This window comes from Natranaerobius trueperi (assembly GCF_002216005.1).
GTDB lineage: Bacteria > Bacillota > Natranaerobiia > Natranaerobiales > Natranaerobiaceae > Natranaerobius_A > Natranaerobius_A trueperi.
Window position 1 is genome coordinate 1 of record NZ_NIQC01000008.1, and the last position, 84353, is coordinate 84353.

64 protein-coding genes and 4 pseudogenes are annotated in these 84353 nt (G+C 32.3%); 11 read left to right on the forward strand and 57 right to left on the reverse strand.

Annotated elements, in window-relative coordinates; translation table 11 throughout:
- Window positions 1-210: 210 nt before the first annotated feature.
- Complete coding sequence (locus CDO51_RS04890) at window positions 211-1218, reverse strand: tripartite tricarboxylate transporter substrate binding protein (protein ID WP_158212326.1); 1008 nt, start codon at window positions 1216-1218, stop codon at window positions 211-213.
- A 567-nt stretch (window positions 1219-1785) separates the two neighbouring features.
- Here CDO51_RS04890 and CDO51_RS04895 point away from each other — a divergent pair.
- Window positions 1786-3090, forward strand: coding sequence for a Na+/H+ antiporter family protein (locus tag CDO51_RS04895; RefSeq protein ID WP_089023191.1), 1305 nt, complete (start codon window positions 1786-1788; stop codon window positions 3088-3090).
- Window positions 3091-3134: 44 nt separating this feature from the next.
- Here the strand turns inward: CDO51_RS04895 and sppA are convergent, their stop codons facing one another.
- The 5 genes from sppA to CDO51_RS04920 form a co-directional block, all read right to left on the reverse strand.
- Complete coding sequence (gene sppA, locus CDO51_RS04900; protein ID WP_089023192.1) at window positions 3135-4097, reverse strand: signal peptide peptidase SppA; 963 nt, start codon at window positions 4095-4097, stop codon at window positions 3135-3137.
- A gap of 131 nt (window positions 4098-4228) precedes the next feature.
- On the reverse strand, window positions 4229-6103 hold the full coding sequence (gene htpG, locus CDO51_RS04905) for a molecular chaperone HtpG (protein ID WP_089023193.1): 1875 nt from the start codon (window positions 6101-6103) through the stop codon (window positions 4229-4231).
- A gap of 225 nt (window positions 6104-6328) precedes the next feature.
- Window positions 6329-7648: an amidohydrolase gene (locus CDO51_RS04910; RefSeq protein WP_205842112.1), complete on the reverse strand. Its 1320-nt coding sequence runs from the start codon at window positions 7646-7648 to the stop codon at window positions 6329-6331.
- 127 nt (window positions 7649-7775) lie between these two features.
- Complete coding sequence (locus tag CDO51_RS04915; protein ID WP_089023194.1) at window positions 7776-8222, reverse strand: hypothetical protein; 447 nt, start codon at window positions 8220-8222, stop codon at window positions 7776-7778.
- Window positions 8223-8277: 55 nt separating this feature from the next.
- Complete coding sequence (locus CDO51_RS04920; RefSeq protein ID WP_089023253.1) at window positions 8278-9087, reverse strand: DUF3100 domain-containing protein; 810 nt, start codon at window positions 9085-9087, stop codon at window positions 8278-8280.
- Between the two features lie 613 nt (window positions 9088-9700).
- Between CDO51_RS04920 and CDO51_RS04925 the strand changes: the two genes are divergently transcribed.
- Window positions 9701-10954: a GntP family permease gene (locus CDO51_RS04925; protein ID WP_089023195.1), complete on the forward strand. Its 1254-nt coding sequence runs from the start codon at window positions 9701-9703 to the stop codon at window positions 10952-10954.
- A gap of 288 nt (window positions 10955-11242) precedes the next feature.
- Here CDO51_RS04925 and CDO51_RS04930 read toward each other — a convergent pair whose 3' ends face one another.
- The 6 genes and pseudogenes from CDO51_RS04930 to CDO51_RS04950 all read right to left on the reverse strand — a co-directional run bounded on the left by CDO51_RS04930 (window position 11243) and on the right by CDO51_RS04950 (window position 13736).
- Entirely contained in the window at window positions 11243-11635 is a 393-nt protein-coding gene (locus CDO51_RS04930; RefSeq protein WP_089023196.1) for a hypothetical protein, read from the reverse strand.
- Complete coding sequence (locus tag CDO51_RS04935; RefSeq protein WP_089023197.1) at window positions 11623-12033, reverse strand: YcxB family protein; 411 nt, start codon at window positions 12031-12033, stop codon at window positions 11623-11625. The genes CDO51_RS04930 and CDO51_RS04935 overlap by 13 nt, the downstream gene beginning before the upstream one ends.
- A gap of 302 nt (window positions 12034-12335) precedes the next feature.
- Window positions 12336-12599 carry a stage V sporulation protein S gene (locus tag CDO51_RS04940; protein WP_089023198.1) on the reverse strand — a complete coding sequence of 88 codons (264 nt, stop codon included), beginning with the start codon at window positions 12597-12599 and terminating at the stop codon, window positions 12336-12338.
- Between the two features lie 198 nt (window positions 12600-12797).
- Window positions 12798-12944 (reverse strand): annotated as a pseudogene (locus CDO51_RS04945) (transposase); the annotation flags it as partial.
- Window positions 12945-12962: 18 nt separating this feature from the next.
- Window positions 12963-13127, reverse strand: a complete 165-nt coding sequence (locus CDO51_RS13740; protein WP_158212327.1) for a hypothetical protein — start codon at window positions 13125-13127, stop codon at window positions 12963-12965.
- Between the two features lie 270 nt (window positions 13128-13397).
- Window positions 13398-13736, reverse strand: coding sequence for a hypothetical protein (locus tag CDO51_RS04950; protein ID WP_089023200.1), 339 nt, complete (start codon window positions 13734-13736; stop codon window positions 13398-13400).
- A 938-nt stretch (window positions 13737-14674) separates the two neighbouring features.
- Between CDO51_RS04950 and CDO51_RS04955 the strand changes: the two genes are divergently transcribed.
- Window positions 14675-16126, forward strand: coding sequence for a flavocytochrome c (locus tag CDO51_RS04955; protein WP_089023201.1), 1452 nt, complete (start codon window positions 14675-14677; stop codon window positions 16124-16126).
- Between the two features lie 213 nt (window positions 16127-16339).
- On the opposite strand, the gene CDO51_RS15300 is transcribed toward CDO51_RS04955, so the two are convergent.
- From CDO51_RS15300 to CDO51_RS05000, 10 genes and pseudogenes are all read right to left on the reverse strand, one after another.
- Window positions 16340-16417, reverse strand: a complete 78-nt coding sequence (locus CDO51_RS15300) for a hypothetical protein (RefSeq protein ID WP_420811481.1) — start codon at window positions 16415-16417, stop codon at window positions 16340-16342.
- Between the two features lie 378 nt (window positions 16418-16795).
- Window positions 16796-16951, reverse strand: a complete 156-nt coding sequence (locus CDO51_RS15305) for an IS3 family transposase (RefSeq protein ID WP_089023202.1) — start codon at window positions 16949-16951, stop codon at window positions 16796-16798.
- Window positions 16952-17177: 226 nt separating this feature from the next.
- A pseudogene (locus CDO51_RS15310) lies at window positions 17178-17339 on the reverse strand (IS3 family transposase); the annotation flags it as partial.
- 581 nt (window positions 17340-17920) lie between these two features.
- Entirely contained in the window at window positions 17921-18046 is a 126-nt protein-coding gene (locus CDO51_RS14915) for a hypothetical protein (RefSeq protein ID WP_276206990.1), read from the reverse strand.
- A gap of 185 nt (window positions 18047-18231) precedes the next feature.
- On the reverse strand, window positions 18232-19449 hold the full coding sequence (locus tag CDO51_RS04975; RefSeq protein ID WP_089023204.1) for an electron transfer flavoprotein subunit alpha: 1218 nt from the start codon (window positions 19447-19449) through the stop codon (window positions 18232-18234).
- Between the two features lie 20 nt (window positions 19450-19469).
- Window positions 19470-20255 (reverse strand): electron transfer flavoprotein subunit beta/FixA family protein, encoded by a 786-nt coding sequence (locus tag CDO51_RS04980; RefSeq protein WP_089023205.1) that lies wholly within the window; start codon window positions 20253-20255, stop codon window positions 19470-19472.
- Window positions 20256-20344: 89 nt separating this feature from the next.
- Complete coding sequence (gene hutU / locus CDO51_RS04985; RefSeq protein WP_143824682.1) at window positions 20345-21997, reverse strand: urocanate hydratase; 1653 nt, start codon at window positions 21995-21997, stop codon at window positions 20345-20347.
- A gap of 65 nt (window positions 21998-22062) precedes the next feature.
- A complete protein-coding gene (locus CDO51_RS04990) occupies window positions 22063-23199 on the reverse strand; it encodes an acyl-CoA dehydrogenase family protein (RefSeq protein ID WP_089023207.1) in 1137 nt (378 codons plus the stop codon).
- Window positions 23200-23226: 27 nt separating this feature from the next.
- A complete protein-coding gene (locus CDO51_RS04995) occupies window positions 23227-24429 on the reverse strand; it encodes a CaiB/BaiF CoA transferase family protein (RefSeq protein ID WP_089023208.1) in 1203 nt (400 codons plus the stop codon).
- Between the two features lie 71 nt (window positions 24430-24500).
- The gene (locus CDO51_RS05000; protein ID WP_089023209.1) at window positions 24501-25850 is read right to left on the reverse strand and encodes a YjiH family protein; all 1350 of its coding nucleotides are present in this window, start codon (window positions 25848-25850) and stop codon (window positions 24501-24503) included.
- 522 nt (window positions 25851-26372) lie between these two features.
- Between CDO51_RS05000 and CDO51_RS05005 the strand changes: the two genes are divergently transcribed.
- From CDO51_RS05005 to CDO51_RS05015, 3 genes and pseudogenes are all read left to right on the forward strand, one after another.
- Entirely contained in the window at window positions 26373-26603 is a 231-nt protein-coding gene (locus CDO51_RS05005; RefSeq protein ID WP_158212328.1) for a urocanate hydratase family protein, read from the forward strand.
- A 51-nt stretch (window positions 26604-26654) separates the two neighbouring features.
- Window positions 26655-26869, forward strand: a pseudogene (locus CDO51_RS15315) (urocanate hydratase); the annotation flags it as partial.
- A 131-nt stretch (window positions 26870-27000) separates the two neighbouring features.
- A complete protein-coding gene (locus tag CDO51_RS05015) occupies window positions 27001-28596 on the forward strand; it encodes a helix-turn-helix domain-containing protein (RefSeq protein WP_089023212.1) in 1596 nt (531 codons plus the stop codon).
- 33 nt (window positions 28597-28629) lie between these two features.
- Here CDO51_RS05015 and CDO51_RS05020 read toward each other — a convergent pair.
- The 26 genes and pseudogenes from CDO51_RS05020 to CDO51_RS05145 all read right to left on the reverse strand — a co-directional run.
- A pseudogene (locus CDO51_RS05020) lies at window positions 28630-29181 on the reverse strand (peptide-methionine (S)-S-oxide reductase MsrA); the annotation flags it as partial.
- Window positions 29182-29322: 141 nt separating this feature from the next.
- Window positions 29323-31083, reverse strand: a complete 1761-nt coding sequence (locus tag CDO51_RS05025; protein ID WP_089023214.1) for an acetyl-CoA carboxylase carboxyltransferase subunit alpha — start codon at window positions 31081-31083, stop codon at window positions 29323-29325.
- A gap of 23 nt (window positions 31084-31106) precedes the next feature.
- On the reverse strand, window positions 31107-32444 hold the full coding sequence (locus CDO51_RS05030; protein ID WP_089023215.1) for an acetyl-CoA carboxylase biotin carboxylase subunit: 1338 nt from the start codon (window positions 32442-32444) through the stop codon (window positions 31107-31109).
- 23 nt (window positions 32445-32467) lie between these two features.
- Window positions 32468-32899, reverse strand: a complete 432-nt coding sequence (accB, locus tag CDO51_RS05035) for an acetyl-CoA carboxylase biotin carboxyl carrier protein (RefSeq protein WP_089023216.1) — start codon at window positions 32897-32899, stop codon at window positions 32468-32470.
- 14 nt (window positions 32900-32913) lie between these two features.
- Window positions 32914-33354, reverse strand: a complete 441-nt coding sequence (locus tag CDO51_RS05040) for a MarR family winged helix-turn-helix transcriptional regulator (protein WP_089023217.1) — start codon at window positions 33352-33354, stop codon at window positions 32914-32916.
- Between the two features lie 158 nt (window positions 33355-33512).
- The gene (gene ccsB, locus CDO51_RS05045; RefSeq protein WP_089023218.1) at window positions 33513-34361 is read right to left on the reverse strand and encodes a c-type cytochrome biogenesis protein CcsB; all 849 of its coding nucleotides are present in this window, start codon (window positions 34359-34361) and stop codon (window positions 33513-33515) included.
- Window positions 34351-35709 carry a cytochrome c biogenesis protein ResB gene (gene resB, locus CDO51_RS05050; RefSeq protein ID WP_089023219.1) on the reverse strand — a complete coding sequence of 453 codons (1359 nt, stop codon included), beginning with the start codon at window positions 35707-35709 and terminating at the stop codon, window positions 34351-34353. Before resB ends, ccsB begins: the two co-directional genes overlap by 11 nt.
- A 517-nt stretch (window positions 35710-36226) precedes the next feature.
- Window positions 36227-36700, reverse strand: coding sequence for a siroheme decarboxylase subunit beta (gene ahbB, locus CDO51_RS05055; protein WP_089023220.1), 474 nt, complete (start codon window positions 36698-36700; stop codon window positions 36227-36229).
- Between the two features lie 75 nt (window positions 36701-36775).
- The gene (gene cobA / locus CDO51_RS05060) at window positions 36776-38302 is read right to left on the reverse strand and encodes a uroporphyrinogen-III C-methyltransferase (RefSeq protein WP_205842114.1); all 1527 of its coding nucleotides are present in this window, start codon (window positions 38300-38302) and stop codon (window positions 36776-36778) included.
- A 392-nt stretch (window positions 38303-38694) separates the two neighbouring features.
- Entirely contained in the window at window positions 38695-43065 is a 4371-nt protein-coding gene (locus CDO51_RS05065) for an AAA domain-containing protein (protein ID WP_089023222.1), read from the reverse strand.
- A 249-nt stretch (window positions 43066-43314) separates the two neighbouring features.
- Window positions 43315-44922: a coiled-coil domain-containing protein gene (locus CDO51_RS05070; protein WP_089023223.1), complete on the reverse strand. Its 1608-nt coding sequence runs from the start codon at window positions 44920-44922 to the stop codon at window positions 43315-43317.
- 146 nt (window positions 44923-45068) lie between these two features.
- On the reverse strand, window positions 45069-45737 hold the full coding sequence (locus CDO51_RS05075; RefSeq protein ID WP_089023224.1) for a hypothetical protein: 669 nt from the start codon (window positions 45735-45737) through the stop codon (window positions 45069-45071).
- A 93-nt stretch (window positions 45738-45830) separates the two neighbouring features.
- On the reverse strand, window positions 45831-46844 hold the full coding sequence (locus CDO51_RS14010; protein WP_205842115.1) for an HNH endonuclease: 1014 nt from the start codon (window positions 46842-46844) through the stop codon (window positions 45831-45833).
- Between the two features lie 41 nt (window positions 46845-46885).
- Window positions 46886-48172, reverse strand: a complete 1287-nt coding sequence (locus CDO51_RS05085; protein ID WP_089023225.1) for an McrC family protein — start codon at window positions 48170-48172, stop codon at window positions 46886-46888.
- Window positions 48173-48179: 7 nt separating this feature from the next.
- Window positions 48180-50657 carry an AAA family ATPase gene (locus tag CDO51_RS05090; RefSeq protein WP_089023226.1) on the reverse strand — a complete coding sequence of 826 codons (2478 nt, stop codon included), beginning with the start codon at window positions 50655-50657 and terminating at the stop codon, window positions 48180-48182.
- Between the two features lie 127 nt (window positions 50658-50784).
- Window positions 50785-51636 (reverse strand): HNH endonuclease, encoded by an 852-nt coding sequence (locus CDO51_RS05095; RefSeq protein ID WP_089023227.1) that lies wholly within the window; start codon window positions 51634-51636, stop codon window positions 50785-50787.
- Window positions 51637-51673: 37 nt separating this feature from the next.
- Window positions 51674-52357: a M48 family metallopeptidase gene (locus tag CDO51_RS05100; protein ID WP_089023228.1), complete on the reverse strand. Its 684-nt coding sequence runs from the start codon at window positions 52355-52357 to the stop codon at window positions 51674-51676.
- A gap of 1 nt (window position 52358) precedes the next feature.
- The gene (locus CDO51_RS05105; protein ID WP_089023229.1) at window positions 52359-55616 is read right to left on the reverse strand and encodes a type I restriction endonuclease subunit R; all 3258 of its coding nucleotides are present in this window, start codon (window positions 55614-55616) and stop codon (window positions 52359-52361) included.
- A gap of 12 nt (window positions 55617-55628) precedes the next feature.
- Entirely contained in the window at window positions 55629-56951 is a 1323-nt protein-coding gene (locus tag CDO51_RS05110) for a restriction endonuclease subunit S (RefSeq protein WP_089023230.1), read from the reverse strand.
- Entirely contained in the window at window positions 56948-59509 is a 2562-nt protein-coding gene (locus CDO51_RS05115) for a type I restriction-modification system subunit M (RefSeq protein WP_205842116.1), read from the reverse strand. The genes CDO51_RS05110 and CDO51_RS05115 overlap by 4 nt, the downstream gene beginning before the upstream one ends.
- Before the next feature lie 27 nt (window positions 59510-59536).
- Complete coding sequence (locus tag CDO51_RS05120; RefSeq protein WP_089023232.1) at window positions 59537-60166, reverse strand: hypothetical protein; 630 nt, start codon at window positions 60164-60166, stop codon at window positions 59537-59539.
- A 130-nt stretch (window positions 60167-60296) separates the two neighbouring features.
- Window positions 60297-62168: an N-6 DNA methylase gene (locus tag CDO51_RS05125; protein WP_089023233.1), complete on the reverse strand. Its 1872-nt coding sequence runs from the start codon at window positions 62166-62168 to the stop codon at window positions 60297-60299.
- Window positions 62169-62211: 43 nt separating this feature from the next.
- Complete coding sequence (locus CDO51_RS05130; RefSeq protein WP_089023234.1) at window positions 62212-62712, reverse strand: hypothetical protein; 501 nt, start codon at window positions 62710-62712, stop codon at window positions 62212-62214.
- 529 nt (window positions 62713-63241) lie between these two features.
- Window positions 63242-63871 (reverse strand): hypothetical protein, encoded by a 630-nt coding sequence (locus CDO51_RS05135; protein WP_089023235.1) that lies wholly within the window; start codon window positions 63869-63871, stop codon window positions 63242-63244.
- Between the two features lie 13 nt (window positions 63872-63884).
- Complete coding sequence (locus CDO51_RS05140) at window positions 63885-64682, reverse strand: hypothetical protein (RefSeq protein ID WP_205842117.1); 798 nt, start codon at window positions 64680-64682, stop codon at window positions 63885-63887.
- 17 nt (window positions 64683-64699) lie between these two features.
- Window positions 64700-66193, reverse strand: a complete 1494-nt coding sequence (locus CDO51_RS05145; RefSeq protein ID WP_089023237.1) for a HEAT repeat domain-containing protein — start codon at window positions 66191-66193, stop codon at window positions 64700-64702.
- 250 nt (window positions 66194-66443) lie between these two features.
- On the opposite strand from CDO51_RS05145, the gene CDO51_RS05150 reads away from it, so the two are divergent.
- Window positions 66444-67556 (forward strand): tetratricopeptide repeat protein, encoded by a 1113-nt coding sequence (locus CDO51_RS05150; protein WP_089023238.1) that lies wholly within the window; start codon window positions 66444-66446, stop codon window positions 67554-67556.
- Between the two features lie 117 nt (window positions 67557-67673).
- Here the strand turns inward: CDO51_RS05150 and CDO51_RS05155 are convergent, their stop codons facing one another.
- Window positions 67674-68048 carry a hypothetical protein gene (locus tag CDO51_RS05155; protein ID WP_089023239.1) on the reverse strand — a complete coding sequence of 125 codons (375 nt, stop codon included), beginning with the start codon at window positions 68046-68048 and terminating at the stop codon, window positions 67674-67676.
- Between the two features lie 134 nt (window positions 68049-68182).
- Entirely contained in the window at window positions 68183-68824 is a 642-nt protein-coding gene (locus tag CDO51_RS05160) for a hypothetical protein (protein ID WP_143824684.1), read from the reverse strand.
- 301 nt (window positions 68825-69125) lie between these two features.
- On the opposite strand from CDO51_RS05160, the gene CDO51_RS05165 reads away from it, so the two are divergent.
- The gene (locus tag CDO51_RS05165) at window positions 69126-69632 is read left to right on the forward strand and encodes a transposase (RefSeq protein ID WP_089023241.1); all 507 of its coding nucleotides are present in this window, start codon (window positions 69126-69128) and stop codon (window positions 69630-69632) included.
- Complete coding sequence (locus CDO51_RS05170; protein WP_089023242.1) at window positions 69629-70687, forward strand: IS3 family transposase; 1059 nt, start codon at window positions 69629-69631, stop codon at window positions 70685-70687. The genes CDO51_RS05165 and CDO51_RS05170 overlap by 4 nt, the downstream gene beginning before the upstream one ends.
- On the opposite strand, the gene CDO51_RS05175 is transcribed toward CDO51_RS05170, so the two are convergent.
- From CDO51_RS05175 to CDO51_RS05185, 3 genes are all read right to left on the reverse strand, one after another.
- The gene (locus CDO51_RS05175; protein WP_158212329.1) at window positions 70662-71096 is read right to left on the reverse strand and encodes a gamma-glutamylcyclotransferase family protein; all 435 of its coding nucleotides are present in this window, start codon (window positions 71094-71096) and stop codon (window positions 70662-70664) included. The genes CDO51_RS05170 and CDO51_RS05175 overlap by 26 nt on opposite strands.
- A gap of 274 nt (window positions 71097-71370) precedes the next feature.
- Window positions 71371-72534 carry an McrC family protein gene (locus CDO51_RS05180; RefSeq protein WP_089023244.1) on the reverse strand — a complete coding sequence of 388 codons (1164 nt, stop codon included), beginning with the start codon at window positions 72532-72534 and terminating at the stop codon, window positions 71371-71373.
- Complete coding sequence (locus CDO51_RS05185) at window positions 72534-74198, reverse strand: McrB family protein (RefSeq protein ID WP_089023245.1); 1665 nt, start codon at window positions 74196-74198, stop codon at window positions 72534-72536. Before CDO51_RS05185 ends, CDO51_RS05180 begins: the two co-directional genes overlap by 1 nt.
- A gap of 313 nt (window positions 74199-74511) precedes the next feature.
- Here CDO51_RS05185 and CDO51_RS05190 point away from each other — a divergent pair, with 313 nt between their 5' ends.
- Together CDO51_RS05190 and CDO51_RS05195 are read left to right on the forward strand one after the other, a co-directional pair.
- Window positions 74512-75105, forward strand: coding sequence for a restriction endonuclease (locus CDO51_RS05190; RefSeq protein WP_089023246.1), 594 nt, complete (start codon window positions 74512-74514; stop codon window positions 75103-75105).
- A gap of 840 nt (window positions 75106-75945) precedes the next feature.
- A complete protein-coding gene (locus CDO51_RS05195) occupies window positions 75946-76377 on the forward strand; it encodes a hypothetical protein (protein WP_089023247.1) in 432 nt (143 codons plus the stop codon).
- Window positions 76378-76880: 503 nt separating this feature from the next.
- On the opposite strand, the gene CDO51_RS05200 is transcribed toward CDO51_RS05195, so the two are convergent.
- The 4 genes from CDO51_RS05200 to ltrA form a co-directional block, all read right to left on the reverse strand.
- Window positions 76881-78344 (reverse strand): stalk domain-containing protein, encoded by a 1464-nt coding sequence (locus CDO51_RS05200; RefSeq protein WP_089023248.1) that lies wholly within the window; start codon window positions 78342-78344, stop codon window positions 76881-76883.
- A gap of 126 nt (window positions 78345-78470) precedes the next feature.
- Window positions 78471-81011, reverse strand: coding sequence for a restriction endonuclease-like protein (locus tag CDO51_RS05205; RefSeq protein ID WP_089023249.1), 2541 nt, complete (start codon window positions 81009-81011; stop codon window positions 78471-78473).
- Window positions 80980-82926, reverse strand: a complete 1947-nt coding sequence (locus tag CDO51_RS05210) for an McrB family protein (RefSeq protein WP_089023250.1) — start codon at window positions 82924-82926, stop codon at window positions 80980-80982. The genes CDO51_RS05205 and CDO51_RS05210 overlap by 32 nt, the downstream gene beginning before the upstream one ends.
- A gap of 438 nt (window positions 82927-83364) precedes the next feature.
- A partial coding sequence (gene ltrA / locus CDO51_RS05215; protein WP_089023251.1) for a group II intron reverse transcriptase/maturase occupies window positions 83365-84353 on the reverse strand: 989 nt, incomplete at its 5' end.

The following is an 84353-nucleotide window of genomic DNA, read 5'->3' on the forward strand; positions in this document are numbered from 1 at the left end:
AGACCGAGATTTTGCATCAGGCTTCCTTCAGACTCCACCTCACGATGGACGCCCTTGCCATTTGCTAACAGTTCCTACCACCAAGCCTGTAGCGGACTTTCACCGCCTAGCTACCGCCCATGCAGGGAAAACTGAAAGAGCCATTTGATTTTGTAAAAAACAAATGACTCCTGTAAAGCTAATATTATTAAATTAAGAATGCTAGGATTATTACCTTAAGTTTTTTAGTACGTCTTCAAATTCCTTAGCTTCTTGGCACAATGTTTCTAATTCACTTTGAAACTCTTTTCGATCCTGATAAAAAAGTTCTAATCCCTGTCCTTCGATCATTTCTATAAAGCTTTCATCTTGAGATATTTCTTTGAAAGACTCATCTAAAAAGTCAAGGATTTCATCCGGAGTATCCTTTGGTGCATATGCTGATATGGGACCATATTTGGACATACCTAAAGCATCGTCAACTTCAGGGTATTCATCAATAGCTGGAATTTCTTCCTTAGATTCATAGGGCAAAGTAGCTAACATTTCTACTTTATTATCTTCATAATAAGGCAAGATGCCAGGCATAGCCCCAAAGTAAACATCAATATGTCCACCAGCAGTTTGTGTTGCTGCTTGTCCACCACTATCTTGGTGTACCACATTCAGATCATGACCCAGCTCTTTCAAGCTTAATCTCCAAACATCGTAAAGCATACTTGAATATCCTACAGTTAGTTCTCCTGGATTTTCTTTAGAGTATTCAAGTAAATCTTCTAGATCTTCAATACCTAATTTCTCTGCTGTATCTGCATTAATAGCTATAGAGTTTTGGTTCATAGCTATTCTAGAAACTGGTTCTATATCTTCGTAAGTATAGTCTACTTCATCAGCCAAACCTAAAGGTATGTAGGCAAAAGCGGTATCAGCAGTAACCAAAATTGTATAGCCATCAGGATCACTGTCGAGTACATGTTGAACACCTATAGTAAAAGAAGCTCCAGGAATATTTTCTACTATAACATTTGTTCCTAAGTGCTCCTCTGCATGAGCAGCAAGTGCCCTTGCAGTTACATCTAAAGAGCCTCCTGTTCCGGACGGAACAATAATTTCAATGTTATCTTTGGGATACTCCGTCCCTTCATTTCCTCCTGTTGTTTCCGTCCCTCCATCACAAGCTGCAAATGTGAATATTAGTACAATGCTCAAAAGTAAAACTCCAATCTTTTTACTAAACAAATTTATCCCCCTCCTTTAAATTTAAGTAGAATTTACAGAACAATTTAAATTTACCATAGAAATTATTTATGTGTAAAATAGGAAATTTCTATATATATTTACGAAATTATTATTAAAGTCTATAAATAACTCACTAATCTTTCTTTAATCATAATTTGTGTAATACAAACGAAGGAGTTAGATTATGAAAGCGGTTTTGTGCTCGTTAAGGTAACTTTTGAAAAAGATAAAATTACAGATGCTAGAATTAGAGAATCAACAGACAAAGGTATTACCGAATCGACTGGCTGGGAGCCATTTTATGAAGCAATGTAAGAACTTGTAGATAGGTTTATAGAGGAAAACTCTCTGATATCGAAGCTTATAGTGAAGCTACAGCCACTTCAAATAAGCTATGTGCTGTGTCAGTGTTCTTTAAAAATGCCCCCAGAACAATCTTAGGGTAACAATATCATAACAACTACAATTATATATATTACATTGACATAAATTAAAACTTAGTGTTAATATAGTTACCGTCTTTATTGTGTTAAAGAGTTAAAATGTAAAACAAAAGGGGAGAGATATATGCTTTTAAATCCAGTTTTTATTTCAGTTGCAGTAATGTTAAGTCTTAGTTTACTTAAACTAAATGTTATTATAGCTTTATTAGTCGCAGCTCTAGTTGGTGGTTACTTATCAGGAATAGGTCTTTCTGAGACCATGGAAGTATTAGTAGGTGGTATGAATGAAAATGCAAATACAGCTCTTAGTTATATCCTCTTAGGAGCACTTGCAGTAAGTGTACAAAAAACAGGTCTCATAAATATCTTTAGTAGAAACATTTCAAACCTATTTTATGGTAAAAAACTTTATTTAGTAGTAATGATAGCTTTAATTGCATCTTTATCACAGAATATATTTCCCGTACACATTGCCTTTATACCTATATTAATACCACCACTTCTTAGTATTTTTGATAATTTAAAGCTAGATAGAAGAGCTGTTTCATGTGCGTTAACATATGGTCTTAAAGCTCCATATGTCGCATTACCTTTTGGGTATGGTTTAATTTTTCATGAAACTATTTTTACTGCTTTAGAAGAAAATGGACTAGCTATAGCTTTAGGCGACATTCCAAAAGCTTTATTACTACCTGTTATTGGAATGACTATTGGTCTTTTTATAGCTATATTTATAACTTATAGAAAAGAACGCGATTATGGAGAACCTAATAACATTGGTAAAGATATTGAAATAGATGATACTCTTTCTTTTAATTTTAAACACGCAGTAAGTATTATAGCAATGGTCTCTGCAATTGTTACACAATACTTCACTGATTCACTTCCATTAGGAGCGTTATTTGCACTTTTTATTATGTTTGTAGGTAGAGCTATTAAATGGAATGAGATTAACGAGATGTTAAATAGTGGAATAACTATGATGGGTTATATTGCATTTGTCATGTTAGTTGCATCGGGTTATAGTGATGTATTAAGAGAGACCGGAGGTTTAGATTCTCTAGTTGAATCTTACGTAGTAATAGTAGGTGGTAGCCAAGCTATCGGCATTTTTGTTCTTCTTATAGTTGGACTTTTTGTTACCATGGGAATAGGTACTTCTTTTGGAACAGTTCCGATATTAGCCTCTTTATATGTACCCTTTGGTTTATCCCTTGAACTAAGCCCTATGGCAATCACAGCCCTTGTTGGAACTGCAGGAGCTTTAGGTGATGCAGGCTCACCTGCATCAGATAGTACCCTTGGACCTACAGCTGGACTTTCAGCAGATAAAAAACATGACCATATTTGGGATACTTGTGTTCCTACCTTTATCCATTTTAATATTCCATTAATGCTTTTTGGTTGGCTTTCCGCTATGATATTTTAAAAAAAGGTTCCAGGTTCTTTTTGATAAAGAACCTGGAACCTTTTTTAATACCCATTTTGATATCTAAATTCAACACCAAAAAATTCACTTGGTACTTCTTCAACTTTAGGATTATAATCTTTATTATCTAATGAAGTAACATCTTCTATCATTGGTACCATAAAGCCACTCCATATCCCTTCTGTATCAAGCCACTGAACATTAGGTTCTTCAATATCAGCAAGCTCAGAAGCTCTATCAACAGCTTCATCTAAACCACCTAAACCATCAACTAAATCTAGTTCATATGCCCTGGTTCCACTCATTATTTCACCTGTAGCTATCTCATAAACATCTTCTTTTGGTAGATCACGATAATTACTAACTTCACTTACAAAGTGTTCATACATTTCATCTGATAAGTTTTGTAAAATATTTCGTTCTTCTTCATCTAGACTCTCATAGCCGATATCTTTATGTTCACCTGATTTAATTACCTCGACTTCAACACCAATAGTATCATATAGTTCTTCTAAATTATAGATCACACTAATAACACCTATTGAGCCAGTTGTTGTAGTTTCATGTGCTTTTACACTATCTGCTGCAGCAGAAATATAGTATCCTCCAGAAGTTGCTGAGTCAGCCATTGATACAACAGTAGGTAACTCAAAATCATCTATGACTGAAGCAATTTCTTGAGAAGCTGCAACAGTCCCCCCAGGCGAATTTACTCGTAGAATTACAGCTTCAGCATTATTAAATTTAGCTTGTTGTAAACTTTCTCTTACTAAGCGTGGAGTTATATCAACATTAAAGTTACCAGTTTCAGTAATTTGCCCATCTAGTTCTATTACCTGTACTAAATCTTCTTGATCAACTTCTGATGAATCAAAAAATGAAATTATTGAGGTTAAACCAAACACCATAGTAAACATTCCCAATAAAATTAAAGCTGTAATTCCCACAAGCACTATCAAAAACTTAAATAAGAACATTTTTAAATTACTTTTCTCAGCCTGATTCATCACAATTCAACTCCTTCATTAAAGACAAATTAATTATCTATTTATTAGTATGTAAATTAAGTTCTTACATTATTTAATTTTCCATTCTACCCTAAAAAAAACCGTGGGACGTTCCCACGGTTATAAATTATTTAGTTCATAATCTTACATACATTATTAGTGTATTCAACCGGGTCATCTATTGATAATCCTTCAATTAGACATGCTTGATTATATAGTACATCGGTATACAATTTGAATTTATCTTTATCTTGTTCATATGCTTCCTTTAATGATTCAAAAACTTCGTGATTTACATTGATTTCTAACGCTTTCTCTGCTTGTATGTTTTGGTTATTTGGCATAGAGCTCAAAATCTTTTCCATTTCAATAGAAATTTCTCCATCATTTGCTAAACATACTGGGTGGTTCTTAAGTCTCTCTGAAGCCCTTACAGTCTTAACTTTATCAGATAAGATTTCTTTCATCTTACCAAACATTTCTTTATGTTCACTTTCCTTTTGTTCCTCTGAATCTTCGCCAGACTCAATTCCTAGATCTTTACTTGATACTGACTTAAACTCTTTCTCTTCATATGAGCCCATCATCTTAATAGCAAATTCATCTACCTCTTCTGTTAGATAAAGTATTTCATACCCTTTTTCCTTTACAAACTCTGTTTGTGGTAATTTATCTACTTTATCAACAGATTCACCTGTTGCATAGTAGATATACTTTTGATCTTCAGGCATTCTAGATACATACTCTTCTAGGGATACTAGTTTGCTTTCTTTTGAAGAGTAGAATAGTAATAAATCTTGTAATACTTCTTTGTTTTGTCCAAAGTCACTATATACTCCGTACTTTAACTGAGTTCCGAAAGAGTTAAAGAACTTTTCATAGTTTTCTCTATCATTATTCAGAAGGCTTTTAAGTTCTTTTTTAATCTTATTTTTGATATTTTTTGCAATTAGTTTTACCTGTCTATCTTGCTGTAACATTTCCCTGGAAATGTTAAGTGATAAATCTTCTGAATCAACTACACCTTTTACAAAACTAAAATAGTCAGGCAGAAGTTCTGGGCACTTGTCCATAATCAGAACTCCGTTTGAATATAATTCAAGACCTTTTTCATATTCTTTAGTATAGAAATCAAAGGGTACTCTTTCAGGGATAAATAGTACAGCTTTAAAGCTAATAGTACCTTCTGCATTAATATGAATATGCTTTACAGGTTCATCAAAACCATACTGTCTTTCTCTATAGAAGTTTTTATAATCTTCTTCAGTAAGTTCATTCTTATTTCTTTCCCAAATAGGTACCCTACTGTTTACAGTTTCTTCTTCTGTATATTCTTCATACTCTTCTTCATTATCATCTTTTGGTTTGGATTTAGTAATATCCATTTTTATTGGATATCTAATAAAGTCTGAATATTTCTTTACGATAGACTTTAAATTATGTTCATCTAAGTACTTTTCATAATCCTCATCTTCAGTACTTTCTTTAATCTTTAAAATTATATCCGTACCAACTGACTCTTTTTCACATGGAGTGATGGTATACCCCTCTATACCTTCAGACTCCCATTTATATGCTTTATCACTTCCAAAAGCTTTGCTTACTATTGTTACTTCATCAGCAACCATAAAAGCAGAATAGAATCCAACTCCAAACTGGCCGATAATATCTCTTCCATCTTTTAAGTTATTTAACTTTTTAAAATCTAATGAACCACTTTTTGCAATAACACCAATATTATTTTCTAACTCTTCTTCTGTCATCCCAATACCAGTATCAGAGATTTTAAGGCGTCTGTTTTCCTTATCAACACTGATTTTGATATAGTAATCTTCCTGATTAAATGTTACTGAATCATCACTCAATGACTTATAGTATAACTTATCAATAGCATCACTTGAGTTTGAAATAAGCTCTCTTAAAAAAATCTCCTTGTTTGAGTAAATTGAATTAATCACAATGTCTAAAAGTCTTTTCGTTTCCGCCTGAAATTGTTTCGTTGCCATGTTCTATCGCCTCCTTTTGTACACAATTATTATATCGACTCCCAATAAATATATACCAAATTTTAGTCTGAATTTCAATTGTTTTTATTTTTTTCGTAAGGTTTTAGACGTAATTCTAAAACTTTTAATATATTTTTCTAGAAATCAATAATTAACTTTAACAGAGCCAATATATAAAAAAACCCAACTGCTAAATTGATTGTAAAAGCAGCTGGGCAACTCTACTTATTCTAAACTTCTCCACATCTTTAGATAATCTTCTTTGGTGTATTGTGGTTGATAATATTCTTTTATATTCTTTGCCTCCCTAGCATCATCCCATAAAAGATCTATTATCATACAAGCCATAGCTTTAGCAGGGATCACATAGGCCATTGTAGGGTCAGTGATCTTATAGTCTCTCGCATGAGCTTTTCCTTCAACACCTCCTACATAAGGGTGTATAGCAGGCATTAACTGACTAATATCTCCCATATCTGTGGAACCTGCCACAGCTTTAATCGTTTCTAATCCATTATCACCTAATATAGCTTGTACATTATTACCATAAAGTTTATTCATGTTCGGATCAGCTTCTACAGGAAGGTAACCAGGAATCTCTTTAATATCAATTTCTGCTCCAATGGTATAAGCTCCTCCTTTTAAAGCTTTATTCACCTTTTTATTGGCATCTAAGATAGCATTGATATTACGGCCCCGCACATAAGTTTCCAACTTTACATCTGAAGGTACAATATTTACAAGATCTCCGCCCTTTGTAATAATAGGGTGAACTCTAATGGCATCCTCATCTTTAAAAGTCTCACGTTGAGCATGAATACCCATCAATCCGAGCATTGCAGCATTAAGAGCATTCACCCCTTGATGTGGAGCGGCTCCCGCGTGAGATTCTTGTCCTTTATAGATTACTTCCTTTCCAACAAACCCATTACTCCCACTCGAAACTTTAATTACGCGTTCCGGAGTTTCAGCTTGATGATGTACCATTGCTGCCATATCAATATCGTCAAAAATGCCTTGGCGGATCAATTCTTGCTTACCACCAAAAAATTCAATTTCTCCTTTTTCTTTTAATTTATTACGAAAATCTAATTCAACAAATTCTTCAGCTGGTACAGCAATAAAAGATAAATCCCCGCTAAGTTGTTCACTCAACCCACTACTGATTAAACCTAGTGCCGTGCCTAACATAACAGCAAGTTGTCCATGATGACCACAGGCATGTACAGCCCCAGTTTCAGGGTCGGCATCAGGATGATCACCACATGTAACCGCATCTAGTTCTCCTAGTACAGCAATACGATACTTATGACTTTTACCGGATACATCGGCACGAACACCTGTTCTTGCCATCCCTGACTTGTACTGTAAACCTAGTTCATCAAAAAATTCCATGACTTTACCCGCTGTACGATGTTCTTTAAATCCAAGTTCTGGATTATCCCAGATGTCATTAGCAAAATCGATAATTCTATCACTATTTTGCTCAATCTTTTGCATAACAGTTTGTTTAGCAGTTTCCTTATCCATGTTATATGGAGTCATAGATAGATCCCCCTTGTACAATATAGTTAGGTTCCCGACGGCACTATTGTTAGTCAAGAATTCACTGATTTTTGAAAAAATTATACTTGACTATTCATACCACGTCCCTATAATTCATTTGGTTTTTTTAAATTATTCCAAATAGATTAAGAGCTATATGCGCAACAATAGCAGAACCAACAAATGTACTCGTTAAAACCACGAAACCAAGTACAATGATTCTCCACCCCATAGCAGTAAATTTATCTATATCCTGGCCTATTGAAATACCAGCATAAGCGAGTACAGGTGTGGTTGTAGCCAGAAATGCCACATTGTTAATTTGATCTACCACCCATTCACTTCCCGGGGTCCAAGGAGTAGTAAATAAAATTGCAATTAATGAAACAAAAACAATCGGGGGCAATATTCTATTAAAAGTTTCACTTATCCACCATCCCACAAAAGCAAATGCTGCTAAAAGTAACATTCCTGGAAGTGCTTCAATTGGATTTATTTCAACATTTAACCAGTTACCTATTAGAGTGATAGCTGAAACAATCAGAAAAACTATAATAGCTTTACTAGCCTTCATCTAATAACCCTCCTCAACTTTAGTTTTAATTTTAAATATCGTAAAAATTCTACTTTCATGTCTTTGTTTGATGGCTATCAGAATCAAATTTTTCTCTATTTCCCTTCCATTTCGTTAATACTTTATAATACCTTTCTGCTAAAGGAATTGATATAAATATCATTACATAAATCCCAGTTGCAGAAGTTAAAATATTACTTGTCGCAGCAAATGATAGTATCTCGTCAGCACGCTCTGGAATCGCGGCTGCTACTGAACCTGAGGCAGCACTCATCATACTTGCTGAACCGATACCTGATGCCATACCAAGAGCATAAGGGTGAAAAATTCCTAAAGAAGATACAAGTCCTCCCATTAAACCATTCCAAATAGCACCAACTACTGTCCCGAAAATATAAATTCCAAGTACGCCACGTCCTTCAGCTCCGTCCAAACCATAATTATCACCAATAATAGCCAAAGAAGCTTCGCGAGCCTGAGAAAACGTAGCACCAATTGCTTCTCGTTTAAATCCTAATAAAACTGCAACTGGCATACCTATTGCTAATGTACCTAAGTTCCCTAATTCCTGTAAGAGAAGTGGCATCCCAGCTTCAAGAATAAGTGGTATATCGGGACCAACGTTAGCACCTAACCTTGCCATTAAAATTAGTACAGACAAGGTAATAAGTGGTGAAGCGTCGTTCATATCCTTTTTGTTTGCAATCTTCAAAAAACGAGGTCCCATAAAAATACCTATAACTAATGCATATAACATTGGTAGCAAAAGAACCGTCCCTGGTCCTAATGAAAAACTATATAAACCAATCAATTCAGCTACAATAGTAAGTACTAAAACAATGCCATGAAGTTTCCAATTAAACATAAAATCTTTTACACTTGCTTCACCATTGTTTTCCTTATCCACCTTAGCCATGTCAATCCCTCCTTCTTTTAGCTTAAGTTCACTAACTGTCGAATTTTTTTGATCACACATAAGTTGTAAAAGTTAAAATTTATTGATTATATTTTTATCACCTCCAACCTCTACATAATTCACTTTAGTAATTTAACTCAATGAATTGATATGTAAAATTTATATTCTACAAAGATCCTAACTTCCCTTCTTGATTTTGAGAAATTTAATTTTTTTATCTCCCTTTATTAATCAATTTACATTATTTTGTAAAAGATTCTTTTAGATTTAACTTTCTATCTCTAATCTTTAAATTTAAGATTGAATTTATCTCCAATTAAAATAGCTTATTTGATCTTACAATATTTAATTTTCTATAAATCACTAATAGAAACCTTTTTTCTTACTAGAATTTACAAAAACTGTTACAATCCACCATTAAGAGTGACACGTTGTTTTGTTTGAATTATATAAGTCTCTATAACATCGTCAAATTACTAAAAGTGCTTTCTAAAATTTGTTTTAAATGATACACTATTCTATGTTGAAAAGATAAGCTATTACAATAATATGAGGTGTTTATATGTGGATTATTTTAGCTGGAATTATTTTATTAATTGTTCTAGTTTATAATAGAATAAACGTTGTTATTGCTGCACCAATAGCAGTTTCATTTGTTTCTATTTTAAACGGGTATGCTCCCTTTGATGTGTTAACAGGTGAATATGTAGAAGAGACTAGTTACTTTATTAAAGACTTTTTGTTTATTTTTCTTTTGGGTGCGATCATGGGGAAAATAATGACAGATTCCGGAGCTACTCAAACTATTTCATTATTTATTGTAAAGACCTTAGGTGCAAAACGAGGTATTAGTGCTGTTCTAATCTCTAGTGCCCTTCTTACTTATGGAGGAATACCAGGTTTTGTAGTAGTATTTACTATCTACCCAATTAGTTTACCAGTATTTAAAGAAGCTAATCTACCTCGCTATCTTCTCCCTGCATGTTTTATGGGAGGTGTAGCTAATTTATCTATTCCCATGCCAGGTAGTCCACAAATACACAATATTATTCCAATGGAAAGTCTCGAGACAGGACCTCTAGCTGGTTTAATTCCAGGAGTTATTGGTACAATAGTTTCATTAACACTTGCAATCTTATACTTAGAGTTTAGAGCAAAAAGATCAAAAACTAATGGAGAAAGCTTTCAAGATAGTGAACAACTAGATGAAAAATTACTAACCTCTAACCCAAGTATAATTACGTCTCTGATACCTTTAATAATTGTAGTGACATCTTTATCCTTTTTTAATATCTCAATAATCGCAGCACTTACCCTTGGGGTATTAGTAGCAATAATTCTATTTTTTAAGTATCTTACATCAACTATTAATTCTATAAATAACGGTGTTAAAGATTCGTTACCACCTCTTTTATTTGCAGCTTCTGCAGTAGGGTTTGGGCTAACACTTCGATCATTTCCAGACTTTGAAGCTTTTTTACAGGCTATCATTGATCTACCTGTAAACCCATTGATAACATCTGCTTTAACAACAAATTTGGGTGCGAGTATTATGGGTTCTGCATCAGGTGGAATTGTACTTACTATGTCTTTAATAGAAGAAGGCTTAATAGCTCAACCTGATGGAGCTAATTTACACAGAATTATTGTCATGTCATCTACAGTATTTGATACTATACCATTTAATAATGGTTATCTAGGAATACTTGCTTTTATAGGGCTCTCCGTAAAAGATACCTATTTTGATTGCTTTATGACTACTATAGTCACCCCCCTTATTGGCCTTATGGTAGCTTTTGGATTAATGCTACTATAGCATAAAGAAGTACACCCAAACACGGGTGTACTAAAGCTCTGTTAATCTACTAACTCGATTTATTTTTCGAAGTAAAGCCATGACACCGAATAAAACTGATGATAGTTAATACAAAAATCAACATTGATATAAATATTACAAAGGTTGTAAATATACTAGTAACAACTGAAAAAAATCTACAATATTTGTTAATACTTCATCAGTACTAATTGTAGAAGAGCCAACTACTTCTTCCTCTGGAGATTCTTTAATAACTTCGATTGATTTTATATCATCTGTAGTAACAAATTACCAAAGTTTTTTATCTTTTGTTGAAATAATAGTAGCTGTTTCTTCATATGAACTAGTTTCTTTCTGTATTTTCAAGTTCTTGATATTATCATCTTCTAATATACCATAAAAAACTTCTTTACTCTGAGGTAAAGTTAAATTACCATGTGAGCCTGAAAAAGGTTTATTAGTATTATGAGTATAACTTGAAGTTTTAATTTTATCTATATTCCAACCATCTCTTTCTTTTGGTACAAAAGAGATTTTTATAGACTCTTTTTCTGTAAAAAATAAAAGAGCTCCTGTTTCTATTTTTTCATGATGAAGTATATTTGTGTTATCTTCACCTAAATCATCTAAAACTAAATCAAAGTCTTCTACTACATGATCACTAGTAACTACATCTTCCATAGCATTAACACTAAGATAAAAAAAGCATAGAAAATATAAGTTAGTATAAACAGGCCAAATATTAATATCAATAATTTCAAAAGTTCCTTTGGTTTAAAGATATTTTTTATTTTAGTATTAGGTTCTGATTGTAATCCTTTGTCTAATATAAACTTTTTTGTATTCTGTAACTCTTCATTTGTATCAAATACTCGTTTGGGAATTACTAAGTATTGATTATTTTTTAATTGTACGTAGATTATTTTATCTAGTTCCTTAACCCTATCCATAAAGTTCCATCTATACAAGCTTTCCCCATATGAACTACTCTTTTTTATACCATCATCATCTATCACTAATTCTTGATAACCTTCAATATAATCACTTTTACTAAACACTGATTTAATATTATCTTTCATCAGACCTCTATAAAACCAGACTGCTATTCCAGATATAAGTAAGCTAAATAAAATAAATATTAAATGAAAGCTCGTTAATAATACTAGTATTACTGTTAGAAGTATAAATAGCGATAGATAAATCAGATAAGTTTTGATATCACTTCGTCTTCTAATTCCTCTAATTCATCTTTTTGATATTTAAATCTAAATCTTTCATCCATTAATATCACCTACTTCCTAGAACTATATTTCGTAAAAAAAGAGCTCCTAAGACTTTTAGAGTCTATTGAAGCCCTTAATTTAAATCCATTCGCTTGTGGTTACTTACGCGGCCCTACAATGAACTTGATAGCTGTCCTTTGTTCCCCATCAATCTCGATATCAATAAAAGCTGGAATAAAAACAAGATCAATACCACTAGGGGCTACAAACCCGCGAGCTATAGCAATAGATTTTGTACACTGATTAATAGCTCCTGCTCCAATAGCTTGTAATTCTACTTTTCCACGTTCCCTAATCACTCCTGCAAGTGCACCTGCAACTTTATTTGGGTCTGACTTTGCTGATACTTTTAACATTTCCATTATTAATACCTCCTAATTTTTGGCCGCTACTATATACTATTATAGATATTTTAAATAATACCTTTATTTTTCTAATTTTTATTACATAGAGACTCAACTAGTCACTTTGCCAACCATTAATTTACAGTATTAGGGCGAAAAGCCCACGAAGAGTAATATACCGCAAAAAGGTATTATGTTATGGTTTTTAATTAATTGTTAGACAGTCTGACGCATGAATGCGTGGGGTGTAACTTTTCCTACCAGCCACATCACTTCCATATTTCTAGTTGCTTCCATTTCTATTCTACGTGAAGACCTTATCTTATTCATATAACAATATATGTACAACTTAAGTAAGTGTTTTCTTTTATATGGCTTTTATCAAGCATTATTGCCAGAATAAGTTTTAAATCCGATTTCTTCTAAATTAAGGCTATCAACATAAGTGTCAATTACTCTTACAGGATTATCTTCACTAACATAGTCATCTAATGTATTTGGAAATAAATTAATTTGATTTCTATCTATGCTTTCAATAAAAGCCATCGCTATCAACTCCTATATTATATAAATTCGACAGCAATGGCTAATTTCATCTTTTTTATAACAAATATTCGTTTAATTGTTAGACAGTCTGGCGTGTGGAGTGTCAACTATATACTTGTACTTATTAGTTCGCCCTGGTTTTTATCAGTAGGGTTTCATTAGAGACCAGTTTCTAAAATATTGCTATGTAGTTAAGAGAAGATAAGGGGGGGGAAGAAGAGTTATTGATGGAGTAACACTAGAAGTTGAAACAGATGAGCAACTAACGAATTAACATTCTCTACAAAATAGTCTTCCACACCTATAACAAGTTATAGGATTGATATCATCTAATTTATCCCCTATTTTCTTGATAGGAATAATTATGGATTGTACAAAACTTTCTGTATGTTTTTCCCAAAGCTCTTTGTATTCTTGGATTAATTCAAATGCTGCATCTTTTGCTTTTTCTCGAACCAGTTTTTCAGTAAGTAAAAATACACCGCCTCTTAAAGTAGCCATAATTCCAATGCCTACTAGAAAATGAGTAATTAATGAAGAATTCCCTCCAGCAGAAATAAGCATTCCCAAGAATAATGTTGCAATACCTATAAAAACCACGTATAACATATATATCGCTCCTTTTCCTAATTTATAGAGTAGAATTGAAAAGGTTGATAGTGTTAACTAAATCATCGACTCTTACATAATAAAGATATATAATCAAAATGTCAATACTATACTCTGTTAAAGTATTTAACTCTTTATAGTTATTTAATAATTATAAAATAAATGAGGAACATTTGGTACTTCTACTTGAAAATATACCAAATCTAACTAACTCCTTACTATGCAAGGCTTTGAATTATGGTATATGTACTATAACTTGTACCAAAGGTTTTATTTTAGAGTTGAAAAAAGGTTAATTAACACAGGATTCTACCTTAAAAGTCGCAGTTTTCCACTACGACTTTTAATAGAATTAGTGAATAAAGCTCATGCTGATTTTATGACATGTTCGAAAGACTGGTAATTCACAGGTTATTATCAAATTAAAACTAAATAATGTGAAATTATTACCAAATTAACCTTGTTTAATAAAGTAGAATAACCCATTATAATTCCTTCGTAATTTGTCAAGGCTTGAAGGATCCTCATAGTTTTTTACATTTAAATGGTCTACTTCTACTTGAGTTTTATTTACTCCTTCTTTTACAGCCTACGCCATCTGTTCAACTTATAAGATTGAATTGTCTACTAACATTATCATTTAGTAGAGCAGATATATTAGCGAAAAATGCAAAAGAAGCTCTTTAAAGACCAAAAAGTTTTTAAAAATACCCATGTTTCGAGAAAAATGTCTCCAAATAAATAGTAAGAACTAAATTCTTTAAATATCATAATTATATCGCTCCAATATCCTGTATATGAAAATAAAAAATTTCAAATAATAGATTATTGACCAGTATTGTTCATGATAAAATTTTCAGTTAAACGTTTGTTATTGTAATAAATCAACAATTACCAACAATAATAAAAGAATAAAACTTATAAGGAGGTCGAAAATAATGTGGAAAAAATTAAGTTATCTAGCTTTAGCAGGATTAATGACATTTAGTTTTACTGCCTGTGAACCGGAACAAGATCAGGAAGAGCCTGGTGGTGAAGAGACAGAACAAACAGACAAACAATACGACATAGCTGTTATCGGTGGTGGTGGTGCAGGTTTAGCAGCTGCCACATCCGCTGCTGAAGAAGGAGCTGATGTAGTAGTCGTTGAAAAGAGGCCTATGTTGGGCGGAAACACTCTTTGGGCAACCGGTGGATTAAATGCCGCTGAAACTCTTTACCAGGAAGAAGAAGGTACTGAAGATAATGTCGAAACTTTCTATGAAGATACTATGGAAGGCGGAGACCATGAAAACATATCTGAACTAGTAGAGATTTTAACCGAAGAGTCCGCTGATAGTGTTGTGTGGCTTGAAGACTATGGAGCCGATCTTAGTGATGTAGGTACTTTAGGAGGACACAGTAACCCGAGAACTCATAGACCCGCAGGAGGAGAACCTGTAGGACCAGAAGTAGTAAATACCTTGGAATATGCTGCTGAAAAGCAAGGAGTTGACTTCCTACTAAATACTAAAGGAGTAGAGATTTTGACTGAAGAAGATGATGTTTCTGGAGTTCATGTAGAAGAAGAAGAAAAAGCTTATGACATAAATTCTGAAAAAGTGATTGTGGCTACCGGAGGTTTTGGTGCCAATGAAGATATGATAACAGAATATGCCCCCGAACTAGAAGGGTTCGCTACTACTAACCATCAAGGCGCTACTGGCACAGGTATTGAAATAGCTCAGGAAGTAGGAGCAGATGTAATAGATATGGAAATGATTCAAATTCATCCCACAGTAGAAGTAGAATCAGGAAGATTGATCACTGAAGCGGTTCGAGGTAATGGTGCAGTTCTTTTAAATAAAGCCGGAGATAGATTCATAGACGAATTGGATACTAGAGAAGTAGTATCCGAAGCAATATTAGAACAAAAAGGACAGAGTGCTTTCTTGTTTTTTGATGATAGCCTGAGAGATTCTTTGGGAGCTATAGAAGATTATGTTGATCAAGGCATGGTAACAGAAGGAGATAACATCGAAGAGCTAGCAGAAAAACTAGACTTCCCTGCTGACTCAATAGAAGAAACTGTTGATACTTACAATTCCTACGTAGACAAAGGAAAAGACGAAGACTTTGGACGTGAAGACATGAATATGACTTTAGAAGACGATCCATATTATGCAATTGAGATCACACCAGCTACCCACCATACTATGGGTGGACTACACATCGACACAGAAGCACGTGTTCTTGACGAAGATGGGGAACCTATTTCAGGATTGTTCGCTGCCGGTGAATGTACCGGGGGTATTCACGGTACTAATCGTCTAGGTGGTAATGCCTTAACTGACATTACTGTCTTTGGACGAATTGCCGGTGAGACAGCTGCTTCTGAACTTAATAATTAAACATATTAACAGTATGCCATTAAATATGTTATTATTTTAGGAGTAGGGGGTAGATAATTAATTTAGCTACCAACCTCTCACACCACCAAGGGGACCGTCCGGTACTTGGCGGTTTAATGGTTTGAGTACAGTACCTCGTATCTTTTGGATATATCTTCACATCCAATTGATGCGAGGTATTCATTTGTTAATGACCTCGATAGTATCCAGCTGTTAGCTCTTAAACCTCCACAAGTACATTTGAATTCTACGCATAATCCATTCGTCAAGGGAAGTAATTCTGTTCTTCATATCTGCAATTGCAAAATAACCTAACCATCCTGTGTGAATATTTTAAGTTCTTTAAGTGTCTGTTGAATTGACCTACCACGTTTACGACTTGTTATCTGTCGAACTCTGTCCTTGAACCGTTCTATAGACTTTGGTGCGGTTGTATTCCAGCCTTCCACCTAGATTTGTAGAGATAGAAACCAAGTAGTTTTAAGTTCTCCTCAAGGTACTTTATACAAATAGTCATTACTCTTTCAGCGGCTCCCTTACTCTCTAACGTAAATAACACAGTCATCGGCATACCTCACAAATTTATGTCCTCTACTTTCGAGTAGACGATCAAAACTAGTTAGGTAAATGTTAATTGTGTAGCGTCAATCGAATTGATTGGCACTATATTTATACAGCCGCTTGTGCTTGATAATTACGATACTCTAGTGGTGTCATGCACTTCAATCTTTTTTGATAACGATTATTGTTGTAGTAATCTATATATTCTTCTATGGCACACTTGAGACTTTCAAACTTTTGAAGGTGATACATTTCGGATTTCAATATCCGCAGAAACCTTCCATAGGACCATTATCGATACAGCCCCAACACGAGACATGCTTTGAACCATGCCAGCTTGATTCAGCTTCTTTCTAAATACTTTGCTGGTATACTGAAGACTACGATCACTATGGAAAATAAGTTTTGCATTAGGGTGATTTTCAATAGCTTTATCAAAGGTTTCAAATACAATTACATTGATGCTTTCTTTCCACCACCATAATTGAATTCAGTAACATCTGTAACCCAAAGTACTTTCTTTTTCTACGGCATACGACTTCAAGCCAACGCTTCGCATAATACGATAAATTCTTTTATGGTTAATAATTATGTTCTGTTCACGACGAATTTTAATTGTCATCTGGCGGTAACCAAATTGCCATTTCTTTCTATCATATGCCCTATAATGAGATTTAAGAGATGATCATTTTCCAACTCTCTTTGGCTTTTTTCTCGACGAAGCCATTTGTAATATGCTGAACGATTAACATCTAATATTTCACAAAGAGTTTATATCGGATAGCCTTTTTCTAAAGATAAGGTCTGAATAGCAAGGTATTTATACTGATTGTTAACGGGCTTAGCGTCGCCTCCTTACGATCTCCTCCAACTTTTTTAATAGTTCGTTTTCCATTTCCAAACGCTTCTTTTAAGCTTTCAGTAGCTTCTTGTCAGCCTCAAGTTTCTCAACTTCTCACACTGCTGGTATGAAACCTGATACTCACTAGCTATCTCATTATAGTTCTTGTCATTTTCTATGCAATACTTAACGATTGCAACCGCTCTTCTATAGTAGTTGTTCTTCCTTTGGTCATGATTTGATTTCCTCCTAAACCAGATGATTTAATTTCCTCATGACATTATACTTCATAATCCAATTTTTGAGTTAATAATTTGATCTTAATCCCTATTTTAAGCTAATTTCCCACAAAGAACCTTTTTCTGCTAGATAATCTTCTATAGCTTTAAATTTTAGCTCCTTAGAATAGGAAGTATTCTTGACTGTAGGAAATAATTCCACTCTCCCTTTTGACCTTTTAAATAAGCCTCTACAACTGCTGCTTTAACTTCAGGTAACACCTTAGGTTTTCTACCCATAATACAAAACTCCCCTCATAATAAACAGTTATATTATTTTAACTGTCTACTATAAGGGGAGCATATCAAACAAAAGAACTGTTTTACTATAAAAAGTATTAAGTGTTAGTACAATTTATCTCATTTAAAATTTCTAGACCAAATAAAAGAATTCAATCTAGCTATTGCTATTATATAAGTAAACTCTAACAATCTCCTGTTTTACGACTTGTTTCAAAGTAATTATTAAATTCTTTGATCAGAGCAGGTACAACCTCATATAAATCTCCCACAATACCATAAGTGGCAATATCAAATATAGGAGCATCAGGGTCTTTATTTATAGCAATAATTACATCTGATGTTTGCATTCCAGCCATGTGTTGTATTGCTCCTGAAATCCCACATGCTATATATAACTTTGGTGCCACAGTTTTTCCCGTTTGACCTACTTGATGATGGTGGGGGATCCATCCTGCATCAACTGTTGCTCTTGATGCTCCAACAGCCCCACCTATAGCCACAGCTAGTTCTTCAATTAATTTAAACCCTTCAGGTTCACTTAATCCTCTACCTCCGGAAACAATAATTTCAGCATCCTCTAAGTTTACTGTCTGCGTAGTATGTTGGATAATATCAATTATTCTTGTTCTTAATTCTTGTGGTTTATCTTCTAAGTTAACTTCGATAATCTCTCCTTGCTTTGCATAATCTGGTTTATCTTTTTTCATAACCTTGGGTCGTACGGTTGCCATTTGCGGTCTACCTATAGGACACAGAATTGTGGCCATAATATTTCCACCGAATGCTGGCCTTGTTTGTTCTAGAAGCCTTTTCTCTTTATCAATTGTTATTTTCGTACAATCTGCAGTAAGACCAGTCCTTAATCGTACTGCTACTCTAGCAGCTAAATCTCTACCATTATTTGTTGCACCAAATAGGACTATTTCTGGCTTATAAGTTTTGATAATATTATCCATGGCATGAGTATATAATTTTGTATTATAGTTTTTATATTCACTTCCTTGAACTAAATATAGTTTATCAGCCCCATATGCGAAAACTTCATTGGCCTTAGATTTTATTTTGTCACCTATCAATACTCCACCTACATAAGTGTTTAAATCTTTTGCTAGTTCTTTAGCTTTACTTAATAATTCAAAAGAAACTTCTAAGGGTTCACCGTCAACATGTTCTATATAAACCCATACACCTTCATAACTATCATCAACTTCGGCTTTTGTTTCTTTTTTTGCAACTTCAATTGCACCCACTGGACACTCATCTTCACATGCCCCGCAAAGCGTGCAATTATCCGTTATTTTAGCAATATTATTTTCCATTTCTATTGCTCCAGGATAAGGACATGCATGTAGACACAGTTCACAACCCGTACATTTTTCTTCTATAATTCTAACTGACATTTATACCCCTCCCTTCATAATTATACAATTTTCAAATCTAATATTTTTCCTACTAATTTTTTAGCTGCTTCTTCTGGTTCTCCGGAAATCATTTCACCTTCCCCCCGACTTTCAGGTGGAAACACAGTCCTTACTTCTGTAGGTGAACCGTCTAAACCAAGTAAATTCGGATCAGTGTCCAGATCTTTAGCCACTAGCACCGGTATTTCCATTTTACTAGATCTCATAATCCCTTTAATACTAGGATATCTCGGATTATTAACAGACTTCTCTACTGTAAGTACTGCTGGAAGGCTAACATTCATTACGTGGGTTGCTCCCTCAACTAATCGTTTTAACCTAATCTTATCATCATTAACCTCATCAATTTCTTGAACATAAGTGACTTGAGGAAAATCTAAATGCTCTGCAATTCCTGGACCAACTTGAGCAGTGTCTCCATCTATTGCCTGTTTTCCACATAAAATCAGATCATAATCACCTAATTTTTTGATTGCTCTAGAAAGAGTATAAGAAGTGGCCCATGTATCAGAACCAGCGAAAGCCTTATCACTTAATAAATAAGCATCATCTGCACCCATAGACACACATTTCTTCAAAGCATCTTTTGCTTGAGGTGGTCCCATAGTAATAACGGTCACCTTACCACCAAATTTCTCTCTGATTTGAAGTGCTGCTTCAACAGCATTTTCATCAAAGGGATTAACAATACTTGGTACTCCTTCGCGGATCAATGTATTAGTCTCTGGATCTAGTTTAACTTCCGAAGTATCAGGCACCTGTTTTATACATACAATTATATTCATTTTCCTCCCCCTTTCAGTTTGTAAACAATCTTTAATCTAGTTTCACTTTAGGTCGAGGGCTGTAACTATTACAGCCCTCAATCTTCTAGTTATTTAAGCATTGGAATATTAACATTCTTCTCTTTTGCAATTTTTTTCGCTATATCGTAGCCTGCATCAGCATGTCGTATAATTCCCATTCCTGGATCACTAATTAAAACCCGTTCAATTTTTTCAGCCGCGAGTTCAGTGCCATCGGCTACCATTACTTGACCTGCATGAATGGAATAGCCCATACCAACTCCACCACCGTGATGAACACTTACCCAACTAGCACCATTACATGCGTTAATTAAAGCATTTAATATTGGCCAATCTGCAATAGCATCACTTCCATCTTTCATCCCTTCAGTTTCTCTATTAGGTGAGGCTACAGAACCACAATCTAGATGGTCCCTACCAAACACAATTGGTGCCTTGAGTTCACCATTAGCAACCATTTCATTTATCTTTAAACCAAATCTATGTCTATCACCATAACCTAACCAACAGATCCTTGAAGGTAACCCCTGCCAGCTAACTTCTTTTTGAGCCATTTTAATCCAATTAACAAGTGCTTCATCTTCTTCAAACATTTCCATAACAGCTTGGTCTGTTTTATAAATATCCTCTGGATCTCCAGATAAAGCAGCCCATCTAAAAGGCCCTTTTCCTTCGCAAAATAGGGGTCTAATATATGCAGGAACAAATCCTGGGAAGTCAAAAGCATTCTTCACACCTTTTTTCTGAGCTTGTGCCCTTATATTATTTCCGTAATCAAAGGTCTCTGCTCCCGCCTTTTGCATATCAAGCATAGCTTGAACATGAAGTGCAATAGATTCTAAAGATCTATCTGAGTACTTTGATGGATCTTTTTCTCTAAGCTTAGCGGCTTCATCTAATGTCATACCATGGGGAACATAACCATTAACTATATCATGAGCACTAGTTTGATCTGTAACAATATCTGGAATGGCATTACGCTTAACTAGCTCTGGATATATTTCAGCACAGTTTCCAACTAGTCCAATTGAAATTGCTCTACTCTCATCTTTATTCTCTTTAACTATCTTTAGAGCTTCATCTAAACTTTCAGTCATCACATCGCAGTAGCCTTCTTTAATTTTTCTTTCGATACGTTTTTTATCAACTTCAACCACTAAAATCGCTGCACCTGCCATTTTCCCTGCTAAAGGTTGTGCTCCACTCATACCTCCCATACCACCTGTTAAGATAAATTTACCAGAGAGGTCAGGAGTTCCAAATACCTTCTTTGCTGCTTCAACAAAACTTAAATACGTCCCTTGTAATATTCCTTGAGCACCAATGTAAATCCAGCTACCAGCAGTCATTTGTCCATACATCATAAGCCCTTTCTTTTCTAATTCAAAAAAATTATCCCAATTAGCCCAAGCTGGTACTAAATTCGAGTTAGCTATCAATACTCTTGGTGCCATTTCAGTTGTTTTAAAAACCCCTACGGGTTTGCCTGATTGAACTAATAATGTTTCATCGCCGGCTAGTTTTTTTAATGAACTAATTATCCCCTCATAACACTCCCAATTTCGTGCAGCTCTACCGATACCTCCATACACGACTAAATCCTCTGGTTTTTCAGCAACTTGGGGATCAAGATTATTCATAAGCATTCTCATTGCTCCCTCTTGTACCCATCCCTTACAATTCAATTGATTTCCGTGAGGTGCTCTTATACTTTTAGACATAATCAAACCTCCTAATTGTTTATAAATAAAACCAATTTAAACTCACTATCTATAAGACCGATATTTTATTTCAGTGCATGACCTGCTATAACCATTTTCTGAACTTGTGAAGTTCCCTCAAAGATCTCTAAAATTCTTTGATCTCTATAAAAACGTTCAACAGGATACTCCTTCATATAACCGTAACCACCATGAAGTTGAACAGCTTTATGAACCACTCGATTTGAGGCTTCAGCTGCGAAAAGTTTAGCCATTGCTGCTTCTTTAGAAATATTTTTTTGTATATCTTTAGTAAAAGCTGCTCGATAAGTGGCTAATCTTGCCATCTCAACATCAGTTGAGATTTCAGCAATCATCCATTGTAAACCTTGGAATTTAGCTATTGGCCGATTAAACGCTTCTCTTTCTTTTGTATATTCTACTGAGGCATCAAAAGCTGCTTGTGACAAGCCAACTCCCATAGACGCAATCCCAATTCTTCCTCTATCAATAACTTGCATAGCAATCCTAAAACCATCACCTTCTTTACCTAGGAGATTTTCTTTTGGTATCCTACAATCTTCAAAGATAACTTCATGGGTTCTAGCTCCCCTAATACCCATTTTGTCATCTCCAGAACCTATTTTTAGGCCAGGTGCGTTTTTATCAACAATAAACATACTCATACCTTTGGTACCTGCATCTTTATCGGTTTTTGCTAATACTGTCATCACATCAGCATAAGCTCCATTTGTTATAAAATGTTTTACTCCGTTTAGTACGTACTCATCTCCATCTAATTTTGCTGTAGTTTTCAAAGCCCCTACATCCGTCCCTGCGTTAGGTTCAGTTAAGCAAAAAGCGGCTAAATAATCTCCTTCTAACGCTGGTCTAAGAAATTTTTGTTTTTGTTCTTCGTTACCAGCTAAATAAATTGCATCAAAACCTAAATAGTGAGCAGTTATAATTGACCCTGTTGCAGCACAAGAGTATGTGATTTCTTCAAAGGCAATAGCTTCACTAATAGAACTTGCTCCTCCACCTCCATATTTTTCTGGATAGGCAATCCCCATCAATCCATACTTTGCCATTTCTTTCACACTTTCCATGGGAAACTCATTATTCTGATCAACTTCTTCAGCTTTAGGTGCTAGCATTTCTTGACCAAATTGTCGAACCATATTTTTGACACTTTGTTGCTCTTCTGTTAATTGAAATTTCAAAGTTATACCCCCTTTTCCTTAAATTTTTTAGGAATTTTCTTTATCAATAACCCCTCTATGAATAAGCTCTTTTATATCTCCTTCAGATAACCCAACTAACTCTGTAAGAACTTCTAAATTATGCTCTCCAAGAGAAGGTGAAGGTTCTTTTATCGAAGCTGGAGTATCTGACAGCTTTACCGGGTTACCTGGAACTCTAACTTTACCTGCTTTTGGATGATTTAGTTCCACCATCATTTCCCTTTCTTGGATATGCTTACTCTCACAAGTTTGCTTGATATCATATATAGGAGCACAAGGTATTCCACTATCTAAAAGAAGCTCAGAAGCCTCTTTCACAGTACGATCTTGTAACCATGATTCTATGATTTGTTTTAATTCTGCTTGATTTTGTAATCTGTTAAAATCTGTATTAAACTTTTTATTTTGAGATAATTCTGGCTGACCTAACGTTTCTGCAAATTTTGCAAACAATGCATCATTTGCTATAGCTATAACTATATAACCATCTTTTGCTAGAAAGGTATCAAATGGTGCACTGATAGGATGTCTGTTCCCTATTCTGGTAGGGACTTCTTCCCCTATCGAGTATCTGACTACATTACTTTCTAATAAAGTAAAAATACTATCTATCATAGAAATATCAACTGACTGACCTTTACCAGTTTTCTCACGATTAAGTACTGCAAGGGCTATCCCATAAGCTGCGAAAAGTCCTGAACTCATGTCAGCTAAAGATGAACCTACTTTTACAGGAGGTTTATCTGGATAACCTGTAATACTCATCATTCCACCTATTGCCTGGGCAACTAGATCATAAGCAGGTCGTTTTTTAAAAGAACTCGTATTACCAAATCCAGATATACTACAATACACAATCTGAGGATTAATTTCAGATAGAACTTCATAATTTAGACCTAATTTTTCCATCACTCCAGGCTTGAAGTTTTCAACAACAACATCACATTTTTTTACCATATTTTTAAATATCTCTTTGCCTTGGTTATCCTTTAAGTTTAATGTGATACTCTTTTTTCCTCTGTTAAATAACATATAATAACCACTTTCTTGTTCCTTAAATGGTCCAAAGTGCCTTGAGTCATCTCCAATTCCCGGACGTTCAATTTTAATCACTTCTGCACCCATATCAGCCAGCAACATTGTACAAAAAGGGCCTGATAATACCCTTGTTAAATCTAATACTTTTAAACCTTTTAAAGGTTTAGTCAAACTATATCCCTCCAATACAAAATTTCAATTTTGTTTTTAGAGAATTCAGAATTTTGTAACTTTTGTTTTTGCTAAAAAATTAAATGTGTCGCCAGCGCAACTAATGGAATAGCAATTACAGTTCTAATCAGGAATATGATAATTAAATCTAAGAAATTAACTGGAATATCCGCTTCTAACATGGCATTAGCACTTTCTGTGAAAAATATAATCTGAACAGTGCTAAGTACTATAACGAAAAATACACTTTCAACAGATATATCTGATCCAACAATGATTGCTAATGGTAAGAGAAGTTCAGATATTCCTACTAATGTGGAAGCTGCTATTTCACTTGCATATGGTATATTAAATAAATTTAAATACGGGACCATGATCATTCCTAAATAGTCAAAAAACGGAGTATATTCTGCGATTAGAGTACCTAGTACTGTAATAGACATTACATAAGCTAGAATCTTCTGGGCAAATTTAGCTGCTCCCCAAAAACTGTAGTATACAGCATTTATGCCCTTAGGAGCCGCAGTTTTAGAGGCTACAGATACAGCCTTACCAAAAATCTGCTTATCAACTTTTGTATTTTCTTCTTGAACTTGTTCTTGGGTTTGTAGAGTTCCATCGATATAAACATCTTTTTTAAAAGAAATTGGTGGTATCCTTATAACTATTGCCCCCATTATAAAAATGGTAATTAAAGAAGTTAGTATTATATGAGGGAATAGATGTAGCACATCTCCCATAGTCGCTAATACTGCAAAAAAACCTATACTACAAATACTAAAGTTTGTGGTAATCGCGGAAGCTTCTCGTTGAGTATATATTTTTTGGTTATATAGTTTGTTTGTTACAAATACTCCAACTGCAGGAGCAGCAACAAAAGAAGCTAAAGCATCAACTGCAGAACAACCTGGTACACGATATAAAGGCCTCATGATTGGAGCTAATAATGTGCCTAAAAAATCTACTAAACCAAAATCAATTAAGAAGGCTACAAAGGTTCCAGCTAAAGTAACAGTTAATAACACGCTTCCAGATAGATACAGTGCTAATCCACCTACATCAGGGTGAAGTATCTGTTCTGGACCAGTATCAGTAATTACTAGAAAAGAAAAAATTGTTGACAACAAGTACAGTGTAAATATTATCCAGTTATCCTTTTCGTGATGTTTTTTAAAAGTTGGCAATAAATTGGTACATTTAGTTAATAAAAATGTTACCACTAACATAATCGACATGATTAATACTAAATAGTCTAATGCAAACTCTAAATGATCCTGGACAAAATCAAGTATTATAACCAGTGGAACTCTAATTTGACCATCAGTAATTGAAACCGGGATAAAAAAGATGAAGATACCTATCAAAGTACCTAATACAAATTTTAATACCCCATTTTTATAAACGTTATTATCTAAATGCAACTTACTACCTCCTTTCCTTATAATGATTTTTGTGGTAAGTTCTTTTTCGATACGCCTAGAGTTTTCTAGACATGGTAATAGTCATTAACCTTGAATGCTATCTAACTATACTGTTACTATAAGTATACGTATTGCCCTGCCTTTTGATCTCCGTAAATTTTTTTGAATATTAAGAGTATTTTTTTATTTTCGACTCTAGGTTAATATAATAGAATTATTTTTTGATTATCTTGATAATTTTGTTTAATTATTTTTATGTAGTTACAAAAAAATAGACCTGTAGCAAACAGGTCTATTTAGAGTTAATTCATCCTATTCTCTTAGAAATTAATGATGTTAAATTTTTATCATTACGTATTGTTTGTTAAATATAATTATTTAACAACTAAACCATTTTTTTACCTATCACAATAAGTAGAGATTACTTTCTATAATCTATCTTTTACGTTAGGAAATGTAGGATGAGTTACGTCTAATTTTAATGGAGGGATATACATGGTAATCAAAACCACGCTATAAATATTGCTAAAGAAGCAAGAAAAAAATAAGTCTGTATCGATTGCAATCGAAGGTAATGCAGCAAACGTTTACAGTGAGTTACTAACTAAAAATTTTATTCCAGATATAGTAACTGATCAAACATCAGCTCATGATTTACTCTATGGATATATTCCAAATTTTTTGTCAATAGAAAAGGCCGAATCCCTTCGTAAAAATCACCCCAGTAAATATATTAACTACGCCTTATCATAAATTAAATCACATTTACAATTTATGCATTAATGAGATGATAGCTAATCATGACCAATTGTAATGACAAGAGACCATATAGAGCCAGCAGGTACAATAGCATCTCCTTATAGAGAAACAGAAAATATGCCAGATGGGTCTTTGCCATAGTTGATTGGCCAGTCCTTAATGCCCTCTTAAATACTAGTTCAGGAGCAACTATGGTAAGCCTACACTATGGCGGTGGGGTAGGTATTAGTCATTCTATTCATGCAGGAATGAGTTTAGTAATGAACAGACTTTACTAAAAGAAATTAAGAAGTGTATTAAATAATAATTCTAACCTAAGCTTCGTCCGATTAAAAGATGCCAAATATAACTAAGTTATCTCAGATAATAAGTGATTTGAGGGGGGGATTGCTTGACATCAATAATAATTTATGATGAAGATACAAAAGACCGCACTGGAATCAAATGGTTATTAGAGAATAGTGCTATTGAAATAGATAAAATTGAAGAAGCAAAAAATTCACATGAACTTATTACTAAGCTTACACGAATGGATGATAATAAGCTGTGCATTATATTTAACCCCTTTACTTTAACAGAAACTGAACTAACCCATATATCAAATACAAAAATTAAAAACAATTATATAAAATTAATTGCAATTTCACAACTAGAAGGTATTGAAGATTTTAAAAAAATTCTCCATTTAGAGCTATTTGACCATATAAAAAAACCACCTGATCCTAATCAAGTTTTAACTAGTATTTCTTCTGCCTTTCATAAGCTCGACAAACAAATAAAGTTTAAAAAATCAAAAGAAGTTTTCTTAATAAACTACCATACTTCCTTTGACTTTGTCTATAATCTCATATTTTCGAATTTTAACAGTATAAAACAAATTTATGAATACGCACAGGCTTTAGGATTTCAGTTACTTCCTAATTTAGCAATAGTAGCTGACATAGACAATTTCTATTATAAAACTAAAAATACTAGTGAACAGTTTAAATTTAAATTCAGAAATAAAATTTTTCATCAAGTTGAAAAAATAATTGCACCCTACAAAGGAAGTGCTGCTGCACCTCTTGGAAAAGAAAAAATAGTGATTTTAACATCACTTCCAGTCTGTAAAGATAATGAGGAATTTAGTGTTAATTGTCTCACCTTAACAGAAAAGCTCCAAAAAAGAATCGCTCAAAATACAGACTGTACCTTGACAATTGGAGTAGGAAAACAACAGGATACAAGAAACTTGCATTTATCATATCAAGAAGCAGTTTCTGCATCTGAACATAAATTCTTTAAGGGAAATAATCAAGTACTCTTTTATCATCAAGAGACCCCATTGTCAAAAACCCTTCCTTATCAAGACTACGAGTTAGAAACAATAGTATTAGATAAAATTAAACTTGGCGATCTCAGTGAAGCCTTAAATGCCTTTGAACATCTGTTCGGAAAATGTTTTTACTCAGTTAACACAAAACCTTGGCTTCTTAAAATTAAAACAATCCAATTCATAACTACAATTATGAGGGTTGCAGCAGAAAAAGGGGTAGATTCCGAAATAGTCTTCAATTTTAACGCTAAATGGACGTACGATATTATAGAAAGTGATTACATCAGTGATTTGAAAATTATAATTGAAAAGGCTATAGAAGATGCAATCAATTATGTTTCACAAGGTAAAAACCAACAAAATAGTCGAGTGATCAAACGAGCATGTAAATACATCGATTATAATTATAATAAAAATATTTCTCTAAACGATATAGCAGAGGTAGTTTGTTTAAACCCCTATTATATTAGCCATATATTTAAAAAAGAGATCGGAATATCTTTTATCGAGTATTTAACTTACAAACGTATGCAAAAAGCCAAATATTTACTTTTAGATACAAATGAAACTATCTCAGAAATTGCTATAAGAGTTGGATATTCTGACCCAAACTATTTTAGTAGAGTTTTCAAAAAATACTTTGGTTCCCCACCTAGCAATTTTCGCAAGTAAACACTAAAAAAAACAGGACAACAATGTCCTGTTTTAACCCCTTAAATATTTTTGACCTCTTTCAGATAGACCAAGTAAAGGAAGGTCTTTTAAAAGGTCATTCTCACTCCCATATCCTGCTAAATATCCGTTAATTCTTGCTGCAGCTGTTGAATCTACAAGTTCTCTAAAACTATTGTAAAAGTTCTTTAATTCATCCATAAGTTCTGGATACTTTTGTAAATAAAACTTTTGATGAAAATCTTCTCCTCGAAAAAACTTAGAATAAGATTGTATTTCTGTATACAATCTAGTTGATAATTTGTCTTCTTTGTCCTTTTTCGTTTCTAATATTTGTTCTCGTTGTTTTTCATTATGATACAAGATAATAGACATGTATTGTTTAGGACAAGATTTAACCGTTGGATGGTGACTTTCCCAAAAGATATTTAACAATTCTTTATATGAAATTTGATTTGGATCAAAATCTAACTCCACTGTCTCAGTGTGATCACCTAGACTATGATACGTAGGATTATCTTTTTCTCCTCCTGCATATCCCACTCTAGTTCTAATTACACCAGTAAGTTGCCCAAACTGAGCATCTGGTCCCCAAAATCAACCAAGCCCAAAGGTAGCAGTCTCTGTTTTACAAGGATTATATTGATCTATCTTTGGCTTCATATTAGATACCTCCAACTAAATACGATTTACTATTAGTATTGTAGCCAAGTTCTATATCTAATACTAATTATTTGATACTTCTTTCTCAGTTACTTTTTCAAAAAATCTACCGATATTTCTAAACTTAGTGTATCTGTTTTCTAGTAATTCACCGGTTTTCTTTTGAGATAGATCATCAAGGGCTTTTAAAAGATCAGTTTTAATAATTTTAGACATAGCTTGTACATCTTTACTAGCATCTTGATAAGGTTCTTCTAAAACTTCATCAATTATTTTTAGTTCCTTTAAGTCTTGTGCGGTAATCTTCATCATATCTGCTGCTTCTTTTGCTTTTGAGGAATCTTTCCATAATATACTAGCAAAGCCTTCTGGTGATAGTATGGAGTAAACAGAGTTCTCTAACATCCATATTTCATCAGCTACTGTTAAGGCTAGTGCACCTCCACTACCACCTTCACCAATAACTATTGAGATAACCGGTACATTTAAAGAAGACATTTCATAGAGGTTTTGTGCTATTGCTTCACCTTGTCCTCTTTCTTCTGCACCTTTACCACAACCTGCACCTGAGGTATCTACAAAGTTTATAATCGGCCTATTAAACTTCTCTGCTTGTTTCATAAGTCTAAGTGCTTTTCTATAACCTTCAGGGTTAGGCATACCAAAGTTTCTATCAATATTTTCTTGTAAGTCTCTACCTTTTTGCTGACCTATAACAGTTACAGGTAAATCATTTAAAAAGGCCAACCCACCGACTATACTAGCATCATCAGCAAAATATCTGTCTCCATGAAACTCTATAAATCCTTCAAAAATATTATTTATATACTCTAAAGAAGTAGGTCTTTCTTTTTTTCTCACTAACTTCACTTTATCATAAGGGGGTAGTTGTTCACTTTGTTCTATTCTCTCTACACTTGTTTTTTCAAAGGAGGTATCACTACTATCTACCACTCTTAAAGATGGGTTGTTTAATTTGTGCAATTCTAAAATATGACTAAGTTTACTTTTCATATTGTTTCGATGTATTATTTTATCAATAAACCCATGGTCTAATAAAAACTCAGCCCTTTGAAATCCTTCAGGTAACTTTTCTCTAGTAGTTTGTTCTATAACTCTTTTTCCTGCAAAGCCTATCAGTGCATTAGGCTCTGATAAAGTTATATCACCTAACATGGCAAAGCTTGCAGTAACACCACCAGTTGTAGGATCTGTAAGTACTACTATATAAGGTAGTCCCTTTTCTTTTAGTTTATTAATAGCAGCACTGGTTTTTGCCATTTGCATTAATGAGTAGATACCTTCCTGCATCCTCGCTCCACCTGATGCTGTAAACAAAATAACAGGTAAGTTTTCTTCTATTCCTTTTTCTATAGCCCTTGTTACTTTTTCACCTACAACAGAACCCATGCTACCCATTAAAAACCTACTATCCATAACACCTACTATCGCTTGTTTATTATTAATTTTACCAATTCCTGTGACAATAGCTTCATTCAGTTCAGTCTTTTTTTGTAGTTTTTCTATTTTTTCACTATAGCCGTGAAAATCCAATGGGTTTTCAGAAAAGATATCTTTATCTAACTCGAACCAAGTATCTTCATCTATTATTTGTTTTATCCGCTCTTTAGCACTTAGCCTAAAGTGATGGCCACACTCATGACAAACATAATGGTTTTCTTTTAAGTCATTTACATATATGATTGACTTACAGTCATCACATTTTTCCCATAATCCGACTGGAATGTGTGGTTTAGTAGGCTTTGTACTAGTTTCTGAGTTCAGGGTTATATTGTTCGTTTTTTTAAATAGTCCATTAAACACATGACCATCCCCTTGTTTTTAGATTAAAAGGATTGATTATTAATAAAGTTAGTATCATAAGATCCTTTTACAAAATCATCATTATTTAAAATATCTAAGTGAAAATCAATATTATTTTTTACTCCTAATATAACAAACTCTCCTAAAGCTCTTTTCATTCTATTAATAGCTTCTTCTCTATCTTTACCATGGACTATTAGCTTTGCAATCATAGAATCATAATTTGATGGTATTGTATATCCATCATAAAGAAGAGAATCTACCCTTACCCCTAAACCATTAGGGATAAAAAGTCCTGATACCTTACCCGGACAAGGCATAAAACTTTCCTGTGGATCTTCAGCATTGATCCTACATTCTATGGAATGTCCCTTTAATACTATATCGTCTTGAGTTTTCTCTAACCTTTTTCCTGCTGCAATTTTTATTTGTTCTTTAATTAAATCCATACCTACTATCTCTTCTGTAACCGGATGTTCAACTTGAATCCTAGTATTCATCTCCATGAAATAAAAATTATTATGTTTATCTAATAAAAATTCAATTGTTCCCGCATTTTCATATCCAACATATTTAGCTGCCCTCACAGCAGCTTGTCCCATTTTTTCTCTTAGTTCTTCAGTCATCACAGGACACGGGGCTTCTTCTACAACTTTTTGATTTCTTCGTTGAATAGAACAATCTCTTTCACCTAAATACAAGACCTCACCGTATTTATCAGCAAGAATTTGTACTTCTACATGTCTCGGATTTTCTAAATACTTTTCCATATAGAGTGTGTCATCACCAAAAAAAGCTTTCGCTTCTTTTTTAGCTGTACTAAAAGCATTTAAAAGTTCATCTTTATTTCTAACAATTCGTATACCTCTACCTCCACCACCGGAGGCAGCTTTAATCATCACTGGGTACCCAAGTTCTTCAACCATTTCTCTAGCGTCTTGTTCATTATTTAATGGTTTTTTAGTACCCGGAATAACTGGAACATTAGCTTGTTGCATCAATTCCCTTGCATTAGACTTATTACCCATCTTATCAATTACTTCTGCACTAGGACCTATAAATGTAATATTACATTTTCTACAGATTTCAGCGAAACGACTATTTTCTGATAAAAAACCAAATCCAGGATGGATAGCTTCAGAACTAGTAAGTTCTGCAGCACTTAGTATCCTACTAATATTTGTATAACAGTTATCTGTTTCTGTACCAATACAAATAGATTCATCTGCCATTTGAACATGTAGAGCTTCTTTATCTACAGTAGAATAAACTGCTACTGTTTCAATTCCCATTTCTCTACAAGCCCTAATTATTCTAACGGCAATTTCACCTCTATTAGCTATTAAAATCTTTTTAAACATATTCATCATCCTTTACTACAATATTAACTAGTTTTAATTTTAAATAGCTCCTGTCCATATTCTACACTATCATCATTCGCACACAGTATTTCTACAACTTCACCACTAACTTCACTTTCTATTTCATTCATAATTTTCATAGCCTCTACAATACAAAGAACATCACCTTTTTCTACTTTACTCCCTACTTTTACATAGTCTTCTTTATCAGGAGAAGGTGCTGAATAAAATGTCCCTACTATAGGTGCTGTAACTATTTCAATATCATCATCGTCTAAATTAACTTCCTTTGTTTCAACATCTGTTTTTTCTAGACTAGGTTTTTCTTTTGTAACACTCACATCATTATTTTGTTTTTCCATTTCTATCACAACGTTATTTTCTTCTATTTTCAATTTTGTAAGATCTGAATCATTCATTTCCTTCATTAATTTAATAATCTCTTTGTAATCCATTGTTATCACTCCCACTATTTACTTTGTTTGTTTTTAAAAAAGGTATTTAATTTTCTCATAGATTTAATAAGAACTTCCCGTTCTTCTTTAGAGAGCTCTATAATAGCTTCTTGAACCATTTCTTTATGAAAAGTTTCATGAATTCTCTTAGCATCTATACCTTTTTTGGTAAGTTTTAAATATACTATTCGTCTATCCTCTTCAGATCTCGCTCTTTCTACATACCCTTTTTTAACTAGGTGATTTATTGATGTACTTAATGTACCAATAGTAATTCCTAGTTCAGAGGCAACTTGTGACATAGTGCGTTTAGACTTTTTCCCAATCTTTTCAATGGTATGAACTTCTGTAATAGATAAATTTTTAAGTCCTTTTGACTGTAAAACCTGCTGCTGGATATTAAGAATATCATTAAAAGTATCTACTAGTAATTCATTTAAAACACTCTCAGGCATCAAATCCCCCCTGAACCTATTAATAGATAACGTATATCTGAATAATCAAATACTTTGATCATCAAACTTTGACAATCAAAGTATATCTCTTTAAAAAATAGTTGTCAAATATGACAACTATTACTAACCCACTAACCCTATAGATTAGCTTTAGTTTTTTAAACATAACTATGTATACTTGGAAGTAACATATTTACCCCAACATAAGTAAATAACACACACAAGAAACCTATAATTGCAAACCATGCTGCTTTACGACCTCTCCAACCTTTCATAATTCTTGCGTGTAAAAAAACAGAATAAACCACCCATGTAATTAGGGACCAAGTCTCTTTCGGGTCCCAACCCCAATATCGAGCCCACGCTTGTTCTGCCCAAATGGCTCCTGTAATTATGCAAAGTGTTAGCCCAATAAAACCAAAAGCTACAGCTCTATAGTTAATCAAATCTAATACTTCTAAAGATGGAAAAAAAGATTTATTAAATATACTACGCTTATCAAATTTTCTCTCTTTTAAAAGATACATAATTGAAATACCACAAGCAACTGCAAAAGCTCCGTATCCTAATATTGCCGTAGCTACATGGACTGATAACCAACCACTTTGTAAAGCTGGCATCGGAGGACTTATATCGCGTGGTAAGGTTGAAGCATATAAGATCATAAGAAACCCTATTGGAACAACAAAGGCTCCTATTCCTCTATATTTAAAATCATAATACCTTTCAACATATAAATAACTTAATACTATCCCCCATGCAAACCAAGTTGCAAATTCGAACTGGTTATGCATGGTTAAGCGATCAGCATTAATTATTCTAATAATAATTGAAAGTGTATGAACAATCAAACCTAAGAATGTTATTAATGTTCCATATTTTCCTGCCTTACTTTCTTTATTAACTAATATATAGTTACTAACATATATTAAAGTTGCTACAAAATATAACACAAATGTCATAGAAAACAATGTATCTTCTAATGATCCTAGTTGTTCAGCTGTCATTTTTATCACCAGCCTCATCTAATTTATTAACTAAGTTATTAAATTCATTTTTAATTACCGTTTCGTCTTTAAGACTTTTTCCTCCGACTATAACTTTAGTTCTACTATCTTTTGGTTCTATATAAGCCCAAACTCTACGAGGATATAGATAAAATGAAAGTCCTAGACCAACTAACATCAAAGCACTACCAAAAAAGAAAATTGGTATACCTGGGTCATGCACTACTCGAAGTCCAGTAAACCTATCATAATCAGTAAATCCAAGCTTAAAATTATCAAACTCCACTGTTTCACCCGGAGAAGTTAAAAATGTATCTACAGGTTGTTGGTTTTCATAAAGCGTCCAAACAAAACGTGGATTATTAGGCTCTGGTGAACGATTTCTCGGACCTGCTAACGTTTTAGCATAGTCTGGATAAAAAGACTGTAAGAAAACCACTAGGTTTTCATAGGGATGTTCGAATACACCTTGCTCTCGTAAATAAACAGTATCTATAAAATCAGTTTCCTGATTTTCAATTGTAAACTCTGTCTCCCAGCCATAACTAGATTGATATAAGTTAACACCATCAAATCTTAAAGGATTATTGACATATATTTCATCACTTTTTTGCTCTTCTCCACCTGCTTTAACAGTTAAATTACTATAATATTGATCTACTGAATAGTCATCACGAAAATCTACTTGAAAATCATCTACTTTAATTGAAAATCCGGCTTTTTCTATGTAAACTTTGTCACCTGGTTTTCCAGTGATAAAATCTTCAAAACCAGCTATGTTTCCAAACGCAAATCCAAATATAATTATCACAAAACTTAAATGTGTTAAAAAAGATCCAAAATACCCTAATCGTCCTTTTTCAGCTAGTATAACCTTTTTGTCATCTTCACTTTTGATAACTTCTGTTCTATATCGTTGTTTTTCAAAATAACTCTTAACCTGATTTATAGTTTTAGTTGTGTCATCATTTAAGTCTTTAATAAGAGAGTATTTAAATTTTTTAATATTCTCTTTTGTAATAGTTTTATTAGGTTTAAAAGCCATCTTATATAGTTTTGGTAACCTATTTAAACTACAGAAAAATATATTAGCACAAAGTGTTGCTACAAGAACAATAAACCACCAAGCTTCAAATACATTGTCTAACCCCACCGTTAAAATAATATTAGCTACTACATCACTATACCTTTCTTCATAAACTTGAAAAGGTTTCTCTTGAGGTACAAAAGACCCTAAACTTGAAACAATAGCAAACAAAATTAATAAAATTATTCCACACTTCATTGAACTGAAAAACTTAACAATATCATAGTAGATAGTTTCATCCTTCTTATCTTTATTTTCCATTACCACACCTCATTTTTAGCTTCTCTACTATCAAGTTTTAACATTTTTTACTTTAATATGCATAAATATACTTTTTCCGGTAAGAAGCTATTTTTGAGGCTTATTCCGAGTTATCGTTCCATAACCCTAAAGGCATTTTAATTTAAATACTCAATAGGTTCTTTGCTTGAAAATGAAGAAATGGTCAGTACACATTTCGAAGGATGCATTAGAAGGATATAAGGGGAAACAGAGAATTAGACATTAGAGCTGATGTAAGTTATGTGAATTATTTGAAAGAACTGAATAACAACAAAATAAAGTATATTAGAGAGGATAAAAAGGTTTAGTGTCTTATAGAAGACACTGAAGAAGTTAGCAATTGGAATTAACTTGCAAAAGGTGGTAAGATGCCAGGATATAGATGAAAAAGAGGTGGGAGAAGACTTTTTCAAATCTCATTAGACTTAGTAAATTGTCTAGACTGTCATAGAAGAACGTATGGGTGATCAAGTCTTCCACATCACCTATCTTTCAGTTAAAAATAAGTCATACTTGATTTTTTATATTCTTTTGTACTATATAGTAATTGATATTCAGTTAAATTTGTTTTTTTAGACATTTGTCTAACAATTTCTTCACACTCTTCTTTTGAATAACCATGGATCATTGTATAAAGGTTATATGGCCATTCAGGATAAGTTGGTCTTAAGTAAACATGGCTTGCTTCTTTAAAACAAGCAAAAGTTTTTCCAACTTCATTAACTAAATGATCAGGAACTTTCCAAGCTACCATAGCATTAGCATTAAATCCTGCATGTCTATGCTTTAAAATGGCACCTATCCTACGTAATAGTCCTTGTTGTTTCATAAAACTAATCTCATCAAATAATCGTTCTTGACTTATCCCTAATTTATCAGAGATTTCTTTGTATGGCTCCTTTGACATAGGTAAATCACCTTGCAAATGAGCTATAATTTGTTTTTGTAAATCAGTCAATTCATTGTTCATATAAACACCTCTACTAAAAACTGTAACCTTTTCACTCTAAGGATTTTACTTTTCATCTAATGATTCATGAGTTTTTTATATCAGTGTAGAGTCAAATACTCCACCTAATCTTCTCGTTAGCACATCCACTAACCCTTCTATTGTATATTCATCTGAAGTTGCATTCACTTTAATTCCTAGATCATTACAGGTTTTTTCTGTAATAGGCCCGATAGAAAATGTATCTACATTTTCTAATCCTTCAGTACCTATCAAGTCTACAAAATTCTCTACTGTAGATGAACTAGTAAAAGTTATAGCATCTATTTCATTTTCTTGTAGTAGTGTTTTAATCTCTTCTTGAGCGGTTGATTCTTTAACAGTCTGATATGTTGGAACTACATTTACTTCTAGACCCATATCTTTTAGTGCTTTTGGAAGTATTTCCCGTGCTTTTTTAGCCCGTGGAAAGAGTACTTTTTCTTCTTTTTTCACCTTACCTTTAAGTGCTTCTATTAACCCTTCAGCTCTATATTCTTTTGGTACGACATCAACTAATAGTCCTTTATCTTCTAAACATTCTCTTGTCTTTCTACCAACTGCACAAATTTTTATATTTGCTAGGCTCCTTACATCTAATTGATGATAGAATAATCGGTGAAAGAAAAAGTTAACGCCATTTTGGCTTGTAAAAATCAACCAGTGATAGTCGCCTAAATTATTTATTGCATTATCTAACTCATCTAAACTAGTTGGTGGTTCAACTTTAATAGTTGGAAACTCAACAGGTTCTCCACCTAACTCCTTTATATTTCTTGAAAGTTCACTTGCTTGACTTCTTGCTCTCGTAACTAATATTTTTTTACCAAACAGAGGTTTAGTTTCAAACCAGTTCAGTGATGATCTTAAGTTAACTACCTCTCCGACAACTATTACTCCAGGGGATTTGACATTATGTTTTTTAACCTTTTGAACTATATTAGTTAAATCACCTGTTAGGGTATATTGATCTGTAAAAGTTCCCCACCTTACTATAGCAACAGGGGTATTCGGGTCTCGACCATGTTTAATTAAATTTTCAACTATATTCTCTAAATTTCCAATCCCCATCAAAAAGCAAAGAGTATCAGTAGCTGTAGCTAGTTTATCCCACGAAAGTGAACTATTAGGTTTGTCAGTATTTTCATGTCCAGTTATAACTGAAAAGCTAGAACTTACATTTCTATGTGTTACTGGAATTCCTGCATAACTAGGAGCAGCAATAGATGAGGTTACTCCTGGGATTATTTCGAATTTAATTTTCCTATCATGTAATGCTTTAGCTTCTTCTCCTCCCCGACCAAATACAAAGGGGTCTCCACCCTTTAGCCTTGTGACTGTATAACCCGCTTCTGCTTTTTCTATTAGTAATTGGTTTATTTCTTCTTGAGTTAATGTATGATTATTTGGAACTTTTCCAACATATATAAACTCAGTAGTTTCATTAGCATAAGTTAATATGTCATTACTTATTAAGCGATCATAAATTATTACATCAGCTTTTTTTATGCAGTCTATTCCCTTTTTGGTAATTAGTCCTTCATCACCCGGACCTGCACCAACCAGATAAACTTTACCGTTCAAATCGTCACCCCCTGGTGTTAATATCATTAAGTATTTTCTTTGCACCTTCATCAATCAATTTATTTGCTAAAGCCCTACCTTAAAGTTTCTGATAAATCTTTAGGGCCATGTCTTGCGCATAACTTTAGTTAAAATGATACCATCTAAGCTTTAGTGTTCAAGTTTATAACCGGAATATACTCCCATTTTTTTATATACTTCTACATCAAGATTAACTATCCTTTTTTCTTATACCGAATAAAACTTAGTCTACTTTTCTATTTTAATTCTCTAGCTTACCCTCATTTACAGATTTATTAGAATTTAAATCACGTAACGTTTATAAAAATACCTAGTAATCTTTTTACAAGACTACTAGGTATACTTAACGCTATTTAATGATTAAATCAACTTTAATGCTTTGGGTATATACCCATCTCATCAAGAACTGAAACTAAATCTTTAATTTCTTTTTCAGGATTTCTATAGTAAGCACTACCTCTAATTCTAAAGAATTTCCAACCAAGTCGTTCTAGTTGAATTTGACGATTCCAGTCATATTCCCAGTTTTCTATACCATGGTAAGCATCCCCGTCACATTCAACGGCTAATTTGTTACCATCCATACCCAAGACCACTAAATCAATTCTTTTGGTTCCCACCTGATATTGTGGCTCTACTGCATATCCAAGTCTTAAAAGATCTTTCAATACATCTTTTTCAAATTTTGAATCACATAATTCTTCTAGTTCAGTATACTCTTTTTGCATTCTATGAGGATTCTTAAAGTAATGTATCAGTTTATGCCTAACATCTTGTGGATTTAAATCTTCAGTATCAATGGAATGGAAAAGCCACACTTGGTCTTTGGCTCTGCTCATTGCAACATTAAAACGTTTAAAATCGTGTTCTTTGTTTAGAACTGCCGGTCTATGATCTCCCTTTGCTTCTATCATTGATAAGAATATAACGTCTCGCTCATCTCCTTGAAAGTAATATGCGTCCCCTGCATGAAGCTTTCTTGTTTTCATTTCTTCAGGTCCCAGCTCTTCCATGAGCATTTCTTCAATTAAGTTTGCTTGTTCATCTCCTAGTAAAGAGATAACACCCATAGTTTTGTTAGTGTATTCATCTTGATTGCAACACTTAATTATTGTTTCTACTATTTTCCTTGCTTCCGGTTCATTAATTTTAGCGTTAGGCATTCTATAGCCATTTTCAACAGGCACTCGAATAACTGAAGACCATTCTTGTCCCACGCTTCCCATTTTCTCTCTTAAAGGTAATATCTCACCTTGATACATCAAGTCGTTACTAAATTGAATTATTTCAGGTAAACAGCGAAAATGTTCTTTTAGCATAATCACTCCAGGAAATACTTGTTTGGATAAATCATATAGGCTATATTTAGGTTCAAATAAATCCCCATGTTCTACATCGCTTAAATAGGTATTCATTATCCTATGAACAGCTTGTAGATTTTGTCCTACCCCTTGAGGACTGATTTGTTTATCATCACCTACTACAAGCAATTTATTTCCGCGAAAGAATGATAATAAACCAAAAATATCCACCTGACTACTTTCGTCTACAATAACTAGATCAAACTTTTCACTCCAGGGCGGAAAGTTTTCAATTACACTATTAAAAGGCATCACCCACACAGGTACAGCATCCTTGGCTTTATCCATTTTTTCTCTAGCTTGTTTACGATAATAACTTGCATATTTTCCTGTTCCTTTACCTATCCTTTTCACAGATTGTTGCCAAGCAATTAAATTTTTTCTATTTTCTTCTGTAACATTTCTTGAGAGATTTAACCAAGTTGAAGTAGATACCAATTGTTCTAGAATTTTCTTTTCTTTGTTTCTCAATTCATCTACTTGTTCACTTAATTTAATTGGATCTTCTGATAAAACATCTGCTAACCAAGTATCAGCTTTTCGCCACTCCCAAGCCTTTTGAATATCAGTAGGAGGAGAAAGAGGAATACCATCTCCACCTTGTCGCTCCAAATCTTTTGCCAGAGTAGGTGCTACTTCAATTATTTTATTTAGTAACCCCATAAACTCCTGATAAGCATCTTCTAAATTTTTTAAGCGAATAAATTCTTCTATAGTCTTATCCCATAACTCATAATTACGATCACACATACTAGAAGCTAACTGTTCCCATAAACAATAAAACTGGTTATTTTTCTCTAAATTTTCATTGATAAATGTGTTTACCTTATCTAGTTGTTTTTTTACCTTTCTCAATCTTATATGGTTTACAGTTGACTTCAATTTTTTTATAAAACTTTCTAGCTCTTTTAAATCTACATCTTGTATAGTTACAGGTATGTTATTTTCTTTCATTTTATCTTTTAAAGGCTCGAAAGTTCTTTCATTCCAATAAATCACTGTTTCTATAACTTCCAACTGATCATCGATTTTTTCGATTAATCTGGGATCATCTACATTAAACTTTGGTCCCTCAATGGTTAATATCTGTTTTTCCCAACGCTTTAATAATTTTCTTGCAGTCAAACGTTTATCAAGCTCTGCTTTAAGTATCTGAATGTCTTCTAATGTTTTAGGGGGTTCCCCTTCAATTGTACAGTTTTTCTGTATATTTCTTACATTAGAGTTTAAAACCTTTTGAAATAATCCGATTTTTTCTTTTTTCTTTAGATCTGTTTCTAGTTCTGTGACTGTATCAAGTAAATTTCCCACATTACTTTCAAAGGTAATGTCAATTTCATATTCTGCAGTTCTTTCTCTCTGTTCATATAACTTTTTTACATATTCCCTACTACTTTCTATTAAATCTATCCACTGTTGTTTTCTGATACCTTCACTTTTTGCATCCTGAAAAATAGTAGATAACCAGTTTTCATCTAATAGGCTTTTTAAATCTGAAGTCACTTTTTCTAAGTCAGTCAGTAAATCGGCTACAACTTCGACATTCAACTCTTCAGTATTTTCAACAATCAAATTACTACTTCCTGTATTTTTTAGTTCATCCACTTTATTATTCAATTCTTTTAACCCTTGACTAGTGGGTAGACAAGCGAGATCAGGTATTCCATCCTGAAGCTTCTCTCTATCTTCGTGCTTTAACTCGCCCATCAATTCATACAACCTGGTTAATTCAATTTTATCTAAAGGAAACTCTGCATCTTGAGAGATTTTATCTTTGATCCAGCCAAGATCCTCTTCAGTTTCAGTGAGCCAGGAACTTAGTTGTGGCAAAGTAAATTCCTGACCATTTATCATATAAGTGGAAGTTTCAAATTCTGAAATTTGTTTTATTTTATTTTGTAATGTAGCTTTTTCTTCTCTAATAGATTTCAATGTGTTTTTTAGTTTATTGAGTCTTTTCTCCTCGCTTGTTATGTCCAATGAACCCATAGTTTCAGAAATACTTCTAACAGCCTCTTCTAACTCTATTTTAGAATTACTCTCATCTGTGAACACATTGACACATAGCGGTTGGATATTTTTCGGGATCATCTCCCTTAATACGCGAAGAGGTCTTTCTGATTTTGCTGTAACTAGAACTCGTTTTCCATGAGCTAACATATGTGAAATTAAGTTTGCTATTGTATGACTTTTTCCTGTCCCAGGTGGTCCCTGAACTGTAACGCCAGTATTTTCCGAAAGTCGTTTCACTATCTGATTTTGTTCTTCATTAGAGGCCAGTGGAAACATCAGTTCTTCTGGTGCAATGTTTTTATTTGTAGTTGAAGACATAGTTTGGTCTTTGTCAAAGATATTTTGAATAGTTTTTGGGGGTTCTTTCCCTTGTTCTAGTCCTTCTAATATATCATCTAAATCTTGTCTATAACCTACACGTTTTTTCCTAAGAATTAGTACAGGTTCATAAGTTATAACCGGGTCTTTATCAGAAGTTAATTTTTTACTATCAAAATGTATCCTGCCATTAGGACTTAATAGATTGACTAACTTTTCACAGAGTTCTTCCACACCTCTCTTATCCCAAGGATTTAACTGCATATTCTTTATTTCATCTTTTAGTTTAGATAAATCTCTGATATGTGAGTTCTTGATACTGTTTAAAAATTCAAGTTCTAATGAAGTATTTTCCACATCTTGAGATATAATTTCAATTTGTCCATTCTTTTCATCGAAATTCAAAATAGCCTTAGTCGTTACAACGGGATGGCGTATTTTCTTCCCATCATCTCTCCAGTATAAGATACCATGACCCCAAACCAACTCTAGTTCATCTTGCTGTCTTTCTAAACTTTGACTTAGCAAAAACATCTCTTGATATAGTTGATGTACTCGTTGTTTAAGTAAAGCCTGCTCACGCCACTCTTCCCAGTGTTTATACCATTCTTTCATTTCTTTTACACGATTAATATCATCACTAAATTGTTCTACCTCACCATCAGTTGTAGAATTTTTAGGTATATTTTTGCGTATTTTTATTTCTACTGAAGGATCTTTCCAATTCCCTTCAATCCATGGCTTAATACTAGCAGGTGGTTCTTTAGGGTTAGGAATACTTTGCTTTTTGATTGTCAACTTTTCACCTTCAGAAGTTGATTCGAAAGAACACCCCTGAGTATTAGGTAAATCATAATACCAGTAAACAGTATCATAGCTCGCAACATCATATATTTGTTTTCTTGTGAAAGAATAATATGCTTTTAAATATTCAAATAAATTCTTCACTTTTTTATAACTATATTTTTTGTTTATATCAGTAACCTTCATAGAAGGCTCTTCATTCGTCATAGTTTCATGAACAGAGTCATGATTGCTATGTTTATTCATAACATAAATACCCCCATTACAGAATTGAATATTATTTTGCAGGGCTTACAAATTATACGATATATTCTAGTATTTTACTTTATGAGTTTCACTCAAAACGCTCGTAACATCTAAGATAAGGAAGTTCCTTATCTTACAGAATTCTACAAATATCATTGTTTTCCCTTGGAAATCATCACTTTTTTGTCATAACAGCATATACTGTTATGTTAGATTTATTATTTCCACTTAGTACTTATAATAAATAAATCATAATATATTTTCCCTCTTAAAGTTATATTCCTTTTCAAGTCTTTTTAGATCATATTCCCATTCGGATATTGCTCGCTCGTACTTATGTGAATCTCGCTGAAGTTTTCTTAACCTTATATGTGAGCTGATTATTTGAACTACTTTTCTTACCCCAAGTTTAGGAACTGCTTCATTAACTAATATCTCCCATCTTTCTTGTTGAGAAGTTTCCTCCCTAACATTATATCCAAGTTTTCCTAACTCAGATTTTTCTCTTAAATTATAGCCTGATGCATTTTCTTTATCAGTAGAACTAACATCTGTATATGTAACCCCTCTTGCAGATATTATTTTTACTTCTCTTGGCTTCACTTTTTCTTTCAACTTTGTTGATAATTGTTTATTTACAAATGGAGACGAACAGTTGTTACAAAATAATACTTCATGGCTAATTTCTCCTGCCACATCAGTAAGTCGATGATAATAATACTTGATTTTGACTTCTTTTAATCGTAATGATATAAAACAATAAGGGCAATATGCCTCGTCGATTCTGATCATTAAAACTTCATCAAAGGATTCATCTGTAATTTTAATTTGTTCTAAAGGTATATTTGGGTCTTTTTCAATTAAATTTACAAGCTCTTCTTTAATTAATTTATCTACTGCCATATCATATATTAGTTCTTTTAATACATCTTTAGCTGGGTTTTCATAATATATTGAAAAGAACTTACTGATAGAAGATTTTTTGTTCAATTTATTATTTTTTAAATAATAATTGTTCTTAAAACAATTGCGCTCATTACACAAAAACGATAAGAGCAATAATTCTTTGGCTTTCTTTTTAGGTAAATCTTTTATTTTAACTTTCTTTTTAATGAATAAATCAAACCAGTACTTAACCCAATCAATTTCATCATCAAAATAATTATAATAAAGCATTCTATATACCCATTCACTATCTAAATATTTATCAGGTAACATTGATATTATTTTCTTAAGTATAGGATTGAATCCTTTGAAGTTGATTTTCTTGGTACCTGAAGATTTATCTAGTCTGCTCATTATTACATCTAAAACCTTCTGAACCACTTCAAACAGTGATTTATTTAGAGCTTCGCTTATTATTTTAAATAGTTGTTCATTTGAGTAATTATCCCAATTAGTTGAGTCAACATATTGTTTAATAACGTTATCACTGTAATTAAAGACATCAAGAAAGTCCTCTAGATATACTACCTCTTTTTCTTTGTTACGTTCAATTTCTAGTTGCCTCTTCAATTTGTCTATTTCTTCTTCTAGCTTTTCAATTTTACGTTCTGCAATTTGTAACTTTTCATTTTGTTCTTCAATTTGATTTTCTTTGTCCTTTAATTGATTTTCCACCTTAGTGTAATCTTGATTGACCATAGCTAGTTCTTTCTCAAGCTCTATAATTTTCTCTTCAGATTCTCGTATTTCTCTATTTTTATCATTCTCTTGCTTTAGTATGGCGGCCATTCTTTCTTCCTTTTTAGCTATCGTTGTATCCTTTTCAGCTATCTTTGTATCCTTTATTTCTAAGTTTCTTTTACATTCTTTCATAGGTATGTAACCAAAAAACCTTAATATTTCTTGTAACATTTGGCTTCCCCCTCAGATAAACAAAGTAAATAAAATTAAATCAATAGTTTACAATTTCTACATAATTAGGATAAATCCTACAAATTACAACAAACATTTAATCTTATAAAATGTTTGTTTATCTGAAGTTTTATTAAACTGGTGATCTATTCTTCCTCTATACTTGAATGCTTAATGTACCTTTCCCAAGTTTCTTCTTTAAACTCTTTACTTTGATCGCCATATATCCAACCAAAAAGATTTCCCATATTAGCATGAGTCTTCTTAGTATAAGCTGATTTATATAAGTTACCTTTTATTGCATCAGACCATCCACTGTAAAAAGCTCTCTTTCTACCCAAATCTGGTGCTTGTCTTATATCAGATACTTTCTTATCTGTACTTTTTATGTTTTGTTTTTCATTTACATTCATTAGATATAAAGAAACAGTAATATTGCTTTCTTTACAATACCATTCTAAGTCTTTATTTCCCTTCGAACATAAAACAACTTTTTCTACCCTAGATGGTTCAAATTCTTTAGCTAGTAATTTAGCCCCCACTTCAACTTGTCCTATGACTCCTCGGTTTAACTCTCTTTTTGCTTCAATAACATAGACAACTTGTCCTTTAATTTTTTCCTTAAATGATTCTAGATTATAATCATTTTGACTAAACACAGTTGAAGTCTCTCCAGAGATCAAAACACCGTCAATTCGTCTTGCTATAGAAGCACCTTCTGCATTACCAATTGGTACTTCAAGATACATTTCTCCAGGGTTTTGATCTAAAAATTTCTCTAATAATTCATCTTCAAAAGTTACAGGTCTCCACAAATGTAACCCTCCAATTTCTAACGTACCAACTTATCAAGTATCTTATTTTGTTATGTTTTAGTTTTTAACATCTAGATGAACATTTTCTAGTCATTAATTATATATATTTGCAATATAATCTCTTACTTCCTTAGTTAATTCTTCTCTATGACTACTGTAATGAAGCTTTCTATGGCAGTTAGGACAAACAGCACAAACATTTTCTATAGAATCTTCTCCACCTTCTGATAAAGCTTTTAAATGGTGCGTCTCTAAAAAGGGGGCACCATCATCTTTAAGAAAAGGTGCTTCTTGGCCACAACACTCACAAACTCCATTGGCACGCTTTTTAGCATAACTAATAATATCAGGATCTCTATAATACTGTTCATTTTTAACAATAATTTTCTTTTTCTTTGGTCCTTTTTCCTTAATTTTCTCTGCTATTTGCTCAGGTGTTTTATATCTGTTTTCCTGATAAACTATTTTCTCTTCATTAATTAAATCCTTTAGCAATACGTTTTTAATACCAGGTAGAACATAAGTTGTATTTACAATATCCAGTAAGGAATTTTTTACTTTTAATAGGTCTATCAAATCAAATTTCATACTCCGATAAGTCGCATCATCTAGTACTGGTCGCTTAACTTCAGTAGTATAAGGTTCGCTCAAGGAAAAATGAAAATTTCGCCCAATCCTACCCCTTTCGAACAAATTATCTGGAACAAAATCATTTATCTCATACACTCTAAATAGTGCAAGGTATCCTTCTTGCCTTCCTTCAAAATAGTTATAAGGTGCTTCTGGTTCCCATAAGATAAAAAAACCATTTTCCTGTAGTTCTTTAAACACTTCCCGGGTTATCGAAATTTTTAGATAATCATCTATATAAGCAACATATTTTAAATCATATGGTTGATTATTAATACGTTCTTTGTATCTTTTGCCCACTGCAGACATTTTATAGTTAGGGCTAGAACTCTTGGGTAATAAAACAAATGGACCTACTTTAGACAAGGGCTTTTTCTTACATAAAATTATTTGATGGGAGTAGCTATCAGGTAGCTGCCCTTTAGTCATTGCGTAGATATTAACCCTCTCATCTCGAAAGGCACTTTGTATTTTCATGCTAAATCTCCCTTTACAATTAATGGTCTGACTTTAATAACTCACTGAATTAACTCACACGCTCTTTCTTTCAAATTATGTCTATTATTTTCTTTAGCATCATGTAAAATATCTTGAATAGAAATAGCATAAGCTTTTAAACCTACCTCTTTGGTAGTTTCAGGAAGCGACTGTATAGTGAATTCTTTTTCCTCTTCTTTAGAATACCTTGGAAAAAAGATAATGCTTCTATCTAAAGAGTTCTTTTTATTAGAAAAATAGTGAGTATAGAAAGTAAGTTGAAATATATCGCTGGTTTCAATTTTCTTGAATCCATAATGTTTATATTTGGCGTCAAGCACCAAAGTATTTCTGTTATCTTTATCGTAAACCGAGATATCAGGTATAATATCTCGATAACTCTTGCTATTAGATACAATAGCACCTTTTATACGTTTTCCAGCACTTACAATGAAGTTTTTCGGTAAATACTTATTTAATAATTTAACTACAAACTGTTCAAACAACTCATTCATATCAATTAACAAACAGAAAAATGATTCACTAGTTTCCTTATAAAGGTTTTTCATGAATTCTTGTTGCAAAATATAATAGCACAGTTTATGCGTGGTTTCGTAATGTTGGTTCAGCCTGTTATAACTGAAAGTAGGAAAATATTCACCGTTAAACGTACTACATAATTCACGAAATTCATGATAAAAACGATTTAGACGTCTCTTTGTTTCATTTCCCATCCTCATTTTTTTAGCTGCTTTTAGTGCACTAAGTATAATCTGGTTCTCTGGTACATCTGTTAATAGCTCATCGTAACAACAATAAATCCTAGTTGGTACTGCGTAGTTAACTTTAGTATTTTTAATCATATCCGGTCTTCCCCGTAGTCTTCTTAGATTTTCTTCTTCTGTAACGTATTCTTTAAAGATACCTTTATCCATTGTTTTTTTAATATGAAAAAGTAACAGTTTGATATAAATTTCAATAAAGTCATCGTGAAATTTATCGTATTCGGCCCGGGAATCTTTCCAATTATAAAAAGGTATCTCCTCAGAAAAGCAAATCATATCAATTAAATCTACAAATCCTTTATTAAATTTGGGCTTAATAATTATCCTAACCTTCTCTAATTCAATTACTCCTACCCAACTATCCCCCTTTATCTTTACCCCACCTTTTAACTCGAGAAATTCAAATCTCTTTTGTGTTTCATTACTTTGATAAATAACACTTTGCTTCTGTAAATATTCCCGTTCATCGGAGGTAAGTTGATAACCATAAATCATTAGTTCCTGATATTCTTTTACTTCATAAATATCTTTAGATTTTGTCATTAGGCATCTATCCTTTGAAATGTTTTACAAGTTCAGATACAAAAACATCATCTGGTTCCTGAAAGATTTCTGAATTAATCATTAAGTTCTCAGAATCTACAAGTCCTTCACCGATAATTTCAGCTAACCTCTCATAATCGTCATAGCAATATTCTTGTAGTAAAGGTATTATTTCTAGTTCAAACACCTCTTTTAAGTCTGCTACTGAATAAATCTGCTTACCATCCTTCATAAAATAAGCATGACCTATCTGCTTGTCTCTACCTTCAATTTCAACAAGTTTTTCATTAATTTGTTCTAAAATTTTACCTGGGCTTATACCTAACTCGTCAATTTCTTCATTGATCAACTCTTTTTGAGGCATACATTCAATAAATGCAAACCTTCTTTTCAGCGCAGCGTCCATCATTTTAATACTTCGATCTGAAGTGTTCATTGTTCCAATTAAATATATATTAGGTGGAATTACAAAACTGTCTTTGCTTTGTGGCAAAGTAACTTCCATGTCTCGTTTATCTTTTTCTAGTAAAGTAATCATCTCACCAAGTATCTTAGGAACATTACCACGATTAATTTCATCTATAATAAGGTAAAAAGGGATATCAGGACTTTCTTGAGCCTTTTTACACAGTTTAGTAAAGATACCTTCTTGTAACTCAAATACAACCTTACCTTCATCTGTAGGGATTGGTTTATATCCTTCGATAAAGTCTTCATAGGTAAATGAAGGATGAAAAGTACATTCAGATAAGTTATTTTTTGTAGTAGTTTCAGCTAGCATATCTGCTGATTCTTGATCTTCCATCTCTAATAAAATATTTCTGATCATTTCCACAAAATCATCATTTAATTCAAACATAGTACCTCGATTTCCCATTTTCCCAGGTTGAGATAATTTATAAACAGCTTCATCTTTTATTTCATCAAGTAGTATTGTATCTTTAAAACTCCGCTTAGCCCGTACTGTTAAAGTGCCATCTGTTAAAGGTTTTTCTACTTCAGCAAGTCCAACAAAACCTTTATTTTTTTCTTTTGCGCCCCCTTTATAGCAGAGAATCTTGTCACCCTTTTTAGCCATTTTAAAATTACGTTGTATACTCTTTTCTGTATACTCCACTTTTCCTTTACTATCAAGAATTTCTTCCCACTGAAAGTTTCCTGTTGATGATGCTACCATCATCCATACTTTTTTATCAGAGGTTTCATTCTTTTTTAATATTTCATTCTTATCATTTTTCCAACGCACATATTGCTTTGCAAGATAAGTTTTTCCTGTACCAGGTGGACCGTATAAGATACATTGGCCTTTTCTTTCTAAAGCCCTCTCTAATCTTTCAAAAAACTTCTCTTGATCAGGCGAAAAACCTCCTGTATCTTGCGTTTTGTGAATCCATTCCAAGTATTTTTTCTGAGGTATTTCAATTATTGTTTTCTTAGGCCAGTAATCTTGTTTGGGTATTTCTAAAGGAGGATCAAATGTTTCTTCCCAATTAACAGCGACAACATGTTTTTGATCTTCAAAATCATCTCTAAACTTATAACCTTCAGTAACAGTCCCTACCCCTAAAATTTGTGATTTACCTTTATTAGCAATTATTTTATCGCCTGGTTTTAAATTAAAAAACTGCCAAAGTTCATTAGCCTTTTCTGCATTTTTATGTCGTGTTTGGTGAAAATCATTTTTAATAAAAGCATTTTTAAACTCTTCGTAATCAGGGTATTGGTTTAAATCCCCTAAATCATTCCACCCAACTGATATAAAGCCACCTTTTCTCGCTTCATCCCAGTACATTGCATCTCTTCCTGGAGCTATCTTAAAGAATTTTGTATTAGGCATATAAGTTTGATAAAGAAACTCACTGATTTTACAAGAATGCCACCTGTTAAACATTTCAATGTTTTTCAGCTCTTCTTTTAATAGCAAGTTACATTCTACACTATCTTTAGCAGCCCATTTCTCCCGAGGTACATCTAACAAATCCAAAAACTCTTGAATATGCTTACTATTGTACATTGGCAAGAACTTATCAGGATGGTAAAGATATAGTATTTTACCTTTGAGCATATTAGCACTATATAGTAAATTTTCCTCATTAATGCCTTCATATGGGGCTTCATCATAAGCTTCTATTAATTTGATGATATCTCCCCGAAGCTTTTCCCAGGCCTCTTCCACTGAGTTAAAACCATCTGGATACTTCCACTCATTTTCTTTAGGACTATAATAAATACGTAGTTTATTGGCTGTTCCACCCTTGATACTACCAAGTTCAGTAGTGTGAAACTCTAACCACCAGCAAAAAGACCCCTGCTTTGTTTTACCAAGCGCATATTCTTCTAACTCCATTTCTTTAATCTTTTCTCTCGGAAACTTTTCTAAAAAGCGTTCGTGTTTTTCTTTTGCCTTTTCAATATTATCTTCAGAATAATTCTTAGAAAACTTTTTAGCATCCCTTTTTAATATCTCAACAGTACCTTTCGTCAATTAGTTCGCACCTCCAAAATCAAAACATTATATTAATACTATTTTGATTTTTCGCAACAAATAACCTTCTAGTTTTATAGAATTAGTTTACCTAAAAATAAATCCTGCCATTACAAGGCAGGATTTGTTAAGAATAGCTGATGATTTTATTATGATAGTCAAGAAATTCCTTTTTTAAATCGTGATTTTTATGGATATATAATCTACTTTTATCTAAATATAATGCTCCATAGTCTAGCATTGCATGATGATTCGGGCAAACACAAATCACATTTTGAACTTTATCAGGTCCGTAATGAGGTGAACCTAAAGGCTTTAAATGATGAGCTTCCGCATAATAGTTATCTTCATCAAGCATTATTGTTTCACCGCATATTTGACAAGCGTAATTATATATTTCCTTGACTTCTTTTGATATTGAAGTATCTCTTACTAACCTTGTGGTTTTGACATATTTTCTAGAATCAATTTCACCAACATCTTTAGGCCAAGCATATTTATTATAATCTGGTAATTTCTTTACTTTATTAACCGAAAACTCTTGAAGCGGAAAACATTTGTTATTGTGTTTCCACCTAAAGCAATTATTTTTAATATCTATTTCTATCCCCCAAATTGCTTCTTTAAACCAAATATCTCGATCATATTCAAGCTGCAAAGCACAATTTCGCAAGTCCTTAAAATGTAAAAAATAAAGTTTATTTTCAGTTGGTATTAAATTTAGTTCGAAAGAGATTGTCATACCTGGTTTTTCTATAAAAGGCTTATCCATATTATCATCATCGCTAAACCAGTCTTTATTCACCCTAACACGCATATTAGTTTCGCTAGTTACATTGACCACTCGACAAGTATATCCTTCTATATCAATAAAACCGGTCTTTTTAAATACTTCCTTATAATAATCATCAACATCAATCCCTTGCATTTCTAGATGCCGTAACACTAAATCAGCTGATTTTGAAATACTCCACGCCATCTTTTATCACTCCAAAACTTTTATGATTAAGAATCTCTTAAATTTCCAAACTAGCTCCATTTTCTCTCAACCATTTCTTTCTTTTTAGATAATCAGGTAATACTTTATCTACAGTATTCCAAAAGGAATCAGAATGATTTTTATATATAAAATGAGTTAATTCATGTACCACAATGTAATCGATTATTGTCATAGGAGCCATAGCTACTTTCCAGTGAAAATTAATTGTTCCATTTTCAGAACAAGAAGCCCACCTATTCCTTAATTCCATAATTTTAATACCTGAAGGGTTAACCCCTAACATATCTTTATAATAATTAACTCTTTCACTAACTTTTTTATACCCTTTTTCTTTATAGAATTCTTTAAAAACTTCTCTTCCTTGTTCCAAATCAGCTTTTCGTAAACAGAAGTACCCCTGATACAACTTCAAGGGTACATCTTGAGTCTCAACCAGTTTTAGCTGATATGACCTTCCTAAATAAAGAAAGCCTTCACCATTAACAAATTTTCGTTGCTTTTTTGTTTTGTTTAATTCCTTCCACTCTTCAAGTTTAGAATGAATCCAATATCGTTTACTTTCTAGCACTTCCTCTATTTCTTCAATACTAAGGTTTTCCGGTGCTAAAACCTTTACTGTTCCATCTCGTTCAATATAAATGCTCATAGTTTTTCTTTTTCTTAATTCTAAATCATAGTAGATATCTTTATATTGCTTCATTTTACTTCACCAACTCATTATGTTTTCTTTTTGCTAATTCTAGAAAATCTACTGTTAACTGTTCTTTAGTTTCAATAACTTCATCTATATTTGTAAAAAGTAATAAGTCATCGATTTCTGCTGCTAATCTATCTTGTTCTACTCCCTTTTGCCAGAAGTCAACTATCTTGATATTCTCACTAATTGTTCTAACAATTTCTCTAGTAACTTGTTTTAAATTTTCTTTAGTGGTATCCGAAACCTCATCTTTATTATCAAAGGTTTTAGACAATAATAAATCATAAAATGGAGCTTCTGTTTTAGGATCAAGTCCTTGTGTTTCCTCATCTTCTTTTCTTCCTTGGCTCATTTCTTCAAAAAGCATACTTAACTGTTCAAACTTTTCTTCAACATCATTTTCATATGACTCAATAATTTTTTCTAGCTTTTCACTAAACCGTTCATATAAAGCAGGATCATCTTCAAAATTCACTTTACAGTGCTTTCTAATGGCATGTTCCATTTCACTAGCTTTAGCACTTTTTGTTTTATTTTCTTCAAGAGATTCTTTAAAGTCAGCTGACATAAGTTCTACAGGTGGAACTTTCGGATCTATACCTAAAGACACTAAATGCTCATTAATTAACTTTTTAACTTTGTTTCCTGCACCCATTAAATTTGTAGTATTATCCTTATACCTGTGCCGCACCCTATTTTGAATATGCCCAAAAGCTTTCATAGGTGCTATATAATCATTAGCTGCAGGGTTTGGTAATATAATATCCATACTTTGTAAAAACTTTTTGTAATAAACATCAAAGCTTGCTCGCAAGTGTACATCTTCTAGAAGCTCAACACAAGATTCTAAAACTTCTAATTGCTCACTAGGATCTTGAATCATATATTCTACATATTGTTGAATCTTATCTATTCCCTTAGACTTAAACAAATCTAATAAACGATAATAACGATCACGCAATATTGGAAGTTCAGAATTAATATCTTTCATTGCACCATAAATATCTTCTTTTTCTTCATCCCCATAAATTTGATGAGCTTCGTGTAAGTGATTTCCTATCCCAATATAATCTACTATATAACCTCTTGATTTACCTTTAGCCTGTCTATTTACTCTGGCAATTGCTTGAAGTAATGTATGTTCAACCATCTTCTTATCTATATACATCACTTGTTCAATTGGAGCATCAAAGCCGGTTAGAAGCATATCACAGACAATTAGAAATGCTATTCCGGAGTATTCTTTATCATAGTCAAACTTCTTTTTGAAATTCTCAACAGCATTCATTCTTTGAGCTTCTTTCCTTACTCTAGTTACCTCGGGTTTTTCATTAGTACCATCACTTGAAATTACAACAGCAGTCTTTAAAAACTTTAGTTTTTTTATAAGTTCAGTATCTTTTACACGTTTTTCTTCTTTCTCAATTCGTTTTTTCAATGCTTTCTCAATAGCTTCTTGATACCTAATAGCAGCTCGTTTAGAAGTTGACACTACTTGTGCTTTAAATCCATTAGGTAAGATATTTTTAATATAATGATCAACTATATCTTCAGCAATTGCTTCTATTCTTTGTTCAGCTTCAAATATATCTCCCATTGTTCCGTACTTTTTCTTTATTTTTAACATTTCATCATAGCTTCTATCTTTAAATAAATCTTCAAACTTCCTGTCGAATTCAGCCTTCTCATTAACTGCTGTATCAGCAGTTTTCCCTTCATATAGGATAGGTACTGTAGCCCCATCCTCCACAGCATCTTGAAGTTTATAAGTATCAACATAAGAACCAAAGGTTTCATGTGTTCTTCTTTTGTGTTTTTTAGTAATTAAAGGAGTACCAGTAAAAGCTATTTTTGTAGAATTTGGAAATGCATTAAACATATTCATGCTAAGTATACTAGATTGAGTTCTATGTGCTTCATCAATCAGTATCAATACTTTTTCAGACTTATTGATTGTACCAAAAGTATTATACTCTGGCAGTAACTTATGTTCTTCAGCAGCATGAAGTGCTTTTTCAAGTTCCTCTGGCTTTTTGTCAAAATCTCTTTCTAAAAATTTATGAATCATAACCATTAAGATATTTGAAGTAGTTGTAGATCCTCTTTCCTTTAATTCTTCTGTATTATTAGCATTAAAAATTTTCTCACCAGTTAGTTCCATTGTTTCGCCTAACTGTTCTTCTAAGTCTCTTCTGTCATTTATAACTAACACTTTATAATCCTTAAGGTTTTCCATACTCCTCATTTTACGAACTAAGAAAACCATAGTTAAAGATTTACCCGAACCTTGGGTATGCCAGATCACTCCCGATCGTTCCTTGTGGTCTTTTCCATTTTGCAATCGTTGTATCGATTTATAAACAGCTCTATATTGTTGATAACGGCCAACAATTTTAATTGTTTTTCCTGCTTCTTGTTTATATACCGTAAAATGACGTGTAATATCAAGTAAAGTTTCAGGGGGTAACATCCCCTGAATTAATTTTTCTTGGGAACGTACTTCGCCTAGTGGTGGAGTAAAGTCTTGATATTTATCTGGATATATATCTTTCCATTCTAAGTAATGTTCATAAGATGAAGTTACAGTCCCAAAATATGCCTCTCTACCACAAGTTGCAATCATTAATTGATTGAAATGAAATAGCTTTTCTTCACCTTCTTTTTCTTGTACTCCTTCTGAATTTTGTCTTTGATTACTGTAGCGTAGTAGTTGTCTAATCCCCTCTTCTAAAGGGTTAGATTGATAACTACTTGTATATTTACATTCTATAACTACTAGGGGGATTCCATTTACAAATAGTACAATATCAGGAATTATATAGTTCTTTTGAGTACCAGGTGTATCAATCCTAAACTGATTTATAGCTAGAAAGTAGTTATTATCTACATTATCAAAATCAATTAGCTTAACCGTAGGATTAACTTCTCCTGTAACTTCATTTTTTTCTGTCTTTGTCTTTTCTGTCAGTAATTTAAATACATCCCTATTTGCTTCAACAAGTGATTTATATGGATGATCCGTCAGTTCTGTATATATTTCTTCTAACTGTGACTCAGTTAACCACTCAGTACCATCATCTAATGTGTTGATTTTTTTAACCTGCTTTTTAAACACATCTTTTAATATGACTTCTTTAAAGTCACTACGTAAACTAACAGAAGGGTCTTGTGGTATTTCTGTTTGTGGTTGTCTTATTACTTCCCAGCCCAGCTGTTCTAACTGGGCTAGGAATGGGTTTTCAACATAGTTGTATTCACTCACGTTAAGTCCCCCTTAAACCTTAACTCTTACCTTGCCTGTAAGTAGGTCTTGCATGAGACCTTGTTTGAGTTTTTTAAGTTTGATTTTATACTTTTCTTCTTTTTTTAGGACATCATTAATTTTTGACAGTTTTTTTGCAATCTTTATTTGTTCATTAATTTTAGGTACCGCTATTGAAAATTTTCTTAAATTTCCTACTAAAACGTTAGGTTGTGAACTGGATGCATTATACTTATTAATTTCTTTTTTAATATGGCTACTCATTAAAAAGTAAGTTAAGTAAAGTGGGTCCATCTTTTCATTGGGAGTTATTTTAGCAATATTTTGGTTTATATGATACCGGTTATCCTCATAAATTAAAGCGGCTTTACCAATCGACCCGACACATGGAAAAACGATATCGCCCTTAAACAACTTTGACCTGTTAAGCCTTTTAGATAAATCAAATGTGATAGTTTCTATGTTACTTAAATCGAGCTCATTTTCTCCTACATTGTATCCACGTAAAGCTATAATTTCCCCTTCTGGTACAGTATACCAAACATCAGAATATTCGGCACCAGCAAGCCTTGTAATATCTGATATATTTTCTAAGTGATTAGCATCCCACTCCTTCGGAATCATCCCTAGCTCTGTCTCTTTATATAAATGAGGTGCTTGTTCATAACTTGGCCGAAGGTTTCCGTTTTCATCTATTCCTCTTGTAAATAAGTCCTGCATCATGCCTTCTTTGACTTTTTTATATTTCTCGATTAGTTGTTCTGTTTTTTCAATGATATTGTCCACTGTTGTTAGGATGTCGGCGATTTTTTGTTGTTCGTGAATACCTTCTGGAATAATAACCGAAAAGTTATTCACAAATCTAGAATTTAATCCTGGTTGAGCTGAGCCTGTAATTTTTTGTTTTAATAACTTTTGGCCGTAGTCAGAAAGTAAAAAATAAAATAAATATTTCTGTGTAACTTTAAAGGAGTCTCCTCTTAACAGAAACAAGTGCTCGTTAATTGCTGCTAAATTGTAATATTTATTTCTGTAATAACCCACTTTGCCAGTTTGAGCTCCGTCTTTATTAATTAAGACATCCCCATCTTTTAGTTTTCCTTTTGTCATTGTCGAAAAAAAGTCGTAACTTATCTTTTTAATGTTGTTATATTCAATCATCCCCTTTTGATCAATATTTTCGCCACCAAAGCTGGGAATAGAACCATTTTGCTCATTAAACATTCCACCATATGGTCTAGAACCTGATTCAAAGGTGTCTAGTATATCGTTCAAATTTAAAATCCTCCAACCATTGGGTATAGTATTAGCTAATTTTTCTATTAGATAGTTCATTTCACATACCCCAATTCTTTCAAGAAACTTTCAAGTTTATGCGCTTCTTCATCACGTTCTTTTTCAATATCTCTAGCGGTCACTTTATATTTATCCCATAGCTTTTCAATATACGAAATGATTTCTAGTAAGTGATTCTTCATATATCTTTTAAGTTCTGCCTCTAATACTTCGTAAAACTTTTGCATTATTAAATTTTTTGCTTCTTCATCTGTGATCTTCTCCCGAGCTTTATCTGCTAGTTCATTCTTTTGTTTTTCTATAGATTTAAGTTCTGACTTGAGGTTTTTCATTTCTTCTTCTAGTTTACTGTGTTCTTCCAATTTCTCATCTATTGATGTAATCTCTTTTTGATATTCATCTATTTCATTCTTAACTCTATTTATTTTAGCTTCAATATCCTCTTTACTATAACCAGTTTCTTCTTTTGCTTTTTGAATCTCTTTTAAAGTTTCTTGCAAAGGCTTGAGTTCATTTTTCTTTAATGATTTTATTTCTCCATTTAATTCTTTCTTCTTATTTTTAAGTTCCTTAACTAATTCTTTCGGTAGTAAACCTAGATTATCTTCCTCTTCAATGTCATCTATTTCTTTAGTCTCTGCTTCTGCAAACATACTTTCTAATTCTTGAAGACGTTCTTCATTTTCTTTTTGCTTTTCATTTACTTCAGGAAACTGAGAAGCTATTATTTCATCATCAGGAATTAAGGTTGGTGTCCAACCTGAAGCTGCAATTGACTTTAAATCCGCCTTTAATTGTTCCCAGAAGTTCACAAAAGCTCCTTCGACTTCGTGTAAACTGAGCATATTATATCCTGAAAAAGTTTTAACAAATGAATCCATAAAACTTTGTCTTACAGCAAATACATCTTTAGTTTTTGGTAATTCAACTAATCTGTCACGATTCTCTTGCCACCAAGTTGAAAGCTGATTTAAGATTTCTTTTTCTTTATCAGTTACTCCGTTATCATTTTCTATAACAGATTTTATTTCTTCCTTGTTTCCTAATGTAGAAGCAAAGTCAAAATAGTCTTCATCTTTTTTAGTAAAGAGTTTATATATATCAAGTCCATGGGCATGTAACATATCCTTTTTTTGATCTACTTCTTTTTTAGGAACTCCACCTATTAGGTGTGCTCTTACATCATGAGGTTCTGGGTCTGGAGTGTTGTCTACATACCTTCGAATATTTAAGTTGAAATCATTTTCTTCTAGTTCTTCTATAGACACAAGCTTTGAGTACTTGTCTACTTCTAGTTTTTGCTTGTACACATGAGTGATTTTCTCTATATCTTCTGGTCTTAGATGATTTTGATTTCTGCCCTCTTTATATTCTCTATCAGCATTAATAAAGAGAACCTTATTTCTATCTCTAGTACCATTTTTATTAATTACAAGAATACATGCGGGGATACCCGTACCATAGAAAAGGTTTTCTGGTAAACCGATAACTGCTTCTAAAATACCGTCTTTTATAATCCCTTCTCTTATCTCTTTTTCTTTACTACCCCTAAATAGCACACCATGAGGCATGACAGTTGCCATTTTGCCATCTTCTTTTAGAGAAGAAATCATATGTTGGACAAACATAAGATCTGCTTTTTTACCAGATTCCGGACAATAACCATATTTAAAGCGTTCTTTGAATTCCATTCCCTGTTTACTATAGTTTTGTGAGAATGGAGGATTAGTAACGATTCGGTCAAAACGTTTTAGCTCTCCATCCTTTTCCATATGAAGTGGTTCTTTTATGGTGTCACCATTATATATGTCAGCAGATAAAATATCATGTAAGATCATATTCATCTTACACATCGCCCAGGTTGCTCCTGCAAGTTCTTGACCGTAGAAACCCATATCTCTTGTATTTCCACCAGTTTCTTCTACATAATCTTTTGCTTGTATTAACATACCACCACTACCTACACAAGGGTCATAAACAGTCATACCTTGTTTAGGTTCGACAATATTAACTGCTAATCGAACTACTTCAGGTGGTGTAAAAAATTCTCCACCTTTCTTTCCAGCACTATCTGCAAAGAATTTAAGAAGATATTCATACGCAGCACCAATTAAGTCAGGAAACTCAAAGTCTTCATCTTTCATTGGTATGGTATCAAAGTGCTGAATGAACTCTACTAAAGTTGCATCATCTAGAGAACTTTGGCCAACCTTTCTGTTAAAGTTAATATGCTTTAGAACACCTTCTAGTGTATTAGGGTTATTATCTTCTAAGGCATGTAGAGCCGTATTAAGATTATTACCAACATCTTTTTTTAAGTGTCTTATATTTTCCCAACGTGATCCTTCTGGGACAAAAAATTTATATTGTTGTGGTTTGTTTAGCTGTTTTTCAATTAGCTCTTCCTTTAAACCTTTATCTTCGTAATTTTTTCTGAGTTCTTTTCTCTCCTCATCAAACTTATCAGATAGTCGTTTTAGAAAAATCATTCCAAAAACAAATTCTTTATATTCATTTGCTTCCATTTTACCTCTTAATATATCACATGCTTTTAAAAGCAGTGATTCTAATTTAGACAGTGTAATTTTATCCTTCATAATTTTCCCCCTTTAGGTCTTCCTTGTTTATAGAAAAAGCTGATTACTTAAAAACTCATTAATCTTTCTCAACATAAAAGGATTATTTTCAATGTTTGAAAATAGATCTATTATATCGTCCTTACCTAACTCCATTTGTCTTTCTAATTCATCAATCATACCCTCTTCTTCATAGTCCTTGATTAATTGTTCACCTAACTTCTTTATATTCTCATGTACATAAAGACCAGCAAAAACTATCCCATAGATATCTAGGTGAGAGTGGAAACTGTCACTAAACTTTTCTAACTGTTCTAAACTAAAGTCATTTTCAATATCCTCAACTAGTGAAAAATCTTCTTTAAAGTTGTTAATTTCATTTTCATCTACCTCTGCATTATTTAGTAGTTCTAAAACCCCATCATATGTATCTGGGGAAACTATTAATTCATCTTTTTCCTTTCCTATAGTTCTAGAATAATATGCAGATGGTAAAGCAACGTACTTTATAAATCCTAATAGTTCTTTTTCATTTTCAAACGAAAACCACTCATAATAGATATCATTTGTATTTTGATTTACTATGTGGAAATTAAGAATATAAGAGTCTGGTTTAACACCGCTCACTTCATCTTTTTCTAAAAAATTCTGCCAGTAATAAATAGAATTTTGACTCATTATGTACCCCCTTGATAATTTTAAGTCTGTACAAAGAATTTAGTAAAATTATAACATATTTTGACAGGTCTACATACTCCCTGACCTGCTCGACTTTTTGTACTGATTTTCAACACAGAGATAAATGGAGTTAATAACCATTTATCTCTGTGATGCTTTCATTAATGTCTAAACTTTCATAAGCATCAAAATACTGCTTTTTGTGCTCCTCTTTTGCTTCTTGAATTTTATTTTTCAGTCTTAAATCAGCATCTTGGAGCTTTTCTGCTATTACCTGTTGTTCTTCTAAAGGAAGTTTAGGTAAATAGATTTTCTCTATATCATTAACTTTCAACACAGATACAGTAGATCCCTTCTGAAATGAAGAGAGGTAATTAATCCCTACTGGGCTTTCTAAAAAATACTTAATAAAGTTTGGGTCAACATTCCCAGAAGGTCTAAACCCAATAAAATTATGGGATAAAAGTGTGTTTTCAATTCCCTCTGGAATAACAGCAATTTTAATAGAACTACCTCTACTTGAAATGATCACATCACCTGGTTGAACTTCATATGAACTAGGGTTCTTAAGATCCTTAGCATTATAGGTATCAGCATCATCAAGAAAGATCTCACCATTTTCTACATTAGATAGTTGTAGTATCTTGTGAGTTGGTTCATCAGAATCCTGTGCTTTATATGCATGAGTATTTAGACCTCTATAAAATGTACCCAAACTCATTAAAGGAATAGTTTTTGTATTATTTTCATAATCTTTTCGATCTACCTTAAATCTACCAATTGATGTTGTCACTTCCCGGTCTTCAAAGTAGTTTTTAACTAATAAGCTGTGGTCTTCTATATCATCATTACTTATCCACTTACTAAATCCTTCATTAATATCCTTATTACCGTATGTTTTAATAATCCTATCTAAACCTTCTCTAGATAACTCTAACCCCTGACTTTTAACATCTTTTGCATTCACCATAAAAATTTTATTAGAAAATTCTTCGGGTTTAAATTTATTTAAAACTAGTATAGAAACTGGAATATTTGTCCCTGCAAATAACCCAGACGGCAAGTCAACAACTCCCTCTATAACATCATTATCAATTAACTTTTTACGAATTTTTGCTTCACTACCGCCTCTAAATAAAACCCCATGCGGTACTATTAGTGCGGCTTTACCTGAATGGTTAAGTGAAGTTAATGCATGTAATATAAAAGCCATATCTCCATGCTGTTTACTAGGTATACCAAAACGAAATCTACCAAATAAATCACTTTTTGCTTCTTCTACGCCCCAGTCACGTAATCCAAAAGGAATACTCATCCCTATATAATCAAAAGTTTTCAAATTATTATCTTCTGTTGTCATAGGATTTCTTAAGGAATCTTCTCTTTGTAATACTGCATCATAATAACCATTTAAGATTAAGGTCATTTTACCTAGAGCCCAAACTTTTGGGTCTAATTCTTGACCATATAACTGAAGTTCACCTTGTTTTTCTTCTGCATATTGTTTAGCTTCAATAAGAGTATTACTTAGTCCAGCTGTTCCGTCGTAAAAACTACCATGTACCGGATCAAGTAAACTAACTAGTAATTCATTTAATGTTTTAGTAGTGTGCATCATTCCTGAAGTTTTGCCACCTTTTACTACTAAACGATCAATAAGCGTTTTTATAGACTGCTCTTGATTCTGTATTTGATCTAAACCTATCATTAGATTGTATAAATTTACGTCTGACAATGACTTACTCGGAAAGATATTAAGTACATCTTTCAATTGTTTATTACTTTCTTCTATTTTTGCAATTGTTTGCTTAGTTCTTTCTACCAAGTTATATCCATTAGCTATTAAGTTGTTCCAATCAACTTCTTCTGGAATGTAGAATGGAGTATCAACTTCAAAAAGATGTTTAATTGTTAATAATGGGAAACAAACATGTGGGTATTCCTCTACTCTCACTTCACCCCGTAACTGATCACATATTTCTAGTACATGCTTACGATTCATTTTGAGTCCTCCTTTTATTAATACTTAATTATGTGAATAAAAACTACAAGTTACTAATTACATCTCTAGAAACTTTGATTGATTGTTCACGACTCCTGTCAGTCCCATATACCCAAAGACCATGAGAGCCTTTTTTTCTCATGATACTTACAGTCAATTGACCTTGATACTGTCTGTTTAGATCAATACACTTCTTTAATTCTTCAAACTTTATTAAAGCTAGTTCTGTACCATTCATTTTTTTCTGACTACAAATAAATGCAAAAATAGTTTCCTTCCCCAGATCCTCTGTGGATTCAATGTCTTTAATTTCGTTAATTTCATTTTCAGAAAAGGCGAACTTCCATGTAGAACTGTCCTTGCTATTACTACTCGGTCCCGATAAAAACTTTGAATATATTTGATATTCGCCACCCTTGTTAGTAAAAACGCCGTAAATTTTCCGTTTGTCTCCTGCTTCAATCATTACTGGAGAAAATTCATTATTAATTAACACTGAAAGTAAGACCCCATAATAATGGTCTGATTTTCTTACATTACACATTATATCCTCTCCCCTTTTTATAAACTAATTATGAACTTCTCTTACATTAATCAAGCCGCCCTCCTTTTATATAATTTTTAATACTAAATTTAGTATAACTATTACTTGGATTTAAATCTCAAAAAAATTTCCTTTTACTCTTCATTTTATGTATTATATGTATATATTACCATTTTCGATTTATAAAATCAATACTTATTATGATATTTAATTTATTATTTTTTAGTATTGTTGTTACTTGTCTTAAGTAAGGCATATGATAATCATATGCCTACTATTAACTTATGGACGGCCCGTGTGCTTGCTAAATACTATGCTATCAGATAAAAAGTGTTTAATGAGAATTCCAAATTAAATACTCAAATGTGTTTTCTTGTGATTGAAAACAATCTCTTCTTTTTTTATAATCATGCCTACCGTCTATATAGGAGAGGTGTCTATGTATCATCTTTAATTACTAGCTTCAAGCTCTGTAGTATTCTATATGAATCCAACACAGTATGCATAAAAATATATGCATTCCCCAGTACTATCCTATCATTTTGATAGCCTTATCTTTAATCATGTTATTACACTCTTCATATTGTTCTTCTGACAATTTTATAAGTGGTTTAACAATATAGTTTTCAACTGCTTGACTGTTATTAATATCTACTAAGGGAATATAAAATCCTGAAGCATTTCCGTTTTCAATTAAAGAATCATAACCCACACTTTTATCAGAAATCACTGAATCTATGTATAAATTTGCTGAATGATAAGTTATTTCTTTACAGTACTTTCTAAACCCACCTAAAACAAACCAAGCTGCTTTACAGTCCTTAACTTCTTCTTTAAATTTAATCCTTGAACAGCAAACCATAGGCTCATTAAAATTAACCTCATTAAAATCCCAATCGTATGCGATAGTAATCCCAAGAACTTCAGTTATTGATGTTTTCCTTTTAGAAAAGTATCTATAAATGTACCTAGGCATCCAATATTCTGGATGTTCAATTGAATTTGAAGTATTTCTATGAACAACAGATGAACTAGTTGGTATAATCCATCTATTTTTACTTAACAAATCTTCGGTCGTACGTAATACTGTTGCACTTTCTACATAAACATTTTTTAAGAATTGAATACAATCAGATATGTCTTTACCATTAATACTCATCCTTTTCTCCCCCTTACTCCTGCCAAAAAGCAGTTTTTGTTTTACTAATATTTGGCTTATCCATCTCCCACGAGTTCCAAAAAATATAATCTTTTTGGAAAATTTCTCGTCGGGGTCCTTCATTTTCAAAACCTCTAAAGTAAAATAACCGCCTATTCTCAAAAAACTTCTTTAAATCATCTAAAAGTGTTTGTTCAGTATCATTATAAGGTGATAGAGTTGGTATTAAATGATGGGCATTTTGCCAATTACTCCAGTAGAGTTTATCTTTAAACTGTTGGCGAATCGAATCCTCATGAATTGCCCTTAAGGATTCTTCAATATCATCTCCTGGATATGATAGATGTGCTGTAAGATATAATAGATACGGCTCATAATTATCTGGAAGATCAAATTTATTTTTTAATATCTCTGACTCTCCTAAATAAAATTGATCAACTAGTTGGTCTCCGGTGAGAGTTGAACTCTGATCTTTAATTTCAATATTCGATTTACCTGAATATAATTTGCATTCAACTATTATGACAGTGGTTTTATCATCATTATCTTTAAGAACAATAACTACGTCAGGCTCCCTACTTTGATAAAAAGTAGGCCAAAAAAATATACGCGACTCAGTAATTTTGCTAAAGTCTAATGAAATCCCATTGTAGTTAATTGCTGTACTCAGAAAAGGTTTCAAAAATGTATTGGGGTCTAGGTAGTTAGCAAATCCAAAAAAAATGGATGTTAATAAATCTTCTGAATTGATCTCCCCTGGGTTATAAGGGTTTAATTTCCCTTTAAGTAAAGCACTTAACAATATAATCACGTCCTTATGATTTTCTCCTAGGAATAGTCCCTAAGGTCAACATTAGCTAAGTCTGGATAATCTAAACCTGTATTTGAAAAGTTCACTGCTTCTCTGACTTTTTTGCTTTTATCTTCTTTAAATTTCTCAATTATAGCTAGTGACTTCTTTGTCCCAATCATCCCGAGAGTTTTAATAGCGTTTTCTCTAGATACGGCATTTTTTTCTCTTAAGATTCGTCTCAAACGATTAAGACTTTCTTCTCCTATATTAGCTAGTGCTATCTGTGCTAATATAGTTTGCTTTGACTGTTTTTCTAAAAACTTGGAAATAGGGGTAATAGCTTCTTTACTTTGTAACAGTCCTAAAGCCTTAATCGCGCCAGATTGAGTTACATAGCGGTTTGAATTTAGAGCTTTCAAAAAGAAAGGTTCTGATTTCTCTTCAAAGGTTTTTAATATAAAATGAGTTGCTGAATCTATTTCTTTCCAGGTGAGCTTTTCGTAATCTTTTAATGCATTGTCTAACTCATCTATACTTTCATTAGAGCATAACCTTTGAATTTTTTGTAATTCTTCACTTGTGTCTTGATCAATAAGATCAACTTGATATATTGAGCCATTATCAAAAAATATAGTAGGTTGTGCTTTTTCATTTAATGGATGGCATCCTTCTTGCCTTATATAGCCAGGTATTTTCTGGAGTTCAGTAGCAAAAACATCTTGGCCATGTTCAGGTATATATATTTCATTATCATACATTGGTGTTATCATTAGTATATACCCCGGTACCGACAAGTCTCTAGATCCCATCAAATCTTTCTCACAGTGCCAACATAAAAAGTTCAAAGAGTTGAACCTGTCGTCATTTTTTAAATCATTTAATAAATCTAACAAAACAGAATAAACATATTCTATAGCGATATCAGCTCCTATTTCTTCTCCTAAAATATCCATATCAAACTGATAGCTCCATCCACTACTGCTTAACAGGTCTTTCACTCCATCTAAAGTACAATGTCCATCTTTTTTTAGACCACGGAACAACATCCCTTTTTGGATATAATGAACCATTTGAATCCTAAAGTATTTAGGAACATATAATTGTTGTTGACCAACTATTTGAAAGGACTCATCATTACATCCTTTTATAAAAACAGTTTTTAAAAAACCATATTTTGCTATCCAACGTAGCATATACAAATGATTTATTTCATTATGATGAAAAATCAAATTAAATGTAAAATAAGTATCCGTATCATCAAATATTTCCGCATGTAGCTCAACTAATTCCTGACTGTATCTACTGATTACAAGTTGACTATCGACATTTGTTAAAGCTTCTTCATTTTCCTCTTCATGAAGTAAGACATATACACACGGTTCTCCTTCTGAATTAATAACCTGTTTAATTTCATACCCTTCTTTAAAAGAAATTACTACTGCATCATGCTTTATTAGATCTAACTTTTGTCCCACTTCATTCTTTTCAGGAATTAAGGAACACATTTTTTTTGGTATCTGATCTAACACTTGCACCTCTCCCCTTTATAAATTTCTTTTAAGATTCATATATCACCTAAAGCCCTATAGTAAATTTATTCTATAGATTCCTTAAAATACCTATAAAATGTTGAAATTTTAAGAAATTTAACCTATTGAAAACTCGGAAAACACCATAGTTTTTTATTTAAAATTATCAGATTATCTTTTATACCTTTCGTAACCACTTACAAACTGTGCGTGTATCTATATAGGTGATCAAGACTTAAGGGGGATTAAAATGAAAAACATTTATATTTGTTTTGAATCTTTAGAAGAAAGGAGAAGTTTTGTTAAGACAATAATTGAACTCAATGCAGCCCAAAGAAAGGAAACTAGTTTTATTAAGAAAACTAGAAATGAAGCGCTAAACTCAATGGAACAAGGAAGAACACATAGTCCATATTATAAGCTTCATAGAAATTATTATTTAGGTATAATACCAGAACTACCAAAGAACTATAAGTATTCACCATACAATGGTTTAGAAGTATTTAAAAATGGTTTTAGAAGTATCTACTACCAAAAATCATATGCCTCTAGACCTGGAAATTGGTTAGTTATACAAGTAAGACAAACGGAACTAGGTAGAAAAATTCAAAAATATATTAAAGATAACATTCCAGAAGAAAGTATCGGAACAAACGTACCGCTACCGGAAAAAGTAGTAGCTAAAAATAAAATGGTGAAAGTTAGAAATCTATTAACCCTTTCAGAAACACAAAATCTAGAAGCTAAAGTACGGAATAAGTATCTAGATACCTGTTATAAAATATTATTAGAAATTCTGCTTACCTCTAAAGAACTTTTTAAGGGTGATGATGTCTATTTATGGGAAAGATTAGCTTTCTTATTTCACCAAGAAAATAAGTTAGACAAAATGGAATCTTGTTTAAGAAAACAATCTAACTTACAAAACGACGCCTCACCATTTTTAAATATGGGTGTGTTTTTCCACTTAAGTGGGAAAACAACTAAAGCAATTCAATCTTACAAGGAAGGATTAGAGTTAAATCCACACGATGAATACCTAATATATAATTTAAAATCTCTTTTATATGAAATTGGAGACACTAATTATTCATTATTAAAAGATAAAGAAAACGATAATATTACAACATGTGTTAATTATGTTTTACTAGGAAACATCTATTTCTATAATGAAGATTACAAACAAGCTATTGATAATTATGTAAAGGCATTATTAGAATCAAAAGAAATGGTTGGAGAAGACATGATCATACAAGTCTATCGAAACCTTATCGAAGCTAATTATCAATTAGGAAATACTGATTTAGCAAAAAAAATATTAAATAAAGCCAGAAAGGTTTTTCCGAACAATAGTAAATTATAAAACTCTTGATAGAAAAACTAGCTGACCCCAGGTATGGGTGTCAGCTAGTTTTAAGGTTAATCTATATATGTAGCCTAGATACTAAAATCTAGATTCGTTATAAGATTTTTTAATAAACTAACCTTCATCTACTCCAAAAGTATTATATTTTTTACAAATCCTTTCACATGCTTCTTCATGAAATAAATCCATAGTATTAATTATGGAATATGTAGAAAAGTCCTCTAGTAATCGTTTCGCGTTTTGTTCGATAGGATCTTCTGGATTAAAGAAAGGCTCGCCTTCTTCTTCATCTTCAACAATAAATGATAAATCTGACTTCCTAATAGTTTGCTTTTCAAAAACATCTTCAACTCTTTCTTCTAATATCTCTAACCATACATCATCTTCTGACTGAATCATCATAACTGATGTGATTTCAGGCTTTAAATAGTCAGGATACTTTTCTTTAAGAGCATAATATAAGTTGATTGTGCTATAAGTTATGTCCAAGTTTACCCCTCCCGAGTGTTATTAACTTTTCCTGATAGTTAAATTCTTCATACATAATTTTTTTCCTCTATAATAAGAAGATTAATTACTAAACCCTACACGAGTTCAATATTCGGTAAAATTTGTGATTTAGCTTAGAGAGTATTTATTAGTTGTTTGACTGTTTTTGCTAGGTAGTCCAAAAATAAATAACCTTCTTCAGGTGGAAGTGTAACAGCATCTAACTTACTTATCCTCAAGTTCTGTGGTAGTTCTATATGAAATCCAATCCAGTCACCAGTTTTTATTGATTTGGTGTATTTTGCTGTAAAATAGATCTCATTCCAACTACCAGATACAGAAAGATTATTTAATGTATCATCTTTTTGTAAGTTTTCTTTTAATATCTTTGAGAGTTCAATTGACCAACTTTCTTTATCTTTAGAACCTGTAGAAATTTCAATATCTTGTTTTGCATTTGTTCCTCCGTGACCGTGTATTTCAATAAATATCTTAGGTTTAATATATTTAATAAACTGAATATACTCTGAATCTAGAATTTTATTGTAATCACTCTTAGCATTTACTGCTATAATATATGAAGCATTAAGTTTATTTGCGAGATACTGGGCAAGGTAACCTACGTTTTCATCAGAATCTGGGTGTTCTTTACAAGGAAGGCTCTTAATCCCTTTTGGTGCATGATGTGGTGCACCTATTAATATATTTGTGCTGGTTTCAATTTCTTTGATTAAATGAGAATGCTCTTTATCGTTTAACTTTTGCTCTATATTCAAATCACCCCCCCTTTCCAAATCATTATCTAGAACCTCAGTTCCTCTCCTGGTCAGCCGATAATAATACACTCTTTGTCTCCTCATCACATATTTTAACGTTTAAGGTTCTTATTAGGACTATGTATATCTTTCATTTCATAGATTGATAAATGTAATCAAGATAGTTTAAAATTCCTAGTTCATTTTCAAGTTTATCACTCCAACGTAACTTCTTAGTATCCCTATATGTTAGGCTAGTTGTCGTGTAAGAAAAAGGAATCTATGTTAGAATAGTGGGCAACTAACCTAAGGAGAGATTAAAATGAAAAAAGGAAAAGAGCATTATTCAAAAGAGTTTAAAGAATCAATATTAAAAAAGCTAGAAAACCAACCTAACTTAACAATACCAGAAATGGCAAAAGAGTTGAACATCTCTAAATCAACAATATATCAGTGGCAAAGAACTAAAAAGAAAAAAGAAGCCTCATCATTAAGGAATAAATCCAACGGCAACTGGAGCTCTGAAGACAAGTTCCATATTGTACTAGAAACTTACAGCCTTACAGAGGAAGAATTATCAGCATATTGCCGTAAAAAAGGCCTATACGTATCAGAAGTTAAGGAATGGCAAAATCAATGCCTGAACGCTAACTTATCCAATACTAAGGCTCCTCAAGAGATCGAAAATGAACTAAAAGACGAAAAAAAGAGAACAAAGTCTTTAGAAAAAGAATTAAGTAAAAAGGAAAAGGCTTTAGCTGAAACAGCAGCCCTACTAGTTCTTAGAAAAAAGAGCCAGGCGATTTGGGGGGACCCAGAGGAAGAATGATCAGCACCACAGATCGCAAACTAGCAATAGAGCTGATCGATGAAGCAAGGAGCTCTGGTGCCCGCTTGAAACCAGCCTGTAAAGTACTTAATATTAGTGAGCGTACCTATCAAAGATGGAAAGATGAGAATAATGACATCAAAGAAGATAAGCGCCCACTAGTAAAGCGTCCAGAGCCAAAGAATAAATTATCAGAGAAAGAACGAAAGAGAGTTGTAGAAGTTGTAAACAAGCCTGAATTTGCTGACTTAGTACCTTCTAAAATAGTTCCTGCTTTAGCAGATCAAGGTGAATATATAGCTTCAGAATCCACCATTTACAGAATACTAAAGGATTATAAAATGAACACCCATAGAAGTAAATGTAAACCTGCTAAAAAAAGATCACTTACAACTCATATAGCAAAAGCGCCAAACCAAGTGTGGACTTGGGATATAACTTGGCTTGATGGTCCCTTGAAAGGCCGTTACTACAAGCTTTACTTAATAGTAGACATCTACAGCCGAAAGATTATTAACTACGAAGTATGGGAAACAGAGAGTGCTGAGTATGCTGAAAGATTAATTAGAAAAGCCGTGCTAGCTGAAAATATAGCTTCAAGGCCTTTAGTACTTCACTCTGATAATGGTAGTCCTATGAAAGCAGCCACTTTCTTAGCAACCTTAGAAAAACTAGGAGTACAAAGCTCCTTTTCAAGGCCAAGAGTAAGTAATGACAACCCATATTCAGAATCTCTATTTAAGACCCTAAAATACAGATATAAGTACCCTAAAAATGGTTTTTCAAGCCTATCAGAAGCAAGACAGTGGGTGCAACATTTTGTTCATTGGTACAACCATGACCATTTACACAGTGGGATTAATTTTATAACACCCAACCAACGCCACCAAGGTTTAGAAGATACTATCATGGACAAGCGTACTCAAGTATATAAAGAAGCCAAGAAAAAAAATCCAGAACGATGGGCAAGTACAATTAGAGATTGGTCTTTACCAGGATTTGTTTCTCTTAATCCTGTTTCAGATGAGCTTAAAAAGCCTGAAAAGCAGAAGTAAAATTTAGGATACACGACAACTTACTTGACAAACACCGGTATTCACCCTCTTCAATTTTTTTAGCTTGTTCTACACTTCCATTCCAAAAATATGCATACGCTTCAATCGTTTGATTATCTGCGTGTACTGTTACTAACTTTCTAATATATAGACTATTGTTAATATTATTTTCATCATAACCTTCCATAGTATCTAATACAGACAAAGCAGATTGGTAATGATCCGAATCTATATACATAAGCTGTCCTTTTATTGTATCACTTCCCTCTATCAGTCCTGGAAAAGCCCCCAAATCATATAATTCACCTTTAGTTGTAGCAGGAAGTTCGTGAGTAGTAAAGTCTTTTATTAGACGGTAATTACCATACCCCTTTTTTAATGTCCCATACACAAATACTGGGTAGTTCATATTGTATGCCCCCATTGAAATAAGTAGGTTATATTTTTGTATAACCGTAAGTGATCTTTTGTATCTCTCTTGGTTACCTTTTCTTATTCGCTAACCGTAACGAATATTAAGTAAAAGAAATTTAATTACGAACTGGATACAATAGGTTGACTTTAAATAGTTATATTTACTCATTATTAAAATGCTTTTTACCATGTATTGTTAAGGTACTCATAAACTATAATCTGTCTCAAAATATTAAACTTACTACATAACATTTTCAAAAATCCATATTCTACACTTTATTTGTATGATTTACTACTCCTTTTATCCAGTCAACTAATTCTTTTGAGTTCTTATCTAATTTATTTAAGTCGATTGTTTTAATATAAAGTGTTCTACCATCAATAAAATACTCTGTTTCTTCTATTTCAAAACTAGGATACAGTAATACTCCATCAGCGTTAAAACTACTCATATAAACAGCCATTTGGTAAATATCATTTTGTTCTATTTGTTTCGATGCTTTGTATTTAGTATCTATAATTAGTGCATGATTTTGATTATCAGATACTACTATATCAGGTTTAATATTAATTTGATCATATTCGTCTAAGTAAGAATTCATTTGTAATTTAACAGAATCTTTTCTAAGTTCATTTTTTAAAAGCTTTCCTATATATTTTTCATAAAGCTGATTCATATCTACGCAAAATTGATTAAAGTACATCTCGCCTTGTTTTTCATTTACCCCGAATAATTCTAAAAATAGTCTACAAAAATTATGGATGCTCTTATAATGTTTATTTAAGGTAGTATATTGCACTCTATCTATATCTCTTACTGATATATACTTTAAAGAAACCTCTTCTAAATACCGATTTGTATTTACTAAAGCTCTTCTTACTTTAGCATTTTTTACATACTTTTTTAAAAAATAAATAGTATACTTTATTATTTGATTCTCCAATATATCAACTTTATAGGAATCATAGTTACAATCAATTAAATGTTTTTCCCATGGCTTTTCTACCAAAGAGTTTACACCTATTTTACCTTTAGCGTAATTCAATCTTTCTTTAACCAACACATAATCTGCAAGTAGACCTTTTTTTATAAGTCGATCTACCTGTCGTTGAAAGACTAACACCAGATATTCAAATAATTCTTCAATACTATTTAATTCAGATTTTTCTTCGTACCAAAAAACTAAGTCATAAGCGAAAGTAAGCATCTTAAAAATATTTAATTTATCAATTTTTGGCTCTACTATTACCTTAAAATCTACTAAATCATATACTCCCACATAACTATTACTAGTTAGCATATAACCCGAGCCATCAATACTAGACCTGACACCTAATTGTTTTTTATATCTAGTTAATAGTAAATTTAAATGATCAAGATTTAACTGAACACTTGGACTCTGTGAATACTCTTTTAATTTAATACTATCCATTATTCTATCAAGTCCTTTAATTTATGTTTTACATTCTCCCATCTAAATCGTTCTAACCTTGAATGACTATCTAAATCATCTATAAAGAATTCTTCTAAATATGGATAAATTTCTGATTTCCATATATATTTAATATTTGATGATAAGTCATCTCTCATAAAAAATGAAATTCCTACAAAAAAGTTTTCATCTTCTATTTCAGTATTAACATCATTGATCAATTTAGCAAGAGAATCTAACACTAACCCATTTTCTATACCCCAAGAAATTAAAACTTTAGTATCTACATTAAATTTATAAAAAGCGAACCTTCTTCTCATTGCAAAATCTATTCTTGTTAAAGATTTATCTGCTGTATTCATTGTAGCTATTATATATACATTATCAGGTATATAAAATGGTTCTTTAGAATAGGGTAAATCAATCGTGTTTTCTTCACTACGATATTCTAATGAATATAATAGTTCACCAAATATTTTTGAAATATTCCCTCTGTTAAACTCATCTATTATTAATACAAATTTTTCATCTGGCTTTTCTATTGCAACATCACATAAACGTTTAAATAGTCCAGGTTTAATCGGATAATCAATAATATGAGTACCATTTTCCAATTTGGATTCAGGTCGGATACCTTCTATAAAGTCTTCATAAGAATAGTTTTGGTGAAATTGAATTAGTTTAATGTTATTTTCCTTACCCCCCACAATATGTTTGGCTACTTTTTTAGCAACATAGGTTTTTCCTGTTCCAGGGGGACCATAAAAAACCACATTTTGCTTTAATTTTAACAAGCTCAGTATTTCTTCAGTTGTATCTAATTCAAAATAAATGTCTCTAGACAAACTATCTAATGTATTCAATGATTCTGTTTCATTTACTACTGGGGAGTTAAACTCAGACTCACCCATATCCACATTTTTGACTTTAGGCTCATAATGATCTTTAACATACCACAGTAAACTATCTACATAGTGATAATTCTTAAGCTCTTCTAAAGTAGATAGTTCTCTAAATATATTCAAGTAAGCCAAATAATTTCTAAAATCAGAATCTTTTATCTGTTGAGTTATGTTTTGCCTTTTCCTTTCTTCTTCAGCATAATTTTTTAAAGATTTATGGTCTTGTTTTCCAATAAACTTTTCAATACCACTTACAGATGCACCATTAATTAATGGAAACTTATTCAAATCAAAAAGATGTAAATAACCTGAAATTATAGCTTTTCCTACACCAGGGTGCTTACTAAATTTAATATACGCATCTTGAAAATCATCACCTTCAGAGTTAAATAAATCAGCTAAATCTCTTGAAAAATTTTCTAAATCAACACCAGAATGCCCAGATCCACCATCATATTTAGGGTTTTCTTTTATAAACTCTTCTTCTGATTTTTCATACCCTTTAAAATAGACGTTGTAGTAATAATTACCTACCAATTTAGGTAGAACCAAATTATTTATGTTATGAACTTTCTTTTGTATTTTAATAGAGTCACTTAAATCTTTTCTACTCCAATTTCCTCCATTTAGCAAATTAGTTCTTTCTATCAATTCACGCATCTCTTTTTCAGCTTCTAACCTTCTTTCAATATCTTCTCTAAAATAATTTGTATCCATCTGTCTTACATATTCTTTGATTTCTTCTTTAATTTCTTCGTTCAAAGAGATCCCCCCTTTTTTAATCGTATAAAACTTGTTTACAAACTTAAATTAAATTTGTTTTTGAATCTTCTTTTTGAACTTATCTAAACCATATATGTTTTTATGATATTTCTCATCAACTATCCTATTTTTAAATATAACTCTTCTATTTTTTATATTACCTTCTCCACGTTTGCTTCTTCAGTTTTCACATCTAATTCTAATATATTAACTCTAGTTATTAGCTTAAATAAAACTTATATATTTAATTATTATACATTATATTTTCATCTAAGTAGATACTAAAAATAAATCATAGTAGTAGGTGATATTAATGAATAAATTAGAAAAATCAGTGGATAGACTTTTAAAAAGGATGTTCAGGAAATACAGGTATGGAATGGTAAAAGTATTTTCATACCTAATAGTTATTTCAATGTTAATACAATTTATAATTGAAGTACCTTCCTTACTCCTATTGGTGCCTTTCTTTCTACTTATATCTAAAGTTTATCTAAGACATAAATCCCTTTTAGTTGTGGAAAGTACAGAGTTAGAAAATATCGATCAAATGAGCGGTGTGGATTTTGAAAATTATTTATATGATTTTTTTCGCTCCCTTGGATATAAAGTTAAGTTTACACGTAATTCCGCTGACTATGGAGTAGATTTAATTTTAAAAGATAAAAAAGGCATTAAAACAGCAGTTCAGGCTAAAAGATACAACTCTAATGTAAGTATAGATGCAGTTCAAGCCGTAGAAGCAGGCAAAAAATATTACCACTGTTCCAACGCTATAGTAATCACTAATTCACATTTTACAAAAAATGCAGTTGAGTTAGCACATACATGCAAAGTTAAACTCTGGAGTAGAGAAGATCTAATCAGGACTATCCCAAATGACAAAAAACAAAACCTCATTCTATGATTTAGCTCTTTCACATGTTTATTACTATATTAGACTTTATAAACAATGGAAACAACAAATTCATTCTAAACTTAGGAACTTGTTCTCTTTTAAATGGTTGTAATTTTTGCTTGCTATTTTATATTATAAAAAGAAGACTTAATTCATCCAATGTTGTCTTTAATCTCTACTTATATTGGTTAGAAATATAGTACTTTGCAACTTCATGTGAAAGAGTTATTTATATGAACTGTTAGTGATGCAATATAGTCAGCAGCTAAGTTATCAATATTTACCTTTTGTTGTATAGAAATAGGCTTACTTTTCATGAGTTCCTTAATAATTATCGTCTCTGCATCTTTTTTTATGTCAGTCGTAATACTATTTCGTTCATGAGGTACGTTATAAGTATTTAGATACCTGTTATAAGATATTATTAGAAGTTGTTCTCACCTCTAAAAATCTTTTTAAGGGTAATGATGTCTATTTATGGGAAAGATTGGCTTTCTTAAAAAAATAAGTTAGACAAAATGGAATTTTGCTTAAGAAAACAATCTAACTTACAAAACGACCTTCCCCATTTTTAAATATGGCTGTTTTTTCCACTTGAGTGGAAAAGCAACTAAAGCAATACAATCTTACTAGGAAGACTTATAGGTAGATCCACAGTATGTTTATAAAAGAAATTATTGGGATAACAACATTTCTTCGGTCATAATATAGCTGAAGCCTGCATTAAGACACATGTACAACTTAAAAAATCTAAAAAAGAAACTCTTAGCTAATTGATTCAAGCATACAGTCCTCAAAAAGTCCATAATATTAATATTGATTAGATTTTTTAGGGAAGGATGTGAAATTATGAAAAATCTTATTATTCAGATTTCATTTGCTACAATATGTTTCATTTACCTGTTGCCTTATATGTTTACAGAAGTTCCAGAAGTTATTGATTTAATTTTGAGTAATTTTATAAGAATTATAGGAGTAGGTATACTACTTTTGTCAATAATTTTATATCTATTTCAAGATGAAAAGATAAAGATACGCTCAACAATTAAGAAGACTATTGCGAACATAAATTTAGGAATTAAAGAAAAAGAAGAAGTTAAATACCCGAAAATAACTGAATGCAAAAAAGAAAATCAACATTATCATGTAAAAATCAAACTGTTACCCGGTATATGTGGCGAAGACTTTATTAAAAAGAAGCAATATTTTGACTCAGCGCTTAAAACAAAAACAGATATTTACGAAAAAAATGGTTGCGTGCATATGCAATTTCCGAAATAATTTGCTAGGCAAAACGACCCGTCAGCTTATGATGGCAGTCGTTAACTCTATTGAACTTTTTAACTTGTACTCTTGCCTTGACTTTAGAGCCTTTTATCTTCTTCTATTTTTAATCTGCAAAATTCAGTAAAACCTTCGAAAGTTGGATCTCAGACTTTTCAACACTAAAAATGCCATCCTTTAAGGAGGTGTCTGAAAACCTCTTTAAACTCTCATTATCTGGAAATTCTGAAGATCTTATTTTTAGATATATTATACATTTTCAGTTTTTTCGATTTATTAACCTCCTCCGACTTCCTACATACACACCAATTAGGTTTCTGTCTTAATATTTAAAATTCGATTATTATATTAAAATACCTACAAAAACTGCAAGATTGTTTTTGAAAAATTTCATTAACTACACAATATAGGCATCCACAAAACAATTTTAATACTGATAGAAAAAAAGTCGGGTATAAAAACAAACTGACCCCAGGTATGGGTGTCAGCTAGGTTTTAGGTTATTCAACATATGCAGTTCCTTCTTCTTTTATATCCTCAAGACGTTGATCTGCAATACCATGAATTTGAGTAAGTTGATCTAAAGAATCAAAAGGTCGTGATTCTTTTATTTCTTCAGCTCTTGTCTCACTAATATGAGTTATTTCTTGTAACTCTTCTTTTGAAGCAGTATTTATATTAACTTCTCCTATTGGTTCTTTTTCATCATCTTCTGGTTCATCCTTCTCAGCAACTTCCCCGTCCCAAGGTTTAACATTAGAATCCCAGTCATCGTCATCTAGAGTTACTACTATATCCCCTTGATAATCATTCCTATATATATCTACACCATTTTCCTGTAAGCGATGAAGTACTTTTTCATCAGGATGACCATACCTATTATCTTCACCTACTTGTATTACAGCAGCTTCAGGGTCAACGTTATCCAAAAACTCTTCACTAGTACTGGTACTAGATCCATGATGACCAACTTTTAAAATTTCGCTAGGTAGTTCTTGACTATTTTCAATCATCATTTCCTCTGATGGCTTTTCAGCATCACCTGTTAAGAGAATAGAGTTGTCTTCATAATCTATATTTAAAACTAGATTAAGATCATGTATATCTCCTTCATGATCTTCTGGTGGATGAATGAATTGAGCATCAACAGATTCAACATCTAATGTGTCACCTTTCTTCGCAGTTTGTAAATCTGTTTTTTCATTAGCTAGTTCATAGTACTCTTCATAAGTTTCAGTATCATGTTCAACACCACTATCATAGGTTACTTCTACTTCAAACTTATCATATACTTCAGAAAGACCACCAATATGATCAGCATGAGGGTGACTTGCTACAACTTTGTGAATTATATCAACATCTAATTCTTTGATATAATTCACTACTGTTTCGCCTTCCCAATTATCTCCAGCATCAACTAAAATATTTTTATCAGGAGCTTCTAGAAATATGGCATCCCCCTGACCAACATCAATAAAATGAGCTATAAGTTCATCATCAGAATCTTTTTCTGAAGTTACTGTATCTTTTGACTCTTCTTCTTTATCCGGCATAGTTATATCTACTGTATTAGTAGCACCATCCCAACTAACTTCTCCCCCGAAAGCTTTTCCTGCAAACCGAAGGGGTACATAAGTATATCCTTCAAAAGTTTGTGCTTTTACATCTAAATCTTCTTGTTCATCATCTACAGTAGCTTCATTACTACCTAGTGGTATTTCAACTACAGTATCGTCTAATGTACCTGAAGCTGTTTGTGTATCTGGATCCCAATCCATTTCAGCACCTATACCTTCAAATACATCACGTGCTGGAAGTAGAGTTCTTCCTTTTTCCATACGAGCTGGCTCATCTAACTCAACTTCATCTCCATCTACAATTACATCTACCTCCATAGAGTCGTCCGCTAAAACTGATGAACTTAGAAACAGCATTAGCATTAAGGATAAAGCTAAAATTTTCAAATAACCACCTCCAAATAGTTAATTCAATCGTTAAAACAACACCTATATTTACCATTTCTTTAATTTTATGGTAAATCCTTCTTAGGAAATAATGAATCTACTTGGAGGTAACAAAAAAATTAAATATTATGTTTTAAACCACATACTAATAATTTCTTTTAATACTGTTTTAGCATGTAACTGTAATTCTCTAAACTCAAATAATTGGTTTTCAGATTTAGTTATCACTTCAAAATTATCTCTATCTTTCCTTTCTACTACTAAACCTGGAAACTCTAGAATTTCAAACCGATCAGTAATAGTTATGGTATCTTTAGGAAACTTAACATCAGTTTTCTTTTCAATCCGTCTAAGCTCTTTTAAAAGACGCATCTCTTCCCAAGTAAGGTGTAGCTCTGGGTAAGTCTTTGCTTCATTGAATATGTACCAGTTAGTAAATTGTGGACCTTTTGGCCCATAACCCCTAGGTTGAATTGGATGATCTAAACTTTTCCATTCATCTACTACAAATTTAACAGCTAATCTATCAGGATGTGTAGCTTTTTCTGCTTCTGTTATATTCTTTCTAGGAAGGATATAATACTCACTTACCTTCCCATAGTAAAAAATCCCCTGCTTTTGAGTATTGTAAAACTTTCTTTTCGATTGATATATAGCAACATACTTAATTAATCCTAATTGGTTTTTTACTTGATCAAGATAAGTGTAGTACATATTATTTTCTAAACAGACTTCAAGCTGACTTGATCTTTTTAAAGGTCCTATTAATACATCATTGATTTGTTCTTTTTTATCATAATAAGATTTGGTCCCTTTTTGTACAACAGATCGTTCAAAAGCTGTATCAGAGGACTCTAGTAATAAATCATCTAGAAAATTCTCTACTAATTTAGTTTGACTTGGTAAAAACGGTAAAGCTCCAATACTTATTTCAGAAATACTGTCATAAAATTTGCTGGGCTTTCCATCTTCTATCCCAGCAAATGCATTTTCATTATTATGAGGAAATAGTACAAAAGCTCCAAAAATATCTCTTGTATAATTATCATTATTTTTGTTATTTGCTACAATAGCATCTCTATAACGGTGCATAGCATTTATTGTATCTACAGGAGGTCCTATTTGATTAAACTTCACTTTATATTCAGAGCTTGTATCTAATCGATATTTAGCATCAAAAACGTATTGATAGCGAACATTAGAATCACTTTTCTTTAAGCTTAAAATATTATCTGGATGTTGTCCTATAGTTGGTAAATTATTAAAAGCACGATTATATGATACTATAAACTCTTCATTGGTTTTAGGATCATGATACTTAAGTTGAGATTCTTCACCCTTTTGTAAACGTACAACTATTCCCGATCTATCTAAAGTAACTAAGTTATTACTAACAAGATTATACTTATTTCTAAGAAGTGCATTTAACTTTAAAAAGCACCAGTACTCATAGAGTACTGCAATATCTTTTAAAGACATATTAAATATATCTGAACTAATATTTAATCCCTTTTGTATCATTAAGTAATATTTATAAACATCGCGATACCCAGCACCCATTTGCATAACTAAAGAGCTTTTTTCTAAACGATGTAAGTTACCTACATTCTGTAAAAAACTATTGTTTATAAAATTACGTATTTTAGTGCGCATTTTATAGATTTTATCTAATAAATCATCATTAGCATCTAGTTTTTCCTTTTTTATCTTTTCAGAAAAACGTTTTAAACGTCTGTCTACTATAAGTAAGATCCACTTTAAAAATCTATTTTCATAAGTGTCATAGCTAAGCTCTTTTTTACTATCTAATACTTTTTTTGGTATATAACTAGTATTATTTATACTAATTCCTTTGTTATAGCTTTTTTGCATTACATATGGCCTTTTCTGTAACCACCTCATAGTCTCTTTATTTGTCCTTTTAGCTTTTTCTGGCCTAACTACTCTATTTAAGGGAACTATCTTATGATGTGGTTGCCTTCTCACCCGCTCCAAAGCATCACAAAATTTATCAAAGATAGTAGATATAATAGTGAAAAATTCAGCTTCTGAAGGTGTTTCTTCCTGTGTTAGTGTAGTTGAGAGAAAAGTTTTTCTTAAAAAATCAAAAGCTAAGTTATATACCTCTTGGTTAACCTCCTGTAACATCTGTTGAAAGTCATCAAGATAATCTAATTTACTAGGAAATACTTCTATTTCAAATGCAAATATTTCTTCTTCATTCTCTTTTAACACAAACCTAGAAAAACCAACATCATTTCTAAAGTTTATAACTCCTGAGTATACTCTACCACTTTTTCCAGTTGGAGTTACAATATCACTAGAGTATGAGTTATCATACGTCAGTGAATATTGGTTATTTTCTTTTTTTACTTCTAATATAATTTCATAGTTTGTTTGTTCAAAAAAGAAAGGTTCAATCTGTCCTTTATTATAAGGTATTAGATTATTAGAACTATGATCATATATATAAACTTTGTAATTTTGATCTATCAAAGCTTCAAAACTAATATGACTCTTTTTAAAGTTACCTTCAGAGTTATTTAGACCCAAAGCTTGTACATTAGGATGAACTGGGGATCCCTTAATTGATAGTGTAAATATATCAGATTCTATAACTAATAGTTCTACAGCTTTAGAGCCAGAAGGAGGTGAAACCATCTTCATTAAACCTCCCTAACATAAATTCAGCTTTACTTTTCGTTAAAGGATAATTACTAGAACATAAATCAATTATCTTTTCTAATGTTTCCTCTACTTTTAGAGAACTACCTTGAATTCTTGGGAGGATCTTTTGCATTAACTGAAAATCTACTGCCGTATTTTCAGTTAATAGACCATAGTATCTATTGTTTACTAAATAAAAACAATATTCATCTCGTACTCGATACCCAATATGTAATCCAGCTTCTTTTAAAGTAGAATTAATTTGTTCTAATAATTCTACTTGTTTTTTAATATAATCTTCATTACCCTGATAGCAGTCCTTTAATGTTAGATATCTAGTTTTAAACACATTATTATGAGCTTTTTTAGGTAAAACATCTTCAGTTGGTATATCATCAGGAAGATGATTTAAATCAACTTCATTAAACTCAATTGTATTTGCCCTGTCTAAAACTTTACGACTAAAGGAATGAGTAGTTTCATCCATATTAACTGTACCAATAATGTAGAGGTTTTCAGGGAAAATTAATTTTTCACCTAACCCCTCTACTGGCATTGGTGAACTTATAATTTTATTTCCTTGGTTTTTTCTAGTTTCCATTACACTTAAAATATCACTGAAATAATATTCTACTCTTGCTAGATTCATTTCGTCTAAACAGACAAAGTATGGATGTTCTAAATCATTCTCTGCTTTTCTTATAATCTTAGTTAGTTCACCTTCAACAAACTCTCCTTGTAAGTTCTTATAACCTAATAGGTCAGAGCTATCATTCCAATCTGGACGTACTGGAATTAAATTAAACTGACCATTTTCTCTAGTTGCTCCTAATGAGTTTGCAACTAACTCCACTAATTTACTCTTCCCTGTCCCAGATATTCCAGCTAATATTACAAAAGGTTTAGATTTTAAAGATAGTAAGAAGTTTTTGATCATTTCTTTTGAAAACACAAACCCTTTACTATGTACAAATGAAGATACATGATTACTTACTTCACTTAGAAAATTAGCATTAAACTCTTCTTTTTTAGTTTGATTAGAATGTTTATTTCCATCAGATAGTCTAGCATATTTAGTTAAGGGGATATTTCTTTCCAGTATAAAATATGAATGCCCCCTCTCATCTTTTTCTATACTTTGTATCTCAAACTCACCCTCAAAATAAAAAAGTGAATTCTTTTCTTCTCGAACAAAAGGTAATACCGAATATCTTTTATCTTTAAACTTCATTATCGCCTGGTTCGAATTAATTTTCTCATTATATTCTGTGACATCATCAATTTCATGACCATCTAGATAATATTTTAAGTAATTTTTTTTATCATCTAACCACTCATTAGGGTATTCTTGTCCATCTATCGTACACAAAATAATTACCGATTTTAATTCATCAACTTCGATTGGGGAAATTTCTTTTACCAGATTTTGACCTAAGATTGATGCTATATCTTCTTCAGATACTGTATATCCATAATCTAATTCTTTCAGATCATCTATTTTAAGCCAGTTATTATCTATTTTCTTATAATAATCGTAAAGTTGTTTATAAGCTACCTTTCTAAGTTCTAATAGATTATAGCCCTTCTTAAGTTCGGCAAAAACATTTTCACGAAACTTTATCTTATTTGAGCCATCATAATCTATAAAATCTCTTAATGCATTAATGGGTGTCCCAATAATATCATTAATTGATCTAGTTAGTTGGCCTGCTTTATACATTTTTGTTCCTTCTTTTTCCGGCTTCTTTCCATTTTTATAGCGATACAGATAAAAATTATAAAAGTTATCTTCTACATCCTTTATATCAGCAATTCCTTTGTCATCTATATTTTTTAACATAGCTAATATAGTAGCCATCATATATGAAGTGCTTCCTCCATGAAACTTCTGGTCGAATTGTTTTATTACAGACATAGTAATCCCTCCGATAAATCAATGTAAATTTTTACTATACGTACAGTTCGATTAAAGTTATCGTAATCCTTTCTAATATACGCATAATATAACTCTCTAATAGTTAGTTAAAACCAGATATTAGGTTTAAAATGGCTATATAATAATAATTTTCTAATTTAATGATGTACTCTAATTCATAAAGCTCTATATTTCAATTAGTATAAGTATCTTATTATTCCCTATCGCTTTGAGATATAACAAACAATTTTATCTATGTCTCTTTTATGAAAGGGTATTTTAAATTCGTAATTATTTTTATAAAGGTACTTTTTCCAATTCCCTTAAAAATAGTATCCCATTGGTCCATATCTGGTTATTGAATCGAGTAGGAGGTAGATAATTAATTTATCTACCGACCTCTCACACCACCAAGCATACCGTCCGGTACTTGGCGGTTCAATGGTTTGAGTGCAATGCCTCGTATCTTTTGGATATGTCATCATATCCAATTGATGCGAGGTATTCATTTGTTAATGACCTTGATGATATCCAGCTATTGGCTATCCGCCAATAACCTTTCCGAGTGTTTGCCCATTCCCAAGCTTTCCCTTTAGCTATTCCAAGTCGTTTGAGGTTCTTAAACCTCGCACTTATTTTCTTCCATTGCTTCCACAAGTACATTCGAATTCTACGCCTAATCCATTCGTTAAGGGCAGTGATTCTATTCTTCATATCTGCGATGGAGAAATAGCCTAACCAGCCTGTGGTGAATACTTTAAGCTCTTTAAGTATCTTTTGAATCGATCTACCACGTTTACGACTTGTTATCTGACGTACCCTGTCCTTGAACCGTTTTACGGACTTCTGGTGCGGTCGGATTCCAACCTTCCCTCTAACTTTGTAGAGGGAATAGCCAAGAAACTTAAGCTTAAGTGGGCTCCCAATGTTGCTCTTATCTCGATTCACCTTAAGTTTTAATTTCTCTTCGAGGTATTTTGTACAGCTGGTCATTACTCTTTCAGCGGCTCTCTTACTTTTGACGTAGATGATACAGTCATCTGCGTACCTCACAAATTTATGTCCCCTCTTTTCAAGTAGTCGATCAAAACTATTGAGGTAGATATTACTAAGTAGTGGAGACAGGTTTCCACCTTGTGGAGTACCTTTGGTAGAAGGGCTCAAAAGCCCATTTGACATAACTCCACTCTTTAGAAATTTTCGTATGAGTCGTATGATGGTTTCATCCTTTACTTGTTCCCTTACCATACCTATCAACAAGTCATGGTTCACAGTGTCAAAATATTTTGCTAGGTCTATGTCAACTGCATATTTGTAGCCTTGGGCGTAGTAATCTTTTGACCTTTTGATCGCTTGTTGGGCATTACGGTTTGGTCTAAACCCAAAGCTATTATCAGAAAATGTTGGTTCAAATATTGGTTGTAGTA

Bases quoted from the DNA above. Each gene is read 5' to 3' on its own strand.
- CDO51_RS04895 (WP_089023191.1), top strand. From the start codon at position 1,786: ATGCTTTTAAATCCAGTTTTTATTTCAGTTGCAGTAATGTTAAGTCTT.
- sppA (WP_089023192.1), bottom strand. From the start codon at position 4,097: ATGAATCAGGCTGAGAAAAGTAATTTAAAAATGTTCTTATTTAAGTTT.
- htpG (WP_089023193.1), bottom strand. From the start codon at position 6,103: ATGGCAACGAAACAATTTCAGGCGGAAACGAAAAGACTTTTAGACATT.
- CDO51_RS04910 (WP_205842112.1), bottom strand. From the start codon at position 7,648: ATGACTCCATATAACATGGATAAGGAAACTGCTAAACAAACTGTTATG.
- CDO51_RS04915 (WP_089023194.1), bottom strand. From the start codon at position 8,222: ATGAAGGCTAGTAAAGCTATTATAGTTTTTCTGATTGTTTCAGCTATC.
- CDO51_RS04920 (WP_089023253.1), bottom strand. From the start codon at position 9,087: ATGTTTAATTGGAAACTTCATGGCATTGTTTTAGTACTTACTATTGTA.
- CDO51_RS04925 (WP_089023195.1), top strand. From the start codon at position 9,701: ATGTGGATTATTTTAGCTGGAATTATTTTATTAATTGTTCTAGTTTAT.
- CDO51_RS04930 (WP_089023196.1), bottom strand. From the start codon at position 11,635: ATGGAAGATGTAGTTACTAGTGATCATGTAGTAGAAGACTTTGATTTA.
- CDO51_RS04935 (WP_089023197.1), bottom strand. From the start codon at position 12,033: ATGAAAGATAATATTAAATCAGTGTTTAGTAAAAGTGATTATATTGAA.
- CDO51_RS04940 (WP_089023198.1), bottom strand. From the start codon at position 12,599: ATGGAAATGTTAAAAGTATCAGCAAAGTCAGACCCAAATAAAGTTGCA.
- CDO51_RS13740 (WP_158212327.1), bottom strand. From the start codon at position 13,127: ATGGCTTTTATTGAAAGCATAGATAGAAATCAAATTAATTTATTTCCA.
- CDO51_RS04950 (WP_089023200.1), bottom strand. From the start codon at position 13,736: ATGTTATACGTGGTTTTTATAGGTATTGCAACATTATTCTTGGGAATG.
- CDO51_RS04955 (WP_089023201.1), top strand. From the start codon at position 14,675: ATGTGGAAAAAATTAAGTTATCTAGCTTTAGCAGGATTAATGACATTT.
- CDO51_RS15300 (WP_420811481.1), bottom strand. From the start codon at position 16,417: ATGAAGAACAGAATTACTTCCCTTGACGAATGGATTATGCGTAGAATT.
- CDO51_RS14915 (WP_276206990.1), bottom strand. From the start codon at position 18,046: ATGGGTAGAAAACCTAAGGTGTTACCTGAAGTTAAAGCAGCAGTTGTA.
- CDO51_RS04975 (WP_089023204.1), bottom strand. From the start codon at position 19,449: ATGTCAGTTAGAATTATAGAAGAAAAATGTACGGGTTGTGAACTGTGT.
- CDO51_RS04980 (WP_089023205.1), bottom strand. From the start codon at position 20,255: ATGAATATAATTGTATGTATAAAACAGGTGCCTGATACTTCGGAAGTT.
- hutU (WP_143824682.1), bottom strand. From the start codon at position 21,997: ATGTCTAAAAGTATAAGAGCACCTCACGGAAATCAATTGAATTGTAAG.
- CDO51_RS05030 (WP_089023215.1), bottom strand. From the start codon at position 32,444: ATGTTTAAAAAGATTTTAATAGCTAATAGAGGTGAAATTGCCGTTAGA.
- accB (WP_089023216.1), bottom strand. From the start codon at position 32,899: ATGGATTACAAAGAGATTATTAAATTAATGAAGGAAATGAATGATTCA.
- CDO51_RS05040 (WP_089023217.1), bottom strand. From the start codon at position 33,354: ATGCCTGAGAGTGTTTTAAATGAATTACTAGTAGATACTTTTAATGAT.
- ccsB (WP_089023218.1), bottom strand. From the start codon at position 34,361: ATGACAGCTGAACAACTAGGATCATTAGAAGATACATTGTTTTCTATG.
- resB (WP_089023219.1), bottom strand. From the start codon at position 35,709: ATGGAAAATAAAGATAAGAAGGATGAAACTATCTACTATGATATTGTT.
- ahbB (WP_089023220.1), bottom strand. From the start codon at position 36,700: ATGAACAATGAATTGACTGATTTACAAAAACAAATTATAGCTCATTTG.
- CDO51_RS05065 (WP_089023222.1), bottom strand. From the start codon at position 43,065: ATGAATAAACATAGCAATCATGACTCTGTTCATGAAACTATGACGAAT.
- CDO51_RS05070 (WP_089023223.1), bottom strand. From the start codon at position 44,922: ATGTTACAAGAAATATTAAGGTTTTTTGGTTACATACCTATGAAAGAA.
- CDO51_RS14010 (WP_205842115.1), bottom strand. From the start codon at position 46,844: ATGAAAATACAAAGTGCCTTTCGAGATGAGAGGGTTAATATCTACGCA.
- CDO51_RS05085 (WP_089023225.1), bottom strand. From the start codon at position 48,172: ATGACAAAATCTAAAGATATTTATGAAGTAAAAGAATATCAGGAACTA.
- CDO51_RS05095 (WP_089023227.1), bottom strand. From the start codon at position 51,636: ATGGCGTGGAGTATTTCAAAATCAGCTGATTTAGTGTTACGGCATCTA.
- CDO51_RS05100 (WP_089023228.1), bottom strand. From the start codon at position 52,357: ATGAAGCAATATAAAGATATCTACTATGATTTAGAATTAAGAAAAAGA.
- CDO51_RS05110 (WP_089023230.1), bottom strand. From the start codon at position 56,951: ATGAACTATCTAATAGAAAAATTAGCTAATACTATACCCAATGGTTGG.
- CDO51_RS05115 (WP_205842116.1), bottom strand. From the start codon at position 59,509: ATGAAGGATAAAATTACACTGTCTAAATTAGAATCACTGCTTTTAAAA.
- CDO51_RS05120 (WP_089023232.1), bottom strand. From the start codon at position 60,166: ATGAGTCAAAATTCTATTTATTACTGGCAGAATTTTTTAGAAAAAGAT.
- CDO51_RS05125 (WP_089023233.1), bottom strand. From the start codon at position 62,168: ATGAATCGTAAGCATGTACTAGAAATATGTGATCAGTTACGGGGTGAA.
- CDO51_RS05130 (WP_089023234.1), bottom strand. From the start codon at position 62,712: ATGTGTAATGTAAGAAAATCAGACCATTATTATGGGGTCTTACTTTCA.
- CDO51_RS05135 (WP_089023235.1), bottom strand. From the start codon at position 63,871: ATGAGTATTAATGGTAAAGACATATCTGATTGTATTCAATTCTTAAAA.
- CDO51_RS05150 (WP_089023238.1), top strand. From the start codon at position 66,444: ATGAAAAACATTTATATTTGTTTTGAATCTTTAGAAGAAAGGAGAAGT.
- CDO51_RS05165 (WP_089023241.1), top strand. From the start codon at position 69,126: ATGAAAAAAGGAAAAGAGCATTATTCAAAAGAGTTTAAAGAATCAATA.
- CDO51_RS05170 (WP_089023242.1), top strand. From the start codon at position 69,629: ATGATCAGCACCACAGATCGCAAACTAGCAATAGAGCTGATCGATGAA.
- CDO51_RS05175 (WP_158212329.1), bottom strand. From the start codon at position 71,096: ATGAACTACCCAGTATTTGTGTATGGGACATTAAAAAAGGGGTATGGT.
- CDO51_RS05180 (WP_089023244.1), bottom strand. From the start codon at position 72,534: ATGGATAGTATTAAATTAAAAGAGTATTCACAGAGTCCAAGTGTTCAG.
- CDO51_RS05190 (WP_089023246.1), top strand. From the start codon at position 74,512: ATGAATAAATTAGAAAAATCAGTGGATAGACTTTTAAAAAGGATGTTC.
- CDO51_RS05195 (WP_089023247.1), top strand. From the start codon at position 75,946: ATGAAAAATCTTATTATTCAGATTTCATTTGCTACAATATGTTTCATT.
- CDO51_RS05205 (WP_089023249.1), bottom strand. From the start codon at position 81,011: ATGAAGATGGTTTCACCTCCTTCTGGCTCTAAAGCTGTAGAACTATTA.
- CDO51_RS05210 (WP_089023250.1), bottom strand. From the start codon at position 82,926: ATGTCTGTAATAAAACAATTCGACCAGAAGTTTCATGGAGGAAGCACT.